113 protein-coding genes, 4 pseudogenes and 1 riboswitch (2 of these 118 only partly in view) are annotated in these 110713 nt (G+C 64.9%); of the genes and pseudogenes, 46 read left to right on the top strand and 71 right to left on the bottom strand.

The window, feature by feature from the left end; all coding sequences use genetic code 11:
- From B047_RS0106785 to B047_RS0106820, 8 genes and pseudogenes are all read right to left on the bottom strand, one after another.
- Positions 1-373, bottom strand: the 5' portion of a protein-coding gene (locus tag B047_RS0106785) for an NADH dehydrogenase (protein ID WP_018466198.1). It extends 209 nt beyond the left edge of the window; the window shows 373 of its 582 coding nt (coding positions 1-373); its start codon is at positions 371-373; the stop codon falls past the left edge of the window.
- 41 nt (positions 374-414) lie between these two features.
- Entirely contained in the window at positions 415-1272 is an 858-nt protein-coding gene (locus B047_RS0106790) for a respiratory chain complex I subunit 1 family protein (protein WP_018466199.1), read from the bottom strand.
- Complete coding sequence (locus B047_RS0106795) at positions 1269-1916, bottom strand: hypothetical protein (protein WP_245533730.1); 648 nt, start codon at positions 1914-1916, stop codon at positions 1269-1271. Before B047_RS0106795 ends, B047_RS0106790 begins: the two co-directional genes overlap by 4 nt.
- Before the next feature lie 9 nt (positions 1917-1925).
- Positions 1926-3032 (bottom strand): annotated as a pseudogene (locus B047_RS18380) (proton-conducting transporter transmembrane domain-containing protein); the annotation flags it as partial.
- The gene (locus B047_RS0106805; protein ID WP_018466202.1) at positions 3029-3367 is read right to left on the bottom strand and encodes an ArsR/SmtB family transcription factor; all 339 of its coding nucleotides are present in this window, start codon (positions 3365-3367) and stop codon (positions 3029-3031) included. The pseudogene B047_RS18380 and the gene B047_RS0106805, both read right to left, overlap by 4 nt.
- Positions 3368-3449: 82 nt before the next feature.
- Positions 3450-4481 carry a tyrosine-type recombinase/integrase gene (locus B047_RS0106810; protein WP_018466203.1) on the bottom strand — a complete coding sequence of 344 codons (1032 nt, stop codon included), beginning with the start codon at positions 4479-4481 and terminating at the stop codon, positions 3450-3452.
- 64 nt (positions 4482-4545) lie between these two features.
- Positions 4546-4923: an ArsR/SmtB family transcription factor gene (locus B047_RS0106815; protein WP_018466204.1), complete on the bottom strand. Its 378-nt coding sequence runs from the start codon at positions 4921-4923 to the stop codon at positions 4546-4548.
- Positions 4924-4950: 27 nt separating this feature from the next.
- Positions 4951-7335, bottom strand: coding sequence for a heavy metal translocating P-type ATPase (locus B047_RS0106820; protein ID WP_157205839.1), 2385 nt, complete (start codon positions 7333-7335; stop codon positions 4951-4953).
- A 146-nt stretch (positions 7336-7481) separates the two neighbouring features.
- Between B047_RS0106820 and B047_RS0106825 the strand changes: the two genes are divergently transcribed.
- A complete protein-coding gene (locus B047_RS0106825; protein ID WP_026234668.1) occupies positions 7482-7841 on the top strand; it encodes a hypothetical protein in 360 nt (119 codons plus the stop codon).
- An 82-nt stretch (positions 7842-7923) separates the two neighbouring features.
- Here the strand turns inward: B047_RS0106825 and B047_RS0106830 are convergent, their stop codons facing one another.
- From B047_RS0106830 to B047_RS0106840, 3 genes are all read right to left on the bottom strand, one after another.
- Positions 7924-8964, bottom strand: coding sequence for an ABC transporter permease (locus B047_RS0106830; protein WP_026234669.1), 1041 nt, complete (start codon positions 8962-8964; stop codon positions 7924-7926).
- The gene (locus B047_RS0106835) at positions 8964-9992 is read right to left on the bottom strand and encodes an ABC transporter permease (protein WP_026234670.1); all 1029 of its coding nucleotides are present in this window, start codon (positions 9990-9992) and stop codon (positions 8964-8966) included. Before B047_RS0106835 ends, B047_RS0106830 begins: the two co-directional genes overlap by 1 nt.
- 62 nt (positions 9993-10054) lie before the next feature.
- Positions 10055-11779: an ABC transporter substrate-binding protein gene (locus tag B047_RS0106840; RefSeq protein ID WP_018466209.1), complete on the bottom strand. Its 1725-nt coding sequence runs from the start codon at positions 11777-11779 to the stop codon at positions 10055-10057.
- A 294-nt stretch (positions 11780-12073) separates the two neighbouring features.
- Here B047_RS0106840 and hisS point away from each other — a divergent pair, with 294 nt between their 5' ends.
- The 11 genes from hisS (at position 12074) to B047_RS0106895 (ending at position 25365) form a co-directional block, all read left to right on the top strand.
- Positions 12074-13345 (top strand): histidine--tRNA ligase, encoded by a 1272-nt coding sequence (gene hisS / locus B047_RS0106845; protein ID WP_018466210.1) that lies wholly within the window; start codon positions 12074-12076, stop codon positions 13343-13345.
- A 112-nt stretch (positions 13346-13457) separates the two neighbouring features.
- Complete coding sequence (aspS, locus tag B047_RS0106850; RefSeq protein ID WP_018466211.1) at positions 13458-15203, top strand: aspartate--tRNA ligase; 1746 nt, start codon at positions 13458-13460, stop codon at positions 15201-15203.
- Positions 15196-16101 carry a PhzF family phenazine biosynthesis protein gene (locus B047_RS0106855; RefSeq protein WP_018466212.1) on the top strand — a complete coding sequence of 302 codons (906 nt, stop codon included), beginning with the start codon at positions 15196-15198 and terminating at the stop codon, positions 16099-16101. The genes aspS and B047_RS0106855 overlap by 8 nt, the downstream gene beginning before the upstream one ends.
- Positions 16102-16117: 16 nt before the next feature.
- Positions 16118-16933 carry an HAD family hydrolase gene (locus B047_RS0106860; protein ID WP_018466213.1) on the top strand — a complete coding sequence of 272 codons (816 nt, stop codon included), beginning with the start codon at positions 16118-16120 and terminating at the stop codon, positions 16931-16933.
- A complete protein-coding gene (locus B047_RS0106865) occupies positions 16930-17727 on the top strand; it encodes an HAD family hydrolase (RefSeq protein ID WP_026234671.1) in 798 nt (265 codons plus the stop codon). The genes B047_RS0106860 and B047_RS0106865 overlap by 4 nt, the downstream gene beginning before the upstream one ends.
- Positions 17728-17730: 3 nt before the next feature.
- Positions 17731-18597 carry a serine hydrolase gene (locus B047_RS0106870; protein ID WP_026234672.1) on the top strand — a complete coding sequence of 289 codons (867 nt, stop codon included), beginning with the start codon at positions 17731-17733 and terminating at the stop codon, positions 18595-18597.
- Between the two features lie 79 nt (positions 18598-18676).
- A riboswitch (adenosylcobalamin (AdoCbl) riboswitch) is annotated at positions 18677-18819 on the top strand.
- A 152-nt stretch (positions 18820-18971) separates the two neighbouring features.
- Positions 18972-19343, top strand: a complete 372-nt coding sequence (nrdI, locus tag B047_RS0106875) for a class Ib ribonucleoside-diphosphate reductase assembly flavoprotein NrdI (protein WP_018466216.1) — start codon at positions 18972-18974, stop codon at positions 19341-19343.
- Positions 19324-21402, top strand: a complete 2079-nt coding sequence (gene nrdE / locus B047_RS0106880) for a class 1b ribonucleoside-diphosphate reductase subunit alpha (RefSeq protein WP_018466217.1) — start codon at positions 19324-19326, stop codon at positions 21400-21402. The genes nrdI and nrdE overlap by 20 nt, the downstream gene beginning before the upstream one ends.
- A 244-nt stretch (positions 21403-21646) precedes the next feature.
- Positions 21647-23962: a 5-methyltetrahydropteroyltriglutamate--homocysteine S-methyltransferase gene (metE, locus tag B047_RS0106885; RefSeq protein ID WP_026234673.1), complete on the top strand. Its 2316-nt coding sequence runs from the start codon at positions 21647-21649 to the stop codon at positions 23960-23962.
- Positions 23959-24948 (top strand): class 1b ribonucleoside-diphosphate reductase subunit beta, encoded by a 990-nt coding sequence (nrdF, locus tag B047_RS0106890; protein WP_018466219.1) that lies wholly within the window; start codon positions 23959-23961, stop codon positions 24946-24948. Before metE ends, nrdF begins: the two co-directional genes overlap by 4 nt.
- Positions 24949-24957: 9 nt before the next feature.
- Positions 24958-25365, top strand: a complete 408-nt coding sequence (locus B047_RS0106895; protein ID WP_018466220.1) for an acyl-CoA thioesterase — start codon at positions 24958-24960, stop codon at positions 25363-25365.
- 69 nt (positions 25366-25434) lie between these two features.
- Here B047_RS0106895 and B047_RS0106900 read toward each other — a convergent pair whose 3' ends face one another.
- The 4 genes from B047_RS0106900 to B047_RS0106915 form a co-directional block, all read right to left on the bottom strand.
- Complete coding sequence (locus B047_RS0106900) at positions 25435-26178, bottom strand: amino acid ABC transporter ATP-binding protein (protein WP_018466221.1); 744 nt, start codon at positions 26176-26178, stop codon at positions 25435-25437.
- A 22-nt stretch (positions 26179-26200) separates the two neighbouring features.
- Positions 26201-27298: an amino acid ABC transporter permease gene (locus B047_RS0106905; RefSeq protein WP_018466222.1), complete on the bottom strand. Its 1098-nt coding sequence runs from the start codon at positions 27296-27298 to the stop codon at positions 26201-26203.
- Positions 27299-27308: 10 nt separating this feature from the next.
- Positions 27309-28163, bottom strand: coding sequence for an ABC transporter substrate-binding protein (locus tag B047_RS0106910; RefSeq protein WP_026234674.1), 855 nt, complete (start codon positions 28161-28163; stop codon positions 27309-27311).
- Between the two features lie 72 nt (positions 28164-28235).
- Positions 28236-29336, bottom strand: a complete 1101-nt coding sequence (locus B047_RS0106915; RefSeq protein ID WP_018466224.1) for an aromatic ring-hydroxylating oxygenase subunit alpha — start codon at positions 29334-29336, stop codon at positions 28236-28238.
- Between the two features lie 306 nt (positions 29337-29642).
- Here B047_RS0106915 and B047_RS18385 point away from each other — a divergent pair.
- The 3 genes and pseudogenes from B047_RS18385 to B047_RS0106925 form a co-directional block, all read left to right on the top strand.
- Positions 29643-29729 (top strand): annotated as a pseudogene (locus B047_RS18385) (hypothetical protein); the annotation flags it as partial.
- 127 nt (positions 29730-29856) lie between these two features.
- Positions 29857-30258 (top strand): hypothetical protein, encoded by a 402-nt coding sequence (locus B047_RS18390; protein ID WP_018466226.1) that lies wholly within the window; start codon positions 29857-29859, stop codon positions 30256-30258.
- Between the two features lie 17 nt (positions 30259-30275).
- Positions 30276-30683 (top strand): c-type cytochrome, encoded by a 408-nt coding sequence (locus B047_RS0106925; RefSeq protein ID WP_157205840.1) that lies wholly within the window; start codon positions 30276-30278, stop codon positions 30681-30683.
- A 28-nt stretch (positions 30684-30711) separates the two neighbouring features.
- Here the strand turns inward: B047_RS0106925 and pdxT are convergent, their stop codons facing one another.
- The 5 genes from pdxT to fsa all read right to left on the bottom strand — a co-directional run bounded on the left by pdxT (position 30712) and on the right by fsa (position 35543).
- On the bottom strand, positions 30712-31296 hold the full coding sequence (gene pdxT, locus B047_RS0106930) for a pyridoxal 5'-phosphate synthase glutaminase subunit PdxT (protein WP_026234675.1): 585 nt from the start codon (positions 31294-31296) through the stop codon (positions 30712-30714).
- A 90-nt stretch (positions 31297-31386) separates the two neighbouring features.
- Positions 31387-32268 (bottom strand): pyridoxal 5'-phosphate synthase lyase subunit PdxS, encoded by an 882-nt coding sequence (pdxS, locus tag B047_RS0106935; protein ID WP_018466229.1) that lies wholly within the window; start codon positions 32266-32268, stop codon positions 31387-31389.
- Positions 32269-32367: 99 nt separating this feature from the next.
- Positions 32368-33588: a peptidoglycan DD-metalloendopeptidase family protein gene (locus tag B047_RS0106940; RefSeq protein ID WP_018466230.1), complete on the bottom strand. Its 1221-nt coding sequence runs from the start codon at positions 33586-33588 to the stop codon at positions 32368-32370.
- A 30-nt stretch (positions 33589-33618) separates the two neighbouring features.
- A complete protein-coding gene (gene rho / locus B047_RS0106945) occupies positions 33619-34899 on the bottom strand; it encodes a transcription termination factor Rho (RefSeq protein WP_018466231.1) in 1281 nt (426 codons plus the stop codon).
- The gene (gene fsa / locus B047_RS0106950) at positions 34899-35543 is read right to left on the bottom strand and encodes a fructose-6-phosphate aldolase (protein WP_018466232.1); all 645 of its coding nucleotides are present in this window, start codon (positions 35541-35543) and stop codon (positions 34899-34901) included. The genes rho and fsa overlap by 1 nt, the downstream gene beginning before the upstream one ends.
- Positions 35544-36086: 543 nt before the next feature.
- Between fsa and ileS the strand changes: the two genes are divergently transcribed.
- From ileS to B047_RS0106980, 6 genes are all read left to right on the top strand, one after another.
- Complete coding sequence (gene ileS / locus B047_RS0106955) at positions 36087-39362, top strand: isoleucine--tRNA ligase (RefSeq protein ID WP_018466233.1); 3276 nt, start codon at positions 36087-36089, stop codon at positions 39360-39362.
- Positions 39363-39881: 519 nt separating this feature from the next.
- Complete coding sequence (locus B047_RS0106960; RefSeq protein WP_275052864.1) at positions 39882-40646, top strand: PAS domain S-box protein; 765 nt, start codon at positions 39882-39884, stop codon at positions 40644-40646.
- Entirely contained in the window at positions 40634-41806 is a 1173-nt protein-coding gene (locus tag B047_RS16455) for a sensor domain-containing diguanylate cyclase (RefSeq protein WP_169336593.1), read from the top strand. Before B047_RS0106960 ends, B047_RS16455 begins: the two co-directional genes overlap by 13 nt.
- Positions 41807-41877: 71 nt before the next feature.
- Positions 41878-42921, top strand: a complete 1044-nt coding sequence (locus B047_RS0106970) for a M24 family metallopeptidase (protein WP_018466236.1) — start codon at positions 41878-41880, stop codon at positions 42919-42921.
- Positions 42918-43421 carry a septal ring lytic transglycosylase RlpA family protein gene (locus B047_RS0106975; RefSeq protein ID WP_018466237.1) on the top strand — a complete coding sequence of 168 codons (504 nt, stop codon included), beginning with the start codon at positions 42918-42920 and terminating at the stop codon, positions 43419-43421. The genes B047_RS0106970 and B047_RS0106975 overlap by 4 nt, the downstream gene beginning before the upstream one ends.
- On the top strand, positions 43418-44230 hold the full coding sequence (locus B047_RS0106980; RefSeq protein WP_018466238.1) for a deoxyribonuclease IV: 813 nt from the start codon (positions 43418-43420) through the stop codon (positions 44228-44230). Before B047_RS0106975 ends, B047_RS0106980 begins: the two co-directional genes overlap by 4 nt.
- 16 nt (positions 44231-44246) lie before the next feature.
- On the opposite strand, the gene B047_RS0106985 is transcribed toward B047_RS0106980, so the two are convergent.
- From B047_RS0106985 to tkt, 9 genes are all read right to left on the bottom strand, one after another.
- Complete coding sequence (locus B047_RS0106985) at positions 44247-44885, bottom strand: site-2 protease family protein (protein ID WP_018466239.1); 639 nt, start codon at positions 44883-44885, stop codon at positions 44247-44249.
- 2 nt (positions 44886-44887) lie between these two features.
- A complete protein-coding gene (locus B047_RS0106990) occupies positions 44888-45514 on the bottom strand; it encodes a zinc metalloprotease (protein ID WP_018466240.1) in 627 nt (208 codons plus the stop codon).
- Positions 45515-45566: 52 nt separating this feature from the next.
- The gene (locus B047_RS0106995) at positions 45567-46130 is read right to left on the bottom strand and encodes an NUDIX domain-containing protein (protein ID WP_018466241.1); all 564 of its coding nucleotides are present in this window, start codon (positions 46128-46130) and stop codon (positions 45567-45569) included.
- Positions 46127-47473 carry an acetyl-CoA carboxylase biotin carboxylase subunit gene (gene accC / locus B047_RS0107000; RefSeq protein WP_018466242.1) on the bottom strand — a complete coding sequence of 449 codons (1347 nt, stop codon included), beginning with the start codon at positions 47471-47473 and terminating at the stop codon, positions 46127-46129. Before accC ends, B047_RS0106995 begins: the two co-directional genes overlap by 4 nt.
- Before the next feature lie 43 nt (positions 47474-47516).
- Positions 47517-48035, bottom strand: a complete 519-nt coding sequence (accB, locus tag B047_RS0107005; RefSeq protein ID WP_018466243.1) for an acetyl-CoA carboxylase biotin carboxyl carrier protein — start codon at positions 48033-48035, stop codon at positions 47517-47519.
- A 132-nt stretch (positions 48036-48167) separates the two neighbouring features.
- Positions 48168-48722 carry an elongation factor P gene (efp, locus tag B047_RS0107010; RefSeq protein WP_018466244.1) on the bottom strand — a complete coding sequence of 185 codons (555 nt, stop codon included), beginning with the start codon at positions 48720-48722 and terminating at the stop codon, positions 48168-48170.
- 86 nt (positions 48723-48808) lie between these two features.
- Positions 48809-49711: a hypothetical protein gene (locus B047_RS18135; protein ID WP_018466245.1), complete on the bottom strand. Its 903-nt coding sequence runs from the start codon at positions 49709-49711 to the stop codon at positions 48809-48811.
- Between the two features lie 10 nt (positions 49712-49721).
- The gene (locus tag B047_RS17890; protein WP_018466246.1) at positions 49722-49895 is read right to left on the bottom strand and encodes a hypothetical protein; all 174 of its coding nucleotides are present in this window, start codon (positions 49893-49895) and stop codon (positions 49722-49724) included.
- 46 nt (positions 49896-49941) lie between these two features.
- Positions 49942-51939 carry a transketolase gene (gene tkt, locus B047_RS0107025; protein ID WP_018466247.1) on the bottom strand — a complete coding sequence of 666 codons (1998 nt, stop codon included), beginning with the start codon at positions 51937-51939 and terminating at the stop codon, positions 49942-49944.
- A gap of 172 nt (positions 51940-52111) precedes the next feature.
- On the opposite strand from tkt, the gene B047_RS0107030 reads away from it, so the two are divergent.
- The 9 genes from B047_RS0107030 (at position 52112) to B047_RS0107070 (ending at position 61714) form a co-directional block, all read left to right on the top strand.
- Positions 52112-52228 (top strand): cytochrome c oxidase subunit 2A, encoded by a 117-nt coding sequence (locus B047_RS0107030; RefSeq protein WP_018466248.1) that lies wholly within the window; start codon positions 52112-52114, stop codon positions 52226-52228.
- A 3-nt stretch (positions 52229-52231) separates the two neighbouring features.
- Positions 52232-52717, top strand: coding sequence for a cytochrome c oxidase subunit II (locus B047_RS0107035; RefSeq protein WP_018466249.1), 486 nt, complete (start codon positions 52232-52234; stop codon positions 52715-52717).
- 43 nt (positions 52718-52760) lie between these two features.
- Positions 52761-54443 carry a cbb3-type cytochrome c oxidase subunit I gene (locus B047_RS0107040; protein WP_018466250.1) on the top strand — a complete coding sequence of 561 codons (1683 nt, stop codon included), beginning with the start codon at positions 52761-52763 and terminating at the stop codon, positions 54441-54443.
- 37 nt (positions 54444-54480) lie between these two features.
- Entirely contained in the window at positions 54481-55644 is a 1164-nt protein-coding gene (locus B047_RS0107045; protein ID WP_018466251.1) for an MFS transporter, read from the top strand.
- A 14-nt stretch (positions 55645-55658) separates the two neighbouring features.
- Positions 55659-56039, top strand: a complete 381-nt coding sequence (locus tag B047_RS0107050; protein WP_018466252.1) for a MerC domain-containing protein — start codon at positions 55659-55661, stop codon at positions 56037-56039.
- 137 nt (positions 56040-56176) lie between these two features.
- Positions 56177-56446 carry a 30S ribosomal protein S15 gene (gene rpsO / locus B047_RS0107055; RefSeq protein ID WP_018466253.1) on the top strand — a complete coding sequence of 90 codons (270 nt, stop codon included), beginning with the start codon at positions 56177-56179 and terminating at the stop codon, positions 56444-56446.
- A 125-nt stretch (positions 56447-56571) separates the two neighbouring features.
- Complete coding sequence (gene pnp / locus B047_RS0107060) at positions 56572-58716, top strand: polyribonucleotide nucleotidyltransferase (RefSeq protein WP_018466254.1); 2145 nt, start codon at positions 56572-56574, stop codon at positions 58714-58716.
- A 321-nt stretch (positions 58717-59037) separates the two neighbouring features.
- Positions 59038-60774, top strand: coding sequence for a ribonuclease J (locus tag B047_RS0107065; protein ID WP_026234679.1), 1737 nt, complete (start codon positions 59038-59040; stop codon positions 60772-60774).
- Between the two features lie 46 nt (positions 60775-60820).
- Positions 60821-61714: an AEC family transporter gene (locus B047_RS0107070; protein ID WP_018466256.1), complete on the top strand. Its 894-nt coding sequence runs from the start codon at positions 60821-60823 to the stop codon at positions 61712-61714.
- On the opposite strand, the gene B047_RS0107075 is transcribed toward B047_RS0107070, so the two are convergent.
- The 23 genes and pseudogenes from B047_RS0107075 to B047_RS0107185 all read right to left on the bottom strand — a co-directional run bounded on the left by B047_RS0107075 (position 61674) and on the right by B047_RS0107185 (position 81642).
- Positions 61674-62066, bottom strand: a complete 393-nt coding sequence (locus B047_RS0107075; protein WP_018466257.1) for a hypothetical protein — start codon at positions 62064-62066, stop codon at positions 61674-61676. The genes B047_RS0107070 and B047_RS0107075 overlap by 41 nt on opposite strands.
- Positions 62067-62277: 211 nt before the next feature.
- A complete protein-coding gene (locus B047_RS0107080) occupies positions 62278-63270 on the bottom strand; it encodes a FecCD family ABC transporter permease (RefSeq protein ID WP_018466258.1) in 993 nt (330 codons plus the stop codon).
- A 2-nt stretch (positions 63271-63272) separates the two neighbouring features.
- A complete protein-coding gene (locus B047_RS0107085) occupies positions 63273-64199 on the bottom strand; it encodes an ABC transporter substrate-binding protein (protein WP_018466259.1) in 927 nt (308 codons plus the stop codon).
- On the bottom strand, positions 64196-65011 hold the full coding sequence (locus B047_RS0107090; protein WP_018466260.1) for an ABC transporter ATP-binding protein: 816 nt from the start codon (positions 65009-65011) through the stop codon (positions 64196-64198). The genes B047_RS0107085 and B047_RS0107090 overlap by 4 nt, the downstream gene beginning before the upstream one ends.
- Positions 65008-66009, bottom strand: coding sequence for a FecCD family ABC transporter permease (locus B047_RS0107095; RefSeq protein ID WP_018466261.1), 1002 nt, complete (start codon positions 66007-66009; stop codon positions 65008-65010). The genes B047_RS0107090 and B047_RS0107095 overlap by 4 nt, the downstream gene beginning before the upstream one ends.
- A gap of 103 nt (positions 66010-66112) precedes the next feature.
- A pseudogene (locus tag B047_RS18755) lies at positions 66113-66913 on the bottom strand (ABC transporter ATP-binding protein); the annotation flags it as partial.
- 42 nt (positions 66914-66955) lie between these two features.
- Positions 66956-67765 (bottom strand): annotated as a pseudogene (locus tag B047_RS18760) (ATP-binding cassette domain-containing protein); the annotation flags it as partial.
- Positions 67766-67794: 29 nt separating this feature from the next.
- A complete protein-coding gene (locus B047_RS0107105; protein ID WP_018466263.1) occupies positions 67795-68271 on the bottom strand; it encodes a flavodoxin domain-containing protein in 477 nt (158 codons plus the stop codon).
- Between the two features lie 16 nt (positions 68272-68287).
- Positions 68288-69223 carry an ABC transporter substrate-binding protein gene (locus B047_RS0107110; RefSeq protein ID WP_018466264.1) on the bottom strand — a complete coding sequence of 312 codons (936 nt, stop codon included), beginning with the start codon at positions 69221-69223 and terminating at the stop codon, positions 68288-68290.
- Positions 69224-69234: 11 nt separating this feature from the next.
- Entirely contained in the window at positions 69235-69990 is a 756-nt protein-coding gene (locus B047_RS0107115; protein WP_018466265.1) for a hypothetical protein, read from the bottom strand.
- 76 nt (positions 69991-70066) lie between these two features.
- Positions 70067-70960, bottom strand: a complete 894-nt coding sequence (locus tag B047_RS0107120; protein WP_026234680.1) for a heme/hemin ABC transporter substrate-binding protein — start codon at positions 70958-70960, stop codon at positions 70067-70069.
- 13 nt (positions 70961-70973) lie between these two features.
- A complete protein-coding gene (locus B047_RS17205) occupies positions 70974-71852 on the bottom strand; it encodes a nitroreductase family protein (RefSeq protein ID WP_018466267.1) in 879 nt (292 codons plus the stop codon).
- Between the two features lie 12 nt (positions 71853-71864).
- Positions 71865-72731: an ABC transporter substrate-binding protein gene (locus tag B047_RS0107130; RefSeq protein WP_245533725.1), complete on the bottom strand. Its 867-nt coding sequence runs from the start codon at positions 72729-72731 to the stop codon at positions 71865-71867.
- A gap of 17 nt (positions 72732-72748) precedes the next feature.
- The gene (locus tag B047_RS0107135) at positions 72749-73699 is read right to left on the bottom strand and encodes an ABC transporter substrate-binding protein (RefSeq protein ID WP_018466269.1); all 951 of its coding nucleotides are present in this window, start codon (positions 73697-73699) and stop codon (positions 72749-72751) included.
- Positions 73696-74178 carry a ferritin gene (locus B047_RS0107140; protein WP_040779531.1) on the bottom strand — a complete coding sequence of 161 codons (483 nt, stop codon included), beginning with the start codon at positions 74176-74178 and terminating at the stop codon, positions 73696-73698. The genes B047_RS0107135 and B047_RS0107140 overlap by 4 nt, the downstream gene beginning before the upstream one ends.
- 12 nt (positions 74179-74190) lie before the next feature.
- Positions 74191-76416, bottom strand: a complete 2226-nt coding sequence (locus B047_RS0107145) for an FTR1 family iron permease (protein ID WP_018466271.1) — start codon at positions 76414-76416, stop codon at positions 74191-74193.
- Positions 76413-77441: an imelysin family protein gene (locus tag B047_RS0107150; protein WP_157205841.1), complete on the bottom strand. Its 1029-nt coding sequence runs from the start codon at positions 77439-77441 to the stop codon at positions 76413-76415. Before B047_RS0107150 ends, B047_RS0107145 begins: the two co-directional genes overlap by 4 nt.
- 75 nt (positions 77442-77516) lie before the next feature.
- Positions 77517-78077, bottom strand: coding sequence for a flavodoxin (locus tag B047_RS16465; RefSeq protein ID WP_018466273.1), 561 nt, complete (start codon positions 78075-78077; stop codon positions 77517-77519).
- A gap of 21 nt (positions 78078-78098) precedes the next feature.
- Complete coding sequence (locus tag B047_RS16470) at positions 78099-78437, bottom strand: hypothetical protein (protein ID WP_018466274.1); 339 nt, start codon at positions 78435-78437, stop codon at positions 78099-78101.
- Between the two features lie 122 nt (positions 78438-78559).
- Entirely contained in the window at positions 78560-79348 is a 789-nt protein-coding gene (locus B047_RS0107170; protein WP_026234681.1) for a heme ABC transporter ATP-binding protein, read from the bottom strand.
- Positions 79349-79350: 2 nt separating this feature from the next.
- Positions 79351-80376, bottom strand: coding sequence for a FecCD family ABC transporter permease (locus B047_RS0107175; RefSeq protein ID WP_018466276.1), 1026 nt, complete (start codon positions 80374-80376; stop codon positions 79351-79353).
- A 22-nt stretch (positions 80377-80398) separates the two neighbouring features.
- Positions 80399-81316, bottom strand: coding sequence for a heme/hemin ABC transporter substrate-binding protein (locus B047_RS0107180; protein ID WP_018466277.1), 918 nt, complete (start codon positions 81314-81316; stop codon positions 80399-80401).
- Positions 81313-81642: an antibiotic biosynthesis monooxygenase family protein gene (locus B047_RS0107185; RefSeq protein WP_026234682.1), complete on the bottom strand. Its 330-nt coding sequence runs from the start codon at positions 81640-81642 to the stop codon at positions 81313-81315. The genes B047_RS0107180 and B047_RS0107185 overlap by 4 nt, the downstream gene beginning before the upstream one ends.
- A 378-nt stretch (positions 81643-82020) precedes the next feature.
- On the opposite strand from B047_RS0107185, the gene B047_RS17210 reads away from it, so the two are divergent.
- A complete protein-coding gene (locus B047_RS17210; RefSeq protein WP_211209138.1) occupies positions 82021-82200 on the top strand; it encodes a hypothetical protein in 180 nt (59 codons plus the stop codon).
- Here the strand turns inward: B047_RS17210 and B047_RS0107195 are convergent.
- The 3 genes from B047_RS0107195 to rpmG are packed head-to-tail and all read right to left on the bottom strand — an operon-like array spanning position 82197 to position 84723.
- Complete coding sequence (locus B047_RS0107195; RefSeq protein WP_018466281.1) at positions 82197-83498, bottom strand: APC family permease; 1302 nt, start codon at positions 83496-83498, stop codon at positions 82197-82199. The two genes, B047_RS17210 and B047_RS0107195, sit on opposite strands and share 4 nt — an antisense overlap.
- A complete protein-coding gene (locus tag B047_RS0107200; RefSeq protein WP_018466282.1) occupies positions 83495-84559 on the bottom strand; it encodes a CobW family GTP-binding protein in 1065 nt (354 codons plus the stop codon). Before B047_RS0107200 ends, B047_RS0107195 begins: the two co-directional genes overlap by 4 nt.
- A complete protein-coding gene (gene rpmG, locus B047_RS0107205; protein ID WP_018466283.1) occupies positions 84556-84723 on the bottom strand; it encodes a 50S ribosomal protein L33 in 168 nt (55 codons plus the stop codon). The genes B047_RS0107200 and rpmG overlap by 4 nt, the downstream gene beginning before the upstream one ends.
- A gap of 143 nt (positions 84724-84866) precedes the next feature.
- On the opposite strand from rpmG, the gene B047_RS0107210 reads away from it, so the two are divergent.
- The 5 genes from B047_RS0107210 (at position 84867) to B047_RS16480 (ending at position 87986) form a co-directional block, all read left to right on the top strand.
- Complete coding sequence (locus B047_RS0107210; RefSeq protein WP_018466284.1) at positions 84867-85259, top strand: hypothetical protein; 393 nt, start codon at positions 84867-84869, stop codon at positions 85257-85259.
- Between the two features lie 100 nt (positions 85260-85359).
- The gene (locus tag B047_RS0107215; RefSeq protein ID WP_018466285.1) at positions 85360-86796 is read left to right on the top strand and encodes a PepSY-associated TM helix domain-containing protein; all 1437 of its coding nucleotides are present in this window, start codon (positions 85360-85362) and stop codon (positions 86794-86796) included.
- A 21-nt stretch (positions 86797-86817) separates the two neighbouring features.
- Positions 86818-87288: a copper chaperone PCu(A)C gene (locus tag B047_RS0107220; RefSeq protein ID WP_018466286.1), complete on the top strand. Its 471-nt coding sequence runs from the start codon at positions 86818-86820 to the stop codon at positions 87286-87288.
- A 70-nt stretch (positions 87289-87358) separates the two neighbouring features.
- Complete coding sequence (locus tag B047_RS17585) at positions 87359-87592, top strand: response regulator transcription factor (RefSeq protein ID WP_084784963.1); 234 nt, start codon at positions 87359-87361, stop codon at positions 87590-87592.
- A gap of 4 nt (positions 87593-87596) precedes the next feature.
- Positions 87597-87986 (top strand): hypothetical protein, encoded by a 390-nt coding sequence (locus tag B047_RS16480; protein ID WP_018466288.1) that lies wholly within the window; start codon positions 87597-87599, stop codon positions 87984-87986.
- A 97-nt stretch (positions 87987-88083) separates the two neighbouring features.
- Here the strand turns inward: B047_RS16480 and B047_RS0107230 are convergent, their stop codons facing one another.
- The 14 genes from B047_RS0107230 to B047_RS0107295 all read right to left on the bottom strand — a co-directional run bounded on the left by B047_RS0107230 (position 88084) and on the right by B047_RS0107295 (position 100637).
- Complete coding sequence (locus tag B047_RS0107230; protein ID WP_018466289.1) at positions 88084-88887, bottom strand: NAD(P)-dependent oxidoreductase; 804 nt, start codon at positions 88885-88887, stop codon at positions 88084-88086.
- Complete coding sequence (locus B047_RS0107235) at positions 88887-89537, bottom strand: 4-carboxy-4-hydroxy-2-oxoadipate aldolase/oxaloacetate decarboxylase (protein ID WP_018466290.1); 651 nt, start codon at positions 89535-89537, stop codon at positions 88887-88889. Before B047_RS0107235 ends, B047_RS0107230 begins: the two co-directional genes overlap by 1 nt.
- Positions 89534-90244, bottom strand: coding sequence for a PIG-L deacetylase family protein (locus B047_RS0107240; protein ID WP_018466291.1), 711 nt, complete (start codon positions 90242-90244; stop codon positions 89534-89536). The genes B047_RS0107235 and B047_RS0107240 overlap by 4 nt, the downstream gene beginning before the upstream one ends.
- Entirely contained in the window at positions 90241-91152 is a 912-nt protein-coding gene (locus tag B047_RS0107245) for a DUF6282 family protein (RefSeq protein WP_018466292.1), read from the bottom strand. The genes B047_RS0107240 and B047_RS0107245 overlap by 4 nt, the downstream gene beginning before the upstream one ends.
- Positions 91149-91805 (bottom strand): GntR family transcriptional regulator, encoded by a 657-nt coding sequence (locus tag B047_RS0107250; protein ID WP_018466293.1) that lies wholly within the window; start codon positions 91803-91805, stop codon positions 91149-91151. The genes B047_RS0107245 and B047_RS0107250 overlap by 4 nt, the downstream gene beginning before the upstream one ends.
- A gap of 1 nt (position 91806) precedes the next feature.
- Complete coding sequence (locus B047_RS0107255; protein WP_018466294.1) at positions 91807-92790, bottom strand: catechol 2,3-dioxygenase; 984 nt, start codon at positions 92788-92790, stop codon at positions 91807-91809.
- Positions 92791-92877: 87 nt separating this feature from the next.
- Complete coding sequence (locus tag B047_RS0107260) at positions 92878-94077, bottom strand: 4-hydroxybenzoate 3-monooxygenase (protein ID WP_018466295.1); 1200 nt, start codon at positions 94075-94077, stop codon at positions 92878-92880.
- Positions 94070-94324, bottom strand: a complete 255-nt coding sequence (locus B047_RS0107265) for a hypothetical protein (RefSeq protein ID WP_018466296.1) — start codon at positions 94322-94324, stop codon at positions 94070-94072. The genes B047_RS0107260 and B047_RS0107265 overlap by 8 nt, the downstream gene beginning before the upstream one ends.
- Before the next feature lie 9 nt (positions 94325-94333).
- Positions 94334-94846: an aromatic-ring-hydroxylating dioxygenase subunit beta gene (locus tag B047_RS0107270; RefSeq protein WP_018466297.1), complete on the bottom strand. Its 513-nt coding sequence runs from the start codon at positions 94844-94846 to the stop codon at positions 94334-94336.
- A gap of 9 nt (positions 94847-94855) precedes the next feature.
- Positions 94856-96190: an aromatic ring-hydroxylating oxygenase subunit alpha gene (locus tag B047_RS0107275; RefSeq protein ID WP_026234685.1), complete on the bottom strand. Its 1335-nt coding sequence runs from the start codon at positions 96188-96190 to the stop codon at positions 94856-94858.
- An 8-nt stretch (positions 96191-96198) separates the two neighbouring features.
- A complete protein-coding gene (locus tag B047_RS0107280) occupies positions 96199-97659 on the bottom strand; it encodes an ATP-binding cassette domain-containing protein (protein ID WP_018466299.1) in 1461 nt (486 codons plus the stop codon).
- A complete protein-coding gene (locus B047_RS0107285; RefSeq protein WP_018466300.1) occupies positions 97640-98590 on the bottom strand; it encodes a branched-chain amino acid ABC transporter permease in 951 nt (316 codons plus the stop codon). Before B047_RS0107285 ends, B047_RS0107280 begins: the two co-directional genes overlap by 20 nt.
- Positions 98587-99447, bottom strand: a complete 861-nt coding sequence (locus B047_RS0107290) for a branched-chain amino acid ABC transporter permease (RefSeq protein ID WP_018466301.1) — start codon at positions 99445-99447, stop codon at positions 98587-98589. The genes B047_RS0107285 and B047_RS0107290 overlap by 4 nt, the downstream gene beginning before the upstream one ends.
- A 2-nt stretch (positions 99448-99449) precedes the next feature.
- Entirely contained in the window at positions 99450-100637 is a 1188-nt protein-coding gene (locus tag B047_RS0107295) for an ABC transporter substrate-binding protein (protein ID WP_018466302.1), read from the bottom strand.
- Positions 100638-100814: 177 nt separating this feature from the next.
- On the opposite strand from B047_RS0107295, the gene B047_RS0107300 reads away from it, so the two are divergent.
- From B047_RS0107300 to B047_RS0107310, 3 genes are read left to right on the top strand one after another with little or no spacing between them, the layout of a single operon-like run.
- Complete coding sequence (locus B047_RS0107300; RefSeq protein WP_018466303.1) at positions 100815-101744, top strand: FAD:protein FMN transferase; 930 nt, start codon at positions 100815-100817, stop codon at positions 101742-101744.
- Positions 101741-102283 (top strand): DUF2271 domain-containing protein, encoded by a 543-nt coding sequence (locus tag B047_RS0107305; RefSeq protein ID WP_018466304.1) that lies wholly within the window; start codon positions 101741-101743, stop codon positions 102281-102283. Before B047_RS0107300 ends, B047_RS0107305 begins: the two co-directional genes overlap by 4 nt.
- Complete coding sequence (locus B047_RS0107310) at positions 102267-102890, top strand: PepSY-associated TM helix domain-containing protein (RefSeq protein ID WP_026234686.1); 624 nt, start codon at positions 102267-102269, stop codon at positions 102888-102890. Before B047_RS0107305 ends, B047_RS0107310 begins: the two co-directional genes overlap by 17 nt.
- Before the next feature lie 43 nt (positions 102891-102933).
- Here the strand turns inward: B047_RS0107310 and B047_RS17895 are convergent, their stop codons facing one another.
- Positions 102934-103095: a hypothetical protein gene (locus B047_RS17895; protein WP_018466306.1), complete on the bottom strand. Its 162-nt coding sequence runs from the start codon at positions 103093-103095 to the stop codon at positions 102934-102936.
- Between the two features lie 52 nt (positions 103096-103147).
- Here B047_RS17895 and B047_RS16485 point away from each other — a divergent pair, with 52 nt between their 5' ends.
- Positions 103148-104557: an S-layer homology domain-containing protein gene (locus B047_RS16485; protein ID WP_040779570.1), complete on the top strand. Its 1410-nt coding sequence runs from the start codon at positions 103148-103150 to the stop codon at positions 104555-104557.
- Between the two features lie 53 nt (positions 104558-104610).
- Here B047_RS16485 and B047_RS0107320 read toward each other — a convergent pair whose 3' ends face one another.
- Complete coding sequence (locus B047_RS0107320; protein WP_018466308.1) at positions 104611-104985, bottom strand: Fur family transcriptional regulator; 375 nt, start codon at positions 104983-104985, stop codon at positions 104611-104613.
- 84 nt (positions 104986-105069) lie between these two features.
- Here B047_RS0107320 and B047_RS0107325 point away from each other — a divergent pair, with 84 nt between their 5' ends.
- The 6 genes from B047_RS0107325 to B047_RS0107350 all read left to right on the top strand — a co-directional run.
- Positions 105070-105963, top strand: coding sequence for a metal ABC transporter substrate-binding protein (locus B047_RS0107325; RefSeq protein WP_018466309.1), 894 nt, complete (start codon positions 105070-105072; stop codon positions 105961-105963).
- 76 nt (positions 105964-106039) lie between these two features.
- Positions 106040-107137 (top strand): NAD(P)/FAD-dependent oxidoreductase, encoded by a 1098-nt coding sequence (locus B047_RS0107330; protein WP_026234688.1) that lies wholly within the window; start codon positions 106040-106042, stop codon positions 107135-107137.
- 65 nt (positions 107138-107202) lie between these two features.
- The gene (locus B047_RS0107335) at positions 107203-108384 is read left to right on the top strand and encodes a YibE/F family protein (RefSeq protein ID WP_084784973.1); all 1182 of its coding nucleotides are present in this window, start codon (positions 107203-107205) and stop codon (positions 108382-108384) included.
- A gap of 230 nt (positions 108385-108614) precedes the next feature.
- A complete protein-coding gene (locus tag B047_RS0107340) occupies positions 108615-109643 on the top strand; it encodes an SMP-30/gluconolactonase/LRE family protein (RefSeq protein ID WP_018466312.1) in 1029 nt (342 codons plus the stop codon).
- Positions 109644-109687: 44 nt separating this feature from the next.
- Complete coding sequence (locus B047_RS0107345; RefSeq protein WP_018466313.1) at positions 109688-110446, top strand: 50S ribosomal protein L11 methyltransferase; 759 nt, start codon at positions 109688-109690, stop codon at positions 110444-110446.
- Between the two features lie 20 nt (positions 110447-110466).
- Positions 110467-110713, top strand: partial view of a 16S rRNA (uracil(1498)-N(3))-methyltransferase gene (locus B047_RS0107350; RefSeq protein ID WP_018466314.1) — the 5' portion only. 452 nt of this gene lie beyond the right edge of the window; only the first 247 of its 699 coding nucleotides appear in the window; its start codon is at positions 110467-110469; its stop codon lies off the right edge, out of view.

Genomic DNA, 110713 nt, shown 5'->3' on the forward strand with positions numbered 1-110713 from the left:
CCTTTTTGCGGCTCACCATGGAGAGCATCCCCAGCAAAATCAGGCTCAGGGCCACCGGCACGGCCTCGGGCAGCCGAGCCCCTTCCAGGACGAAAGCGCTCCCCACGCGGAAACCCACCCCCACCAACACTCCACCCAGGAGTAGGGATAGGGGGATGGAAAGATAGGATTCCACCTCGTGGCTGACCCCCAGGCGCTCCAGCAGCCAGAAGAGGTAGCGGGGGATGAGCACCCCCTTGAGCAGTAGCAGAGCCATTCCGGCCAGCACGAAGTGTTGCTCTCCCTCGGCCAGCACGAAAGCTAAGAGCGCCAGAAGCATGCTCTGCAGAGCATAGAGCCGGATCAGCGCATCGAGGCTCTTGCGGCCCACCATCAAGAATCCCGCGGCCAGGATGGCCAGTGCAAGGCTAGAGGCTAGATCCGAAAACGTAACACCACCCCCAGTACGGCCAGGATGCCGCTCAGCGTGCTGTAGCTCATCAGGTCAGGGAGTCTTAAGTAGCGCAGCTTGACCCCGTAGGTCTCCAGGTAACCCAACGCCAGCCAGGCCAGGAGGAGCACTGTGGGGAAGGACAACGCTCCGAGAGGTATGAGAAGGGCGATGAGACCAACGTATACGAGGAGCTTCAACCCTGACGAGAGTTCGTAGAGGGCCAAAAGGGGTCCGGAGTGGTCCAGAAGCTGGGCCTCGTGGATCATCGTGAGCTCGAGGTGGGTGGTGGGGTCATCCACCGGCAGACGGGTCCCCTCGGCCAACAGGGCCAAAGACAGCGCAACCAATGCCAGGGTATAGACCAGGGCGTTTTCCTGAGAGAGGGGGGAGAAGGTGGCCAGCGATAGGCCTCCCGAAGCCAACCCCACGGCTCCCAGGGCCAGCACACTGCCCGGCTCAGCCAGCACCGCCACCAGGTTCTCCCGATAGCTGCCCTGCCCCCCAAAGGCACTACCGGTGTCCAGCGCGGCCAGGACCTGGAAGAAGCGACCCAGGTTCAGAAGGTAGACCAGCACCAGGAAGTCTCCGGCGAAGGAAATCCCCGGCAGCATGGGCAAAAAAGCCGCCGCGAGCGCTACACCGAGCAGGCTTACTGCGGGCGCAACCATAAAGAGGGGGCTGCTCCCTTGAGGACGAATCCAGGTCTTGCGCCAGAGCTTGAGGAAGTTTTTGTAGTCGTAAAGAGGATCTGGACCCCGGCGGTTTTGCAGCCTGGCTTTGAGCCACTTGAGGCTGCCGGTGAAGAGCGGAGCCAACAGGAGGAACAAAAGGGCACTCATCGCCAAGTCACCCCCAAAACGAAGAGCAGGGCCAGGAATTGCAGCAGCAGGTAGAGGTGCAGGCTGCCCGACTGTAGGCGCTGCACCCTGCGGGCGAGGGCAGCATAGCCCTGGGCCAAGCGGACCTCGAGGGCCTGGAGCCACTCGCTGACCTCGAGGCGCACCCTGGGGGGGCTCAGTATTCCCTCCCGGGAGAGGTGGGTCTTGAGCTCGACGAAGGGGAAGAGTCGCAGGAGTTGCTCACTGTAGCCGAGGGCGTGGGGCTGCATCTCGGGGGTGAGGGCGCTAAAGCCGCAGTCCCAGGTTTCGTAGGCTCGCTGGGGTTTTCGGCTCAGCAGGTAGACCAGCCCGCCTCCCAGGCCCACGAGCGCCACAAACAGGGGTAGCACCGGGTACAGGGGGGGCTTGAGTGGGCCCAGAAGCACGGTGGGGAAGAGGGAGAGGCCGAGCAGCAACCCGGCCAGGATTCCCATGCCGAGCTGCCCGAAACGGCCCATCTCGTGGGCATTCCCTGCCTGAGCACTCCGCGGCTTGCCCAGGAAGGCCAGGCCGAAAAGGCGCACGTAGGATACCGCCGCAAGCGCACCCACCAAGGCGACTGCCCCAATCCCCAGCGCCAATAGGGGGTGTGTCTTGGTGTCCAAGGTAGCTGAGAGGAAGCCCTGGTACAGATACCACTCAAAGAGAAAGCCCGCCAGGGGGGGCAGACCAGCCGCAGTCAGCGCTGCTAAGAGAGTCCAGGCCGCAGTACGTGGCAGAAGCCGGTGCAGGCCGCCTAGGCGGGAGAGTTCGCGTACGGGAAGCGCTCCCGAACCCAGGAACAGCAGCCCCTTGAAGAGGGCGTGGGCCGCCTAGTGGAAGAAGAAGGCCAGCAGGAAGAAGGGGTTCGGCAGCAGGAAGTATGCTCCCAAGGCTGCCAGGAGCAGGTTGAGGTTCTCCACGCTGGAGTAGGCCAGCACCCCTTTGTAATCCTCCTCGGCCAAGCTGCGGACCAGGGCATAGATGGCTCCTGCCAGGCCCAGTCCTACCAAGAGCCAGCCTACCCACTGTGGGGGCGGCCCCGCCCAATCCTGGGCACGGTAGAGGCCGTAGAGCCCCAACTTGACCATCCCCCCCGAGAGCAGGGCCGAAAGCGGGCTCATGGCCACCGGGTGGGCCTTGGGTAGCCAGGTGGAAAGGGGGAAAAGGGCCGCCTTGGTGCCGAAGCCCAGCACGAGTCCAACCCATACCAGGTGCTCTAGCCCTCCTACCCGCACTTCCCCTCGGACCAGGAGGATCAAAGCCAAAAACAGTCCGGCCCCCGAGAGGCGGCTGGCCAGGAAGAAGGCCCGGCTGCCTGACAGGGCTGCGGGGCCTTCCAGGGCGATGAGGAGGTATCCCAACAGGGCCATGCCCTCCCAGAGGAAGAGAAAGGCGTAGCCCGGCGGGGAGAGGAGGACCCCCACCATGGCCGCTGCGAAGAGGGGGAGAAGGAAGGCCTCGAGGCGGGCACGGTGAGCTTCGTGATGGGCTAGGTACTCCCGGAGATAGGGCCCCACTCCAAGGTACAAAGCCCCCAGTAAGGCCGCGTAGAAGCCTGCAGTAGCGTCCAGAGGTGTGCTTTGAGCACCGGCAAGCCAGGCCCCAAGGCCCACCACCAAAAGCAGCAGCCCGCTGCCCCCCAGGCTCAGCGGTAGGAACCCGATCGCAGGTGGACGCAGCAAGGCCAGGAGGCTTTGCAGTCCCAGGAGGATCAAGGCGATGTTGGTCAAAGGATTCATAGCGAGCTTGAGTCCTCCTTGATCTCGGACAGGAGGTTGCTTTGGTTCTTCAAATAGCGCTCAAAGATGGCTCGACCCAGGTCGAGGAAGGCGTACACGTCGGGGTCGGCGGTGCGGTAGTAGACGCTGGTGCCCTCCTTGCGGGCCTCCACGAAACCGCGTTGGCGCAGGATGCCGAGCTGCTGCGATACGCTAGGCTGCTCGAGGCCCAGCTCCTCAGCCAACCGGCCCACGCTTTTCTCTCCCTCCCGCAGCGTGTCGAGGATGGCCAGGCGCACCGGGTGGCCTAGGGCTTTGAAGAACTCGGCCTTAAAGCGATGCAAGGCGGACTCCATACACCTCATTATATGCATTAGGTAATATATTGCAATATATGAATATACTCGGCCCGAGAAGCCGGGTGGCGCCCCCTGACGCTCAATCTTCCTCGTCGATGCGGTCCACGACCTCGAACAAGCCCTCGAGGTCCATCTTGGCGTAGATGGCGCTGGTGTTGAGGTTGGTGTGGCCTAGAAGCCTTGCCGTGGCGTGCAGGTCGCGGCTGGCCTTGTAGAAGCGGGTCCCGGCGGTGTGGCGCAGCATGTGGGCGCCGCGGTAACGCTCAGGGAAGTCCAGGGCCCGGTAGTGGCCGTTGATGACCTCGCGCAGCATTCGGGCCGTCATGCCCCGGCCACTGGCCTTGCGCCCGCCCATGTTGACCAGCACCCGCGGCTCACCGGCTGCCGCGTAAGCCAGCCGTGTTCTGAACCAGCGCTCGAGCTCGGCGCACAGCGAGGCACCGATAGGCACGCTGCGCTGCTTGGAGCCCTTGCCGCGCTTGACCTCGAGCAGTCGCTCTGGCAAATGAACGTCGGAGACCAGCAAGTGAACTACCTCACTTATACGCAACCCGGCCTCGGCCATCAGCCGAACGGCGACCCGGTCCCGTTGCAGCGTGGGTTCAGAGGGATCGAGGTGGGCCAACAGCTTCCTGTACAGACTGGGCGGCAAAGCCGGGCGTCGCTCGTAGGCCGGCGTTGGGTCTCGAGGGGCCGCCACACCCTGGGGCAACTGGGCGGCCCCGGCCCATTCCAGCGCCCGGTACAGCGCCCGCACGCTGGCCAAGTAGGTAGCGATGCTCGAGGGCTTGAGGGGCTGGTGCTCGAGGTGGCTGCCGTGGGTCTGCAGGTCGGCCACGTAGTGGTCGAGATCGTCCGCACTCAGCTTGAGAAGCTGGACCTTTGGGCCTGGCGAGTCTGGCGGCCAGGCCCAGGTCAGGAAATCCCGCACACCGACTGTGTAGGTCTCGAGGGTTCTGGGGCTCAAGCTGGCCCGCTTGCGTCCCTTGAGGAGCAGGTAGGTCTTGAGTAGCTCGAGCAACCCCGCCTCGTCACGCTCGTGGGCTGCCCGAATGGCCTCGAGCCTCCGCTTGGCTGGGTCGCGCCAGTTGGCCAGCGAACGCAGTTCCATTTTCCCAGCATAACAAATTTCCCTTAATTTTCCTTAAGAGAAATTCGAACACCGCTCGCTCAATTCAACCGGATTCCTGGGCGTGCTCGAGCGCACTGTGGATCAGCTCGGTGACATGGTGGTCGCTCAGGCGGTAGTAGGCCATGCGCCCCTCCTTGCGGAAGCTCACCAACCGCTCCTCCCGTAGCAGGCGCAGTTGGTGCGACACCGCCGACTCGCTGATGCCCACGAGGGCGGCCAGGTCGCACACGCACAATTCGGTGGCGGCCAGGGCGGCCAAGATGCGCAGACGGGTGGGGTCGGACACGGCCTTGAGCAGGCTGCTGGCCCGCTCTACACAGCGCTCGTCGGGCACGGCCTGGCGGGCTCGCTCGAGGGCCTGCGGGTGGATGCCCCGCTCCTCGCAGGTGGCGGCACGGTCAAGTGTGGATGTGGGCGGCATAGGAATAACCTCATCATACGTCGATGCTCATGAGCTGTGGGCGTCTGACCTGAACCTCAGCAGCCGCAGGGCGTTGGCCGTGACCAACACCGTAGCCCCCGTATCGGCCAGGATCGCCATCCAGAGGTTAGTGACGCCCAGCAAGGTGCTCAGCAGGAAGGCCGCCTTGAGGCCCAGGGCGATGGCGATGTTGAGGCGGATGTTGGAGAGGGTGGCCCGCGACAGCCGTATCAGGTCGACCACGCCCCTCACCGAGTTGTGCAGCAGCGCCGCGTCGGCGCTCTCGAGGGCCACGTCGCTTCCTGAGCCCATGGCGATGCCCACGTCGGCCAGGGCCAAAGCGGGTGCGTCGTTGATCCCGTCGCCCACCATGGCCACCCCACCACCCCGCCTCAGCTCGCCGACCGCGCGGAACTTGTCCTGGGGCAAGAGTTCGGCCCGCACTTCCAGGCCCAATTCACCGGCGATGCTCTCCGCGGCTCGGCGGTTATCCCCGGTGAGCATCACCCTGCGCAGGCCCAGGGCCCCAAGTTCGTCCAGAGCCTGCTTTGCTTCGGCCTTGGCTTCGTCGCGGAGGGCGATCAGGCCCAGCGGGGTAGCCCCGCGCAGCAACAGCACCACGGTCTTGCCCTGCCGCTCGAGGCGCTCGATCAAGCGTCGGAGTTCGTCGGGCAGGGGTGCAAGCTCGGCAGCGTAGCGCGGCGAGCCCACCGCGTAGGTCTGGCCCTCCAGCTCCGCCATGGCCGCCTTTCCCCTCACCGCCCTCTGGTCGCTCGAGGCCGGCACGCTCACCCCGTCTACAGCAGCCCGCTCCAGGATGGCCTTGGCCAGGGGGTGCGATGAACCCTGCTCCACCGCTGCCGCCTTGGCCAGCAGCTCGGCTTGGGAGACGCCCAGCCCGATTAGGTCGCTCACCTTGGGTCGGCCCAGGGTGAGGGTTCCGGTTTTGTCGAAAGCGACGGTCCTTACCCGACCCAGGGCCTCGAGCGCTGCCCCACCCTTGATCAGCAGGCCGCGGCGCGCACCCGCCGAGATGCCCGAGGTGATGGCGGCAGGCACCGAGACCAGGAGGGCGCAGGGGCAGCCGATGAGGAGCAGGGCCAGCCCCTTGTAGACCCACTCCTGCCATCCCCCTACGAGGAGTGGCGGGACCAGGGCCACCAGCAGCGAGAGCAGCATCACGGCAGGAGTATAGAAGCGGCTGAAGCGGTCGATGAAGCGCTGGGTGGGGGCTTTGGACTCCTGGGCTTCCTCGACCAGGTGAAGGATGCGGGCGATGGTGTTGTCCTGGGCGCTCCGATCCACCCGCACGGTGAGTACCCCGTCGGTGTTGAGGCTGCCGGCAAAGACCGCGTCGCCTGGTCCTTTATTGACCGGCAGCGACTCCCCCGTGATGGGCGACTCATCCAGCGCCGAGAAGCCGCTGAGGATGGTACCGTCGGCGGGTACCCGCCCACCGGGTTGGATCAGCACCTTCTGCCCGACCTCGAGCCGCTCGACCGGAATCTCGTGGGTGTGAAAGCCCTTGCCAGGAACCCGCAGGCCTGCTGCCGGGTCCGTCTGCGTTTCGCCAGGGTCCTCCTCGTGAATCAACAGCGCAGTTTTTGGGGCCAGCGCGGCCAGGGCGCGAATGCCCGCGCGGGCGCGGCCCGCCGCCACCCCCTCGAGCAACTCCCCTACCGCGAACAGAAACACCACCACCGCGGCCTCGGCAGCCTCGCCGATGAGGATGGCTCCCCCTGCCGCCACGCTCACCAAGGTGTTGATGCTGAAGGGGTTGCCCACCCTGGCAGCCCGGTAGGCCTTGAGCGCGAAGGGCCCACCGCCGACGAGGGTGGCGGCGATGTAGCCCCACTGGGAGAGCTGGGGCTCGAGGTGGCCAAAGCTCCAGGCCAGGGCGAGCAGTGTGCCAGCGAGGATCAGGGCGCGCCCCTGGCGGGTGGTGTGCCAGGCTCCCTCCTGGGGATCGGGCAAGCCCGGCACACCAATGGGCACGCGGGATCGCTCCAGTCTGAGCTTGTAGCCCAGCGGCTCGACCATGGCCCCCAAGTCCTCGGGGTTGACTGTTCGCGGGTCGTAGGCCACCTCGAGGCGTTCGCTCACGAAATTGATCCGCTGCACGCTGACCCCCGGAAGGCGGCGAAGGGCGCCTTCCACCGTCCGGGTGCAGCTGGCGCAGTCCATCCCCTCGACCCGGAAGGTCTCGTGGGCGTGCTGTGCCCGGATGCGCTCGATGGCGCGGGAGAGCTCGGCTTGGGGGTCACGGGTGGCCTGCAGGCGCAGCTCGGTGCCCTCGAGCCGGCCAACTATCACACCTGGCAGTTCACGCAGGGCCCGCTCGAGCCGGGCGCGGCAGTCCGGGCAGTGCTCGGCGCTGGGGAAGATCTGCTGGAGGGAGTAGGAGAAGGTCATAGGGCTCCTCATCTGAGCAATTGCTCAACCGTTAGTAGCCTAGCAATATTTGAGCACTTATTCAAGTGTTTCCCTCCGCTCGAGCCGACTTAACTTCCCTTTAAGCCAGCCGGCCGGCTTCGTAGCGTCCGCGTATACTTCGAGCTATGACGCCTGAAGTTGCAGCTCCTTTAGTGATCGCCTCAGCCGTGGTGATGGCGCTGCTCTTCGTCAGCTTCGTAGCCCCCTGGAGCTACCAACGCAGGGCTTACGCCAGGGTCAGGGCGATTAGCCGAATGTCCAGGTTGGCGCGGAAGAACAACACCGTGCTGCGCTACCACAACGGCCTGCCCTTCGTCATCACCTTCCACCGCCACGGTTACACCTACGTGCTCGAGGGCCGCCGGGTGAGCCGTGAGCGCCTGATCAGGGCGTTGGGAAGCGGGGCCGAGGCCGTGGTAGCCAAGGTGGAGCGGGAAGAAGCCATGACCGCACCCAACCCCACCTTCATCACCCTGCCGGGCTGAATGATACCGGATTCAAAGAGCACACCCCATCTGGTATGAAAAACCTCCCAGGGCTTCCTGGGAGGTTTCGCCTAATCGAGGCTCAGCGCTCGCGCGGGTCTAAGGCGTCGCGCAGGGCATCGCCCAGCAGGTTCCATCCCAGGCCGAAGAGGATGATGGTGATGGCCGGGAAAAAGGACACGTACCAGTACTCCAGCCGGTTCTCCGCCGTCCCCTGAATCCAAGCGCGGGCGAAGCTGATGAGCTGCCCCCAGTCGGTGTAGCCCGGCGGCAAGCCGATGCCCAGGAAGGACAAAGCCGCCGCCGTCAGCGGGATGGCCCCCAGGTCGAGCACGGCGATGACGGTGATGGCGGTGAGGGAGTTGGGGATGACGTGGCGGAAGATGATGCGCCAGTCGCTGGCCCCCAAAGCCCTGGCCCCATCCACGAACTCCAGTGCGCGCGTCTTGAGCACTTCCCCGCGCATGATACGGGCATACCCCGCCCAACCCACCAACACGAAGGCCAGGATGATGAAAGTCAGGCTCTTTCCCAGCAAGGAGGTGATCACGATCACCAGAATCAGGCTCGGGAAGGCGAAGATCACATCGATGAGACGCTGGATGAGGTTGTCGATCCACCCACCAAAGTAGCCGGATATCGCACCGAGGGTAATTCCGATGAGGAGCTGAAAGAAGACCACCGTGACAGCCAGCTTCAGCGCGGTGCGCGTACCCCAAACGATGCCGTACCACACGTCGTAGCCGCTGCTGGTGCCGAAGAGGGGGCGTACCTCCCCAGCCTCGGTTTGGATGGGCTTGAGGGGGGGCGAGGGGATCTGGCTGAAGTTGATGCGGGCGATCTGGTAGCAGCTCGCCGGGGCAGCGAACATCAGCCGCCAGAAGCTACCGTTGGTGGGGGTGATGGCCTCGGCGGGGGTGGTGGCCCCCACGTCGCGCAGGCAGTTGTTGCCCACCGGGGGTGGAGGCGCCAGCAGGGGGGCGAACAGGGCCACCAGTAAGAATAGGCACACCAGGAAGAGGCCGAAGACCGCCAAGCGGTTGCGGCGGAAGCGCCGCATGAGCCTCGAGTTCCAGAAGCCTTCGCGCTGTAGAGCGCTTGGGGCGGCAGAAGCGGCGCTCATCAGTCGAACCTCACTCTCGGATCGATCAGGGCATAGATGATATCGACCACCAAGTTAGCGAGCACCGTCAAGATCCCGCTCAGTAGGGCAAAGCCCAGCAGGCCCGGTACGTCGAAGCGGGTGGCGGTCTCGGCCCCCCAGCTCCCGATGCCCGGCCAAGCGAAGATGGTCTCGGTGAACAGCGCCCCCGACAGCAACCCCAGCACCACGAAGCCGCCGATGGTGGCCACGGGGATGAGCGCGTTGCGCCGAGCGTGCTTGAGGTTGACGGTGCGCTCGGGCAACCCCTTGGCTCGAGCGGTGCGTACATAGTCTTGCGAGAGCACCTCGATGAGGCTCGAGCGCATCACCTTGATCATGCCCGCGGTAATCACGGTGGAAAGGGTGATCACCGGCAGGAACATGTGGTGTAGCACGTCCCAGAACACCGGCCAGTTGCCCGCCAGCAGCGCGTCGATGCTGAGCATGCCGGTGACGCGGGGAATTGGGTTGATGATGAGGTTGACCTGGTTCTCGGGTGACAGCTGGCCGGGGCCGGGCGCGATACCCAGCAGGCCGTAAAAGATCACCAGCAGGATGATACCCAGCACGAAGGTGGGGATGTTGTTGGTGATCACCGTGAAGACCCGGGTGAACTGGTCGATGAACCTGTCCTTGTTCAGGCCCGCCCTCGTTCCTAACCAGATGCCAAAGCCCAGGATGGGAAAGAGGGAAAAAAGCGTCAGCTCCACGGTGGCCGGGAAGCGCTCGGCGATGGTCTGGAGCACCGGTTGGCTGGAAGCCTTGGAGAAGCCCAGGTTTCCTCGCAGTGCCTCGCGCAACCAGTTCCAGTACTGGATATGGAACGGTTGATCGAGCCCCTTTTCCCGGATGATGGCCTCGAGGTTACGTAGCTGGTTCTCGTTGGTGACGAAAGCCGCCGCCCGCTCAGCCGGGGAAAGGAATTGCAACAACCCCACGATGGCCAGCGAAAGAGCCAAGAGCACCAGCGGCAAAGCCATCAAACGACGAAGGATAAAAGCGGTCATCCAATGTTCCTCAGATCGAAAAAAGCGGCCCCGCGCCAGCAGGACGCGGGGCCAGCAGGGTACTACAGACCAGCCTTGCTCAAGACCCTCCAGTAGTTGCCGGTGATGCCGGAGAACATGATGTTGTAGTTCTCCTCCAGGCCCTTCACCCGATCTTGGTAGGCCACGAAGCCGACGCCTGCGGGCATCAGGATGTAGTAAGCCTGCTCGTAAGCCCGCTGCCCCACCTGGCTGTACAGCGCCTTGCGCTTGGCGGGGTCGATGGTCTGGCGGGCTTGGTCGAGTAGCTTGTCGAGCAGGGCGTCCTTGAAGTTGGTGCGGGGGTTGTAGAAGCCGTTGGAGTGGTAGAAGGTATAGAGGAAGTTGTCGGGGTCGGCGTAGTCGGGAGCCCAGCCGATGAGGATCATGGCTTCCTTGCCCTCGCGGCTGGAACGGAGGAACTCAGACCAGGGCTTGGGCTGGAGCTCGACCTTGAACTTGGGGTTGAGCTTTTCGATGTTGGTCTTGAGGATCTCCATCGCCGTCTGCGAGGGGACCGAGTTGGCGCGGTAGCTGGCCCGCAGCACGAAGCCGTTTTGCCAGAGCTGGCCACCGAAGGCCTTGCGGAAGAAGGCCGCGGCCTGCTTGGGATCGTAGGTGTAGGTCTTAACCTTGGAATCGTAGCCGAAGAAGCTGTCGGGCAGCAGCATGGTGCGCTTGGTGCCCTTGCCCAGAAGCACTTCCTTGATGTAGCGGTCGTAGTCGAAGGAGTAGGAGAAGGCCTTGCGTACGTTGACGTCGGCGAAGAAGTTGGCCGGGATGCCCTTACCATCCAGCTTGCCCGAGCCCAGGACCGCGGGGTCCTTGATGTTCTCGTTCATGAAGATGGCGCTGGCGGAGTTGTTGGGAATGCCGTCGAAGATCTTGATGCCGGGCACACCCTGCAGCTGGGACAGGGTCGGACGGCCACCGGTCTCTACGAAGTCGGCATCGCCCTTCTTCAGGGCCTCGAGGCGGGTGGCCTGCTCGGCTACGACCTGTACGATGACGTTCTCGAGCTTGGGCTTACCACCCCAGTAGCCGTCAAAGGCCCGCAGCACGATGTTGGCCGAGTCGCGGCGCACGAGCTGGTAAGCGCCGGTGCCGCTGGGACGCTTGGAGAGGTTGGAGTCGTTGAGGTCCTTGCCCACCCACTGCTTCCAGGTGGCCTCGGTGCCGTCCCACTCGCCGATGGAGATGGCGTGCTTCTTGTCGACGATGGCCTGGCCGGTGTAGGCCAGCTTGACCAGCAGCGCGGGGTCGCGGGCCGGGAGGGTGAGCACGAGCTGACCCTGGGCGTTGCACTTGACGGCGTTGGAGATCCTGGCCCAGGTGACCTTCTCAGGGTCGTCCTCGGCGTTGCCGGAGGTGCCCAGCAAGCTCTCGGCGATGAACCAGTTGCCCGAGTCGTGGTTGTTGGTGACCAGGTTGCGACGCAAGCTGTACTCGGCGTCGGCGCAGGTGAACTCATTGCCAGAGTGGAACTTCACGCCCTTGCGCAGGGTAAAGGTGTAGGTCTTACCGTCGGGCGAGATGCTCCAGGAGGTAGCCAACAGGCCCTCGAGTTCGGACACGCTGCGACCCTTGTAGGTCACCAGGGTTTCGTAGATGTTCTCGGCGATCTCACCCGAGGCGGTGTCGTAGACCATGGTGGGGTCGAGGGTCGCGATGTCGGCGCTGGTCATGATCAGCAGGGTGTTGTTGGGCACCGCGGCCAACGCTGCTCCCGCAGCGAGGACCAGGGCACCGGCCAAAAAGGTTTTTCGCATACGTGCCTCCGTTTTGGGGTGGATGGCGACAGGGGTTAGTCGCTATCCGCTACACGAACACCTGGACCCAAGCAGGTCCGTCTGCATTTTTGGTATCCAGGCACGGGCTAAGCCTAACAGCAGGTTTGACCGAATGCAATTTCCACCATTTGGTGGATGTGTATTGGGACTAAACCCACCAGGACGACAACTCCAGAATGAGGAGCTGGCTTGAGTAGAACCTGGGCCAACCTTCACTTCAGTCCCATCTAAAGCCGTCGGAGTGGGCCTGCTCGCGGTGCTAGAATGGCGCTCATGCTAACTTCGGTTCCTGGCACCAACGATATCTTCGCCCAGAGCAAGGAATACTCCTTCCGCGAGCCGGTCTTCCGCTACATCGTCCAGACCGCCGAGCGGGTGTTGCGCTCGAGCGGAGCCCAGATGATCTACACCCCCATCTTCGAGTACGCCGAGGTGCTGCAGAAGGGGGTGGGGATCACCTCGGATATCGTGGTCAAAAAGGAGATGTACACCCTCGAGGACCGGGGCGGGCGGGTGCTGTCCCTGCGCCCCGAGCCCACCGCCTCCATCGTGCGGGCCTACAACCAGCACGGCATGAAGGTCTGGCCCCAGCCGGTGCGGCTGTTCACCTGGGGGCCCATGTTCCGCGCTGAGCGCCACCAGCGGGGTCGCTACAAGCAGTTTCACCAGGTCGATTACGAGGCCCTGGGCTCTGCCGATCCCCTCATAGACGCCGAGGCCATCGCACTGATGGTGCAGATCTACGAGGAGCTGGGGCTGAAGGGCCTCGAGGTCAAGCTGGGCTCGGTGGGCGACCCGGAAGACCGGGTGCGCTACAACGACTACCTGCGCGGGCTGTTCCGCCCCCATGCCCAAGCGCTTTCGGAGGACTCGAGGGTGCGGTTGGAGTCCAACCCCATGCGCATCCTCGACTCCAAGAGCGAGGCCGATCAGCGCATCGTGGCCGAGGTTGGGGTCAGGCCGATGCTGGAGTTTCTGGGTCCCGAGGCCAGGGCTTTCCACGAGCGGGTGGTGGGGTACCTCGAGAGGCTCGGGGTGCCCTTCAGCATCGACCCCAGCATCGTGCGGGGGCTCGACTACTACGTGCGCACGGCCTGGGAGATCCACCACAGCCGCATCGGGGCCAAGTCGGCGCTGGGCGGTGGGGGTCGCTACGACGGGCTTTCGGAGATGCTAGGCGGGCCGAGGGTACCGGGGGTGGGCTTTGGCATCGGTGTCGAGCGGGCGGCGCTGGCGCTGGAGGAGGAGCGGGTAGAGATCCCCGCCGATCCCGCACCCGACCTCTACCTGGTGCCCCTCGACGAGGCGGCCCTGCTCGAGGCCTTGCAGATAGCCCAGGGGCTGCGGCCCCGCTTCCGGGTCGAGATGGCCTATGCGCCTAAGAACCCGCGCAAGGGGCTCGAGGAAGCGCTCAAGAAATCCGCGCGTTTCGCCGCATTTTTGGGCGAGGGTGAGCGGCAGCGGGGGGTGGTGGCACTCAAAAACCTGCGCAGCGGCACCCAGCTTGAGCTCTCCCCTACCGAGCTGGCCGGGTATTTGGCTTGAGGTGGGCTTGATTTTGCGTTAAGTGATAAGTTTCACGATAAGTCTAGTTCGTGACAAATTTCTTTGCCTGAGTCGAACTCATAACAGCGCTTTGAACAGTAAACTATTCACCATGCGTCGGACGCACTACTGCGGCAACGTCAACACGTCGAACATCAACGAGCAGGTAGTCCTGGAGGGCTGGGTCAACCGGCGGCGCGACCTGGGTGGCCTGATCTTCATCGACCTGCGCGACCGGGAAGGCCTCGTACAGGTGGTGGTCCAACCAGAGAGCCCGGCCTACGCCCAAGCCGATCGGGTGCGCTCGGAGTGGGTGGTGCGGGTCACGGGCAGCGTGAGGGCTCGTCCGGCCGAGCAGCTCAATCCCCGGATCGCTTCGGGCGCGGTGGAGGTGCTGGCCCAGGAGTTGGAAGTGCTGGCTGAGGCCAAAACGCCCCCCTTCCCCATCGACGCGGGCTGGCGGGGCGAACAGGACCAGGCCGTTTCCGAGGAAATCCGCATGCGCTACCGGGTGGTGGACCTGCGCCGCCGCAGCTTGCAGCACAACCTGCGCCTGCGACACAAGGTGGTGGCGGCAATCTACCGCTTTCTCGACCAGGAAGGCTTTATCAGCGTGGAGACCCCCTTTTTGACGCGCTCGACGCCCGAGGGGGCCCGGGACTTCCTGGTGCCCAGCCGCCTGCAGCCGGGGCAGTTTTATGCCCTGCCCCAATCGCCCCAACTCTTCAAGCAGATGCTGATGGTGGCGGGCTACGACCGCTATTTCCAGATCGCCCGCTGCTTCCGCGACGAGGACCTGCGAGCCGACCGTCAACCCGACTTCACCCAGCTCGACCTGGAAATGTCCTTTGTAGAGCAAGACGACATCCTCGAGCTCAACGAGCGCCTGGCGGCTTACGTGTTCAAGGAAACGCTGGGGCTCGAGCTCCCCATCCCCTTCCCCCGCATGAGCTACGCCCAGGCCATGAACCGCTACGGCTCGGACAAACCCGACCTGCGCTTTGGGCTGGAGCTGAGCGACGTGAGCGAGCTGTTCAAGGGCGGGGAGTTCCGCGCCTTTGCGGCAGCCGAGGTGGTCAAGGCGCTGGTAGCCCCTGCCCTGCTCTCGCGCCGGGAGATCGAGGAGCTCGAGGCCATCGCCAAGGGCAAGGGAGCAGCAGGACTGGCCTGGAGCCGCTACGAAGGCGGGGCCTTCAGCGGTGGGATTGCCAAGTTCATCCCCGAGGGGCTAAAAGAGCGGGTACGGCTGGAGGAGGGCCAGACGGTGCTTTTCGTGGCAGGGCCCTGGCGCAAGAGCGTGGAGAGCCTGGGGGCGGTGCGACTGGAGTTGGGCAAGCGCCTGGGGCTCATCGGCGAGGGCTTCAGCTTCTTGTGGGTGGTGGATTTCCCCCTGCTGGAGTGGGACGAGGAGGGCGGGCGCTGGACCTACATGCACCACCCCTTCACCTCGCCTAACCCTGAGGACCTCGAGCTGCTCGAGCGCGACCCCGGCAAGGTACGGGCCTACGCCTACGACCTGGTGATGAACGGCACGGAGGTAGGTGGGGGCTCGATCCGCATCCACCGGCGCGAGTTGCAGGAACGGATGTTCGCCTTGCTGGGCATCGGGCCTGAGGAGGCGCGGGAGAAATTTGGTTTTCTGCTCGAGGCCCTCTCCTACGGAGCCCCCCCTCACGGCGGCATCGCCTGGGGGCTGGACCGCTGGGTGGCCAACATGGCGGGAGAGGATTCCATCCGCGAGGTCATCGCCTTCCCCAAGAACAAGGAGGGCCGCGACCCGCTGACCGAGGCCCCCAGCCCGGTGTCCGAGGCTCAGCTCGCCGAGTTGGGTATCGCCTTGAGGACCCCCAATGGCTAGATCCGGTCTCCCCTATCTGCTGGTGGACGCCTTCGCCGAAACGCCGGGGGCCGGCAACCGCATCGCCCTGGTGCTCGACGCCCGCGGCATGAGCGCGGCGCAGATGCGCCAGGTAGCCCTCAAGCTCGACCAACCCCAGGTGGCCTTCGTCACCGATTGGGAGGGGATGGGCTTCGAGGTGCGCTACTACACGCCTTCGGGCGAGGTGGAGTTCGCCGGCCACGCCGCGGTAGCGCTGGCCCTGACCCTCGTGCGCGAAGGCCGCGTGCCCGAGGGCAGCAAGAAGCTCTACCTGCGGGCAGCCTCCGAGACCTTGCCGGTGGAGATCGCCTACGAGAACGGCGAACCGGCCAAAGCGGTGGTGCGCGGGCCGGCTCCCCGCTTCCGCGACCCTCCCCTGTGGCGCAAAATCCAGGAGTTCACCGAAGCCCTGGGCGCCAACGAGCGCTACCTCCACCGGGGATTGCCCTACGGGGTAGCCTTCACCGGGCTGTGGTCGCTGTTCTTGCCCTTTGTGGCTCCGGGGCTGCTCGACGACCTCGAGCCCGACATGGAGCACCTGAGCGAGCTGTGCGCGGCACTGGAGGTCGCGACAGTTCACACCTATGCCCCGCTGGGACCGCGCAGCTTCTACGCCCGCGACTTCGCCCCCTTGCTGGGCATCCCCGAAGACCCGGTGACCGGCTCGGCCAACGCAGCGCTGGGGGCCTTGCTGGCTAGGGCCGGGGTGGTGCCGCGTTGGGAGGGAGAGGTTCAGCTCACCATCCTGCAAGGGCACAAGCTAGGGGTTCCTGGCCAAGTCGAGGTGCGGGTGGAGTATGCCCCCAGCGGCGAATTGCAGCGGGTTTTCTTCGGCGGAAGGGCGGTGCTGGTGGAGTCGGGGATACTGGAGATCTGATTTGGGGGAACTCTAGATGATTGGGTTGGTACTCATCGACGTCGACGGCACGCTCTATGGGCCGGACGGCGTGCCTGAGTGCGCCTGGGAGGCCACGCAGAAAGCCAGGGCTGCGGGCATCCATCTGGCGCTCTGTACCGGGCGGCCTGGGCGGGGGTTTGCCCTGGAATACGCCCGGCGCATCGATCCCGAGGGCCTGCACATCTTCGAGTCGGGGGCGGTGGTCGTGGCGGGGAATGGGCAGGTGATCAAATCCAGCCCTCTCTCCCCGGAGGCCTACCGTGAGCTGCTGGCGCTGAGCCGAGAATATGCCATCCCCTTCGAGGTGTACACCGCCGACGGGGGCTTCTTCATCGAACAAAACCACCCTGACCTCGAGGCCCATCAGCGGATGCTGGGCTTCATGGCCAAGGTCGCCCCCCTGGATCAGCCGCCTGGCGAGGTGATCCGGGTGCAGTACGTTACGCCGCTGGAAGGGCAATGGCAGGAGGTGCGCGGGCGGGTGCAGCGCATCGAAGGGGCCGAGCTCCACGAGGCCACCAGCCCCGGCGTGCCGGGGATCGGCTTCAACTCGGTGACGGCTGCCGGAGTGTCCAAGCTCAGCGCCGCCCGCTGGGTGGCCGAGCGCTACGGCCTGGGGCTGGAGCACTGCGCGATGGTGGGAGACGGGGAGAACGACCTCGAGCTGATCCTGGCCGCGGGAGTAGGCATCGCCATGGGCAACGCCCCCCAGTCGGTGAAGGAGCGCTCGAAGCGGGTGGTGGGCCGGGTGGAAGAGTGCGGCCTGGCCCAGGCGCTGGAGTGGGTGGCCGCTGCCGAGGGCCGGTCGTGATCCGCCTGATCGGCGTCGACCTGGACTGGACCTTCGTGCACCCGAGCCAAGGAGTCCCTGCTTCGGCCTGGCAGGCGGTGGAGGAAGCCAAGGCGGCGGGGATGCGCTTCGCGGTGGTCACGGGGCGGCCCTTCGGGGGCTATGGCCTGGAGTATGCCCTCAAGATGGAACCCCAGGGCTACCACGCTTTCAGCAACGGCAGCCTCATCACCCAGGGGGCTACATTGGTTCACAGCGTGGCCATGTCTCCTTCGACCTACCGCCGCATGGTGTTGCACTCGAGAGCACAGGGCTTACCCTTCTACGTCTCAGGAGCCTCGGGACGGCTTTACAGTGAGAATCCCCCCCGCGAGTTACACCGCTTCGCCGAGCGCATGGGGGTGAGCTACCAGCGCATCGACCTGCTGGAGCTGCCTGAGCCCTGCGTGGGCGGGGTCTTCGTCCTCGACGGGCAGCTCTGGAACGACCTACGCCAGGCGATCACGGCGGTGGAGGGACTGGACTGGCTGGAGTACCTGGTGGGCGAGGGCGAGGTGGTGGCGGTGGCCGACCCCAAGGGCACCTCCAAGGCCAGCGCCCTGCGCTGGATGGCCGAGCGCTACGGCCTGGCGATGGAGGAGGTGGCGATGATCGGGGACAGCCTCAACGACCTCGAGGCCATAAAGCAGGTGGGGCTGGGCATCGCCATGGGCAACGCCGAGGAGGTCGTCCGCGAGGCCGCCAGCGTGGTGGTGGCCGGGCTCGAGGAGGACGGCTTCGCCCAGGCGGTTAGACTGTGCTTGGCAAGGAGGTAAGCCATGCCTGCGATGTGGGCTGAGATCCAGCAGCTGGTAAGCCGCTTCCCCGGCAAGGTGGGCATCTGGCTGGAGAGCCTGCACAGCCACGAGCACTACGCCCACAACCCCGACTGGAAGGTGCTGGCGGCGAGCACCATCAAGCTGCCCATGCTTTGCTACGCGCTGAGCACCGGCACCGACCTGCGCCAGGCGGTGCGGGTCAAGCCAGAGACAGTGGCGGGGGGCTCGGGGGTGCTCAAGGAGCTCTCGCTAGTGAAGGGCCATCCGGCCCCCGGCGATGCCGGTACTCATGGGCTCTCCTTGCCCCTGCTCGACCTGCTCACGCTGATGATCGTCGTCAGCGACAACACCGCCACCAACGTAGTGCTGGACTACTTCGGGCACAAGGAACCCTTCAACGCCTACTACCGGGCTCAGGGCTGGCACAACACCTACAGCGCAGGAATGCTCTCCCTGCCCGACGATCGCCCCGACCCCCGACGCCTCAAGGGGGAAGCTTCGACGGTAAGCGCCGAGGATCTGGGCCTGCTGCTCAAGCGGCTGTGGCACGGCGAGTTGCTCTCGCCAGAGGCCACCCAGACCGCGCTCTCGATCCTCTCGAAGCAGCAGATGACCTTCTTCCTGCGCTACCTGCCCGCCGACCTTGACGACCTCGAGGAGGGCAAAGCCCCCTTCAGGCTCTACTCCAAGTCGGGTGAGATCCGCCAGTGCCGTCACGACGCGGGAATTCTGGCCAAGGACAACCTGGCCTACTCGCTGGTGGTGCTCACCGAAACCGAGGTTGACCCCCGCTTCCACCCCGATCACCCGGCCGTGCTGCTCATCGGCAAGATCGCCTCGGTGCTCTACCAGCACCGCCTGAGCTGAGCACCCGCCCACCGACCCTTCTGCCCCCGACTATAGACAGTAACCCCAACCTATAGTAGGCTTGTTCGCAGAAGCCACAAGATGTGGTTTCTGGGTTTGGAGACAGGGGAAGTGCGGTGTGAATCCGCCACTGTCGCGCAACGGTGATTGGGGGGAAGCCCCATCAGTCCGAATGCCTGCCCAAACCCTATCCTAGCCCCCGCGTCAGGGGCGGAAAGGATGGCCAAGGTGAATCTTCTACAGCTAAACTCCACGTAAAGCGATAAAGACGCACATAAATCCGGCGTCTTGCACTCTACGTCGTACGTTGGACGCCTTGCGTTTTGCGTACGACCGTATAGCCATCGACCATCGACCCGATTCCGAGGTGATCCTTGCTCATCGTCTATGCTTCCAAGACCGGCAATGTCGAGCGCTTCGTGCGCAAGCTACCCACGCCCAGGCTGCTGCGGATTGCTACAGGCGAGGAGGAGGTAGAAGAGCCCTGCGTGCTCCTGACCTATACCACCGGGCTGGGCCAGGTACCCCCTGAGGTCGAGCGCTTCGCCCGGCGCAACCAGGCCCACATCCGCGCGGTCGCGGCCAGCGGCAACCGCAACTGGGGTTCCAACTACGCCAAAGCCGCCGATCGACTGTCTGCGGCATTCGGCTTCGAGGTGATCCACAAGTTCGAACTCGCAGGGCGCGCAGAGGACGTCGTGCGTTTTTGGGAAGGGGTGAGGGCGCTTGCGCTACCTCGAGCTTAACAGCGAAGTCCTGCAAAAGCGGGATGGGTTTTTCCAACTCGAGAAAGACCTCGAGGCCGTATCTGCCTTCGAGGAAGAGGTAAGCCGGAAGCTCCGGCGCTTCCCCGGGCCCCTCGAGCGCCTGCAGGCCCTCATCGCCGAGGGCTACTACGAGGACTTCTTCCGGCTGTACCGGAAGGAAGACCTGCTCGAGCTCTCCGATCTGGCCTACAGCTACGGCTTCCGCTTTGCCAGCTTCATGGCCATCTCCAAGTTCTACAAGGACTACGCCTTGAAGTCCGACGACAAGGAGCAGTACCTCGAGCGCTACGAGGAGCGCGTTTTGGCGGTGGCGCTGCACTTAGCCCAGGGCGACGTAGCAAAAGCCCGCGCCTACGTGCGGGCCATGATGGAAGGGCGCTACCAGCCCGCCACCCCCACCTTCTTGAACGCGGGCCGGGCAAGGCGCGGGGAGTTGGTCTCGTGCTTCTTGCTCGAGCTCGACGACAGCCTAAACTCCATCGGCTACACCCTCAACACCGCCATGCAGCTCTCCAAGATCGGCGGAGGGGTGGCCATCAACCTCTCCAAGCTGCGGGCTCGAGGGGAGCCCATCAAGGGCGTGGCCCACGCGGCCAAGGGGGTGGTGCCGGTGGCCAAGCTGTTCGAGGACGCCTTCAACTACGCCGACCAGATGGGCCAGCGCAAGGGGGCCGGGGCGGTCTACCTCAACATCTTCCACTGGGATGTGGAGGAGTTCCTCGACACCAAGAAGATCAACGCCGACGAGAAAAGCCGCCTCCAGACCCTCTCCTTGGGGCTCGTGGTGCCAAGCAAGTTCTTTGAGCTGGCCGAGCGGGGTGAGGACTTCTTCGTCTTTGCCCCCTACTCGGTCTACCAGGCTTTTGGAGAGCACCTGGACGACATGGACCTGGACCGGCGCTACGAAGAGCTCGTCGCCCACCCCGCGGTGAAGAAGCGCCCCATTTCGGCCCGATACATGCTCACCCGCATCGCCCAGACCCAGTTCGAGTCCGGCTACCCCTACCTCATCTACAAGTCCAACGCCAACCGGGCCCACCCGCTCAAGGGTCTCGGGCAGATCAAGATGTCCAACCTCTGCACCGAGATCTTCCAGCTCCAGACCACCTCCATCATCGGCGACTACGGCCAGGGCGACCAGATCGGCTACGACATCAGCTGCAACCTGGGCTCCTTGAACATCGTGAACGTGATGGAGTCCGGGCAGTTGAGGGAAAGCGTGCACACCGCCATGGACATGCTCACCGCGGTGAGCGACCTCTCGGACGTGAGGAACGCCCCCGGGGTGCGCCAGGCCAACCGGGCCTTCCACTCGGTGGGCCTGGGGGCCATGAACCTGCACGGCTACCTGGCCAAAAACCGCATCCGCTACGAATCGGAGGAGGCCCGCGACTTCGCTAGGAGCTTCTTCGCCGCGGTGAACTTCTACTCCATAGAGCGCTCCATGCACATCGCCCGCGAGCGCAAGGTGCGCTTTGAGGGCTTCGAGCGCTCCGACTACGCCAGCGGGGCCTACTTCGAGCCCTACCTAAGCGAAGACTATAGCCCACGCAGCGAAGCCGTGCGGCGCCTCTTCGAGGGCATCGCCCTGCCCACCCCCGCCGACTGGGCCAGGCTCAAGGCCGCAGTAGCCGAACACGGCCTCTACCACGCCTACCGCCTGGCGATTGCCCCTACCGCCAGCATCAGCTACATCCAAAACGCCACCCCCTCCATCGCCCCCATTGTGGACGTGGTGGAGACCCGCACCTACGGCAACGCCACCACCTACTACCCCGTGCCGTTCCTCTCCGAGGAGACCTACTGGTACTACAAGTCGGCCTACCACATGAACATGTACCGCCTGATTGACCTGGTGGCCGAGATTCAGCCCCACGTGGACCAGGGCATCAGCACGGTGCTGTATGTGACCAGCGAGACCAGCACCCGCGAGCTGGCCCGGCTCTACGTCTACGCCTGGAAGAAAGGCCTCAAAAGCCTCTACTACACCCGCACCAAGAACCTCTCGGTGGAGGAGTGCACGAGCTGCGCGGTGTGATACCAGATTCGGTCAGTTCGTTCCCGAATGGGAACGCCGCCCCGCCAAGGCGGGGCAGCCGACCGAAGGGGTACGCTTTCTTCGCCGACCGTCAGGGAGGGGTGTGCTCTAGGATTCAAAAAGATAGCCTCTGAAGGTCTTTGGTTTGGGTGATTATCTTTTTGAATCCGGTATGATAACCGCTTTGCAAGGTAAGGACGGATTACGAGGAATCACTTCTCGGAGTTCCGGGAAAGGAGTTGTTGTGTCTGTTTTAATCGGCAATCTAGGTTTTCCAAGGATCGGTCCCAAACGCGAACTCAAGTTCGCCTTGGAGAATTTTTGGTCGGGCAAAACTTCCGAATCCACCCTGCTGGAAGTTGGGCGCGCGCTGCGTAAGGCCAACTGGGCCAGGCAACACGCCCTGGGCATCGCCCATATCCCCAGCAACGACTTCTCGTTCTACGACCATGTGCTCGACACCAGCGTTATGGTCGGGGCAATTCCAGCGGTGTATGGGTGGAAAGGCGGAGAGGTCCCGCTCGAGCTCTACTTCGCTATGGCCCGCGGCAGCGAAACCCGGGGGCTGCCCGCGCTCGAGATGACCAAGTGGTTCGACACCAACTACCACTACATGGTGCCGGAGCTCGAGGCCAACCAGACTTTCCGACTGGCCTCTACCAAGCCCATCGACGAGTACCTGGAGGCCAAAGCCTTGGGTTATGAGACCCGGCCGGTGTTGTTGGGGCCGGTAACCTACCTCAAGCTCGCCAAAAGCAAGGACAAGGCCCTAAACCCGCTCGACTGGCTCGAGGGCCTCTTGCCGGTTTACGCCGAGGTGCTGCGCCGACTGCACAGCCACGGCGCCCAGTGGGTGCAGATGGACGAGCCGGTGCTCTCGCTCGAGCTCGACGAGGCCAGCCAAGGTGCCCTCCGCAGGGCTTACACAGCTCTGGCCGAGGAGGTGCCGGGCCTTAAGCTTCTCCTGACCAACTATTTTGGCGGTTACGGGGAGAACCTCGAGCTCGCGCTTTCGCTGCCGGTAGCCGGGGTGCACCTCGATTTGGTGCGCGCTCCGGGCGAGCTCGAGCCGGTTCTTCTCAAGGCACCAAGGGAACTCACCCTCTCCCTTGGGGTGATCGATGGACGCAACGTCTGGCGGGCGAACCTATCCGCCATCCTCGAGCGGCTGGAGCCGGTGGTGGAGGCGCGGGGAGAAGAGCGGGTGATGATCGCCCCTTCTTGCTCCTTGCTGCACGTGCCGATAGACCTCTCCTTGGAAACCGCCCTCGACCCGGAGCTGAAGAGCTGGTTAGCCTTTGCGGTACAGAAGCTGGAGGAACTCTCGATCCTAGGCCGGGCCCTCAACCAGGGGCGAGCAGCGGTAAAAGACGAGCTGGCCGCCTCGGCAGCGGCGGTGGCCGCGCGCCGTAGCTCGGCCAAGATTCACGACCCTAAGGTGCAAGAGCGCCTCGCACAGGTCACGCCCGAGATGACCCGCCGCAAAAGCCCTTTCCCGCTGCGCCGCGAGGCCCAACAGGCCCACCTTGGGCTGCCCCTTTTCCCCACCACCACCATCGGCTCTTTTCCCCAGACCGGCGAGGTCCGTAAGGCCCGGGCGGCTTTCTCCAGGGGTGAGCTGAGCACCGCCGATTACACGGACTTCCTCAAAAGCAAGGTGAAGGAGGCAGTGCGCTGGCAGGAGGAGATCGGCCTGGATGTCCTCGTGCACGGGGAGTTCGAGCGCAACGATATGGTGCAGTACTTCGCCGAGCAGCTCCGTGGCTACGCCTTTACCCAGCACGGTTGGGTTCAGAGCTACGGCTCACGCTACGTCCGCCCCCCGATTCTCTTTGGCGATGTCTCGCGCCCCCGTCCGATGACCCTCGAGTGGGCGAGCTACGCCCAGTCCCTTACCTCAAAGCCGGTCAAGGGCATGCTGACCGGGCCTGTGACCATGCTGCAGTGGTCTTTTGTGCGCGATGATCTTCCGCGCGAACAGGTCTGCCGCCAGATCGCCCTGGCCCTGCGGGATGAGGTGGCCGACCTCGAGCGAGCCGGAATCCGCGTCATCCAGATTGACGAGCCGGCCCTGCGGGAAGGCCTGCCACTGCGCCGGTCTGAATGGGAGGGCTACCTGGCCTGGGCGGTGGAGTGCTTCCGGCTTTGCGCCTCGGGGGTGGCCGATGAAACGCAGATCCATACCCACATGTGCTACTCCGAGTTCAACGATATCATCGAGTCCATTGCCGATATGGACGCCGATGTGATCTCCATCGAGGCCTCGCGCTCGAAGATGGAGCTGCTCGAGGCCTTTGTCTCCTACCGGTACCCTAACCAAATCGGGCCCGGAATCTACGACATCCACTCCCCGCGGGTGCCGCCGGTGGCTGAGATGGTGGAGCTTTTGGAGAAGGCCCAAAAGCACCTGGCCCCCGATCAGATCTGGATCAACCCCGACTGCGGCTTGAAAACCCGCAAATGGGAAGAGGTTAAGCCAGCCCTGATCAACCTTGTTGAAGCCGCACGACAGCTTCGGAGGCAGGCAGAACTTTCTCTCAACCCACAGGAGTCTTTATGAACGAACTCCTCCCTAACCCACAAAGCCCCTTCAGCGCGGTCAACTGGAACCGGCCCGAAGACGGCTACACTAAGATGTTCTGGGACCAGAATGTGCGGCAGTTCTGGGTAGATGAAGAGATCCCCCTATCCGACGACAAGCTCACCTGGATGACCCTCTCTCCCCAAGAGCAGCGGCTCTACGAGCACGTGCTGGGGGCCTTGACCCTGCTGGATACCGAACAGGGCAGTGTAGGAATGCCCCTGCTCTCGCAGCACATGGGTAGCGCCCAGGTCAGGGCGGTGATGGGCTTCATGGGGGCCATGGAGCACATGCACGCTAAGAGCTACAGCAGCATCTTCTCGACGCTGTGCACCTCGGAGTGCATCGAGGAGATCTTCGAGTGGGTGAAGCACAACCGCCTCTTGCAGGAAAAGCTGGCCCTTGTACACGAGCGCTACTGCAGCGTCTGGGGCCAGAAGAGCCTCTACCTTGCCCTGTGCACGAGCGTTTTTCTCGAGTCCTACCTGTTCTACTCAGGCTTCTTCTACCCGCTGCTCCTGGCCGGACAGGGCAAGCTGGTGAACTCGGGAGAGATCATCAACCTGATCATCCGCGACGAGTCCATCCACGGGGTCTACGTGGGGCTGCTGGCCCAAGGAGTCTTCGAGCGTTTTAGCCACCGAGCTCAGCTCGAAGCGCGCCAGGAAGCACTGGGCATCCTCGAGCAACTCGATCAGCTCGAGGCACGTTACACCGCTGAGTTGTACACGCCCGTTGGGCTGGAGGAGCAGGTGACGCTCTTTTGCCGCTACAACGCTGACAAAGCCCTGATGAACCTAGGTCTGGAGCCCTATTTCGGCATTGGCGAGGAGCAAGTCAACCCGGTGGTGCTGGCCGGACTGCGCACCGAGACCAAGAACCACGACTTCTTCTCCACCAAGGGCAACGGCTACGTCAAGGCCACCCGGGTCGAGCCTCTACGTGACGAGGACTTCGTGTTCTGAAGGAGGGGCATGATTTCTTCTGATAAGGTCACCCGCGCCGTACACCTGGTGCTACCGGGCGACTCCAACCACTACGGCAACCTCTTCGGCGGCACCGCCATGGCCTGGATGGACGAGGCAGCCTTCGTGGCCGCGACCCGCCATGCCAGGAGCAAGGTGGTCACGGTGCACGCTGATGCCCTCGACTTCCGCCACCCCGTCCCCCAAGGCTCGATCGTGGAGCTGGTGGCCTGGGTGAAGTCCACCGGGCACACCTCGATGCGGCTGGAGGTAGAGATGTGGGTCGAGCCCATGGACAAGGCAGAGCGCGTGCTGGCCTGCCGGGCCGGGTTCGTGATGGTGGCGGTGGGCCCCGACGGCCGGCCTATTCCCGTGCCGCCGCTCGAGGAGGATTGCCCGCGTCGGTCGATCCCTTAGCGCAAAACCCCCCACAGCCGGAGCGAGACTCGATGGAACACCGAGCGGCGCGTGGTATGACCTGATCGCTCATAGACGCCCAGCCTCGATGATCTTGCTCAGGAAGGCGCGGGTACGCTCTTGCTGGGGATCGCCGAAGATCTGCTCGGGCGGGCCTTCTTCGTGGATGACGCCCTGGTAGAGGAAGCACACTTTGCTGGCCACCTCGCGGGCAAAGCTCATCTCGTGGGTGGCCAGCACCATGGTCATGCCCTCGGCGGCCAGCTCTCGCAGCAGGTTCAGCACCTCTGAGACCAGCTCAGGGTCTAGGGCCGAGGTGATCTCATCGAGGAGCAGGAGCTGGGGGTCCATGGCCAGCGCCCGCACGATGGCCACGCGCTGCTGCTGCCCGCCGGAGAGCTGGTCGGGGTAGGCCTTGGCCTTGGCCTCGAGCCCGATGCGCCTCAGGAGTTCCATGGCCTTGGCCTCGGCTTCGGCCTTGGGCATCCTCAACACCTGCACGGGGGCCAGGGTGACGTTCTGCAGCACGCTCATGTGGGGAAAGAGGTTGAAGCTCTGGAAGACAATCCCCACCTTGCGCCGCAAGCGGTCGAGGTCGACGCCGGGACCGCTGATGCGGTCGCCCTCGAGCCGGATCTCCCCCGCGCTGATGACCTCGAGGCCGTTGATGCAGCGCAGCAGGGTGCTCTTGCCACAGCCCGAGGCCCCGATCAAGCACACCACCTGGTGCTGTTCGACCTTGAGGTTGATGCCCTTGAGCACCTCGAGCTCGCCGTAGCGCTTGTGCACGTCGCGAATTTCCAGAAAGCTCATGTGTTCGTCCTTCGTAAGGTGCTCAGCCCCTGGTGCGTCGCTTCTCCTGCTCGAGCAGGCGGTCGACGAGGCGGGTCTGGGGAATGGTGATGATCATGAACAAGATGGCCACCGTGGTCACGGCGGAGAGGTTGAACTTGTTGGAAGCGATGATCTTGGCCTGGTTAAAGCCGTCGATAACTCCCACCACGTTGACCAGCGCGGTGTCCTTCTGTAGAGCGATGAAGTCGTTGAGGAGGGGCGGGATGATGCGCCGCACCGCCTGGGGGATGATCACGAAGCGCAGGGTCTGGGAAAAGCTCAGGCCCAGGCTGCGCGCTGCCGACCACTGGCTGGGGTGAATGCTGTCCAGGCCTGCGCGGTAGACCTCGGCCACGTAGGCCCCGTAGCTCATGGTCAGCGCCAGGATCGCCAGCCACTCCGGACGCCAGTCGCGCACGATGGGTACGTTGGCCAGCGGCAGCCCCAGGGCGATGAGGTAGATGCTGATGATGGTGGGCAGCCCCCTAAACGCATCGGTGTAGACCGTGGCCAGGAAGCGGATGGGCTGCCCAGCCCGGCCCGGGATCATGCGGGCTACCGCGATGACAAGGCCCCAGATCAGGATCAGCACCTCGGCCACACAGAACATCCAGACGTTTTTCCAGAAGGCCTTCAGCACCAGCTCGAAGGAGTCGCGGATGAGCTCGAGGCGGAAGAAGGTCGAGCCCACCGCCCCGTCGTTGGCCAGCAGGAATTGGATGGCCAGAAACACCAGCAGCACCGCCACCCCATAGCCGATGGCGTACTGGGCCCACTCACGGGCTTCAGCGGTCTTCACGCGGGTGGTGATGAGGTCTTTCACCGCCAGCGCAGCGCGAGCCTGGCCCGCATTGCTAAAGCCACGCCATACCGGCAGCAGCAACAGCAGCGGCAGCAGCCCCACCAGCACCAACAGCGCTTCCACCCCCGTCCCGGCCAAGTGGTTGCGCTCGAGGATGCGGTACAGGTTCAGCAGCACCCTCCAGGCCAGCAAGATCACCAGGAGGCATACCGCCAGCGCCCAAAGGGCCAGGGGGGTGGGATCCTTCGGAATCGAAGGGGCGCTCGAGCGCCCCTGGTTCGGATCGATTGGCTTCACGGCTCAGGTCTCAGGGCTTGAGGTAAGGGATGGCGCTGGGGTCGCCACCGAACTCCTTGGAGAGGTAGGCCTGGGAGAGCTTCTTAAAGACACCCTCGGCCTCCAGGGCCTTGAAGATGCGGTCCAGGGCGGCCTTGTTGGGCGAGTTCTTGGGGTAGATGGCCCCGTACTCCTCGCCGGTCTTGTACTGTCCGACGACCTCGAGCGCCCCACCCGACTGCCGAGCCTGCACCAGCACGATGGCGGTGTCCAGCATCACCACGTCCACCTGGCGGGCCTGGAGGGCGGTGAACATGTTGGGGGTGTCGGGGAAAACCCGCACGTTGGCGGCAGGCACCTTGAGCACGTTCTTCACGAAGTCCACCGCGGTGGTGCCCTGCTGCACACCGATGCGCAGGGTCTTGATGTTGCTGGAGTTCACCTTGGTGCCCTTGCGCACCAGCAGACCCTGGTCGGAGGAGAAGTAGGCGGGCGAGAAATCGACCACCTTGGCCCGCTCGGGGGTGATGGTGACCTGTGAGAGGGCCAGGTCAAAGGCTCTGGTCTGGCCGGCCACCAGCGCGTCGAAGGAGACGTTGACGATCTTGACCTGGCTCAACCCGGCCCGATGGGCGATGTTGGCCGCCAGGCAGTACTCGTAGCCGCTCTTGATGGTCTCGGGGGTATCGCCGTTCCACCAACCCGGAGCCGGCAAGTTGGTCTGCACGGTGAGGACGCCGGGGGTCACCGGAGTGATGGGAAACTCCCCCCTCTTACCGTAAAGCTCACAGTCGCCGATCTTGGTGGCGGATTGGGCCTGCACCCCCAAGAGGGCCACGGCCCCCACCACCGCCATGCCTACAAGCGCGTACCAGCGTTTAGCCATAGGGTTCCTCCATGTCAGAACTCGCCGCCACAATACCGAAGCTTCAGGGCAGCGTCAAGCAAGGCAGCAAGCTCAGTCCTCTCCCAAAACCCGCGCCAACAGGCGGTGGAAGTGATGGACCCCCTGCTCGCGCTTGACGCTGTAGCGCCCCCGGTCGTAAAAGCGCGACTTCACCCCTTTCTGCACGGCTTCCACCACCACCTCGTCCTCCCGCTCGACCCGGTCTAAGGCCGCACCGGCACCCTGCTCCAGCCGCGAAGCGTCCCAAACATAGGGCAGGAAGGAGACCTTGGTCAGCTCGGGCCCCAGGGGCCGCACGACATTGATCGAGAGCCCCCAGGGGTAGAAGTTGAGCATGAGGTTGGGGAAGACCCAGTAGTAGTAAGCCGCGATGCGCATGCCGTAGTCGGGGGAGTCCTTGGGCAGGTCGAAGCAACCCTCCCCGCCGCTGGCTATACCCAGTTGCAGGTTGCACCACTCGTAGATCTCGGAACTGTAGCTGCCGTAGTCGATGGCGGCGCCCAGTGAGGCGTGGATATAGGGAATGTGAAAGCCCTCGAGGTAGTTATCGCAGTACAGCGCCCAGTTGGCCCGTACCAGGTAGTCGCGGGCACGGCTGGGATCGAAGTAGAACTGGCTGAAAGGCATCCAGCCTACGCGCTCTTGGATGGGCTTTAGCAGCTGATCCAGCGACAGGAGGGGCTCGAGACAGACAAACAACCACTTGTCCTGGCCCCACAGGGCAAAGGGGATCCTGGGCAGGTTGTCCTTTTCGCTGGGGAAGTTCCGCACCCCCTCGAACTCGGGCATGGCCTGGAAGCAGCCGTCCATGCCAAAGCGCCGGCCATGGTAGCGGCAGCGCAGGTAGCGGGCGTTCTGATCGCCGCTCTCGGCCACCAGCATGCCCCGGTGGGTGCAGACGTTGGAGAGTACGTGCAGCCGGTCGTCGTAGTCGCGGGTGATCACGATGGGCTCGTCCAGGCAGCCCTCCAGCAGCGTCAGCGGCTTGACGGTGCCAGGGGCCTTGAGTTCGTCGGTGTCGCCCACCCACTGCCAGCTACGGGCGAAGATCTTCTCTTTGCTCCGTTCGTAAAACTCCGCGCTCTTGTAGAAAGCCGCGGGCAGGGTCGAGGCCTCGGAGATATCGGGATGAACGTCGAGCTTGGGCTTCATAGCCCAGAGTGTAGCGCCAGGAGAGAAGCCGTGGGAATATAACGGTTACATAACGCCCCAACGTCTACCTTTAGCCTTGCAGCCGCAACGCGGCTGTGAAGGAAAGGAGATCGAAGGTTATGCACAAAAGCATTTGGGCAACTATTTGCGGTAATGGCACTTGGTCTGGGCGCAGTAGCTGTGTGGGCGCAGAGCCAGGGCGGGGTCGTGGCCGGGCAGGAGGCCACGCTTTTTGGAGCTAAGGTCTCGAGTTGGGCTAGGCTCGACGCCAAGGGAGAGGTGCTCGAGGCGGGCATCTCCCTTCCCATGAGCGCCGTCGAAAAGGCCCCTTTGCCCGCTCCGGGTGACAAGCCCCCAGCCGAAGGTGGACCAGGCTTCGGTCCCGAGGTCACCCTCGACTTCCCCGAGGTCGTCAAGAAGCGCACCTTCCTCGATCACCTCGAGCTGTGGTGGGAGCCTTTCGGTCACCCTCCTGACCCCCCACTTCGACTTCCACTTCTTCGGCATCCCCACAAGCGAGGTGGCCGAGATCGACTGCAAGGACCTCACCCCGCCCGCCCTCGAGCTCACCCCCAAGGGCTACGCCCCCGCGGTGCCCCCCGGCGCCAACGCCGCCGAGTTCTGCGTGCCGATGATGGGCTTCCACGGCCTGCCCCTGAGCGAGTTCAACGCGCCGGGCCAGCTCAAGCCGGGGCTGTTTGAGTACGTGCTGATCTCGGGCTTCTACTGGGGCAAGTACCTCTTTAGCGAACCCATGATCACGCGGGAGTTCCTACTCAAGCAGCAGAACCTCGACCTCGAGGTCAGCCACCCGGCCACGGTGGGCCGCAAGACCCTCTACCCCACCCGCTTCAAGGTCACCTACGACGCCAGGGCCAACGCCTACCAGCTTGTCTACACCGACTTCAAAGCGGGCGAGTGAGGGCGCTAGGTGAAGCCGTGTTGCGCATCGCCTTAGTCCTCGCCCTGCTGGGGCTGTGCCTGGCCCTTGCCCACGGTGGGCACGCTCACTTCGGGGTGTTCCCCGGTTGGTACTCCCAGGCTCAGGCCGAGCGGGGTCGGGTCCTCGCCCTCCAGCAGTGCGCCGCCTGTCACGGGCCTAAGCTGGAGGGCCGCTACGGCCCGCCCCTGTCCGGTCCCCGTTTCCTGGCCCGGTGGGGCGGGCGCAGCGCTGAAGAACTGGGTCGCTACATCGCCACCCGCATGCCCCTGGGGCGGGCGGGAACCCTCCAGGAAGCCCAGGTGCTCGACCTACTGGCCTTCATCCTCCAGGCCAACGGCTATCCCGCGGGTATGAAGGACCTCGAGGCCGGATCGCTCAAGCAAGTTCAGTTTCTCAAGCCCTGAAGCAGCAGCCCCACCACCGACGGGGGCGTCAGGTCGTCACAGGGCTGCTTGCCATGTCGAGAAACAGGCTATGTAGGCGGCTATCCCCCGTGAGTTCGGGGTGGAAGCTCGAGGCCAGCAGCTTGCCCTGGCGCACCAGCACGCTGGCCTCAGCGTGGCGGGCCAGCACCTCGACGTCGGGGCCAACCCGCACGATGGCGGGCGCACGGATGAAAACCGCGTGGAAGGGGCTGGACAGTCCCTTGATCTGTAGCTCTTCCTCGAAGCTGTCCACCTGGCGCCCGAAGGCGTTGCGCTCGACCGCGATGTCCATCAGGCCCAGGCGGGGCTGTTCGGGGTAGCGGGGAATTTCCCTGGCCAGCCAGATGGCCCCGGCACAGGTGCCCCAAACCGCCAGGCTCCCCTCCTCTACCCGCTGGCGCACCGCCTCGTCAATCCCGTACTCCCGCGCTAGCTTACCGATGGTGGTGGACTCCCCCCCCGGTACCACCAGCCCCTGGAGGTCCTCGAGCTGCTCAGGCTTGCGCACCTCCACCACCTCGGCTCCCAGCCGCTCGAGCATCCGCTTGTGCTCCCTGAACGCCCCTTGCAGGGCCAAAACCCCGACTCTCACACCTCAATGCTGGGACGTAAAGCCAAGCGGGTCAAGGGCCAATGGCACGACCCGCAGGGCATACCAATCGGGGCAGATGGCGCTCGGCGGTTACCACCCACGCTTGGCGAGCCGCTCCTCCTCGTGCAGCTCGTCGAGGTTGATGCCCACCATCGGCTCGCCCAGATCCTCGGAGACCTCGGCCAAGATGGCCGGGTCGTTGTAGTGGGTCACCGCGCGCACGATGGCGCGGGCACGCTTCTTGGGGTCACCCGACTTGAAGATGCCGCTACCCACGAAGACCCCGTCCATGCCCAGTTGCATCATCAGCGCGGCGTCGGCGGGGGTAGCCACGCCACCGGCGGCAAAGTTGACCACCGGGAGCTTGCCGTTGTCGTGGACCCAGCGCACCAGCTCATAGGGGGCTCCGTGCTCCTTGGCAAAGGTCATGAGCTCCTCGACAGGCATGGCCTGGATCTGGCGGATGCTGCCCAGCACGCTGCGGGCGTGGCGCACGGCCTCGACGACGTTGCCGGTGCCGGCCTCGCCCTTGGTGCGGATCATGGCCGCCCCCTCCCCGATGCGGCGCAGGGCCTCGCCGATGTTGGTCGCACCGCACACAAAGGGCACCTTGAAGGCGTGCTTGTCGATGTGGAAGGACTCATCGGCGGGGGTGAGCACCTCCGACTCGTCGATGAAATCTACGCCGAGGGCCTCGAGGATCTGCGCCTCCACGAAGTGCCCAATGCGGACCTTGGCCATCACGGGGATAGAGACCGCAGCCATGATCTCCTTGATGATCTTGGGGTCGGACATGCGGGCTACTCCGCCCTGGGCCCGGATGTCGGCGGGGACGCGCTCGAGGGCCATCACCGCGCAGGCGCCGGCCTCCTCGGCGATCTCCGCTTGCTGGGCGTTGGTCACGTCCATGATCACGCCACCCTTGAACATCTCGGCAAAGCCAGTCTTGACACGAAGGGTCCCAATCTGCATAGCAAGACGAGTCTAGCCTCCCCTCTGGCCCGAAAAAAGCACCAATGAACACTAAAAAAACCCAGACCAATGGGCCTGGGCCAATCTATGGGCTAAGGATCAGGGCAGATAGGCCAGCGGGTTGCGGGGCGTGCCACCGACGCGCACCTCGAAGTGCAGGTGAGGGCCGGTGGACCAGCCCGTCGAGCCCACGTAACCGATGAGCTGGCCACGCTCGACCCACTCGCCCGCGCTCACCACGAAACGCGACATGTGGCCGTAGAGGGTCTCCACCCCGTCGCCGTGGTCGATGATCACATGGTAGCCGTAGCCCCACGCACTCCAGCCCGCCACCTCCACCTGCCCGCTGCGGGCGGCATAGATGGGGGTACCGTAGGGAGCAGCCATGTCCACGCCGGTGTGGTAGCGCTGGAAGGCTCCGCGGCGACCGAAGTAAGTGGTGATGACGAAACTCTTGACCGGGTAGGTATAGCCGCCCTCGCTCACGAAGTTGGAGCGCCGCACCGTAGCCGGTGCGGCAGCCTGTCGCCGAAGCTGGGTCTGAGCCTTGCGCTGGGCGGCGAGTTGGGCCTGGCGCCTGGCCTCAGCCTCCCGGCGGGCAGCCTCTTCCCTGGCCTTGCGCTCAGCTTCCAGGCGGGCCTGGCGTTCGGCTTCGCGTTTGGCGAGGAGATTGTCATAGGTGGTGCGGGCGGTGATGCCGGGGATCAAGATCAGATCGCCCTCGGCCACCTCGGTAGGATCGCTGATGCCGTTGACCTTGGCCAGCTTGAGCAGCGAGATGCCAAAGCGGCTGGAGAGGTCGAGCAGGGTCTGGCCTTTGCTCAGGCGCACCAGAAGGCCCTTTTGCCCGGAGGGGATATGAAGGGTGGCCCCTTGGGCCAGCCGGTCTAGGCTGGGAATCCAAGGGTTGGCGGTGATCAGGTCCAACTCGCTCAGAGCAAAGCGCGAGGCGATCCCCTGAAGGGTATCGCCACTGCGGACGGTGTATTCCCGCACCCCCGGAGGAACCCTGGGCTCGCGGTCGGGCTTGCCGCCGGTGAGGGGAATACGAAGCTCCTGACCTGGCTTTAAGACGATGCTCTCGAGCCCGCTCGACCACATGATGGCCTTGGGGTCTACCTGGTAGCGGCTGGCGATGCCGCTCAAGGTGTCGCCGCTTTGCACGGTGTAGAGCACCCAGCCTTTGTTGGCAGGAGACTCCAATACCACCTCGGTCCCGCTGGTTTGGACTAGCGTCGTTAGGGGCGAGTGCAGGGCAGCGCCAGCGATGGCAGCTTTGAACAACGCTTCCAAAGGCGATTCCTCCTCGGCGGGGGACACCGCCGCCAAAAACTCTCCGCGGGATTATAACTACTTAGCCGCCAAAGTTGCAAGGAACTCCTTGTTGGTTTTGGTACGGGAGAGCCTCGCCAACAGCATTTCCATGGCTTCGGCGGGGTCCATGTCGGCCAATACCTTGCGAAGCAGCCACATCTTGTGGATGACCTCCTCGCCCAGCAGCAGCTCCTCGCGGCGGGTGCCCGACTTGAGGATGTCGATCGCGGGGAAGATGCGTCGCTCTTCCAAACGGCGCGATAGGTGCAGCTCCATGTTGCCCGTTCCCTTGAACTCCTCGAAGATCACGTCGTCCATGCGGCTGCCGGTCTCGACCAGGGCGGTGGCCAAGATGGTCAGCGAACCCCCACCCCGGATGTTGCGGGCGGCGCCCAAAAAGCGCTTGGGGAAGTGCAAGGCCGCCGAGTCCAGTCCGCCCGAGAGGGTGCGGCCCGTCGGCGGCGTGACCAGGTTGTTGGCCCGCGCCAAGCGGGTGATGGAGTCGAGGAGGATCAGCACGTGGCCACCCTCTTCGACGATGCGGCGGCTGCGCTCGTGTACGAACTCGGCCACGCGAATGTGGTTCTGGGGGGGTTCGTCGAAGGTGGAAGCGATGACCTCGGCTCCCTCGACCGATTCGCGGAAGTCGGTGACCTCTTCGGGGCGCTCATCGATGAGCAGCACGATCACCTTGATGTCGGGCTCATTGTGCAGCACGGCACGAGCCACCTTCTTGAGCAGGGTGGTCTTGCCGGCCTTGGGCGGGGCGACGATCAGCCCGCGCTGGCCGCGGCCTATAGGGGCCAGCAGGTCGATGACCCGACAGGAGGCCTCGTCACTGGTGGTCTCGAGGATGATCTGCCGGTCGGGGAACTGCGGGATGAGGTCGTCGAACCTGGGGCGCTTGGCGGCAGCCTCAGGGTCGAGGTTGTTGACCGCCTCGACCTTCATCAGGGTGCCGTAGCGCTCGTTTTCGCGGGGCGGACGGGCTTTGCCGACGATGTAGTCCCCGGTGCGAAGCTGGTATTGCTTGATCAGGCCCGCGCTGACGATGACCGAGCGCGACTCGAGGGCGTAGAGGTTTTCCTGCAGGAATCCGTAGCCGTCGGAGCTGATCTCGAGGTAGCCCTTGGCCAGGTTCAATCCCTCTTCGCTGGCTTCCTGGCCCAGCAGGGCCATCACCAGCTCGTCCTTGCGCATCTTCTTGTAGTCCTCAATCCCCGCCTTGGCTGCCAGGAGGTGCAGCTCGGGCAAAATCTTGGCCGACAACTCCTGGAAACCCAGCGGGGTTTCGGTGGCGGTGCCCTTTTTTCTCATTACTGATTCACCTTAGCCCAGTCTTCCATGAATTTCTTCAGACCGATGTCGGTCAAGGGGTGCTGGATGAGCATCTTGAACACGCTCAGCGGCATGGTGGCGATGTCGGCCCCGGCCAGCGCGGCGTCGGTGACGTGGCGGGGGTGGCGGATGGAGGCGGCCAGCACCTTGGTGGGAAGGTTCTGCACGGCGAAGAGCTCGGCGATCTCACGCACCAAGTCCATCCCCTCCCAGGAGATGTCGTCCACGCGACCCAGGAAGGGCGAGACGCACCAGGCCCCGGCCCTGGCCGCCAGCAGAGCCTGGTTGGCAGAGAAGATGAGGGTCATGTTGATGCGGATGCCTTCGGAGCTGAGCACCTTGCAGGCCTTGAGCCCTTCGACGGTGGTGGGTAGCTTGACCACGACGTGATCGTCGATCTTGGCCAGGCGGCGGCCCTCGGCGATCATGTCGGTGTGCAGCAGGCTGGTGACCTCGGCGGAAACCGGCCCCTTCACCACTTCACAGATCTCTTTGATGGTTGGCTCGAAGGGTCGGCCCGACTTGAGGATGAGGCTAGGGTTGGTGGTCACCCCGGACAGCACCCCCCAGGACGCAATTTCCTTGATTTCTTCGATCACAGCAGTATCCAGGTACAGTTCCATACAAGGGGCCTCCCTCAGGTTGTAAACGCTTTGGGCTTAGGTTCAAGTCTAACCCCCAGCACACAGCCATGCAAGGTTTAGCGTTTGACATCCTGTTTGGGGGTAGCTAGCATAAGTTTTACCCTATGGCAGCCGCATAGGAGTATAGGTCAGGCTGCTCGGGTTGTAAAGTAAAAGACGGGGACGAGTAAGCGCCAATGCCCACGCAGCGAGTTGGGGGTAGTGCGAGCCTGACGGCAACTTTGGCGCCGAAGATCACCCCGCTCAATCTGGGAAGAACCGATGGCCCGAAGCCTTAATCCAGGCTTGAACCATCCCAGTAGACCCCAGCGGGTGCGCCCGAGATCGCGCAGAAGAGTGCCGTTGGTGCGTCCAGAGTCTGGAGTCTAGCGCCCAAAGTTATAAGGCTCTCGACCCTTGACCTCCACCGGAAGTGCGGTGGTACCGCGAGAGAAGCCAGATAGGCGACTTTCGTCCGCACCTGAGCTGTTTCTAAGCGGCCCGGTGCGGACGCTGCTTTTGGAACAGCCAGAAGGAGACCAGATGGTAGAGGAAAAAAAGCTATTCAAAGAGGTGGGTGAGCCCGACTTCCCCCGCCTCGAGGCCGAGGTGCTGGAGTTCTGGAAGAAGCAGGAGATCTTCGAGAAGTCCGACCGCAAGCCCGCGCCCAGGGGTAAGTTCGTCTTCTATGAAGGACCACCCACCGCCAACGGGCAGCCGGCCATGCACCACGTGCTCGCGCGCAGCTTCAAAGACCTGTTCCCCCGCTACAAGACCATGCAGGGCTTCCACGTCACGCGCAAGGGCGGCTGGGACACCCACGGCCTGCCCGTCGAGATCGCGGTGGAGAAGCGGCTGGGCGTGCTGGGGCGCAAGGCGCTCTCGCGCGAGGAGATCGCCGAGTTCAACGCCACGTGCAAGAAGTACGTCTTCGAGAACATCCAAGACTGGAACTACTTCACCGAGCGGCTGGGCTTCTGGGTGGACCTGGATAGCGCCTACATCACCTACACCAACGAGTACATCGAGTCGGTGTGGAACCTCTTGAAACGGCTGTGGGACAAGGGCCTCATCACCCAGGACTACAAGGTAGTACCCCTTTCCCCGCGCATTTCCACCACCCTCTCGCAAAACGAGATCGCCGACGGCTACCGCGAGGTGGACGACCCCAGCGTCTACGTGCGCTTCCCGCTCAAGCTCGAGACCACACCAAACGCCGTACGGCGAGCGTTGGAGGCCCAGGGGGTGCGGCTCGAGGAGCTGCGCGACCTTGCCATCCTGGTCTGGACCACCACGCCCTGGACCCTCCCCTCCAACACGATGGCGGCTGTGAACCCCCAGATGGACTACGCCCTGGTGCGCTCGCCCTCGGCAGGTCACCTGATCTTCGCGGTGGAGGCGGTCGAGCGGCTGAAGGAGCTGCACAAGGAGGAGCTCGAGGTCCTCGCGCAGCTCAAGGGCACCGACCTGGAGTGGTGGGAGTACATCCCCCCCTTCCCCGAAGTCTGCGTCGAATTGGGCGTGGTGAAGGCGCAGGGTGAGCGGCGGGAGGACGGCAGGCCGGTCATGCACTTCGTGGCCCTGGCCGACTTCGTCAGCGCCGAGGACGGCTCAGGAGTAGCCCACGAGGCCCCGGTCTACGGCGCGGAGGACCTCGAGCTCTCCCGCAAGTACGGCACGCCGCTGCTCTTCGGCACCGACGAGTACGGCGTGATGCGGGTCACCGGCGAGCAGGGCAAGTTCTTCAAGGATGCCGACAAGGGGCTCATCCGCTCCATGAAAGAGCGCGGAGTGCTCTACCACGCGGGCACCATCCGTCACCGCTATCCCTTCCACGACCGCACCGGCGATCCCATCCTCTACTTCGCCAAACCCTCCTGGTACATCAAGACCTCGCTCTTCCGCGAGCAGCTTTACGCGCGCAACGAGGAGATCAACTGGGTGCCCGAGCACATCAAGTACGGGCGCTTTGGCAACTGGCTGAAGGACAACGTGGACTGGGCCATCAGCCGCGAGCGCTACTGGGGCACGCCGCTGCCGTTCTGGGTGGCGGAGGACGGCTCGGAGAAGATCTGCGTGGGAAGCGTCAGGGAGCTCTCCGAGCTGGCCGGGCGCGACCTGTCGGGGCTCGACCTGCACCGCCCCTACGTCGACGACGTCACCTTCGTCAAGGACGGCAAGACCTTCCGCCGGGTGCCGGAGGTGCTCGACGTGTGGTTCGACTCCGGGGCCATGCCCTACGCCCAGTGGCACCTGATGCTCGGCGAAGACGGCAGGCCGCTGCCCGGAACCGAGGCCAACTACGAGCTGTTCGAGCAGCACTTCAACGCCGACTTCATCTGCGAGGCCATCGACCAGACGAGGGGCTGGTTTTACTCCCTGCACGCCATCGCCACGCTGCTCTACGACCGGCCCGCTTTCAAGAATGTCATCTGCCTGGGACACCTGGTCGACGAAAAGGGCCAGAAGATGTCGAAGAGCAAGGGCAACGTGGTCGAGCCCCTGCCCGCCTTCGACAAGTACGGGGCCGATGCGGTGCGCTGGTACATGTTCACCGCCAGCGAGCCGGGCGACACCAAGCGCTTCAGCGAGCGACTGGTGGCCGAGGCCATGCGCGGCTTTTTGGGCACGCTGTGGAACGTCTACAGCTTCTTCGTGCTCTACGCCAACCTCGACCGCCCCAAGCTCAAAGAGCGCCCCCCCGTCGAAGCGCGGCCCGAGATCGACCGCTGGCTCTACAGCCGCACCCAAGAACTCGTGCAGGAGGTGAGTGAGGCCCTCGAGCGCTACGACGCGCGCGGCGGAGCCCGGGCTCTGGAAAGGTTCGTGGAAGAGCTTTCCAACTGGTACGTGCGCCGTAACCGACGCCGCTTCTGGAAGAACGACGACCCCGCCGACCGCGAAGCCGCCTACGCCACGCTGTGGGAAGCCCTGGTGGCGGTGAGCCAGCTCTGCGCCCCCTTCACCCCCTTCGTGGCCGAGGCGCTGTGGCAGAACCTGGTGCGCTCGGTGGACCAAAGCGCGCCCGAGTCGGTGCACCTATCGCAGTGGCCGCAGGCCCAGGCCATGGACCAGAGCCTGCTCGAGTCCATGCACGCCGTACTCGAGGTGGTGCGTCTGGCCCGCGCCGCCCGCGCCAGGAGCGGGGTCAAGACCCGCATCCCCCTGCCTCTGATGCTGGTCACGGCCCCCACCGCCGAGGAGCGGGCGGGCCTGCAGCACTTTGCCGCTGAGATCGCCGACGAGCTCAACGTCAAGGAGCTGCGAGTGCTGGGACCGGAGGAGGAGGTGCTCTCCTACCGGGTGCTGCCCAACCTGCCGGTGCTGGGCAGGAAGTACGGCAAGAGGGTGCCCGCCATCCGGCAGCTGCTTGCAGAGCTGGACGGGAAGTACGTGTCCCAGACCCTCAAGGCCAAGCAGGCGCTGCACCTGGAGGTCGAGGGCGAAACCATCGCCCTCTCCCCCGACGAGCTGCTGCTCGAGGCCCTCTCCCCTGCCGGCTACGAGGCGCTCGAAGACCGGGGCTATGTGGCGGCCCTGGAGGTACGCGTGGACGACGAGCTCTTCCTCGAAGGGCTCGCACGCGAGCTCATCCGGCTGGTGCAGCAGGCCCGCAAAGACATGGGATTGCAGGTCTCCGACCGCATCCACCTCAGCTACCAGGCCGAGGGCAAATACGCCGAGGCACTGCGCAACTTCGGTAGCCGCCTTCAAGAGGAGACCCTGGCCCTGAGCTTGAGCGAGGCTCCCATCACGGGCTTCGAGACCGGTCTCGAGGACGAGGAGGGCCGGGTGCGCTTCGGGTTGAGCAAAGCTTAAGAGCTTATATTCGGTCAAGATAAGCGGGCCAAAGCGGGATCTTCATCAGGTCGGGCTCTGGGGCTATCCCTCCCGTTTGGTCGGGGAGGGATAGCCCCAAGCGCTCGTTAGAGCGCGATACCCGCTCACCTCCTTTCTCGTATACTGCGGACATGGTTCTGCCGAGGCCGCAAGGCACTCCAAAGGGAGCAAACGGCTATTGGCCGTTGACGCAGGGCCATCTCGCAGCAGGAGAAATCCTGCTGTGCAGCCGTCAACCCGCCGAACGTGGGGGAGGCGAACTGTGTTCTGCATGGTTCTGTCCCTTGAGTACCGGCATCGCCGGGGGCCGGATGGCCCTTCACTGCAAGCTCTGACCAGAACCCGTTAGGGTTTGGTCGGGGTAGTTAACTATACGCAACCTCCCTGCTCCTCTAGGAGAGGTTGCATTTTCTCTTAATCATAGCTATATCCCAGTATTATCTTCAGAGGGCAGTTATACTAAACTTCTGTTTAGTTGGACTAGTTTGGAGGAATATCGTGTTGAATGTTCATCCCAAGCTTCCCGAGGCTGAGCTACTGGCAGGGGTACTTGAGCCAATGGCGATGCTGGATGAACGAGGCCGGGTGCTGGCCTGGAACCCGGCGGCCGAGAATGTGTTTGGCTACAACCAAATAGAAGCCTTATACCAACCACTGAGCAAACTGACGGCAGTCCCCCTCCTTGCGCAGCAGCTGGCCGAGCTGACAGGAAGCATTCACCAGGTAAAAGGGCGTGCTAGGGATGGCCACCCCCTTGTGCTCGAGCTTTCCCTGCGCCCCTACCGCAAGAATGGCCTCACGTTCTACCTCGCCTGCTTACGCGACCGCACGGCCCTGCACCAGGCCCAGCAGCAGGTGCAGGCCCTGCAGGCAGAAACCGAGCGACTGGCCGCCCAGCGCACCACCCTCGAGGCCAGCCTGCGGGAGAGCGCGTACCTGGCGGCGCTCACGGGGGCGCTCGAGCGCTACGAGGACTTACAGCCGCTGGCCGGGGAAGTAATACGCCGCCTGCGGCCTCTGGTGGGAGCCGACTGGATGGCGGTGCTGCTGGGAAGCGTTAAGGAAGGCTTTCAACCTATCGCCTTCGACGGTCAGGCCCCGCAGCTCCTACGCTTCCTCACCGAGCAGCCCCTGACGCTGGGCCTGGATGACTCCCTCCCCTCCGAACTCGCCCATTCCCAACCTCGCTTCGTGGACGACTACCGTAGCCTGCTCATCACCCATCCGGCCCGGCCGCCTTGCAAAGCGGCGTGGCCTCGGTAGCCTGGATTCCCTTCGGCACCCCCGAGCAGGAATTCGGGCTGCTGGGGGCCTTCCGCCTGCAAACCCCTCGTCCGTGGCGCCTGGAGGAGCAGGGACTGCTCGAGGTCACCGCCGACGCCCTTTCGATCTCAGCCCAGCGGGTCACGCGGGCGAGGCAGTTGCGCGAAGCGGCGCAGTACTCCGAAGTGCTGCTGCAGATCTCACGCCTGACCGAGAGGGCGCTCGAGGTCGAGGAGGCAGCCGCAGAGGTCATCCGTACCATCGCCAACGTAGCTGACGTAGACTGGATAGGCCTGGCGGTAGTGCGGGGCAACTCGGTGAGACTGCGCAAGGTGTGGGACAGCCCCATGTCGATCCCCACCTCCGACACGCACAAGGAGTCCAGCCCGGTGTGGAAGGCCATCGAAGCGGGAAGCCCGGTCTACATCGACGACTATCCCAATCACCCTCAGGCCATGAAAGCCCTGCTCGAGGTGGGCGTCCAGTCGGTAGCGATTATCCCCCTGACGCTGGGCGAACGGGGCACGGCCATCTTTGCGGCCAAGTTCGCTTCCGATCGCCCCTGGACCCACAAGGACCGCAGCCTCTTCGAGGCCGCAGCCCGCAGCGTACGCGCTGCTCAGGAACACCGCGATTACCTGCGGGCCATGGAAGCTGCCGCCTTCACCGATCCCCTCACCGGACTGGGCAATCGGCGGGCCTTCGAGCGCGACCTCGAGGCCTCGCTCAACAGCGCCCGGCGTCACGGCTACCCGGTGAGTGTACTCATGCTCGACCTCGATGGGCTCAAGCAGGTCAACGACACCCATGGCCACGAGCGCGGCGACGCGTTGCTGCAGGGCTTCGCGCATGCTCTGCACGCCAACCTGCGCCGTGAAAATCGCCTTTACCGCCTGGGCGGCGACGAATACGCGGCCATCCTCGAGCACACCCCTTCCAGCAAGAGCATGTTCGCTGCTATTCGCAATAGGGTAGCACGGGCTATCGCGGAACTTAGGAGGAGCGGTTTCCCCGAAGCCGGCGTGAGCGCAGGGCTGGCCTCCTTCCCTCAAGAAGCCGATAGTGCTCAAAGCCTCGTGCGCCTGGCCGATGAGCGGATGTACAAAGAGAAAGCCGCCCACAAGGCCCACTGGATTCGCCCCAACGAGGGTGAAGAATAGCTGTGATTATTTTCACTATATTCCTCGATTGTGATCGTTTTCCCTGCTTATATGTGCTAGACTCTCGTCCGATGCATCCCCTAAGCAGCATGCTCGAGGACGCCGGTCTGGACGCTTTGCTGATCACCCAGCCGGAGAACGTCCGATATTTATCGGGTTTTACCAGTCCGAAGGATGGCTGGGTAGCGGTCTGGCGCGAGGGAGCGACCCTGGTCACCGACCCCCGCTATACGGTGCAAGCTCAGCAGGAATCGCGCATCCCCCACCGTATCGTGCCGCGCGAGCACAGCACCGAGGTGGCGGCTGAACTGTTGCAAGGACGGGTGGGCTTCGAGGCCAACCATCTGGCCTTCGGGCGCTTGGAAGCGCTAAGGGAACAGGTTTCAGCGGAGTGGGTCCCCACCCACGACCTGGTGGAAAGGCTGCGCCTACGGAAGGCCCCCGAGGAACTCGAGCGCATCCGCGCCGCCGCCAAGCTAGCCGATGAGGGCTACGAGCACATCCTGCCCTTCCTCAAGCCCGGCGTTAGCGAGCTCGACATCGCGCTGGAGCTCGAGTTCTTCCTGCGCAAGCGCGGCTCGGAGGGCGTGGCCTTCGAGATCATCGTAGCCTCAGGCGAGCGCAGCGCCATGCCCCACGGGGTTGCCAGCTCAAAGAAGCTGCTGCCGGGCGAGCTGGTCACGCTGGATTTCGGCGCAGTGGTAGAGGGCTACCACTCCGACATGACCCGCACGGTAGCCCTGGGAGAAGTCTCGTGCGAGCTGCGGGAGATCTACGACGCGGTCCTCGAGGCCCAGCAGGCCGCGCTCGAGGCCGTGCGTCCTGGCAAGACGGGCAAGGAACTCGACGCCATCGCCCGGCAGGTGCTGAGCGAGCGGGGTTATGGCGAGTACTTCGCCCACGGCCTGGGCCACGGGGTGGGCTTGGCCATCCACGAAGGGCCTCGCCTGAGCAAGCTCTCCGACGATGTGCTCGAGGCCGGCATGGTGCTGACGATTGAGCCAGGGGTGTACATCCCCGGCGTGGGGGGTTGCCGCATCGAGGACCTGGTGCTGGTGACCGAACTCGGCTGCGAGGTGCTCTCGCGCAGCCCCAAGGGGTTTAGCCCCCTATGAAGCTGCTGAGCTTGCTGGTATTCCTGAGCCTGAGCCTCTCTCTGGCTCAGGAATATCGCGTGCAGAAGGGGGATACCCTCTACTCCATCGCCCGAAGGCACGGCACAACCGTCGAGGCGCTCAAGGCGCTCAACGGCCTGAGGAGCGACGTAATCAAGGTGGGGCAGGTGCTCCTGGTCTCCCGTAGTCCCCGCGCCCCTGGCGTCGAATGGCGCTTTTTACAGCAGGGCAAGGCAGCCTGGTACGGTCCTCGCTTCCAAGGCAGGCGCACCGCCAGCGGCGAACGCTTCAACACCTACGACCTCACCGCCGCACACCCCACGCTGCCCTTTGGCACGCGGGTGCGGGTGACCAACCTGCGCAACGGGCGCAGGGTGATCGTGCGGGTCAACGACCGGGGGCCCTACATCCGGGGCTACGTGATCGACCTCTCCTATGCCGCCGCCCAGGCCATCGGCATGTCGGGAACGGCCACAGTGCGTCTGGAAGTCCTCAGATGATCCGCCACGGCCTGCACCTTTCGATCGCGAGCAAGGAGGGTGTGGCGGGTGCGGTGCGGGAAGCCGAGCTACTGGGCCTGAGCGCTTTCCAGATCTTCGCCAAGAGCCCCCGGGCCTGGAAGACCCGCCCCCTCTCTCCCGCTCAGATCGAGCGCTTCCGGGCCAGGCGCGAAAACCTAGGGGCCATCCCGGCGGTGATCCACGCCTCGTACCTGGTCAATCTGGGGGCTTCGGGCGTGCTGTGGGAGAAGAGCGTGTTCAGCCTGGCCGACGACCTGATGAAAGCCCAGGCCCTGGGCGTGGGGCACGTGGTGGTGCATCCGGGTTCGGGCGACGCCGAGCGGGTGCGGGAAGGCGCGCTGAAGGCCCGCGAGCTGGCGGCTTTAGGGAAGAACGGCCCCAAACTGCTGCTGGAGAACAGCGCGGGAGGGGGCAGGGAGCTGGGTTCCGACCTGTACGATCTGGCCCGGCTCATCGAGGGCACACCGCTTGGGGTGTGCTTCGACACCTGCCACGCCTTTGCCGCCGGATACCGCATCCACGAAGACCCCGCCGGCGTGCTGAGCGTGCTGGAGGAGATAATCGGCCTGGGGCGCGTGCCGGTGATCCACCTCAACGACTCGCAGCACGCGTTCGCCAGCCATAAAGACCTCCATGCCAACCTGCTCGAGGGCTACATCGGCCCGGCGCTGGCCGAGTTCGTCACCGACAGCCGCCTAAGCGGGAAAGTGGTGATCCTCGAGACCCCCAGAAGCCTGCAGGAGGACGCGCACAACCTGCGGGTGTTGCGGGAGTGGCTGAGGGGGTGAAGCTACAGAGCTTCCTTCACCCCAAGGTAAACTTGAAAAACTCGTTCTGCACCAAGCGAATGAGCTGCACCACCGGTCCGCGCAACACGGTGAGGAACAACAGCAACGCGATGATGGCGTAGTTGGGGTTGGCCTCGAGGCGCCAGATGAAGGGGTGCCAGCGCAGCGGGAGTGCGCTCTGCACGATCTTGGAGCCGTCGAGGGGAGGCACCGGCAGCAGGTTGAACACCGCCAGGGTGATATTGATGGCCGCAGCGTATAGCAAAGCCTTGGTGAGGGTACCGTCGGGCGTGGCCATACCCAGCGCGTCGAGGCTCCTCAGCAGCAGTACGCACGCCAGGGCGATGAGCACATTGACCACGATGCCGGCGACGGAGACCGCGAAGAGGCCGAGCCGGTAGTGCCGGAAATTGCGCGGGTCGATGGGCACCGGCTTGGCCCAGCCAAAGCCGGCGAAGAGCAGCAGCAAGGTTCCCCAGGGGTCGAGGTGTCGGAAGGGGTTGAGGCTGAGGCGCCCCATCAGGCGGGCAGTCTGGTCGCCCGACCAGGAGGCGCTCAGCGCGTGTCCCAGCTCGTGAAGGGTCAAGGAGAACAGCAAGATGCCCACCACCAAGAAAAAGGTAAGCGGTTCATCGCGCAAGAGCTCGATCAACATGATTACAGACCAATCAAGCGGAACAGGCCGTTGAGGAAGCTGCCCAGCACCAGCCGGACCGCCGTAGTGACGCCGGTGAAGTTGAGGACCAGGAAGATCACGAAAAATCCGATAGGACCATAGCTGGCTAGCTGATCCATAAAGCGGCGGGCCTCACTGCCGCCCAGGGCATAGACCACCTTGGCCCCGTCGAGCGGGGGCACGGGAAAGAGGTAGATGGCCGCGTGAATCAGCATCAGGTCCGAAGCTACGCCCAACCCACCCGCGATACCGAGCGCGCTGTCGCCCACCCTGGACAGCAAGCGGGCCAGCAGGCCGAACAGCAGTGCGGCGACGAAAAAGCCCAGCGGTCCCATCAGCGCCACCTGGGCATCCTTGCGGCCAAAGAGCCGGTAGGGTACCGGGCGAGGAAAGCCAAAGCCGATGAGGGCCAGGAAGATCAGGCCGATGAGGTCAAGGTGAACCCTGGGCTCCACGCTGAGAAAGCCGAATCGGCGGGGAGAGGTATCCTTGTAGCGGTCGGCCAGCCAGGCCTGGAAGAGGTTGTGCATTACCAGGCCAAAAGCGGCGGCGGCAAAAGCCACCAAATAGGCAAGGGGGTCGGTTGCGAGCAGCGAGAAGAAGAACATCGCTCACCAGTTTACGGGTAAATGCCAAGCCGATTGCATCTTCGAACCGGCTTCACCACCGGCCCTGCTCTAGCAGCAGCAACTTCGCCCGCAACACCGCCGCTATGGTGAGCGAGTCGGTGATCTCACCCTCCAACACCCGGCGATAAACCTCCTCCAGCGGCACCTTGCGCACGCGCAGTTGCTCGGTCTCTTCCGGGCTGGCTTCGCCCTGCTGCAGCCCCCGCGCCAGGTACACCATCCCGATTTCATCGGTGACGGAGTTGGAGAGGTGCAGCGTCAGCAGCAGTTCCCAGCGATCGGCGCGTAGGCCGGTCTCCTCGAGCAATTCGCGCTTGGCGGCCTCGAGGGGTTCTTCGTCGAAGGGGCCGCCGCCTTCGGGGATTTCCCAGGAGTAGCGGCCCAGGGTGTAGCGGTACTGGCCCACCAGATAGGTGTTGCCCTCCTCGTCGAGGGGCAGCACCCCGATGGCTCGGTTCTTGAAGTGCACCACCCCGTAGACGCCGGGGTTGCCGCTGGGGTTGATCACCTCGCGGTGGGTGACGGAGATCCAGCGGTTGTCGTAGACCAGCTCGGAGGAGAGGGTTCGCCAGGGGGAGTCTTCGGGGTCGGTCATCGGTCGTTCATCCGCGTGGTGACGAAGTTGGTGAAGATGGCCCCCCGGCGGTAGAAGGCATTGTCCATGACCTTGAGGTGGAAGGGCACGGTGGTCTTGACGCCCGGCCCTTCGATGACGGTCTCACCCAAGGCCCGCTTCATGCGGTCGATGGCCTCCTCGCGGGTAGGGGCGTGGACGATGAGCTTGGCGACGAGCGAGTCGTAGTGGGGCGGGATGCTGTAACCGGCGTAGAGGTGCGAGTCGATGCGCACGCCGGGGCCGCCGGGGAAGTGCAGGGTCTCGACCTTGCCGATGCTGGGGCGGAAGTCTTTTTCGTAGTCCTCGGCGTTGATGCGGCACTCGATGGCGTGACCCTTGAGCTCGACGTCCTCCTGCTGGAGGTCGAGAGGCTCGCCCGCAGCGATGCGGATCTGCATCTTCACAAAGTCCAGGCCCGAGATCATCTCAGAGACGCAGTGCTCGACCTGGATGCGGGTGTTCATCTCCATGAAGTAGTAATTGCCCTCGGGATCGACGATGAACTCTAAGGTTCCCGCCCCCTGGTAATTGACGTACTTGGCTAAGCGGACCCCCGCGGCCAGGATTTCCTGGCGCAGCTCCTCGGGCAGGCGGCTGGGAGCTTCCTCGATGAGCTTTTGGTTGCGCCGCTGGATCGAGCAGTCGCGCTCGCCGATGTGGATGACGTGACCCTTACCGTCACCCATCACCTGCACCTCGACGTGGCGGAAGAGCTCGATGAATTTCTCGAGGATCAGCGCGGGGTCGCCAAAGTAGTTCTGGGCCTCCTGCTGGGCCTGCACGAAGGCGGTCTTCATCTCGTCGGAGGAGCGCACGACCTTCTGACCGCGTCCGCCCCCGCCCGCGCTGGCTTTGAGCAGCACCGGGTAGCCGATCTGCTCGGCGGCGGCGATGGCCTCCTCGACGCTCTCGAGCACGCCCGTCCCCGGAACGGTGGGCACGTTGGACTTCGCCGCGATCTCGCGCCCGCCGGCCTTGGAGCCCAGGCTGTACATGTTCTCGGGCGTCGGGCCGATGAAGACGATGCCGTACTCCCGGCACATCTCGGCGAACTGAGGGTTCTCGGCCAGGAAGCCGTAGCCGGGGTGGATGGCGTCGGCCCCGCTGATGATGGCCGCCGAGAGCAGGTTGGGGATGTTGAGGTAGCTCTGGGTCGAGGGTGGCGCCCCGATGCAGATGGCCTCGTCGGCCAGCAGGACAGGCAGGGACTGGGTATCGGCCTCGGAATGGGCCACCACCACCTTGATGCCCATCTCGCGAGCCGCGCGCAGCACCCGCAGGGCGATTTCCCCCCGGTTGGCGATGAGGATCTTGTTAAACATGACACTCTCCAGGCATGCTCATGGCTCACAACCAGAAGAGCGCTCAAGCAGGTTCGATGATGAAGAGGGCTTGCCCGTACTCGACCGGTTCACCGTTGCTCACCAGGATTTTGCGCACGATCCCGGAGACGTCGGATTCGATCTCGTTCATCAACTTCATGGCCTCGATGATGCACAGCACCTGGCCCTTCTTCACCACATCGCCCTCCTTGACAAAGGGCTCGGCGTCGGGAGAGGGGGCTCGGTAGAAGGTGCCCACGATGGGGGCCTTGACCTCCACTCCCCTGACGGCAGGCTCTTCAGGCTTTGGTTCAGGAGTGGGAGCTGGAGCCGGGTTGGCAGGGGCTGGCTCCGGCGCGGGCGAGGGCGGGATGGGCACCGGGGTAGGAACCGGGGCCGGAATAACCGGGGCGGGTGCCGAAGCAGGTGTCACATAGGTCACAGCGGGGGCCGTGCCCCCACGTTTGACGGTGAGTTTGTAGTCAGGGGTCTCGAGGCTGAGTTCGGAAACCTCGTTTTCAACCAAGGCTTGCAGGATGAGCTTCAGTTCCTTCGCGTTCATATTCACCTCAGGCGATCCGAACGCCCCAAGTATACCCATGTAACCCGCCTAGGTCGCTCGAGCTTCGGTGGCGCCAGCATCCGGCAACAAGCCGGGGGCAACCTCCACGCCGCCCCCGACGATCAAAGCGCTTCAAGCCCGGCTGATGTAGCTGCCCGTGCGGGTATCGACCTTGATAACCTCGCCCACTTCCACGAACAGGGGAACCTGCACCACCGCGCCGGTCTCGAGCGTCGCCGGCTTGGTGCCCCCCGAAACGGTGTCACCGCGCACACCGGGCGGCGTATCGACGATCTTGAGCTCGACCGTGAAGGGCGGGGTGATGTCGAGCGGGCGCCCGTTGTACATCGAGCCCTGCACGGTCATGCCCTCCTTGAGGAACTTGGCCGCCTCGGTGATGTCCTTGGGTACGTGAAATTGCTCGTAGGTCTCGAGGTCCATCAGCACCAGCTCGTCACCTTCGGCGTAGAGGTACTGTAGGTCCTTGGTCTCGACGTAGATGTCCTCGAGCTTCTCCCCTGAGTTGAAGGAGCGCTCCACGGTGACGCCGGTCTCGAGGTTCTTGAACTTGGCGACCACCTTGGCCCCACCGCGCCCGATCTTCTGGTGCTGGTAGTCCACACACATCCACAGGCCGCCGTCCATCTTGACTTTTGTGCCGTTGCGCAAGTCGGTCACGCTGATCATGCAAAGCTCCTCTGGCCCTGCCGGGCCTTTCCAAAGCGTGATTGTACATGGCGCGGGCGCTTTGCTCAATTTCGCAGCGCGCACCCCTACAAAAGCTCGGTGATCTGCGGCTTGAGGCCGAGCTTTTCGATGTACTCGAGGTACTCCTGCTCGCTCAGCGGGTATTTCCCGGCCAGGGCCACGATGAAGGCTTCCATCACGTTGGTGCCAAAGCTGCGGCCCGCGATGCGCGGGGTGGTGGTGATGAGGGTCTTGACACCCCTGGCGCGCATGAACTCGAGGTCTTCTTCGGTGGTGGTGTTGGTGAGGATGACCTTGCCCTGCATGTCCGGGGGCATGTAACGGCGCATGAAGTGCCAGTCCCCCGCGATCACATCGGCCCAGCGAAAATACTTCTGCCGCCAGTCGAGCACCTGCTTTTCCTGCTTCTCGCCCGTGGGGTAGAGCCACTGGAAGGGCAGCTGGGTGATGATAGGCATGAGGATGTAGGCCCACAGGCGCAGCACCGGGAGCTGCCGGATGGGAAGGGGTAACCCCAGCCCATAGATGAAGTCCCCGTGGATCACCTCGGCTCCGGCTTCGTTCATGGCCTCGGCCAGACCGAAGCGGTCGAGGGCACTGGGGATGAGCACCTTCTTGCCCTTCCAGTGAATTTGCGGCTCCAGCAAGCGCACGGCGTTGCGCTCGAGGGTGTGCTTGAGCCCCGAGCCATCGACCATGGGGCTTCTCTTTGCGGCGGCAGCCATGCGGGCCGAGTCGCGGAAGGTGTAGCGGCGCTTCCCGGCCCACACGTACAGGTCGGCCCCGCCCAGGCCAAAGGCATCGACCTTGCCGTCGAGCTCCTTGACCAGCTCAATGGCCTTCTCCCAGCTCCCATCGGTGCCGATGCGCTCGAGCACAAAAGTATCGGGGAGGCCTTCGATGTTGACCTCGGCCTTGGAGTTGCGCTTGGAAGAGCCAATCGAGACGCTGACGATGTGTTTGGGCATGCCCTCAATCTTACCGCGTCAACCCGAGGGCGATCAGCAAGGTAGCGGCGAGCCAAAAAATATAAGCCAGCCAGCGGGGAGCGGCCTTCTGGGCAGAAAAAGCCATCACCAAGCCACCGACCAAGGCCGCCCCCAGGGCCAGGGTAAACAGCAGCGGACGCGGATTTCCCAAAACCTCTTCCATAGCAAAGCATTATCGCGTACAAACGCGAGGCGCCAAAGGCAATGCCTCAAAGCAGCGACTTCACCGCTTCCACGACGCGCTCAGGGGTGAAGCCGAGCTCCTTGTAGACCACGGCGTAGGGAGCGCTGGCCCCAAAACGATCGAGGCCGATGCACCTGTCGGCGTAGCGCTCCCAACCCAGGGTGGTCCCGGCTTCCACCGAGACCGTGGGGAGATGAGGGGGCAGCACGGCGTCGCGATACTCAGCGCCCTGGGCCTCAAAGGCCTCCCAGCAGGGCAGGCTCACCACCCGTACCCGCAAGCCCTCTTTGGCCAGTGCGGCCTGAGCCTCGAGGGCCAGGCCAACTTCGCTCCCGGTGGCGACGATGACCGCCTGAGGATTCTCCACCTCCGAGAGGACGTATCCGCCTTTTAGTGCCTCTTCAGCAGGGGCCAGCTTGCCGCGATCGAGGACCGGAACGGCCTGGCGGGTGAGGGCCAAGGCGGTGGGGCCGCTCTTGCGCTCGAGGGCCATCCTCCAAGCCATCGCGGTCTCGTCGGCGTCCGCCGGGCGAATGACCCAGAGGTTGGGGATGGCCCGCAAGCTCATGAGGTGCTCGACGGGCTGGTGGGTGGGACCGTCCTCGCCCAACGCGATGGAGTCGTGGGTGTAGACGAAGATGGTGGGAACCCCCATGAGCGCGGCTATGCGGACGGCCGGGCGCATGTAGTCGGAGAACACCAGGAAGGTGCCGCCGTAGGCCCGGTGGCCGCCGTGCAGGTTAATCCCATTCAGAATGGCCCCCATACCGTGCTCGCGCACCCCGTAGCGGATGTAGCGACCGGTGGGGTTGGAAGCAGAAAAGTCCTCCATGCCCACCGCCTTGGTGTTGTTGGAGGGGGTGAGGTCGGCGCTACCCCCCAGGAGCTCGGGCATGCGCGCCGCCAGGGCATCGAGCACCTTGCCGCTGGCGGCGCGGGTAGCGAGCTTGGAGCCCGGCTCGAAGCTGGGCAGGGCCTGCTCCCAGCCAGCCTCGCTGCTGGCAAAACCGTTGGGCAGCTCGCCGGCCATGCGGCGGTGGAACTCGGCGGCCAGCTCGGGGAAAGCGTGGCGGTAGGCTTCCAGGCGGCGGTTCCACTCGGCCTGGGCGGCTTCGCCCTTGGAAAGAGTCCGACGGTAGTCGTCGTAGACCTCCTGCGGGATTTCAAACGGGGCGTACGGCCATCCCAACGCCTCGCGGGTGGCCGCCACTTTCTCGGGCCCCATCGCGTCGGAGTGGGCCTTGTGGTGCCCAGCCAGGGGCGAGCCGAAGCCGATGATGCTCTTGATGGAGATGATGCTGGGGCGGGGGTCGGCCTGGGCTTCCCGGATGGCCCGGCGGATGGCCTCGAGGTCCTCGCCGTGGACTCCGCCCACCGTATGCCAGCCGTAGGCCCTGTAACGCCCCAACACGTCCTCGGTGAAGGCCAGATCGGTGGATCCGTCGATGGAGATGTTGTTGTCGTCGTAAAGGACGATCAGCTTGCCCAGCTTGAGGTGCCCAGCCAGCGAGCTGGCCTCGCTCGAGACCCCCTCCATCAGGTCGCCGTCGGAGGCCAGCACGTAGGTGTAGTGGTCGACGATGGTGTGGCCCTCGCGGTTGAACTCTGCCGCCAGCCTGCGCTCGGCCAGGGCCATCCCCACCGCGGTGCTGATCCCCTGCCCCAGCGGGCCGGTGGTGGTCTCGACACCCACGGTGTGACCGTACTCGGGGTGGCCGGGGGTGCGTGAGCCCCACTGGCGGAAGCGCTTGAGCTCCTCCAGCGGCAGGTCGTAGCCGCTGAGGTGCAGCAGCGCGTAGATCAGCATGCTGCCGTGGCCCGCCGAGAGTACAAAGCGGTCGCGGTCGAACCAGCGGGGATCGCGCGGGTTGTGCTTGAGGAATTCGGTCCACAGCACGTAAGCCGCCGGGGCCATGCCCATGGGCATCCCAGGGTGCCCGCTCTTGGCCTGCTCTACGGCATCGAGGGCCAGCATGCGGACGGCATTGATCGAGAGGGTCTGAACTCTGGCGGACTCTACCATAAGCGCCATATTACCCCACCCCTCCATTCATTTCGTCACTCGCACAAAATTTAGGCTCGAGCGCCCAGGCAGGAAAAGCCATAGCCGTAGCCTGGCTTGCTCTACGGCAGTACCACTCCCCGGGACACCTGTACTTACCAACTCCTATAGACTCTGCAACCGAGGAGGGCTCATGGAGAAGCCAAAAGATCACCGGCCCTGGGGGGCAGTCTTGGTGGTGGCGGTGGTAACCGTCTTTATTCTCACCTTCTGGCTGTTCTACTTCTTCACTTTCCTGGGGAGGAGCTAGGGCATGAATCACGAGGAACACGCGGTAATCGAGCGCTTCGAGCGCGGCTGGCTGGCGTTCGGAATCGGGATGATCGTGGTTTTCGTGGTGCTCATCGCCTATACCATGGCCAACTTCGGCGGCAGTATCCCGGTGGGCACCCAGCGCATCGATCCGACCAAGGTACGCAGCGAGGGCGAGTTCGCCAATCCACGCCTCGAGCAGGTCGGCAACGAGTACGTCGCCTACGTCCAGGCCTTCGCTTTCGGCTACCTGCCTGCTGAAATGCGGGTCAAAAAGGGCCACAAAGTGACCTTCTATGTCACCAGTCCCGACGTGCAGCACGGCTTCATGATCGAGCGCACCAACATCAACGTGCAGGTCATTCCCGGCGAGGTGGCCAGGGTAAGCCATACCTTCAGAAAAGCCGGCGAGTACCGGATCATCTGCAACGAGTACTGCGGCCTGGGTCACGCGAGCATGATCAGCAAGATCGTGGTGGAGGAATAAGGCACCCTAATCCCAGACCCCCAACCCAACACAAGGAGAATCAATGGCCGTAATTACCTTCTCCAAAGTGGATGCCTATGCGGGCCATCCCGAAAAGAAGCTGACGCTGTACATGCTCATGCTGGGCTTTATGGCCCTGATGTTGGGCACTTTCTTCGGCCCACTGCAATCGTTGAACTATGGCGGCCTCGACCTCTACCCCTACCTCAAGCCCCTCATCCAGTCGTATTACCAGGGGCTGAGCCTGCATGGGGTCCTCAATGCCATCGTCTTCACCCAGCTCATGGCCCAGGCCCTGCTGGTCTATTTCCCAGCCAGAGAGCTCGGCTACAGGCCCAACATGACCCTGGCCTGGGTGTCGTGGTGGATGGCTCTGGTGGGGCTCCTGATCGCCGCGATCCCGCTGCTGCTCAACGCGGCATCGGTGCTCTACACCTTCTATGCCCCGCTCAAGGCCCACTGGGCCTTCTACGTCGGAGCGGCGATCTTCGTGCTCTCGAGTTGGGTCAGCGCGTACATCGTGCTGCAGATGTGGCTGCGCTTCAAGCGGGAGAATCCCGGCAAGATCACCCCACTGGTGACTTACCTGAGCCTGATCCACTGGCTGATGTGGTTCTTAGCCTCACTGGGCCTGGTGGTCGAGGTGGCCTTCTTCCTCATCCCCTGGTCCTTCGGCTGGATTGAAGGCGTGGATCCTCTGCTCATGCGCACGCTGTTCTGGTACACCGGGCACCCCATCGTGTACTTCTGGCTGCTGCCGGCCTACGTGGTGGCCTATACCATCTTGCCCAAGCTGGCCGGGGGCAAGCTGATCTCCGACCCGCTGGCCCGCCTGGCCTTCCTGCTGTTTTTGCTCTTCTCGATCCCCGTGGGCTTCCATCACCAGTTCGCCGACCCCGGCATCGCACCGGGCTGGAAGTTCGTCCACACCGTGCTGACCATGATGGTCGCCGTGCCCAGCCTGATGACCGCCTTCACCCTGGCGGCCAGCCTCGAGAACGCCGGGCGGGCCAGGGGCGGCAAGGGCCTGCTGGGTTGGATCCGGGCGCTGCCCTGGGATAACCCCAGCGTGCTGGCGCTGTTGCTGGGCCTCCTCGCCTTCATCCCCGGCGGGGCCGGCGGCATCGTCAACGCCAGCTTCACCCTCAACCAGGCCGTGCACAACACCACCTGGATCCCCGGCCACTTCCACCTGCAAGTCGCCACGCTGGTCACCATGGCCGTCATGGGTACTGCCTTCTGGCTGATCCCCCACCTCACCGGCAAACCCCTGCTCAGGCCGGGCCTGGCCTGGGCCTCGATGTGGCTGTGGTTCATCGGCATGTTCCTCATGACCTTTGCCCTTCACTGGATGGGCTTCCTGTGGGGCATCCCCCGCCGCGCTCACATCGCCGAGAGCCCCGCCGCCATGGAGGCGTACCGGGAATCGGCAGCCTGGATGACCATTAACATCGTCTCGGGGATCATCCTGTTCGTGGCCGCGGTGATGTTCTTCTACGTGATCTTCGCCACCGCCCTGCAAGCGCGGCGCGACTTCTCCGAGTACCAGGAAATTCCCTTTGCTGAAGTAATTTCCAAGCCCGAAGGCAGCAGCCTGGCCCTGATGACCGACCGGGTGGGGTTCTGGTTTGGCGTGGCGGTGGTGCTGATCCTGGTGGCTTATGGGCCGGTACTGTTCCAGATGTTCACGCACATGAACCCGGTCCCCGGCATGCGGCTGTGGTGAGGAAGCCATAGCCAGCGGTGCGGGATAGAATCTCTCCATGCCCCGCCTACCTCGAGCCATCTACGCACTGGGTTGGGTCAGCTTGCTCATGGACATCGCCTCGGAGATGGTCTACCCGCTGTTGCCGCTGTTCATGACCGGCAGCCTGGGGCTGGGCAAGGAGGTGGTGGGGCTAGTGGAGGGGGTGGCCGAGGCCACCTCGAGCCTATTCAAGGTGGCCGGGGGCCGCATCTCCGACCGCATCGCCGCCCGCAAGCCGCTGCTGCTGGTGGGCTACGGTTCCCCGGCCCTGTTGCGCCCCATTCTGGCCCTGGCGACGGCACCCTGGCACGTGCTGGCCTACCGCTTCTTGGACCGGGTGGGCAAGGGGCTGCGCACGGCACCTCGAGACGCCCTGCTGGCCGAGGTCACCCCTAAGGAGCAGTACGGGCGGGCCTATGGCCTGCACCGGGCGATGGACTCGGTGGGGGCCACCATCGGCCCCCTCCTGGCCTTCGCGCTGCTGCCGCTGGTAGGCTTTCGCGGGGTGTTCTGGCTTTCGGCCATCCCGGCTGCGCTGGCGGTGCTGGTCATCGTATTCGCGCTCAGGGAGCAGCGGGGGATCGCCAAGCCCCTGTCCCCTCTGCGCTTCTCGAGCTTCTCCCCCCAGTACCGCCGCTTCCTGCTGGTGACGGGGGTGTTCACCCTGGGGCTCTCCTCCAACGCCTTCCTGATCCTCCGCCTCACCGACTTGGGTCTGAGCGACGCCCAAGCTACGCTGGCCTATACCGGCTACAACCTGCTCTACGCCCTGGGCTCCTACCCGCTGGGCCTGCTGGCCGACCGCTTCGGGCTGCGGCGGATGGTGGCAGCGGGCTTCGCGGTGTACGCGCTGGTGTACCTGGGCTTCGGGCTCTCGAGCCAAGCCTGGCATGGGATCGCCCTCTTTGGCCTGTACGCGCTGTACAGCGCCGCCTTCGAGGGCAGCAGCCGCGCCTACTTGGCGACTTTGATCCCATCCACCGAGAAGGCCAGCGCCATCGGCCTCTACCACACCCTGGTGGGCCTGCTGCTCTTCCCTGCTAGCTTGCTGTTTGGCCTGCTGTGGGAGAACTTCGGAGCCTCTGTCGCCTTCTTCTTCAGCAGCAGCACGGCGGCTTTCGCACTGCTGCTTTTCCTGCAAGGTTCGGCAAAGCACAAATTGCCCGCGGCTGTGTCTTAGACTGACTCGAGTCTATGCTGCGCCAGCGTCTGAGTTGGGATCACTTGGCTATGGGGCTGGGTGGGCTGTGCTTTGCCCACTGCCTGCTGACACCGGTGTTGCTGGCGTTGTTTCCCCTGCTAGCCCAGGGTGTGCTGGGCAGCGAGTCCATACACAGCCTGCTGCTGTGGCTAACCATCCCGGTCAGCGGGCTGGGGCTGTGGCTGGGGTGCCGCGAGCACAAGGACCGGGGGGTGATCGCCTTTGGGGCGCTGGGCATGGCCTTTTTGGTCGCGGCCCGCGGCTTCGAGGAGTCGCCGCTAGAAACCTGGCTCACCATGGCCGGAAGCCTCACGCTCATCGGTGCCCACTTGCGTAATTTCCGCCTGTGCCGCGCGGATCACTGCAAACGCTGAGCGCACGCCTCCAGCCCTATATATTGACTCAGCAGGCGCTAGCCGCTACACTCACAAAGGTTTGGCCGGGCTCACCCGGCCTGCGAGGGGGGAGAGGCCCCGTCACACGAGCGTCTCCCTGCCTGACGGAGGAAAGCATGGCTCTTACAAAGGAAGTCAAGTCCAGCATCATCGCCGCCCACGCCAGGAGCGCCGGCGACACCGGCTCCACCGAAGTGCAGGTGGCCCTGCTCACCGAGCGCATCAACCGCCTCTCGGAGCACCTGACCAAGAACCGCCACGACCACCACTCCCACCGGGGGCTGCTGGTGCTCGTGGGCAAGCGTCGCCGCCTGCTGAAGTACCTCGAGCAATCGAACAAGGATGCCTACAAGGCGCTCATCGAAAAGCTTGGCCTGCGCAAGTAACTTCAGATTCGGGCTGCGCGGCCCGGTTTCGCTTGGGCCAGGGCTCGAGCCGCCATTCGACCTCAGAATGAGACACGGAACCGGTAACCCCGGTTCCGTTGTCCGTTAAGCTAAAGGTAGAGATTATGGGATCAAGTGCCAATACCCCCTCTGGAAAGGTCTACAGCCTCGAGCTCGCCGGTCGTACCCTGAGCATCGAGACCGGCAAGTACGCCAAGCAGGTCTCGGGCTCGGTGTGGGTGCGCTACGGCCAGACCATCGTCATGGCGACCGCCCAGGCCTCACAAGAGCCCATCGAGGCCGACTTCCTGCCGCTGACGGTCGAATTCGAGGAGCGCCACTACGCCGTGGGCAAGATCCCCGGCTCCTTCATGCGGCGCGAGGGCAGGCCGGGTGAGAAGGCCATCCTCTCGGCCCGCCTCACCGACCGCCCCATCCGACCCCTGTTCCCCAAGGGCTTCCGCCACGAGGTCCAGGTCATTCTCACCGTGCTCTCCGCCGACCAGGAGAACACCCCCGACATCCTCGGCCCCATCGCCGCCAGCGCCGCGCTCACCCTCTCCGACATCCCCTGGGCCGGGCCCATCGCCTGCGTGCGGGTGGGGATGCAGAACGGGCGCTTCGTGCTCAACCCCACCGCCACCGAGGACAACCAGCTCGAGCTGGTGGTAGCGGGCTCCAAGGAGGCGATCATCATGGTCGAAGCCGGGGCCGAGGAGATCCCCGACGAGCAGATGGTGCAAGCCCTCGAGTTCGCTCATCGCGCCATGCAGCCCATCATCGCCCTGCAGGAGCAGATGCGGGCCGAGCTGGGCAAGGAGAAGTTCAGCGTAGCCGAGCCGGAGAAGCTCAGCGACGAAGAGGCTGCCGCCCTCAGGGCCCTGGCCCTGGAGCGGGGGCTCTCGAGCGTGCTGCAGACGGCCTCCAAAGGTGAGCGCAGCGCGGCGCTGGAAGCCTTCGAGAAGGAGCTGGTGGAAGCTTTCGTGCCCGCCTCGCCCGACGGAGCGGTGGATGAAGCCCGGCGCAAGCTGGCCCACAAAGCCTTCGAGGACGTGGTCAAGAAGGAGCTGCGCCGCCTGATCCTGGAGGAGGGCCGGCGAGCCGACGGGCGCGGGCCCAAGGACGTGCGCCCCATCTGGATCGAGGTCGACGTGCTGCCCAGGGCGCACGGCTCGGCGGTGTTCACGCGGGGCGAGACCCAGGTGCTGGGCACCGTCACCCTGGGCACCGGGCGCGACGCCCAGCTCGTCGATGACCTGGGCCTCGACACCGAGGACCCCTTCCTGGTGCACTACAACTTTCCGCCCTACTCCACCGGCGAGGTCAAGCGCCTGCGTGGGGTGAGCCGCCGCGAGGTGGGCCACGGCAACCTGGCCAAGCGGGCCCTCAAAGCCGTGCTGCCCAGCCAGGAGGAGTTTCCCTACACCATCCGCGTGGTGGGGGACGTGCTGGAGTCCAACGGCTCGAGCTCGATGGCCACGGTCTGTGCGGGCTGCCTGGCCCTGATGGACGCGGGTGTGCCCATCAAGCGCCCCGTGGCGGGGGTGGCGATGGGCCTGGTGAAGGAGGGTGAGCAGGCCGTAGTGCTCACCGACATCCTGGGCCTCGAAGACGCGCTGGGCGACATGGACTTCAAGGTGACCGGCACCGCCGCGGGCATCACCGCCTTGCAGATGGACATCAAGATCGCCGGGATCTCCCCCGAGCTCATGCGCGCCGCCCTACAGCAAGCCCGCGAAGCCCGCTTGCACATCCTGAGCAAGATGGCCGAAGTGCTGCCGGCCCCCCGCCGCGAACTCAAGCCCCAGGTACCGCGCATCCTGAGCATCAAGATCTCGCCGGAGAAGATCGGTGCGGTGATTGGCCCCGGCGGCAAGAACGTGCGGGCGTTGGAAGAGCTCGGGGTCGAGATCGACATCGAACAAGACGGCACCGTGCGCATCTTCTCGGCCAACGCCGCGGCAGCCCAGGAAGCCCTGCGGCGCATCCAGGGTGTGACCCAAGAGGTCAAAGTCGGCGAGATTTACGACGCCACCGTCAGCCGCATCACCCCTTTCGGGGCCTTCGTCACCCTCTTCCCCGGCACCGACGGCCTGCTGCACATCAGCCAGATCGCCGAGGGCCGCGTGGATCGCGTTGAAGACTACCTCAAGATGGGCGACACCATCCGCGTCAAGGTCCACACCATCGACGAGAAGGGTCGCGTAGACGTGATCCGGCCCGAGCTCGAGGGCAAGATCCCCCCGCGCAAGCCCCCGGTCAAGCGCTGAGGGCACGGCGTGGAGTGTCAGGCCCTGTTGTGGGTAGCGCCCCACGCCAAGTTCAACCGCTGCCACGTCGTCTACCTCAGCGAGTAGCTCACGCCAGCATGCGGGAACTCAGCCAACCCGTACCTCGGAGCCGGATGGGGGTATCCCCCTGCCCTCTCGCGTTTTGCGTATGGACTATCGACCGCCACCCCGCTATTTCATATCGCCATCAAATCTGCTAATCTCTCACTTGGGAGCCTCGGTCATGAGGCACATTTGAACTTGGATACGACGTGGCCGGCTGCGACAATGGCCTGTCACGCGGAATAAATGGAGTTTTTCATGGACCACAACAAGACGACTTCGTATACCCCTGGCCGCCCGCGCAAGCGCAGGCCCAAACCCAAGCCCAGCGGGCCGGTGCTGCTGGCCCCGGCGGGGGGGCACCTCGAGATCATCCCCCTGGGCGGCATGGGCGAGATCGGCAAGAACATGTTCGTCTTCCGCTTCCAGGACGAGATCCTGGTCATCGACGGCGGCCTGGCCTTCCCCGATGAGCACATGCTGGGCGTGGACCTGCTGATCCCGCGCATCGACTACCTCATCCAGAACGCCGACAAGATCAAGGGCTGGGTGCTGACCCACGGCCACGAAGACCACATCGGGGCTCTGCCTTACCTCTTCTCCCAGCTGCCCAAGGTCCCGGTCTATGGAGCGCGGCTGACGTTGGGGCTGGTCAAGGGTAAGCTCGAGGAGTTCGGCTTCAGGATAGGGGATTTCAATTTCCGCGAGGTCTCCCCCGACGACCGTATCCAAATCGGGCGCTATTTCACCGTTGACCTCTTCCGCATGACCCATTCCATCCCCGACAACTCGGGCATGGTCATCCACACGCCCGTGGGGAAGGTGGTACATACCGGCGACTTCAAGCTCGACCCCACCCCGGTCGACGGCAAACCCAGCCACCTGGCCAAGCTGGCTCAGGCCGGGGCCGAGGGCGTGCTGTTGCTCATCGCCGACTCCACCAACGCCGAGCGCCCCGGCTTCACCCCCAGCGAGGCCGAGGTGGCTAAGGGCCTCGACGCGATCATCGGCAAGGCCAAGGGCCGGGTCTTCGTGACCACCTTTGCCTCGCACATCCACCGCATCCAGAGCGTGATCAAGGCCGCCGAGCACTACGGGCGCAAGGTGGCGGTGGAGGGGCGCAGCATGGTCAAGTTCGCCCGCATCGCCCTGGATCTGGGCTACCTCAGCGTGCGCGACCGGCTCTACAGCCTCGAGGAGCTCGACAACCTCGACGACTCACAGGTCCTGGTCATCACCACCGGCTCGCAGGGTCAGCCCGAAGCCGTGCTGGCGCGCTTGGCCTCGGGCACGCACCAGAAGATGGCCATCAAGCCCGGCGACACGGTGATCCTCTCCTCCAGCCCCATCCCCGGCAACGAGGAGGCGGTGAACACGGTGATCAACCGGCTTTACGCGCTGGGGGCTCAGGTCTTCTTCCCCCCCACCTACCGCGTTCACGCCTCGGGGCACGGCTCGCAGGAAGAGCTCAAGATCATCCTCAACCTGGCGCAGCCCAAATTCTTCCTGCCCTGGCACGGCGAGGTGCGCCAGCAGACCAACTTCAAGTGGCTGGCCGAGGCCATGGGCCAGCCCCCGGAAAAGGTCCTCATCGCCGAGAACGGCGACGTGGTCAGGCTCACCCCCGAGACCTTCGAGATCAGCGGCAAGGTGCCCAGCGGGGCGCTCTATGTCGATGGGCTGGGTGTGGGCGACATCACCGACGAAATCCTGGCCGACCGCAACCACATGGCCGCCGAGGGCGTGGTGGTGATCACCGCGCTGGTCAACCACCGCGAGCCCCACGTGGAGGTGGTCTCCAAGGGCTTCGTCAAGGCCGGGGAGAGGCTCTTGGGCGAGGTGCGCAAGATCGCCTTCGACGCCATCTACCAGGGCGTGCGGGAGAAGAAGCCGCTCGAGGTCATCCGCGACGACATCTACTACCCCACCAAGAAGTTCCTGCGCAAGGCCACGGGCCGCGACCCGGTGATCATCCCGATGGTGATCGAGGGCTGAAGCATAGGGTATCGTAGGGGCGCACTGACGTGCGCCCCTCGCGTTTATGAGTGCCCTCCTCAACACCGTTCTCCCCGTCGCCCTGATCGTGGTGATGGGCTACGTGGTGGGACGGCGCTTCGAAATCGACGCGCCCACCCTCTCGCGCATCATCCTGCACCTGTTGGTCCCCGCGCTGATCTTCGACGCCATGTACAACGCGCGCCTGGGTAGCGGCAGCGTGGTGGGGCTCACGCTGGGCTTCGCGCTGGCCTACGCGGCTGTGGGCCTGCTGTCCTGGCTGATCGCAGCGGCGACCCGGCTCCCCAAGCCCACGGCCAAAACCCTCGTCACCGCCGCGCTCTCCCCCAACTCGGGCAACATGGGGCTCTCGATGGCGCTGTTCGCGCTGGGGCAGGAGGGCTTGGAGCGGGCGGTAGTCTACTTCATCGCCTCCAGCGTGCTGATGTTTGGCGTCATCCCGGCCTTCCTGCGCGGGGGCAACCCGGCGCAGAGCCTGCTCTTCACCCTCAAGCTGCCGATGTTCTGGGCGCTGGCCGGGGGGTTGGCCTTCAAGGCGCTGGGGCTCGACTTCCCCTTCAACCTTGAAGCCGGAATTCACCTGGTGGGACAGGCTTGCATTCCCCTGATGCTGCTCACCCTGGGCATACAAATCGCCAAAAACCCCGTCCAAATCGGTGGCTTTGAGCTGCTGGCCTCCGGACTGCGACTGTTGGTGGCCCCGGCGCTGGCGGTGGGGGCGGGGTATCTGCTGGGGCTCGAGCGCATCGACATTCAGGTGTTGGCGCTGCAAAGCGCTATGCCCATCGCGGTCAACGCCTTCATGGTGGTGGCCGAGTTCGGCGGGGACGCGCCCAGGGCCGCCCGCAGCGTGGTGCTCTCGAGCGTGCTGGCCTTTCTCACGATCCCTCTGGTTCTTCTGGCGGTAGGGGTGGGCTAGGCAGGCTGGGTGTGCCCAGGTCGAGTTGCAGCAGTGGGGCGTTTTCGATCAGCACGATCAGCCGGTAGTAGCCCTCCTGGGGCCGGGGTAGCTCGAGCCGGTACTTCCTGGGACCCTCCGCCCACAGCGAGCGCTCGGCTAAAACGGTTTCCTCCAGGTACCACTTGACCTCGACGTAGCCCGGCTTAGGCATCCGGCGCACCTCGAGTTGGGCGATCACGGTTTTACCACTCTCCGTCAGCGTCCCCGTGAGGCTGGGGCGTTGGGGAAAGGGCACGCGCTCGGGCTCGAGGGGCAAAAAGGTATACGTACAGCCGCTCAGCACAAAAACCAACAACAGCAGCCAGGGCATGGCTCTGAGTTTAGGGGGCGAAGTTAGGAGGGCCATGAGCCAGGAGACCAGCACGCGCGCCGGTCAAGCCCGCATCGCTTTGAAGTCACGCCAAAGCCGAGCGCTGTGGGCATAGGCGATGGGCCAGCGGGGGTCGTGGCGTCCGAGGCTATGGAGGGTCTTCTCCCACAGCTCGAGCGGGGCAGCCCACCGAATCTGGTATAACTTCCTGTCATCCCACCCGCCGTGCCAGGTAGACGAAGAAAGGGGCCCCCAAGGCTACCACCAAGATGCCCACCGGGGTCTCGAGGGGCCGGTCTATAAGCCTGGCGGCCACATCGGCTAAGGAGAGCAGGCTAGCCCCCAGCAGGGCCGAGAAGGGAATCACCCGCCGGTAGTCGACGCCCACAAGCCACCGGGCCAGATGGGGCACCACCAAGCCCAAAAACCCAATGGGCCCGGCCACGCTTACCGCGGCCCCGGCCAGCAGTACCGCCAACCCCACGGCCGCCAGGCGTACCAGACCCACCCGTGCCCCTAGGCTTTGGGCTACCTCCTCGCCCAAGGCGAGTAGGTTAACCTGCTGCGATAGGGCGACGGCCAGCAAGAGCGCGGGCAGGGCCCAGGGCAGAATGACCCAGAAGTGCTCCCAGGTGCGCCCGGCTAAGCTGCCCGAAAGGTTGATGAAGGCGCCGCGGGTGCGCTCCTCAAACATGATCAGCAGAAAGCTAGTCGCCGCCCCCAGCATAGCCCCCACCGCGATGCCCGCCAAGGCCAGCCGCACCGGGGTCAGACCCACCGCCGCGGTGATGCTATAGACCAGCGCCGCCGCCCCCACCCCACCCAAAGCGGCCAGCAGCACCGTGGCCCAGGCGGGCAGGCCGGGGCAGAAAACCACCCCCAACAACAGGGCCAGCGCGGCCCCCGCGTTGACCCCCAAGATGCCCGGCTCGGTGAGGGGGTTGCGGGTGACGCCCTGCATCATGGCCCCCGAGACCCCCAGCGCGGCTCCCACCAGCAAAGCCACCAAAGCCCGGGGCAGGCGCAGGGTGTGGACGATGAGGCTCGAGTTGGAGTCATCGGGCCAGAAAAGCAACCGCCACACCTCACCCAAGGGGATGTCCACCGCTCCCACTGAGATGGCGAGCAGCAGGGAGAAAGCCATGAGTCCTGCGGCTAGCACGAATAGCGGTAGGGTCTGGGTAAGGCGGAGCGAGCGGGTCATATTCAAGGCTTGAAGGCGTAGCGGCCTGCTGCGGGCCGGTCGGCCAGGAGGCCGCTGTCGATCAGCTCGGCCAGGATGAGCCGGGTGGCCAGAGGGCCCCGGCCCCGGGTCCAGTTGTCGCGGTCGAACTCGTATATTCGGCCTCGCTTCACCGCCTCGAGCCTCTGCCAAAGCGGGTTCTTAGCCCAGCCGCGCACGATTGGGGTTTCGTCGGGGGCAGTGAAGAACACCAAGGTAGCGGGGTTCAGCGCTAAGAGGCCCTCTAGGCCCAGCTCGTACTGGGTCTGGTTGTTTTGTGGCTTGGCCAGGCTTTTGCGGCCCAGACGTTCCAACAGGGAGCCGATGAAACTTTCGCTGGAGTGGACGGTGAAGCTACTCGGGGTGGCTACCCCTAGCAAAACCGGGGGAGCTTTGGGGTTGGTGAAGGCCCGGGCCTTTTGCAAAAGCCGTTCCTGGTCTTCCAAAATCTGGCGGGCCCGGGCCTCTTTGCCCACCAGGCGCCCGAGTTCTAGCACTTGCTGATTCAAGTCGTCGAAGCTACCCCGCCGCGACTGGAAGGCCAGCACCGGGGCGATTCGCTCGAGCTGGGGGATTAGGTCTTTGTGCACAAAGGCGTCGGCCACGATGACCTCGGGCTTTAGCGCCAGGATGGCCTCGAGGCTGGGCTGGGCCCGTGAGCCAATCGAGGCTACACCTGCAGCACGGGCCTTGAGGTAGGGCGGCAGCCCCCGGTCGCCGCCTTGGGTGCCGGTGGCCGCCCCTACCGGGCTCACCCCCAAGGCCAGCAGGGTGTCCAGGAAGCTGTATTCCAGCACCACCACCCGCTTTGCTGGGGCGTTCAGGGTGAGGGTGCCCAGCTCGTGCTTGATCTGAAGCTGGGCCGAAGCCAGGCCGAAGAGGGCCAAAAGGCCCGCCAGAATTCGTTTCATGGTTTTTCCTCCACCAGTTCAAGGGCTTCTCTACGCGCCAGGGCGTAGGGGATGCAGTGCGGCGTGCCGGTCTCGGGGTCGCGCAGGAAGTGGGCCTTAAGGCCAAAGACCTCCCGCAGAATGCGCTCGTTGAGCACCGCCTCGGGCGCCCCCTCCGCCACCACCCGTCCCCCACTCACCGCCACCAGGTGGTGGGCGTAGCGGGCGGCTTGGTTGAGGTCGTGCAGTACCATCACGACGGTCTTGCCCTCGTGGCGGTTGAGCCTTTGCAAAAGCTGCAAGACCTCGAGCTGGTGGCTCAGGTCCAGGTAGGTGGTGGGCTCGTCCAGGAGCAGAATCGAAGTCTCCTGGGCTAGGGCCATGGCGATCCAGGCCCGCTGGCGTTGCCCGCCCGAAAGGGTCTCCAAGGGCCTCTTGGCGAAGACCCGCATGCCGGTCTGGTCGAGGGCCCACTCCACCGCCTTCTGGTCATGTTCACTCCGCCCTCCAAAGGCGCTTTGGTAGGGGTAGCGGCCAAACCAGACCAGCTCCTCCACGCTAAGCCCCTCAGGGGCCTGGGGCATCTGGGGCAAGAGGGCCAGTTGGCGGGCCACGGCCTTGGTGGGCAGGGCGTGGATGGCCTTGCCGTCGAGCAGCACCGCCCCTTCCTGGGGCTTCAAAAGCCGGGCCAAAGCCCGCAGCAAGGTAGACTTACCGCAGCCGTTGGGGCCGATGAGGGCGGTAATCTTTCCCTTGGGCAAGGAAAGGTTGAGGCCCTCGATGATGCGGCGCTCGTCGTAGCCTAAGGAGAGCTGTTGGGTTTGCAGGCTCATCGTACCCGTCCCGCCTTTCGCATCAGGTAGAGGAAGTAAGGGGCCCCTAAAAGGGTGGTGAGCAAACCCGCGGGAATCTCCAGCGGGGGCACCAGGCCCCGCCCCAGGGTGTCGGCCCCCACCACCAGCAAAGCCCCCAGGAGCATCGAGGTGGGCAGCAGCAGGCGAAAGCCGGGGCCCACCAACAGCCGCGCGGCGTGAGGGGCAATCAGGCCCACAAAGCCTAGAATGCCCACCCCCATCACCGCTACCGCAGCCAGGGCCGTGCCCAGGAACAAAGCCACCAGCCGGGCGGGCTCGAGGCGCATCCCCAGGCTCTTGGCAGTCTCATCGCCGAACGAAAGCACATCGAGCCGCCGATGGAGCAAGAGGGCCAAAGGTATGAGAAGGGCCGCAAACGGCAGCACCCGAAAAAGCCTCTCCCAGTCGGCCCCGTAGACCGTGCCGCTCAGAAAGATGAGGGCCTGGGCAATAGAGTCGTCAGCCCGTACCAGGATGAGCCGACGCAGCCCGTCCAGCGAGGCCTCCACTGCCACCCCAATCAGGGCCAAGCGTATGGGCAGCACCTCCCCGGCTCTGCGCGCCAGGACGTATACCAGCCCAAACGCCGCCAAAGCTCCCCCGAAAGCCCCCACCGGCAGGGCCCAGGCTGGGGCTTGGGGCAAGAGGATTAGGGTGAAGACCGCAGCCAACCCCGCCCCCGCCGCTACTCCTACAATGTCCGGCGAGGCCAGGGGGTTGCGCACCACCCCTTGTAGGATGGCTCCGGAGGCCGCAAACAAGGCACCACACAAAGCCCCCACCAGTATGCGTGGCAGCCGCAGCTCGTAGAGGATGCGGGTGTGGGTCTCGTCGTGCGAAGCACCCAGGGCCTGAAGAACCTCCCATGGGCCCATCCGCACTGCCCCGGTGCCCAGGGCCAAAACGCCCAGTGCCAGCAGGGCCAGGGCCAGCAGGGGAATCAGGGCGGGTTTGGGGGGGGTGGGACGGCCCAGCATGGGTATTCCAATCAACTTACTCGGGTTTGGAGTCTATCCCTCATGAATAAGTCTGTCAAGCGCTGTTCTGGCGTGCTGCTAAATAGGCCTCCGGATTCCAGGGAATGCGTTCGCGCTTGACCGTAGGGTCGGGGATAGGGATAGCCGAGAGTAGGGCTTTGGTGTACTCGTCCTTGGGTTCGCGGTAGATGCGGTGGCTGCTCGAGACCTCCACCAGCCTTCCCTTGTACATCACCGCCACCCGGTCGGAGATGTCCTCCACCACCGCCAGGTCGTGCGAGATGAAGAGCATGGTCAGGCCCATTCTGGCCCGAAGCTCCTTGAGCAGCGCGATGATCTCGGCGCGAATAGAGACGTCCAAGGCCGAGACGCACTCGTCGGCCACGATGAACTCGGGGTTGAGAGCCAGAGCTCGAGCGATGCCAATGCGCTGACGCTGCCCTCCGGAGAACTCATGGGGGTAGCGACGGATGTGGTCGGGGGAAAGCTGCACGGTTTCTAATAGCTCGGCCACCCGCTCTTGGCGCTCTTTGGGGCTTCCCACCCGGTGAATAACCAAAGGTTCGGCGATGATATCGCCCACGGTCATGCGCGGATTGAGCGAGGCGTAGGGGTCCTGGAAGATAATCTGCATGCGGCGGCGGAAGGCCCGCAGCACCTCCTTAGGCAGATGGGCAATCTCCTGGCCATCAAACCAGATGCGCCCCCCGGTAGGCTCCACTAAGCGCAGCAGGCTGCGGCCCAGGGTGGTCTTACCCGAGCCGGACTCTCCCACCAGCCCCAGTACCTCGCCCTTGTAAACCTCGATGGAAACATCGTCCACTGCCTTGACGTGCCCCACCACCCTCGAGAACACCCCCGCCCGCAAGGGAAACCAGACCCGCAGGTTCTCCAGCCTCACCAGTACCGGCGGGGTAGCCCGCTCAGGCGGGGCGGGTTTTTCCTGGTCTATGCGCGGTACCGCGGCGAGGAGGCGCTGGGTGTACTCCTCCTTGGGGGACTTGAAGAGGGTATTCGTATCGGCCTCTTCCACCTTCAGCCCGTGCTGCATCACCACTACCCGGTCGGCCATCTCGGCTACTACCCCCAGGTCGTGGGTGATGAAGAGCACCGCAGTGCCAATCTCGGCCTGGAGCTTCTTCATCAGCTCCAATATCTGAGCCTGGATGATCACATCCAGCGCAGTGGTGGGCTCGTCAGCAATGAGCAGGGAGGGGTTGCAGGACAGGGCCATGGCGATCATCACCCGCTGGCGCATCCCCCCCGACATCTGGTGGGGATAGTCGTCCACCCGCTTGTGGGGGTTGGGAATTTCCACCAGGTTGAGCATCTCAATGGCCAGTTGGCGGGCTTCCTTTCGGTTCTTGCCTTGGTGCAGCACAATGGCCTCGGCAATTTGGTCGCCCACCGTATAAACCGGGTTCAAGGAGGTCATGGGCTCCTGGAAGATCATGGCCATGTCGTTGCCGCGAATTCGGCGCATGGTGGCCTCTTCGGCCCTCAAGAGGTCGAGCACTTCCCCGCTTTTGCGGCGAAAAAGGGCTTGTCCACCCACGATGCGCGCAGCAGGCTTGGGCAAAAGCTGCATCAGGGCCAAGGCGCTCACCGATTTTCCCGAGCCCGACTCACCCACGATGGCTAAGGTTTCGCCCTTCTCCAGGTGAAAGGAAAGCCCCTTCACCGCCTCTACCACCCCGTCGTCGGTATGGAAACTCACCGCCAGGTCTCGCACTTCCAGCAAACGGTTTTCCTGCATCTAGGCTCCTTTCTCTACAAGCACCACCCTCATAGCTGCACCTTTGACTTCAGGCTGACCGCCAGCGCCATGGCCCAGTCGCCGAGTTCCTCCCAGCTCTCCACCGGCGAGGCCAGCTCGAGCCGACACTGCAAAGGCCGTGCCCCAAGCCGACCCAAAAGCTGGGTGTAGATGCTCCCGGCTTTGCAGAAGTAGGGGCCATAGGCCCGCTCCCCCAGGGCGCAGACCGCATAGCGCAGCCGGGAGAGGTCGGGCCGGGTACTTTCCAGACGCTGATACAACCATGATGCCCCTTGCGGCAGTAGGTCAGCAGGCTCTTTGGGGCGCGAGATCCAGCACCAGGTGGAAAGACAAAAGAGCACCCGCTCCTCCTGGGATAGCTCCGCAGGGCGCACCTCCTCGGCGAAGCGCAGCCGGGTGGGATATCCCCAGCAGCTCAGATAACCCTGTAGCCGCTCGGCTGCCTCGAGAGCATTGAGGGTCTGGGTCCCTATCACAATCAGCACACGCAGCTCCCAGCAGTTATTTGCTCGTCATGGCCCGAATCACCGCCTCCACCAGCCCCTCGGCCGAAAGCGGCCCACCAAAGGTCCAGGTATTACCGGGAAGGCGGTAGGCGTGGTGGTTGCGTACGAAGTCCAGGTTTTTCCAGAGCGCCTCTACGCTGCTGCCAGTAAAGACGTTGTCGTTTTCTTGAACGATGTAGATGAAATGGTCGGTCTTGATCTGGCTCAGGGCCTCGAGGCCTACCTCGGTGTAGCCGTACTGCTGGGCCTTGTCCTCCCAAGCGTTCTTGAGACCGATCTGCTCCAGCACTTGGCTGACCAGGCTGTTACGGGTAAACAGGCGCATGGTGGCAAGGTTTTGCCGGCTGGTAAAGGCCTGCGCCAACACAAAGCGCTGGCCAAAAAGGCCCGCTTCTTGCAGGGTTTGCCGAGCCTGGGCGAAGCGGGTCTCCATCCGGGTCAAAACAGTGCGAGCCTGGGTGCTGCGGCCTAGTACCTCGGCAATGGTCTGGAAGGTACGTACCATCTCGGCGTATTGGTTGCCTGCTTCGCTAAAAGGGTCGAAGGTTAGGGTAGGGGCAATCTGGGTAAGACGGGGGTAGATCTGTTGCACACGGAACGCTGGGGCCAGAATCAGGTCGGGCTTGAGGGTGGTGAGCACCTCGAGACTCGGCTGGGCCCGGGTACCCACATCCACAACGCTCTTATCCAGCGCTATGGGGATACGCACCCACTCCTGGTAGCCCTTAATATCAGCTACCCCCACCGGCTGCACGCCTAAAGCCAGTAGGTCTTCCACGTAAGTCCACTCCAGCGCCACCACCCGCTTGGGGGTACTCACCACACAGGTGGTGCCCAGGGCATGCTGAACCCAGCGTCCTGAGCAGGGCTGGGCCTGAGCCAGAGCTAGCGAGGCCAAAACCACCCAAAGCAATCCAAAAATCCGTTTCATGTGCTTCCTCTCTAACCCTCGGTTTCAGGCGCCGAGTCGCCAGTGAGTTCAAAGACGGGATCGCCCACCAAACTGAGGGCAACCCCCAGCGTCTGGGTAGGCTCGAGCGCCCCCCAAAGGGCGTAGCGGCTGCGCAAAACTAGCCCCAAAAGTCCTTCCCTCTGGGCTCCTTGCAGGTAGACAAAGTGCTTTCCCACAGCAAACACCGCTCGCTGTTGCTCCTCGTAGCGCTCAAAGCCCACCGGGGAGCCCAGCAGGCGGCGGTGCTGGGCCAGCGCTGCGGGGTAGGCTGGGCTCCCCACCATCAGCGCGTGTAGACCCGTTACCCCGTTGGGCTGATGGGTTTGCTCGGGCGCAGGCAAAGGAGCAGGAGGCTCGAGCCACAGTGGAAGCAGCGGCGGACACAAGACCATTTGGGGCAAGAGCCTCGTCCCTACCACCTCATAGGGAATGTCTCGCTGCTCGAGCTGCGCCGGGAGCTGCACAAAGGAGGCAGTAGGGCTCAGGACATAGTCCAGCAGTCCTATCCTTCCCTCATAGAAGCGCCGACGCCGTTTTAGTAGCTCACCCTCTTCGCTAAGACCACAGGCTTGGTTCAGCGGCAGATGGGCCAGAGAAAATAGTTCCAGCACCACGCCATCGGCCAGGAAAATCTGGGCCCGGTCCTGCCTGCGCCGAACTACCCGAAAGCCCAGGTGAGTGTAGGCCTCGGTAGCTCGCTCGATGTCGGGAAAGCCCAGCCATACCCTCGATACCATGTAAGGCATGTTTCCTCTCTTCCCCTGCACCATAGTCAGCTTATCCGACCGATTTACTATAGATTTGCCCAAAATAAATCCGGGCCTAGGGCTCATTCACCTCAACAAACCCTGTCTGCTCGAAGATCGCCCGATACAAAGCCTGTGCTGCCCGGCCCAGCCTAGGTCCCCCCACAGCGCTCAACCCATCGGCTACCGCAATGACCCTACGGGTTTGGCCTGCTCGAGTCTGCCCTGCCCCAGGCAGTTGCAAAAACCCCTCCAGTCCACCAACAGAGGCCAGGCCGCTTTGCAGCACCACCACGAAATCGGGGTTGATCTGCCCTAAAAGCTCTGGGCTGCTGGGGCGACACTCATCCCAGTCGGCGGCGTTTTTCGCTCCCACGAGCTCTATTAGCCCGGCAGTGTTGGACAAGCGCCCACAGATAAAGACCATGCTTGGGCCCCGCATGTACATAAAGGCGCCTTTCAGCACAGCGCTCGAGGGTTTGAGCTGGGCCAGATCGCGCTCAAGAACCGCTACCAAGGTCTCCCCCCGCTCCGCCTGCCCTACCAGCTTTGCCAACAAACGAATCCGGGCCTTAGTCGGCTCTACCCCTGGTTCGGCAGGAATCTGCACATATGGAACCCCTCGAGCCTGCAATTGAGCCGCCAGGTCATCGGGTTTGAGCCCTACCTTGCCCACCACCACGGTGGGGTTTTGCGCCAAGATATTGGCTACAAGGTAGGGGAAAGCCATCAGGCCCACCACCGGCAACTTCTGAGCCTCAGAGGGGTACACCGAACTACCATCGCGGGCTACCACCTTGGAGCCTACCCCTAAAGCGAAGAGAATCTCTGTGCTGGTCACGTCCAAGCTCACAATGCGCTCGGTAGAGGCAACCGTTAGCTCCTGACCGGTTGCATCCACCAGCTGCAAAGGCTGGGCCTGCGCCAAGAGCAAAGCCATCCACAGTAAAGCCACTAGATGTCGCCGCATACGAATCTCTTTCTCAATCCTCTTCCCAGCGCACCAGGCTCTCTAAGCTGGGGTATTTGCGCGGGGCTAAAGCCCGCTTGGCGAAACCCATGTAGAAAAGCCCCAGCAGCCGGTCGGGGGGCTCGCCCCAGCCAAAATAGGCCGCCAGGTCGGGATGAGTGGCCACCGGGCCGCTGGCCCATAGCCCCCCCAGGCCCTGGGCTGCGGCCATCAGGTGCAGGTTCTGCACCGCCATGCTCACCGCGGCCAACTCCTCCCATTCCGGCATGGGCCGCTCCCGGCGGGGCTGCATCCCGATGGCGATCCAGACCGGGGCCCCAAAGATGAGCTTGCGGTAGCGCTCGAGCCAGCGCGGATCATAGCCCGGCAAGGCCTTGGGGAAAAGCTCCTGCACCTTGGCAAAGAGCCTTTCCTTGGCCTCGGGGCCGGTGATGACCACGAAGCGGAAGGGGTGGGTGCGCCCGTTGTTTGGAGCGTAGCGGGCCGCATCCAAGCAGCGCTCGATGAGAGCACGGGGCACCGGGTCGGGCTTTAGGGCCTGCACCCCGTAGCTGCGCCGCCCTCGGATGATGGCCTCGAGGGCCTCTGCATCAAAGCTAGGGTAGGGCCGGTGGGGCAGCTTGGGCCGGCTCATCAGCGTCACCAGCATCTCCCGCAGGTGCAGGGCATCCCTGGCCGGCTCAGCGAAGCGATGTTCAAAGCAGGCCCTTTGCTCGCCGTCCCAAACCAAGGCCGTGAAGCCCTCGGGGCTGAGCCCTGTCATCTCGGCCCCCTCGGCCCACTCCGGGCCGCCCAGGGCCTTGATGGTGGCCAACAGCTCCTCGGTGTGATCGTCGTTGATGTGCTCGAGGTAAGCCGAAAGCCGCTCGGGGGTTAGGTCGGTGGTAGTCATCCATCAACCTCACTAACGCAGGAAGCGCTCAAGGTCGTCCATGACCTTGTGGGCTCCCAGAATCCCGATGGCTAAAAACCAGGTGTCGTCGTCTACGGCGATAGCCCGCTTGTTTTGCACCGCCTTCAGCCGGCCCCACAGTGGGCTAGCCAGTGCGGCAGCTTGGTCGGTTTTAAGCGGATCGCCGAAGGTGGAATAGAAGAGGTAATCAGCGTCCAGGTCAGGTAGACGCTCGAGGGAGATGTAATCGGCAAAGGTATCCTTGTTCTGGAAAGCCGGACGCGGCAGACCAATATCGCTCAGGATGGTGCCGATAAAGTTGGCCTTGTTCATGCTGCGAATCTGGCCTGGAACAAAGCGTAGGATGCTTACGCTGGGCAACCGCCCACGCCCTCCTAGGCGGTTACGGAGCTGGCTGGCCCGCCGCTCGTATTGCGCCAGTAAGACCCGGGCCTGGGTGCTACGGCCCAGGGCCTCTCCAGCCAACAAGAGGTTTTCCTTCCAGACCACCCCTACGCTCTCGGCCATCACCGTGGGGGCAATGCGGGAGAGCTGGTCGTAGATGGCGCCGTGGCGAAGCTTGTTGGTGAGAATGAGGTCGGGCCGCAGGGCCAGGATTTTCTCCAGGCTGGGCTGCGCGATGGTGCCCACCACTTCAATACCCTGGGTCTGGCTACCCAGGTAGCGCTGAAAGGGCTGATTGGGCGTGGCGGTTACCGCCCCCACTGGCTTGACCCCCAGGGCCAAGGCGCTATCCAGCTCGCCGGTATCCAACACCACCACCCGCTGCGGCACCTTGGGCACGCAGCTTTCCCCCATCGCATGTTTGACCCACCGACCGTTGCAGGGCTGGGCTAAGGCCAGCCCCAGTACAACCACAAGCAAGCCCCAGGCCTTCACTGCTTCACCTTCTCCAGGATCAGCCGGGTCAGCTCGTTCACGTTGCGCAGGCTCACCAACGGGCCACTGTAGGGGCTAAAGGGCTCGGGGGTGTAGAGGATGGCCTGGTCCTTGAGCTTCTGCCCCACCGGGCTATCGAAGAAAGCTTTGGAGCCGTCGTACTGGCCGCCAGGCGGGAAGACCACCACCAGGGTCTCTCGGTCCAGGCTGATGAGGGCCTCGTCACTGATCTGGGCCCCCACATTCAGGGTGACGTCTTTAGAGGTGTAGCCGTCCTTGAAGCCCATGGCCCGCAGGTCGGGGATTAGCCGCACGTTGGTGTAGACCCAGTTGGCCCCTCCGGCGAAGGGAGCCACCACAATCACCTTGGGGTACTTCTGGAAAACCCCTGCGTTCTTCAGGCAGGCCTGGGCAGCCTGATAAGCCCCCCGCACCTGACCGATGATGCGCTCGGCCTCGGTGCTCTTGCCGAAGATGCGCCCTAGGTCGCGCAGACCCCGCTCCCAGAACCCCTTTCCGCCTTCCTCATAGCCCAAGGTGGGGGCAATCTGGCTCAGCTTGTCGTAGTGTTTGTTGCCCTTCCAGGTAAGCCGCACGATCAGGTCGGGCTTGAGGGTCAGCAGGGTTTCCAGGTTGGGCTCCATCCAGGTACCGATGTAGGTCGGACTGTTGAGCTTGGCTCGAGCCAAAAAGCCTTTCTGCAGCACCTCGGCTTTGATATGGCCTCCGCTGATGTCGGCGGGGGTGAGGTAGGCGCTGGCCAGCCCCACGATGCGGTCGCCCACCCCCAGCGCGGCCAGCCAGCCTAGGGCCTCTTCGTCCATCACCACCACGCGCTTGGGGTTGAGGGGCACCCGGCTGGTGCCCTCGTCGTGCTCGATGGTGAGGGTCTGGGCTAGGGCAAAGCCTGAGAGGACGATTGCGACAAGAACGTTCTTAAGGTTCACTTCTCTCCTCCTTTACTCAAAAGGCTCTCAGCCAAAAACGGATTGAGGCCGCTTTCCAACAGTGCCACCAGGCGACCAAACAGGCTTTCCTCCTCGATCTGCTCCTCTAAGTACCACTGCAAAAACTGGTAGGTAGTGTGGTCTTTTTCCTCCAGGGCGGCCTGGGCCATGGCCTGGAACTCGCGGGTGACCTTCTGCTCGTAGGCCAGGGCGGCCTGGGTGGCCTCGAGCAGGCTGGCATACTCGCTTTTCACCTCCGGCAGGGCAGAGAGCTTGACCGGGGCACCCACCTCAACCAGGAAATGAAAGATCTTCAGGGCATGCCCGCGTTCTTCCTCGGACTGGCGCTCAAAAAAGGCCTGCCAGCCCTCCAGGTTCTGCGCCCCAGAGTAGGCCGCCATGCCCAGGTACTGCTGGCTGGCGGTGAGCTCGCGGGTGAGCTGCTCGTTGAGCATGTCCTTTAGGGTTTGGCTAATCATGGGAAACCTCCTTTAGGTATGGCGAAGGTTGTTGAGCAGTGCCCGGCGCTTGAGGCCTTCGGCCAGGAAGTAGCTACCCAGCACCACCCCCACCGCCAGAACCTGGGCCAAAAGCCCCTCCCAAGTGGGGTAGAGCCCGAGCCACATCCCCACCCAGTAAGGGAGGGCCAGCCCCCCGATGGGGTGTACGGGCAGCCAACCCACCACCTGCCAGACGTGCACGGTGGTGCCCACCATGGTGAAAAGCACCAACAGCAGCAGCACCCCGGTGGCGATGAGCATCCGCTTGTAGGGCAGCTTGGCCTGCAAGGCGAAGACCACGAAACCCACCCCCAAGGTGGCCAGCAGACCCAGCCCGATGCCCAAGAGCACCGGGGCCAGGCTGGACTGAAGCACGAGCGACTGCAAGAAGAGCACCGTCTCGAAGCCCTCGCGGTAGACGCTCACAAAGCCCAGGGAAAGCAGCCCCAGGTACTGCCCGGCCTCGGCCCGCAGCAGGCGCTGTCTTTGCTGGTGGAAGCCGGCCAGGTGGTCGGTCCAGTAGACCTGGTGGAAGAACCAGTTCATGATCAAAAGCAGCACCGCGATGGCCAGCAAGGAGACCACCGCCTCGAGCCGCTCGCCGTAGCGGGCGAACTGGGTCAGAAGCCCCCGCATGGCAAACCAGGTCAGCACCGTCACCCCAAAAGCCAGCAAGGCCCCCTGCCACAATGGGCGGCGGAAGCGGCGCACCTCGGGGCGCTTCAAGCTCCCCAAAAGAGCAGCCAGGATCAGCACCGCCTCCAGCCCCTCACGGAAGACGATGACCGCGGCGTTGGCCAGGGTGGCGGCGGGGGCGCTTTGGGTGGAGAGGAAGCCGCTGGCCTCGCGCAGCTTGGCTTCGAGCCGCTGCCGGGTCTCGCGCACTTCACTGGGCGGGGCCTTCTGCCGGATCAGGCGGGCCAGACCATCTGGGTTACGCCCATTCCAGAACAGATCCTCAATCGCTAAGGCCAAGGCCGGAGCGAAGACCCTAAGCCGGGCCTCGGGCCCCGACTCCAAGAGGGCGTAGGCGTCCATGCGCGCCGTCTCGGCCAGGTCGTAGCGGCCCTGGGCCACCGCGTTCTCCAGGGCCTTGAGCTGTTGGCGGATGACTTCCAAGTCGCCTGCGGGGTCGGCCCGGCGCCACTCGGCGGGCAAAAGCGCCTCGAGCTGCTGGCGCAAGGCCTTCACCCCTTCTTCCAGGGCCTGGGCGCTGGGGGGGTTCTCCCCCTGGTGGGCGGCTTGCAGACCCCGCTCGAGCTCTTTGAAGCCCTGACGAACCCCCTCTACCTTGGCCGCTTGGAACATCGGCTCTAAAGCGCTCCAAGCGGTGCGGGCACTTTCCAAAAAGGCCGTGGCCTCCTCAATCTCCAAGGCCTTGGTGACCCGCACCGCCTCCGTCGAACCCACCACCCCCCGGCTGTACTCCACCGGCACCAGGTCCAAAAAGCGCAGGGTCTGGTTGGCCCGCCGAGCCCGCTCACGGGGGGAGAGGGGGGCCGCCTGGAAGCCGGAGAGGGCCTCCCGGATCGCCGCAAGCGGGCCTGTCGCCAGCGCCTGGCGGGCCTCGGCCAGCTTGGCGGCCCCCCGGGCTTCTTGGTAGGCCGGAGCCAGAATCTCAAAGTAGCCCTGGGCCAAGGCCCGCTGCTCGGCGGCCCGGACGGGCTGGCCTTGGGACTGGGCCTCCTCGAGGTCGCGCAACGCGGCCTCCAGCCGGGCCTGGTAGGCCCCCAGCAGGTCGGCGCGCAGCGCCAGGAGGGCTTCCTCGGGTCTTAGACGGCCCTGGCGCAGCTCCTCCAGGGCCAAGGTGGCCTCGGCCTCGGGCGCGGCGTAGCGGGTGGCGGGCCGGTACTCGCGCAACAGGGCCCAGTCCTGGGCCGCCGCGAGGTCCCCAGCGCGCACCGCCCTCTCCAGCCTCAAGTAGCCCTGGCGCAACAGGTCGGTCCATAAGTGGGCCCGCGCCGCGGCAAACGCCGCCTCATCCCGCGCGCCGAGGGCCTTCCTCAGGGGGCTTAAGTCTACCGCTAGCCCGGCCTTGGCCAAAGCCGTCGCCTCCACCTGGACCGCTTGGAGCAGCCCAGCCGCCGCCTGAGGGTCGAAGGCCAGCTCGAGCTGGGCCTCCACCAGCCTGGCCCTAAGCCCCTCGGCCCGCTCGGCGGGGGTGGGCTGAGCCAGGGCCAGTCCAAGCCCCAACAAAAGCCCCACCCAGCGCCTCATTGGCCCACCTTAAGGCCCAGCAGGGCCGCGGCCTGGGCCAGCTTGCCGGTGACGGCGGTGGCCCGGTTGTCGGCCTCTTTGTAGATGAGCTCGGCCTGCTCCAGGCTGAAGCGGCGCACCTTCTCCTGGGCCACCAGCCGCTCGGCGTAGGCCTTTAGGCCCGAGAGCCCCTCGGTAATCTGGCGGTCTAAGGCGGGGTTTTTGGCGCGGACTAGGCTCGAGGCCCCCGCATACAGCGCCTGCCAGGAGCGAATGTTGTTCACCAGATCGTCCAAGGAGGAGATCACGTTGAAGTCGCGCCGGGTGGCCTTATCGCCCAATACAAAGCGGGAGGTTTTCCATCTTTCCACGAAAACCGCGGCCGCGGTGGGTACGTTGGCCACCAGGGCCCCAAAGACGTCAGCGGGAGTTGGTTGCCATTGCCGGGCCGCCTTTAGCAACTCTCCGGTTAACTCATCCAACTTGGCCGCCCCCGCCTTGAGCACATGGGCGTCGGGCAGGTAGTCGCCAAAGCCCAGCTTGCCGTCGTTGTCCACGTCAAAGCGCACCCCGCTGCTAAAGGCCCGTTCGGTGCCCCAGAGGGTGCCCTCCAGCACCCCAAAGGCGTTGCCGGGGCGCCGCAGCACCCGGCCGTCTTCCAGCTTCAAATCGAAGGTGACCACCGCGTCGCCCCCCTCGGCGGCGGAGGCCCCAGCGTCTAGGTTCAGGTCGAAGTCGGCGAGCGACTCCACCCCCGCCACAATCCCCTCCACGCTCTCGTAGATGGGGCTGGCCTTCACCCAGGCCGCCCTGGCCGCTTGCAGCCGCTGACGCAGTGGGCTGGCCTGGGTTTGGGCCAGTCGGTGGTAGTCGAAACCGGCTTTCTGGGCCAGGGCGAAGTAGTCCTGGCTGGCCTTGACCAAGGCCGCAGTGGCAGCTTTTTGCTGTTCCACCCGCTCAATCAGGTAGCCCTTGACCGCATCTACGCCTTGGGCCTGAGCCAGGCTGAGCAGGGTAAGCATGGCAATCCAAGTAGGTGTGCGCATCACTTGTCCTCCTCACGGCAGTTGTACTGGCCTATTACGAAAAGAGCGTAGATTTTCAGAAAAGATCCGAAAATTTTATTCATCCATTACCTCCTGCTCGGCCTCTACCGCGCGACGCAGCAAGGCCATTTCTTCTGCTAGCTGCTCAACCCAGGCTTGGATACGTGGGCGGGAAAGCTCGGGCTGGTTGTCGTAGTCCAGGGCCAACCCTACAAACTGCCCGTTCTCCACGGCCAGGCTTTGGCTAAAAAAGTAGCCTTCCGTGGAAGTGAACCCCACCAGTTCTCCCCCGGCCTGACGTACTTTCTCGGCCAGGATGGCCAAGGCACCTTGAAAACTGTCAGGATAGCTGTACTGATCACCGGCGCCGAAAAGGGCTACTTTTTTGCCCTGCAAAGAGGCGGCCTCGAGCTGCTTCAGGCAGCGTGCCCAGTCGTCTTGCAGATCGCCGATGTTCCAAGTTGAGCATCCCAGCAAAAGGGCCTGGCACTCCTCCAGGCGCTTTAAGCCTTGTTCAGCAACGTCGTGAATCCATACTTCCCCAGCAAAATACTTTTTGAGTTCGGCAGCAATCTCACAGGCTGCGTCGTAGGTATTGCCGTAGGTGGAACCGTAGAAGATGCCCAGTGTAAACATAACCAACCCCTTTTTCTGAAGCTAATTCAGTAACCTCGTGAAAGGCCCGATCTGAGTAGGTTCGGGTTGTTTTGGCATCATCTCGGCTAAAGCCGCGCGAATCATTCCCTGAAGCTCAAGACCCTCGGTGCGGCTCATTCGCAAGGCCACGCTCCCCACCCACAGCACCAAGGGCAGGTCAGGGCTCTCCCTCCCCGCCGCCTCTTCTACCACCGCGGCCAGCCAAGCGAAGTCCTTAAGGCTTAGGTGCAGGGTGGCCACATCCCAGGAAAGATGCACGATACCCCCGTTGCAAGGGCAGCTATCGATGTAGCGAAACTCGCCCAGGGTGGCCAGCCGGCGCAGGTGGGGACAGCTCATGGGTTCCACCCTCCCTTCTCCCGCTCCATCGGCTTGTCTAAGTAGCCCGCCGCCAGCGAACGGCGGGCGCGAATGAACTCAAAAACAGAAGGAAGGGTCGCTTGCATGGCAAAACCTCCTACTCAGCCCGCTACCGGGAATAACTCCGCCTGGGCCAGCGGCATCACCCAAGGGCGGCCGCTGGGGTGCTGGGCCAGGGCAAAGGGCAAGCCGTAGACCGCCTCGAGCCGCTCCGGCCGCAGCACCTCGGCGGGGCGGCCCAGCGCCACCATCCGCCCCTGGTGCAACAGCAGCAGCCGGTCGGCGAAAAGCCCCGCCAGGTTCAGGTCGTGCAGCACCACCACCACCCCAAGCCCCTCCTCGGCCAGGCGGCGGCACAGGACCATCACCTCCACCTGGTGGCGGGGGTCTAGGTGGTTGGTGGGTTCGTCGAGCAGGAGCAGCTTGGGCTCCTGGGCCAGCACCCGCGCCAGGTCTACCCGGCTCTGCTCGCCACCCGAAAGGCTGGGGTAGGGGCGTGGAGCGAAGGGGAGGGCCTGGGTATGGGCCAGGGCCTGCTCGGTCTGGGCGTGGTCCAAAGGCCCCTCGGCCCGGCGCTCCAGGTGGGGCAGCCGGCCCATAAAGGCCACCTCGTAGGCGCTAAAGGGAAAGCCCACCTCGCGCCGTTGGGTCAGCACCGCGCGCAATAGGGCCAGCTCGAGGGCCCCATAACGCTCCAAGGGCCGCCCCAAAAACTCAGCCCGGCCCCGGCTGGGCCGCTCTTCTCCCGCCAAAAGACGCAGCAGGGTGGTCTTGCCGGCCCCGTTGGGGCCCAGCACCGCCAGCACCTCCCCGGCCTCCAGGGCGAAGCCCACCCCCTCCAACAGGACGCGCCCCGCCACGGTGTAGCCAAGCCCCTCGACCACCAACAGGCTCACCGGGCCACCTCCCGCTTGTGGCGCAGCAACAGCCAGATGAAGAAGGGGGCCCCCAGGAGGCTCGTCACCACCCCCACCGGCAGCTCCGCCGGGGCCACTGCGGTGCGGGCCACCAGGTCGGCCAGCACGCTCAAGGTAGCCCCAAGCAAGGTAGCCCCGGGCAGCAGGTAGCGGTGGTCGGGGCCGGCCAAAAGCCGGAAGAGGTGGGGGGCCACCAGCCCGATAAAGCCCACCCCACCCGCCGCGGCCACCGCGGTACCTACCGCTAGGGCCGAAAAAGCCACGGCCTGGCGCTTGAAGGGCTCGAGGTCCACCCCCAGATGAAAAGCCTCCTGCTCCCCCAGCACCAAGGCGTTGAGGGGCCGAGCCAGACGCATCAACCCCCACACCGCCACCAACCCGGTGGGGGCCATGGCCAACAGGGTCGGCCAGGTGGCCCCGCCATAGCCCCCCAGGGTCCAGAAGGTAAGGCTGCGGAGCTGCTCGTCGCTGGCCCGGCTGATCAAAAGGCCAATCAGGGCCCCCACCGCCGCGTTGAGGGCGATGCCGGCCAGCAGCAGGGTCAAGACCTGCACCCGCCCCCCGCTGCTGGCCAGCCGCCAGACCAAAAGGGTGGTGAGAAGCCCCCCTATAAAGGCCATTAGGGGCAGGGCAAAGACCTGCAAAGCCCCCGCTCCCGGCAGCAAAACGATGAAGATAGCCGCCCCCAACCCGGCCCCCGAGGTCACCCCGATGAGCCCCGGGTCGGCCAAGGGGTTGCGGAAGAGGCCTTGCAGCGCCGCGCCCGAGAGCGCCAGCAAGGCCCCCACCGCCGCGGCCAGCACCACCCGGGGCAGGCGGATGGAGACCAGCACCGCGTAGGCCTGGTCGGCCTTTTCCCAAAGGATGCGGGGAATCTCCAAAGGCGGGATGAAGTAGGCTCCTATCCCCGCGGCCAGCAACAAGGAGAAGGGTAGGAGCAGGGCCAAAGCGAGGAGCCTCTGGCGGTAGCGCAAGGAGCGGTGAAGACGCAGGCTGGACATACCCCTACCTCACAGAAGTCGCTTACGGCTGGGCCGGCTCCCCGGCGATGTAGAGCCCTTGGCGCTCGTAGGCCCCGATGAAAAGATCGAGCGCGGCCCGCCCAGCCCGGGGGCCGAAGCCGCCCAGGTAGAGGTCGTCAATCGCCACCACCCGCCCCGCCTGCCCGGCGGGGGTCTGCATCACCCCCGGGAGCTTGCGCAGGCCCTCTAAGCCCCCTACGCTCTCCAGCCCCTTGGTGAAGACCACAATCACGTCGGGCTGGGCCGCTACCACTGCCTCGGCGGTCATCTGGGCGCAGTCCTTGATGCCCTTAGCGGCGTTGGCGATGCCGGCCAGCTCCATCATCCCCACCGGATTGGAGCCTTCCCCGCACACGTAGGTCACCTGGGTGCCCCGCAGGTAGAGGAACAGGCCCCTCAGGGTTCGCTTCGCCGTGGCCTGGCGCTGCTTGGAGCGGAGCAACAGAAGGTCGCGCTCCAAGGCCCGCACCAAGGCCTCACCCCGCTCCACCTGGCCCACCGCTAGGGCGATGGTACGAATCTTCTCCTTGGCCCCCTCGAGGGTGGGCTTGTCCGGCACCCGCACCACCGTCACCCCGGCGGCGGTGAGCTGATCAAAGATCTGGGGCGGCTTCGCGTCCTCCCGGCCCAAGACCAGGGTGGGCTTTAGGGCCAGGATGCCCTCGGCGTTGAGCTGGAACTGGTAGCCCACGGTGGGGAGCCGGTTCACCGCAGCCGGGTAGTAGCTGCTGGTGTCGCGCCCCACCACCTTGTCCCCCACCCCCAGGGCGAAGAGAATCTCGGTGGTCACCCCGTTCAGGCTCACAATCCGCTCGATGGAGCGCACCGTGACGGTCTGGCCCCGGGCGTCCTTGACGGTAAAGGGCTGGGCCAGGCCAAGGCCCAAGGCCAGGAAAGCAGCCCCCAAAAGCCCCCTCATGACCGCTCCTCCTTCAAGGCCGAGTCGGTGACCACGAAGAAGCTTTCCAAACGGTTTTGCTCGCGGAAGGCCTCGCGGGGCAGGGTGCTGCTTTTGGCGTGACCCTCCTTGAACTCGGGGCTACCGACCCAGTTCCGGAAGTGGGCCTCGCTCTCCCAGAAGGTCATCACCACGTAGGGCTCCTCGGCCAAATTGACCGGGCGCAGCACCAGGTTGCGGATAAAGCCCGGCATGCGGTCCACCAGCTTGGCCCTTTGGCGAAAGTTCTCCTCAAAGCGCTCGGCATACTCCGGGTTTACCGGGATGCGGTTCATGGTTACAAACATGCCCACCTCCACGGAGCCAAGGCTAGAACGCTCCGGGATTAAAGTCAAGTATTTCGCTCGGTTTTTGAGATTTTGCAAACGATAACTACTTGTGCCAAGGGCCGCCAAAATTGGAGGCTCGCTCACCCCCGCCTTTTTGATATTTAGTTGTCAATAATCCCATGCGCCTTTTCCTCTGGCTTCTTCCCCTGTTCCTTACCCCAGGCCTCGCCCAAGCCCTGAAGGCAGCTGCGACCACGCCCATCCTGGCCACCGGTTTTAAGGTGTGGTTTTGCTCAGGTTAGAAAGCTTTTCCATTGGGAGGGCTCCACTCCCCTCCTTAGGGAGGACGCGGACGAGTCCACCCGCACCCCGGGGCTCTTCCTGGTGGGGCCCAAGGTGAACCATCGGGGTACGGCCTTTTGCTTCATCTACAAGTTCCGGGCCCGCTTCCCGGTGGTGGCCCAGGCCATCGCCGAGCGGCTGGGGGTGGATTCGGGGCCCCTCGAGGTCTACCGCAAGCGCGGGATGTGGACCGATGACCTAGCGGCTTGTTGCACCTCGAGGTGCGTTTGCTAACCCCTCTGCATGGCGCTTTCCTCGGGGCGCGCCCTGGCCGCAACGAAGAAAAGCAAAACCCCAAGCCCCAAAAGAAGCCAGCCCATCCAAAAGACCAGCCCGCCCCAGGCGTAGCTGCCCAGCAGCAGCACCAGCAGATTGAAGCCAAAAACCCCGCCTATGAGCGCCGCCGTTGGCCCGTTTAACCCGCCGCGGCGGCGCAAAAACAGGGCGTAAACCCAAGGCAGCAACACAAAGACGGCCATGTACCCCACGTTGGCCACGGCCAAGATGGAAACCAGGCTGGGGCCAAAGACTAAAAGCAAGGCCAAGTTGAGCCCCATGTCCAGCACCAGCGAGCCTTGTGGGGTGCCGTAGCGGTTGAGCCGGGCAAAGTAGGGGGGAAGAAGTCCGTCAAGGCTCATCTGATAGACCGTGCGGGTGCTGGGCACCAGGATGGCCAGGGCGCTGTACAAGAGCGCACCTACCAGAAAAAGCAGCAGCAGCGTGGCCCCTTGTGGCCCCAGGTACGCCACGAAGAGGGGTTTGAGGGCCATAACGGGGTCGTTTTGCAGGGTCTCTGCATCGCTGACCATGGCCAGCAGGAAGGGAATCCCAGCAAAGGCCAAAAGGCTCCAGGCCGCAGCCCAACCAAACATGGGCTTCAGGCCGCCCCGGATCTCGGCCACCACACTGCTGATCATCTCCAGGCCATAAGCCGTCCATGCTACGACGAAAAACCACTTGAGGTAGCCAAGGGCGTCGAGGCGGGTAGGAGGATTCAATAGGGCGTAAAGCCTACTTACCTCAAAAGTATCTAAGGCAATTCCCACCAGTACGAGCAAGGGTAGAAAGGTGAGAAAAGCCAGTGCATAGCTCGAGACCATCACCCGCCCCAGGCCAAACCAGTTGAGCGCATACAGCAGGGCCATTATGCCGATGGTGAGGAGGGTGGGGTTGAAAGAGCTTTCCAGGGCTCCGTTGAGCAAGGTGGCACAGATGTAACTGTTGAGCACCGTGGCCGGCGTCCAGGCCAGCCAGTACCCCCAGCCGGACAGAAAGGCCAACCACCGGCTTCGGCCCCCAAAGACCTCCCGGGCGTAGACCGCGGTGCCCCCCGCCTTATGGGGGTAAGCCTGGGCCAGCCGGTACAACCAGTATGCTTGCAGCACGCCGAGGAGGGCCGCGTGCAGCCAGATGAGCAAGGACCAACCCCCCAGCTCGGCCAGGGCCCAGCCGCTCTGGTAGATCACCACAAAAAAAGCTCCTGAGATGAGGAGCAGGCCCTGCAGCCAGTGGAGTGAGCAGGGCAGGTTCATGCCAGACAGGCCTCCAGCCGCCTGACTATCTCATCCTGGCGCTTGCTTAGGCCCTGCCCAATGAAGACAATCTCGGTGGGCTCGCGGTTAAGTGCCTCGAGCAAGGCTCGGTATCGCGCTTGCTCTGCTTCGGGTAGGGCGCGCAGCTCCCCCTCATGTAGGGGCTCCATGCGGGGCTCGAGCACGATCTGCTTACCAGCCTGCGAGAGCGTGACCGGCACATGGTTGACAAACTTAACCCAGCCCTTGGCCCGGATGACTCCCTTGGGCCAGTTATGCAAAAAGGCCTCAAAGGCCTGGGCCTCGAACCCTTGTTCACTCTGGTAAACAAAGCTCTCGAAGCCGTACTCCTCGGCCTCACTGCCACTCTTGTTCCACTCGGCCTCCCAGTCGGGGTGGGCCATCCCTTCGGCATAGTTGTAGAGGCCGGTACCCAGCAGTTTTTGGGGCTCAATCTGGCCTCGCACGGTGCGGTAGATGCGGGCGTAGGGGTTGAGCTCGCGGACGAAGGACTCCAGCTTTTGCAAGTCGGACTCGCTCACCCGATCGGCTTTATTGAGCAGCACGATGGAGGTGAACTCGAGCTGATCGGCCAGCAGGGGAGCCAATGGCACCTGCACGGGGTTGCCCTCTGCGTCTTTCACCTCGTCTACGCTCTGCCAGGTCTGCCAAAAGTTTTCTGCGTCTAATACGGTAATAATCGAGTCCAGCCGAACCCGCTGGGGCAGGTCTTCCATGTGAAAGGTCTGGGCGATGGGCAGCGGCTCTCCAATGCCGGTGGACTCAATCAGGATGTAGTCGAGCTCGAGTTCGGACAGGGTGCGAAGCTCTTGCAAGAGGTCTTCGCGCAGAGTGCAGCAGATGCAACCGTTCGACATCTCGACCATCTTCTCCGAAGTGAAGCGCACCAACTTGGCATCCACATTGACCTGGCCGAACTCATTCACAATTACTGCAATCTTTTTCCCGTGCTGGGCGCTCAGCAGATGGTTGATCAGGGTGGTCTTGCCAGCTCCCAAAAAGCCTACCAGCACCGAGGTAGGGATAGGCGGTTTGTTCACAGCTTTTCCTCCCTGAAGAGAACGTGCTTGCGAGCCCTAGAGTCGTACTTTCTCAGGGTCAATTTTTCTGGGGTGTTCCTTCGGTTCTTCTGCGTTACAAAAAATGTGCCGGTTCCGACGGTAGAGACCATCTGAACCAGGATGCGGGTTCCCTTCTTTGCCATGCAATTATTGATAATGTATTATCAATAAGATGTCAAGGAGATCCTGTGCTTTCCCCAAGGGGGTAGCTTGAACGAGGGCAGGTTGCTTGAGCCACCCAGGGACATCTGTCCTGGTTAGATTTTTAGATAAATTCGAAGACGAAATGGCTCCACCGCCCGCACACCCGCACCGAGCCAATCAGGCTTTAGCCCTGCTGCTGAGCCTGACTTTGCTGGTGGTTTCGCTCGAGCTAGGGCTGCGCGGGGTCTTGATGTACGGTGTAGCGATACGCGGCATAGCCGGGCTCGAGGAGCTCAGCCGCTTCAACCTAGCCAACCTCTGCACCCTGGAGCACCAGGGCCAGCCTCAAGAAAAGAACCACCCCGTAGAGCACGGGCCGCTCTGCTTTGTGCAGCTTTTGCCGGTGGACGACCTGGCTCCCGCCCAGGGCCGTTTTTCCCAGCCGCGCTTCGTGCGGTTTTCGCCCATCGAATCGGCCCTGGTGCGGGACGCCTACATGCAAAGCCTGGCGGCCCGGGGGCCTCCGGTCGCCTAGAAAACCCGTTCCAAACCTAATGCTTGGTGGGTCTGTGCAGACCCGACGGCTTCTAGGCTTTATACCCCGCTTCCACGTTTTCACATCAAGGAGGCTTCCCATGACCCAAGCCCCTCAAGTGGGCGAATATAACCCCACGCAACCCAAGCTGTACCTGGCGGTCTGGCGCTGGCACTTCTACGCCGGGCTGTACGTGATCCCCTTCATGCTGATGCTGGCCCTAACCGGTCTGGTGATTCTCTTCAGCCCCCAGATTGAGGCGGTGCAGTATCGCTCGCTGATGTTCGTAGAGCCTCAGGGCCAGGTTCACCCTTATGAGGCCCAGCTCGAGGCCGTACGCCAGGCCTACCCCAAGGCCACCCTGCAACGCTTCCGTCCCAACACCGAACCAAACCGCGCCTCGCAGGTAGCCCTGGAGCAGGACGGGCGGAAGCTAACCGTATTCGTGAACCCCTACACCCTGGCCGTGCTGGGGGAGGTGGATAACGCCAGCCGCTGGGAGAATATCGCCACCCGTATCCACGGTACCCTGCTGATCCAGCGGGAGGTAGCCCTGCCCGGGGTGGGTAAGGTCAACCTGGGCGACCTGCTCATCGAACTAGCAGCCAGCCTGATGGTGCTGCTGGTGGTCACCGGGTTGTACCTGTGGTGGCCGCGCAATGGGCAGGGGGTATACGGCACCCTGATTCCCCGCTTCAAGGCCCGGGGGCGCAGCTTCTGGAAAGACTTACACAGCGTACCCATGTTCTGGGTTGCAGGCATCGTGCTGTTTTTTGCCTTTACCGGTCTAGCCTGGACGGGCATCTGGGGAGGGCGGTACGTGCAGCCCTGGAACACCTTCCCCGAGCAGAAGTCGAGAAATGTGCCCAAGAGCAACCAAACCCTGGAGAGCCTAAACCGCCCGGGCGAAAAGCTGGTTCCGTGGAACCTAGAGCAGGCCAAGCTGCCCCTCTCGGGCTCCATGGCCGGGCAGGACGGCATTCCCGCCGGAACCCCAGTCAACCTCGACACGGTGATTCAGTACGCGCGGGACAACGGACTCAACCACGGCTTCTGGGTGGCCCTGCCGCGCGGCCCGGAGGGAGTCTGGACGGTATCGGCCAGCAGTATGAGCCGCGACGTCACCGACGCCCGCAAAGACCGCACCCTGCACATAGACCAGTACAGCGGCAAGGTGCTGGCCGACATCGGTTGGGGCCAGTACAGCCTGGGGGCCAAGGCCATGGCTGCAGGCATTGCCCTGCACAAGGGCACGTATGGCGGGTGGAGCCAGGCCCTCAATGCGCTGTTTTGCCTGCTGATTATCCTGGCCAGCACCGCCGCAGCGGTTATGTGGTGGCTGCGCCGCCCCGCCGGGGTCTTCCGTCTGGCCGCTCCCCCCATGCCCAAGAACTTGCCCCTGTGGAAGGGCGCGGTGGCCATCATCGTGGTGATGGGGCTGCTTTTCCCGGTAGCAGGAGCAACCCTGCTCCTGGTGGCTGCGCTGGACTACCTAATCGTGCAGCGGATTCCCGCCCTGCGAAGGGTGGTGAGCTGAGTGAGGGGAGTCAGGAGGCTGATGCTGCTGCTTTTTTTCCTGGGCTTGAGCTTAGCCCAGCACGACCATAGCCAGCACGGGCACGGCAGCCCCATGCCGCAGGGTCGCATGAGCCCGGTCCAGGTACGCCTGGTCTCGGGCTGGGTGCGGCAGGTGCCCTCCAGCCTGCGCGACACTACGGCCTACTTCGTCCTACAAAACCCCACCGATGCCGATCTGCGCCTTATCGGGGGCGAGAGCCCGGTGGCCCAGGGGGTCATGCTCATGGAGGACCACCGGGAAAACCGCGCAGGGCAGGTGGTGCAGGGGATGCGCGAGGTCAAGGCCCTGGTGTTGCCCAAAGGCGGGCGTCTGGAGCTTAAGCCCGGCGGAAAGCACCTGATGCTGATGGGCCTGAAACGACCCTTGAAGGAGGGGGAGCGAATTCCCATCCGGCTGTTTTTTGAGGGCAGCCGGGAGGCCCGAATCGAGCTGAGGGTGGAACGGCGATAGCGTTCCTGGTTCGAACAAAACCCGCCCCTTTTCCGAGGGGAGGGGCGGGTTGCTCTGGAAATCTTTCAGAATGAATACCTACAGTCGTTGCGGTAAGCGCCGACGGCAGCTCATCACCCCTGCGGAGCGGCGGGTGCTCGAGCTGGTCGCCAGCGGCTACACCAACCGGCAAATAGCTAGCGTCCTGGACATCTCGGTTAGCACGGTCAGCCTGCACCGCAGCAAGGTGATGCGGAAACTGGGCCTTCGCAACCCCGCCGAGCTCAGGCGATTCGCAAGAGGCCCACGCCCTCTACCCGGCTAAAGCGGTGCTGGGCCTGAGCGGGAGCGGCACCGTGGCGGGCGTGGTGGTGTACGGGGAGGGCTGGGCGCTCTTCGACCCCTTTGAGGCCCGCTACGCGTTGGGCCTGAGCGGCAGCCTGGGCGAGGGGCTGTGGACGCTCGAGGGGGGCTACGCGAGCTTTCCTTCCCTCTTGCCGCTGGGCCCCTTCCTGGCGGGGCAGTGGACCCTTCCCTTGGGGGAGGAGGCCCTTTGGAACCTGAGCACCTACCTGCTTCTGGACGGCCCAGTCCGGCCTGTGCTCAGCGCCCGCTACGCCCAAAGCCGCCCCGACGCCGAGCTGAGCCTCACCCTGAGCCTTCAGCTTGGCCCCGCCCCCGCGCTGGGCTTTAGCCTGGGGGTGCGGGCCTTCCCCTAGCATCCAACCTGCTTAAGTTCATCTGCTGGTGTTCGAGTTGGAGCGGTCCAGGGGGCCGTCGTTCCGGGCGGGGCAGCACCGACTTTCCCAGACAAGCTCAGGGGGTAGGAGGGCCCGGCTCGGGCTTCGCGCCTGGCGCCCTCAAGCCCTCCAGCCACGCCGCCGTAGCCCGGGCCATCACCGGCCTCAGGCCCACCTCCTCCAGCAAGGCCGCCGCGGCCAGCATCTCCTCCTGCCGCCGCAGGGCGTGGCGCCGGCTGCCCTCCTCCAGCCGGTCGATGAGCGCGGCGTTGGCTTCCTCCAGGGTCTGGGCGATGTTCTGGCGGGTCTCGGCCTCGAGGCCAAGCCGCCGGGCCGCCTCCAAGGCCTCACCCACCGCCGCCGCAAGCCCCTTGAAGAAGATGCTGCGCAGGAGCTTGCGGGTGGCGGCGGCCCCGGGTGTCTCCCCCACCCCCTCCACCACCGCGCCCAAAGGCCCCAGCCGTTCGGCGTAGGCCAAGGCCCCCGGCCCCGAGGCCAGCGAGGGGGTGCGGAGGCCTTTGCCCGGCACCGGGCTCATCAGGGCGATGTCGGCGAAGAGGGCCCCGGTGGGGGCGATCACCTCGTGCAGAGCCCGCTTGAGCGCCGGGGCCGCGGTGTTGAGGTCGGCGAAGACCTGGCCTGGGGCAAGCACCGGGGCCACCCGGTGGGCCACCTCGAGCGCCACCCGGGCCCAGTTCACGCTGAGCACAACCCCGGCCCCTTGGGCCGCCTCGGCCTCGCTGGCGGCGCGCCGGATGCCCGGAGGCCCCTTCTCGGGAAGGGGGTCATAGCCCACCATCTCCGCCCCGGCTCCAAGCAGATCCTGGGCGATGGCCCCTCCGGCCTCACCCAGGCCCAGCACAGCCACGCGCAGGGGCATCAGGCCTCCCCTCGAGCCAACACGGAGGCCACCCGCTCGCGCAGGCCGTAGAGGTCGATGGAAAGCTCCCCGGCCTGAAAGCGCCTGCGCAGGCCCTCCTCCCGCTCGGCGCGGGCCTGGGCTGCCTCGAGCACCTCCCTGGCCCGCTCCCGGGCCACCACCACCGCCCCATCGGCGTCCAGCACCAGGATGTCGCCGGTGCGGATGAGGGCCCCGCCCACCCGCAGGGGCACCCCAATCTGCCCCAGCGACTTGCGCTCGGCCCCCCGGGCCCGCACATACCGGGCCCAGATGGGCAGGCCCATCCCGGATAGCTCCTCGGCATCGCGCACCGCGGCGTCTATCAGCATCCCGCTGGCCCCGTGGGCCTTGGCCTGGGTGGCCAAAAGCTCCCCCACCAGCGCCACCGGGGCGGGCTCGGGCATGGCGAAGACCAGCACCTCGCCGGGCCGCACCGCGGCCATGGCCGCGTGCACCATCAGGTTGTCGTTCTGGGCGCAAAGCACCGTCAGGGCCGGCCCCGCTACGCGGCTGCTGGGCACGAGCTGGAAGAGGGGCAGGTCCACCAACCCCTCCCGCCCCGAGGCCTCGTAGACCGTGGCCACCCCCAGCCGGGCCAGGGTTTGCAGTTCGTCCGGGCTCAGGCTCATAGGCTCCTCACCACCTGGGGCAGCGCGCGTTGGAAGGCCTCGGCGCGCTCGATGTCCTTGTGGCCGGCGATGCGGCGGGCGTGGTTGGCCCGGTGGGCGGCCCGCTCGCTGTAGTACTGGCGCAGATACCCCTGGGAGGCAAAAGCCTCCATGGCTCTTTGCTTCTTCTCCCAGACCGGGGTGATGTCCAGGAAAAGCGTGGGCACAAAGCCGCACAGCTCGGGCTGGTGGGGTTCGAAGAGCAGAAACTCGGGGGGCCGCACGGTGCGGAAGGCGCTGGCCACCCCGGCCCCGCTGGCGAGCTGGCGGGCCTTCTCCACCGCCTCGTAGGTCAGCGGGTGGTCGGGGTTGAAGGGGTCCTTCTCGGCATGGGTCAGCAATAGGTCGGGGGCGGTCTCCACGATGATCTCCACCATGCGCTCCAGGGCCCGCTCGTCCACCCGCAAGGGGTAGTCGCCCAGGTCCAAGCACTCGAAGCTGGCCCCCAGGGCCTCGGCGGCCTGGGTGGCCTCGGCGTGGCGGATGGCCTTGACCCGCTCGAGGGTCTGGCCCGGCTCCTTCCAGAGCTCGCCCGACTCCCCCCGCTCCCCGTAGCTCAACGCCACCACCCGCGCCGTACCCCCCTGGGCGCACACGCTGGCGATGGCCCCCCCAGCCCGCCAGACGAAGTCGGCGGCGTGGGCGCTGAAGACCAGCATCCGCTTCACGCCCGCCCTCCTTTAGCCAGCTTCACGGTGTTGGTCACGGCCATATGGCGCACCTCCTCCTCCGCAAAACCCGCTTCCAAGAGCTTGTCGGCAAAGAGGGCCAACCCGTCCTCTACGGGAGGGTTCTTGGGCTGGCCCAGGTCGGTGGAGAGCACGTTCTGCTCGGGGCCGGTGGCCCGGATGGCCTCGAACACCCGCTCCCAGGGCACCTTGCCGCTCCAGGAAGGCACCAAGCAGCGCTCGAGGTAGGCCCCCTGCTGGGCCAGCCAGCGCTGCTCGGGGATGGAGAGGGCCTGGGTGGGGTAGTCGGGGTGGGTGACCACAACCTGGCGCACCCCCTCCTCCAGGGCGGCCTCCACCACCTTCAGGATCTCCGCGCGGCCTAGGTGCCCGGTAGCCAGCACCAGGCCGTGCCGGGCCACCACCCCCAGCACCTGGCGCAAAGCCGGCACCACCCGCCCGTTGGCGTCGAGGGCCGCGATGGGGCAAAGGGGCAGCCCGGCCTCGCGGAACTCCGCCTGTAGCCTGGCCCACAGGGGCTTTTTCTCCGGGGGCAGGGCGTCGGCCTCGCGGGCCTCGTTGGCCGCGTCCACGGTGGGCAGCCAGACGACGCGGGCCCCCTCGCGGGCGGCGATCTCCACCGCCACCGGGTTGAGCCCGCCTACCCCGTGGTTCAGGGTCAGGCTGCCCAGCACCTCCACCTCCGGCACCACCCGCCGGGCCAGGGCAGCCCGCTCGGCGGTGGGGACGTAGTGGGACTTGAGCACGAAGCCGGCCAGGCCCCGCTCGCGAAAGCGCTGGGCCAGCTCGAGGTCGTGGGTGCGGCGGGGAATCACGTCGGGTTCGATGTGCACGTGCAGGTCGTAAGCGCCCCGCACCAGTTCGACGGCACGTTCGCTGGGGGTCATAGGGTGCTCCTTCCGATGCGTTTGAGGGCCGCGATGACGCCCTCCAGATGGGCTTTCATGGCGGCTTCGGCTTCCTCGGGCCGGTGGGCGGCCACCGCGGCTATAATCCGGCGGTGCTCCTCCAGGGACTGCTGCGGGCGGCCCGGCACCAGGATGGTGTGGAACTGGTGCCGCACCCCCTGGGCCCGCAGCCCCTCGATGAGCCGGGCGGCGGTCTGGTGGCCGGAGATCTCCACCAGGCTGCGGTGCAGTTGGCTGTTGAGCTCGGACATGCCCAAGAGGTCGCCCGCGCGGTGGCGCTCCTCCATCTGGCGGTGGATGGCCCACAGGGCCTCGACCTGCGCGGGGGTGGCCTTGCAGGCCGCGTGGTGGGCGGCCAGGGCCTCCAGCGCGGCGCGGGCCTCCAAAATCTCCACCGCCTCGGCCTCGCCGATGGTGCGCACCCGCGCCCCCCGGAAGGGCTCGCTCTCCACCAAGCCCTCCTGCTCGAGGCGGGCCAAGGCGGTGCGGATGGCCGCCCGCCCCACCCCGAAGCGCTCGGAGAGCTCCTTCTCCACCAGGCGCTGCCCCGGCAGAAGCTCCCCGGCCAGAATGGCCCGGCGCACCAGCAGGTAGGCGCTTTGGGTCTCGGTGGCCCGCTCCGTCAGGGCCATCTCAGGCCTCCTGGGTCTCTACCGGGGGGGTGCCGTAGGTGTGGAAGGTGGGCACCGTCTGCAGCCCCCAGGCCTGGCCCTTCTTGCGCTCCTCCTCGTTCCAGACGATGGGCCGCCAGTCTGGGGCCAGCAGGAGCCGGGCCCCCGGGCAGGCCACCTCGAAGCGGTTGCCCCCGGGCTCGTAGACGTAGAGGAAGAAGGTCTGCTGGATGGCGTGCTTGTGCGGCCCGGTCTCGATTCTGACCCCGTGCTCCAAGCAAATGTCCGCCGCCCGCAGGACCTCCTCGCGGCTGTCCACCGCGTAGGTGCAGTGGTGGAAGCGGCCTTTGGCCCCCAGGTGGTCTTTGGTGATGGCCACGTCGTAGGTCTTGTTGTTGCTGGTGAGCCAGACCCCCTGCTCGTCCCCCCCGCTGAAGACGATCTGCTCGGTGACCTTCATCCCCAGGTAGCCCTCCATGAAGACCCGCATGGCCCGCACGTCCGAGGCCAGCAGGTTGAGGTGGTCGAGCCGGCGCAGGTTGGCCCCCTGGCCGGGAAAGCGGGAGGCCTGGTTCTTGAGGGCGGGCCGGGTGGCCTCGGTGGGGGTGTACCAGGTGGTCTCGTAGTAGAGCTCCATTAGGTGCCCGTCCGGGGTGGTGAAGCGGTAGGCCGGGCCGTGGCCGCGCTCATCCTCCACCCAACCCTGGCCCAGCCCGCTCTGCTCCAGAACCCGAACCCGCCGTTGGAGGGCCTCGGGGCTGCGCACCCGGAAGGCGAAGTGCCCCAAGCCCGGCTTGGGGGCGGCGCTGAGCTTGAGGGTGTGGTGCTCGTAGTCGTCCCAGCCGCGCAGGTAGACCGAGCTGGGGGTGGACTCGCTCACGATGAGGCCCATGACCTCGGTGAAGAAGCGAAGGCTTTCCTCTAGCTTAGGCGTCAGGAGCTCCAGATGGGCCAGGTGGGCCAGGTCGCAGTAGGGCCAGGCCCCTGGGGCAACTTCCTCGGACATACCAACCTCCTTGTCCCGCATGTTAGCCATTGGTCAACCACATTGTCAACAATCCGTGCGGCAAACGCCCAGGAAAGGGCCCCTGGGCTAGGCCGAGACCCCCTCCCCCACCCACCCGGGGTAGCGTCCGCTGGTGTAGAGGCCCACGTAGTTCTCGGCCAGGAAGCGCTGGAGGTGGGGGCTTTCGGCCAGGTGGCGGAGCTGGGCGGTGCGCAGCCCGTCGTCGAAGGGGTCGGTGGGGGTGTGGAGCAGGGTGGTCATGAAGTAGGAGAAGAGCTCGGCCTGCCAGACGTGGCGCAGCGCGTCCTGGGTGTAGCGCAACAGATGGCCCTCCTCGCCCCGGCGGTAGTAGGCCAGTAGCGCCCGGTACAAAAGCACCGCATCAGAGAGGGCCAGGTTCATGCCCTTGGCCCCGGTGGGCGGCACCACGTGGGCCGCGTCGCCCATCAGGAAGAAGCGGCCGTGCTGCATGGGCTCCAGCACCAAGGAGCGCAGGGGGGTGAGGCTTTTTTCCAACAGGGGCCCCGGGCGCACCTCGGCCACCCCCCCAAGCCGCTCGTTCAGCTCGGCCCAGATGCGCTCCTCGGGCCAGTCCTCGAGCCGCTCCTCCACCCCCACTTGCAGGTAGTTCCTCGAGCGGGTGGGCGAGCGCATGCTGAAGAGGGCAAAGCCGCGGGGGTGGCTGGCGTAGATGAGCTCCTCGGCGGCGGGCGGGGCCTCGGCCAGGATGCCCAGCCAGGCGAAGGGGTAGTTCTTCTGGTGCAGCCGGGCCTCCGGTATCTGGGCCCGCAGCCGGCTGTGCGAGCCGTCGGCCCCCACCACGAAATCGCAGCGCATCCGCTCGGTCGCGCCCTCGGGGGTACGGTAGACCACCCAAAGACCCCCCGCGTCCTCCTCCAGGCCCAGCACCTCGTGCTCAAAGCGAATCGCCCCGCCCTGGGCCAGGTGGAGCCTTATCATGTCCTGCACCACGAACTGCTGGCTGTAGACCCAGATGCTCTTGCCGGTGAGGCTGGGAAAGTCCAGCCGGTGCAGGGCCCTGTCGAAAGCCAGGTAGACCCCCCGGTGCTCTAAGCCCTGCTCGAGCATCCGCTGTCCCAGCCCGGCCCGGCGCAGAATCTCCTGGCTGCCCCACTCCAGCACCCCCGCGCGGATGCGGTGGGGGCTTGTCTCCAGGTACTCGCGGCTTTTGGCCTCGAAGACCACCACCTCAAGGCCCTCGCGGTGCAGCAGGTAGGCCAGCAACAACCCCGCCGGCCCCGCCCCCACCACGCCCACCCTAGCCATGCTCGCCTCCAAAGAGGATCAGATCGGAAAGCGGCCGGGCCTCCACCCCTTCTTCGTCGGGGCCAAAGGGGGTAGAGAGCAGCCGCGAGAAGGTCTCCACCGGCTGCCAGGTCAGGGCCTCGAGCTCTAAGGGGTCGAGCTCCACGCTGTAGCCCATGCGCGGGGCGCTGATGCGCAGCCGCTCGCCGTTGCGGGTCTGGACTTTCTCGATGGTCACGGTGGTGAACTCGTTGGTCAGGGTGAACACAAAACCCCCCTAGAAGAAGAACGCGAGGTTGTGGGTGGGCAAGGTGGCGCTGTCCAGAACCACCGTGCGGCGGGCCAGCCGCCAGCCCCCCTCCTCCTGCCGCCAGACGTCGCGGCGCTCGGCGGAGAGCAAGGTGTAGTCGGGCCGATCCCAGCGGCTCCTGAAGATGAGCAGGTTGGAGCGCACCTCGCTCTCCTCGCCCTTGGGGGTGGGCCTGGGTTCGCCGATGCGCACGTTGGTCACGAAGTGGCGCAGGCGGGAAGGGGGATCTTCGGCCCAGGCGAAGCCGGTCTCGAGCCGGGCCACGCGCATCTCCAGCGAGGTGTAGTCCTCGTCCAGGTGGTACATCCCCTCCATCACCCCGCTCACCCCTCCCTCCGGGCCCCGCTCCTTGGTCACGCGCACCGGCACCTGGTAGCGCACGTCCTGGGCCAGCAGGGCCAGCCACTCCCGGTAGCGCCCCTCGTCGAGCAGCTCGGCTTCCTGATAGAGGCAGTTGAGTAGGGCCTGGGTACGTTCCACGGTTCACCCCTAAGAAAGCAGCATCTCCAAATAGCGGCGGTGGAAGTTGCGCATGTTGGCGTCGGTGAAGTTGAGGCCGTAGGCCACCCCCGGCCCCGGCCAGTTGGGGTCGGGCTCGAGCTTGAGCCCCATGCGGTAGTTGAGGCGCAGGTGGCGGCCCTGGGGGGTGGCGGCGTTGTGGGCCACGTGGCTCCAGATCTCGGTGTCGTCCTGCTCGAAGGTGCCCGAGGAACCGAAGAAACGCAGGTAGGAGTGCCGGGTCTTCTCCTTGAACCACTCCGGGGCGTCTTTTTCCACCAGGGCCCAGGAGAAAATCTCGATGCGGCCCGGGCCCAAGGGGTGCCAGACCCGGAAGGTAAGCATGGGCACGGCGCCTTGGTACTTGTGGTCGGGCTTGCGGATGGGGTTGTGGAAGGAGAAGTTGGGAAAGAGCGTGACCAGGAGGATGCGGGTCTCGCGGGCGGTCTCGAACTGCTCGGGGGTGGGGTAGGAGGTGCGGGCGCGCTCGAGCATCTCCTCCGGGTAGCCCCAGAAGGGGGGCAGCTTGGCCCCGGGCGGGGCCCCCACCACCATGCTGCCGTGGCCCTTGCCGGGGATGTGGATCTGCTCGCCGTACATGGCGTACTTGGCGTCCTTGGGGGCGATGCCCAGCTCGATGAGCGAGCGGTGGGTCATGAGGGTGTGGTAGCTGTCGCTCAGAAAGGTCTCCAGGGCCAGCTTCCAGTCGGTGTGAACTACCCAGCGCTGGGGCGGGCCCAGCACCTCGAGGCCCTGTGGGCTGCGCTTGGTGACGAGCTCTAAGTACCAGCGGATGTCCCCCAGCCACTCCGCCAAGGAAGGGGCCTCGGGGTCGAGGTTGCCGAAGATCATCCCGTCGAAGGCCTCGAGCCGGGGTATGGGCACCAGCCCCCACTCCTCCTTGTTGAAGTCCTGCCCAAAGGCCTCGCGCTCCGCCGGCACCCCTATGAGCCTCCCGTCGTTGCGGTAGGTCCAGCCGTGGAAGGGGCAGCGGAAGTGGCTGGCGTTGCCCAGCTCGGCCCGGCAGACCCGCATCCCCCGGTGGCGGCACATGTCCAAAAGGGCCCGCACCACCCCGTCCTCGCCCCGCACCAGGATGTAGGGGTTGTCCAGCACGTAGCGCAGCACGTAGTCGCCGGGCTTGGGAATCTCCGACTCGTGGGCCAGGTAGACCCAAGCGCGGCTGAAAATCTTCTCCTTTTCCAGCTCAAAAAGCTCGGGGTCGTTGAAGATCCAGGCCGGCACCAGGCCGTCCTCCACCCCCTCCTGCAGCTCCTCCAGCATCCGGGAGAGCCGCGGAGAGACCCCTGTTTTGACCTTGGCCATATCCCACCTCACACACCCAAATAGCGGTGCAGCACCACGCCGCTGGCCTCCTGCGGGCGGCCTTCCCAGACGATCTCGCCGTGCTCCAGGATGTAGACCCGGTCGGCCACCGCCAGCGCCATCTGCACGTTCTGCTCGGCCAACAAGACCGTCTCGCCCTCGGCCTTCAGGGCGCGGATTACCTCCGCCACCTGCCGCACCATGAGGGGCGAGAGCCCCTCGGTGGGCTCGTCCATCAAGACCAGCTTGGGGTTGCGCAAAAGGGCCCGGGCGATGGCCACCATCTGCTGCTCACCCCCGGATAGGGCCCTGGAAGGGCTTTTGCGCCGCTCGGCCAGCCGGGGAAAGACCTCCAGCACCCGCTCCAGCGTCCAGCGCCCCTGCTGAGCCCAGGCCGCCATGCGCAGCTCCTCCTCCACCAATAGCCCCTCGAACATCCGCCGCCCCTGGGGCACCAGGGCCAGCCCCAGCTCCGCCCGGCGGTGGGTGGGCAGGCGGCCCAGGGCCTGGCCCTGGAAGTAGACCTCACCCGCTTGCAGGGGCAGAAGGCCCATCAGGGTCGAGAGCAGGGTGGTCTTGCCCATGCCGTTGCGGCCCAAGAGGGCCACCACCTCCCCCTGGCCCACCCGCAGGCCCACCCCTTCCAGCACCCGCATGGGCCCGTACCCCGCCGCAAGCCCCTCGCAGCGCAGCACCTCGAGGCCCGGGGCGCTCTGGACGGCCCTGTCCGCCCCCCAGCCCTGGCCCACGTAGATCTCCTGCACCTTGGGGTCTTGCCGGATGGCCTCGGGCTCCCCTTCGGCCACCACCTCGCCGTAGTGCAGCACCGTGACCCGCTGGGCAAAGCGCAGGGCGTAATCCAGGTCGTGCTCTACCAAGAGCACGGTCATGCGGGGCTCGAGCCCCAAGATGAGCTCGCCGATGCGCTCCCGCTCGGCCCCGGAAAGCCCCGCCAGGGGCTCGTCCAAAAGCAGCACCTGGGGGTTCTGCACCAAAGCCATGGCGATCTCGAGCTGCCGCTTCTCCCCGTGCGAGAGCCGGCCCACCTCCACCCCAGCCCGCTCGCTCAGACCCACCTGCTCCAGCGCCGCCTCCACCTCCGATTCCAGCCGCAGCGGGGCGGCAAAGTGGCCGCTCCGGCCCCCGGCAGCCTGGTGCGCTAGGGCCACGTTTTCCCAGACCAATAGCTCCGGGAAGGCGTTGGAGCGCTGGAAGGTGCGGCCCAGCCCCAGCCGCGCCACCCGCTCCTGGGGTACCCCCGTTACTTCCCGTCCCCGCAGGTAGACCCGCCCCCGGGTGGGGCGCAGCTCCCCCGCCACCACCTTGAAGAGGGTGCTCTTGCCCGCACCGTTGGGCCCGATCACCGCCCGGCGCTCACCCGGCGCCACCTCCAGGCTGACCCCGGCCAGGGCCAGCAGCCCCCCAAAGGCCCGCTCTACCCCTTCGACCCTAAGCGCCTCCACGTTCACCCCCCAGCCGCCGCTCCAAAAGGGGCCAAAGCCCCTCGCGGGCGAAGAGCACCGTGCCGATGAGCAATAAGCCCACGAACACCCCCCACAAATCGGTGAAGGAGCTAACCCAGGACTGCACGAAGGTGTAGAGCAAGGCCCCAAAGGCCGCCCCCCACAGGCCCCGGCTGCCCCCCAGCAGCACCATCACCATCAGGGTGGCCGAGGTCAGCCAGAAGAGGTCGTGGGGGCTGATGAAGCTGCGGTGCAGCGCCAGCCCGCCCCCGGCCAGCCCGGTGAGGGCCCCGGTGAGCACGAACAGCGAGAGCTTGTAGTAAAAGGTCGGCACCCCCAGCGAGCGGATCTTCTCCTCGTTCTGGCGGATGGCCTCGAGGGTCTTGCCGTAAGGGGTCTGCAAGAGCCACCCCAGGCCCAGCAGAACCGCCAGCAAAACCGCCATGGCCCCCAGGTGCAGGAGGCCCGGGTGGAGGGAGAGCCCCGAGAGGCTCAGCCCGTCATCGCCGCCGGTAAGCGCATTCCACTTGTACGCCGCCGAGTAGACCATCTGCCCAAAGGCCAGCGTCAACATCAGCACGAAGATCCCGTGGGTGCGGAAGACCAGAAGCCCGGTGAGCAGGGCAAACAACCCCGCCACCAGCACCGCCAGCGCCAGGGCCAGAAGAAGCGGCAGGCCGGCCTTGAGCGCCAGACCCACCGCGTAGGCCCCCAGGCCCAGAAAGGCCGCCTGGCCCAGCGAGGGCACCCCCCCGTGCCCCAGGAGCAGGCCCAGGGCCACCGCCGCCACCGCGAGCAGGGCCGCCTCGGTGGCCAGGTAGAGGGGGTATCCGCCCAGAAACAGGGGCACGAACCAAAGGGCTACCAGCCCGATGCGCAAAGCAAGGCGCTGGGAAGCCGACCGCACCCGGCGAACCTCGCTCAGGCCGGCCATCATGCCACCCTCCTACCCAAAAGCCCCTCGGGCTTCAGGGCCAGCACCAGGGCCATCAGGGCGAAGATTAAAAACATCGCCACCTGGGGCAGGAAAAGCCGCCCAAAACCGTCCACCAGCCCCACCAGGATGGCCCCCCAGAAGGCCCCCTCGATGCGGCCCAGCCCCCCGATGACCACCACGATCAGGGCGAAGAGGGTCATCTGGGCGTCGAGGCCCGGGGCCAGGGCGATCATGGGGGCCCCCACCACCCCTCCCAGCCCGGCCAAGGCGGTGCCGATGCCGAAGGTGAGCAGGCTCACCTGGGCGGGCCGGATGCCCAGGGCGCTGGCCATGCCGGGGTCGGCGGTCACCGCCCGCACCTGCACCCCAAAGGGCGTGCGGGCCAGCAGAAGCCGCACCAGCAGGAAGAGGGCCACCCCCACCCCCAGCACGAAGAGGGGGTACTTGGGGTAGATGAAGGAGCCCAGGAACAAGGGCCCAGCCAGGGCCTCCGGCGGGGGCACCGAGCGGATGGCCGCCCCGAAGGTAGCCCGCAATAAGTCGGCGATCACGAAGCCCAGCCCAATGGTGAGCAGCACCTGCTCGAGCTCCCGCCCGTGCAGGCCCCGCAGCAAGAAGCGCTCCACCGCCACCCCCAGAAGGCCCACCAAGAGGGGCACCAGGAGGAGGGCCAGCCAGAAGTTGAGGCTATTCCCCAGGGCCAGCCCTAAATAGGCCCCCAGCATGTAGAAGGCCCCGTGGGCCAGGTTAACCACCCGGGCCACCCCGAAGATGAGGGAAAGCCCCAGCGCCAGGAGGAAGAGGAGCATGGCGAAGGCCAGGCTGTTGAGGAGTTGGGTCAGCAAGAGCAGGGTCATGGCTACTTGCCGGGGTCGCGGATGATCCCCAGGTCGGCCAGCAGGCGGTTGGTCAGTACCCCGTCGATGCGGGCCACCTCCCGCGCGTAGACGTGCTGGGTGGCGTTGTTGGTCTCGGGGTCCATCTCCAAAAAGCCGCGCGGGCTGATGATCTTAGCGCTCTGCAGGGCCCGCAGGAAGCGCGGACGGTTGCTCACGTCGCCCTGCACGCCGTTGATGGCGTCTACGATGAATTGCATGGCGTCGTAGCCGCGCACGGCAAAGTGGTTGGGCACCGCGTTGTACTTCTGGCGGTAGGCCCTTATGAACTCCCGGTTGGCGCTGTTGTTCAGGGTGTAGACCCAGTGGTCGGCGCTCTTGGCGCCCAAGGCCGCATCCCCGATGGCCTCGAGCACGTTCTCGTCGGTCACCTCGCCGCTCACCGCGAGCTGAACGGTGCGGTTGAGGCCAAACTGCACGAACTGGCGCAGGAAGATCACCGCGTCGCTGCCTGAGAGCACCGCGTGCACCGCCTCGGGCCGGGCCGCCGCGATGCGCGAGATCACCGCGCTGTAGTCGGTGCTGCCCAAAGGCGTGTAGAGCTCCGCCACCACCTCCCCCCCGGCCTGGAGGAAGCCCTCCTTGAAGGCCGCGGTAGCCTCCTTACCAAAGGCATAGTCCAGCGCCAGCAAAAAGACCTTCTTCCCCACGTTGCGCGCCACCCAGGGGCCCATGGGGTAGTGCTGCTGCCAGGCGCTGATCGAGGTGCGGAAGATGTAGGGGCTGCGCCGCTCACGGGTGATGCCGTTGGCCGCCGCGTTGGCGATGATGAGGGGCATCTGCCGCTCGTGCACGTAGTCACGGATGCCGTAGGCCGAAGAAGAGAGGATAATCCCGGTGAGCAGGTTGACCCGGTCCTGCTCCACCAGCTTGCGCACCTTGCGCACCGCCACCGCGGGGTCGGCCTCCTCGTCTTCCTTTAGCAGCTGAATGCGCCGCCCCCCGGCCTGGTAGCCTACTTTATCCAAGTAGAGTTCCATCCCGCGGGTGATCTCCTGTCCCAACCGGGCATAAGGCCCCGAGTAGGAGAGCACCACCCCGATCCGCAGAGGCTCTTGCTGGGCCAGAGCAAAAGAAAAGCGGCTCATAGAGGCCATGCCCAAGAGTCCCAACCCCGTGCGTATCACCTGCCTGCGGTGCATCTTGCCCATCACCAACCTCCTGGCTGTGGTTTGTGGTCAAAAGTCTACTAAATAGTCGGCTAGATTGTCAACAATATTTCTGGCGAGGGATAGCTTGGGGTAAGTCTTCACAAAGTCTACATACTGCATTCGCCAAACGGTCATCCCGAAGCGCTAAGTTTGCTGTCAGGCCTGAGGGCCCTGACCATGAGCCTCACAGCGATCCTCCGACGCCCCCGACCCCAACCCTACGCCGCCCGCTACGAAGGCGTGCTGGGAACGCGGCTCGAGCTCCAAATCCTGGCCCAGCACCCAAGCGCCGCCCGCCACGCCGAGGCGCAGATCCTGCTGGAGATTGACCGGCTCGAGGGCCTTTACAGCCGCTTCCTGCCGGATAGCGAGCTGAACCGCTGGCAAAGCGCTGGCTCTGCCCGCATCTCCCCCGACCTCGCCTGGCTGCTGCGGGAGGCCAAAGTCTGGCAGGAGCGCACCCGTGGAGCCTTCCACCCCGCCGTTGAGGCTATACAGGCCCTCTATCGGCACACCCCCGACCCCACCGCGGAAGAGCTCGAGGCCCTGCGCGCTAGCCTTAGGGCCCCGTTGTGGGAACTTGAGGGCGAACGGGCCCGCAAACTCACCCCGCTTCCGCTCAACTTCAACGCCCTGGCCAAGGGCCGCATCGCCGACCTGGCCTGTGAAAAAGCCCTGCGAGTCGCCGGGGTGCAGGAGGTTTGGGTCAACCTGGGCGGTGACCTGCGTCACTGTGGGACGAGCAGCCTTCGGGTGGCCATCACCCATCCCCTCTCCCCCGCCGACAACGCCCCACCTTTGGCCCGGCTCGAGATCCGCAACCAGGGGGTTGCCACCAGCGGACACACCTGGCGGGGACGGCACCTCTTCGATCCCCGCACTGCCCGGCCCGTAGCCCGCATTGCCCAGGCCACCGCCTTGGCCCCCGACGCCGCCACCGCCGACGTGCTGGCTACAGCCTTTTGCGTGCTCGAGCCGGAAGAAAGCCTGGCTTTGGCCGAGGAGCTCCGGGTGGGATGCTTGCTGGTGGACAGCCAAGGCAAGATTTTCAGCAACCCCTGCTTCGACAAGCAATGCACCCAACGACTTCAGGAGGTCACACTATGAAACACCGCATCAGCCGCAGAAGTTTTATCTACCGCGCCACCGGCCTGGCCCTCAGCCTCTGGGCGGGGCGCAGCCTGGCCCAAGCCCCCAAGCTTCCTGCCGGGATGAAGCTGAATATCGCTTTTGAGATCGTGGCCCCCGGTGGCTTCCGCTACCGCCCGCCTTACGTGGCGGTATGGATCGAAAACGCCCAGGGCCTGCCCCTGCGCACCCTGGCGGTCTGGTTTGAGCAGTCTGGCAAGGGCCTGCGCTGGCTCAACGAACTCAAACGCTGGTACCGCAACAACGAGCCCACCGAGGCCGTCTCGGGTCCCACCCGACTGCCGGGACGCTACACCCTGAGCTGGGACGGCAAGGACGAGAAGGGTAACCTCGTCGCCCAGGGCGATTACTACGTCTGCGTCGAGATGGCCCGCGAGCACGGCCCCTACGAGCTCTTCCGCGAGAAGGTCACGCTGGCTCAAACCCCCTTCAAACGCAGCTACAGCGTGGCCAGCGAACTCAAGGAGGTGACCCTGAGCTATGACAAGCAGGGCTGAGCGCATTCCCCAAAAAACACACAAGCCCTTGCGCTCGAGGCTCTATGCCTTGGCCCGCTGGCTGCACCTGTACGCTTCCATGCTGAGCCTGCTGGTGGTGCTCTTCTTCGCCGCCACCGGCATCACCCTCAATCACCCCGAGTGGACGTTTGGCACAACCACCACCACCCACACCTACACCGGCACCCTACCGCAAAGCTGGCAGCAGAACGGGCAGATTAACTGGTTGGAGACTGCCGAGACGCTGCGCGCGGCTCACGGCCTCAAGGGCCGGGTGAGCGACACCCGCGCCGACGGGCAGGAGGCCTCGCTCAGCTTTCGTGCTCCAGGCTACGCCGCCGATGCCTTCATCAACCAGGCCGATGGGAGCTACACCCTCAAGGTGGTGGCTCAGGGACCGCTGGCAGCGCTCAACGATTTACACCGGGGCCGCGACGCTGGAGCCGCCTGGGCCTGGGTGATTGACCTCTCCGGGGGGTTCTTGTTGCTCTTGGCCCTCACCGGCTTCACCCTCTCGCTCTTCTTCCGCAAAACCCGCACCGCCGCGCTGGTGACGGCGCTGGTGGGGGCTTTGGTGCTGCTTGGGATGATGTGGCAAACCCGCTAGGAGCCGGGCATCTTAAATAAAAGCGCCACACGATCACCAGTACCTAGTTGAACTCCGCCTCGAGGGCTGCCCAGTAGCAACGCTCTCCCGCAGCCTGCACCAGCAAGGGCTGCGGCGCTCCCATTGCCTCGGGGTCGAAGTAGTCCTCTTGAAGTCGGCATCTTGGGGCGCCGGGGTGAGCCGTGGCCCAACGAGGTGCATCCATCACTTGCCGGAGGAATTCTATCCCGTAGATTCACACTTTGGAGGTGAAGGGTATGCAAAAACTCCTATTCTCGCTTCTTATCCCCCTGGCGCTATCGGCCAAAGCCCTTCCACCGGATGTGCCCCCGGATCACTGGGCCGCAGCAGCAGTGGACACGGTACTCAAGACCCGCTGGATGCAAGGCTTCCCCGACGGAAGTTTTCAGGGCGACAGTCGGCTCAACCGCTACCAGCTCGCGACCACCCTGGGCCGGGTGCTCGACAGCCTGGGTGCGCGGGAGGAAGGCCCTGCGGCATTCAAGGACGTCAAGGCCGACCACTGGGCCGCACCATACCTAGGGCGAGTGGTGACGGCCGGGCTCGTCCAGGGCTTCCCCGGGGGCGAGTTCCGGGGCACGGAGGAGCTCAGCCGCTACCAACTGGCCCAGGTCCTTGCACGGCTCCTCCCGCGCCTGGGGGTGGAGGTCAAGCCCCGCCTCCCCGTCGACGTATCTCCTAGCCACTGGGCGGCAACGGCCGTGGCGCAGGTGGTCGGGCTGGGCTGGATGCGGCTGGACTTCGAGGATCGCTTCCAGGGGGGAGCGGCGGTCACACGCTACCAACTGGCCTACGCCCTGGCCGGCCTCAACCGGTCGCTGCCCCTCACCGCGCCAGCCCCCGCCGACGCATCGGTGCAGCAGCCCTTTACACTGCGCCCGCTCGAGCAACCCACCCCATGGCTCTACCTCGGCGGCGGCCCCCTCGAGGCCGAAGCCCTGAGCGCAGACAACCAGTACCTGCTGCTGAAGGGCGATCGCCTGGAGCCGACGTCTGCCGTGCCCCTGGCCAAGCGGCTCTCCGCCATTCACAAGGGCTGGGGCCTCACGCCCGACCTCAATGAGGTGTTGCGCCTGGGCAAAGACGGCCCGCGGGCTTACGGGGTGATCGGCCAGCCAGGCGGGGTACTGCCGAAGGTGTTCGGACACGGCAACGGGAGTTCGGGCGGTGTGGTGGCGCTGGATCCGAGCAGCAACTACCTGGCCGTGATGAACTCCACTCCCCTCTGCCTCCCAAACTGCGCGAGCGCACGGACCTCGAGGGCGCTGCGCCTGGTGTTGCTGCTGACCAACCCCGTTGGCCTGTATGCCGAGTACGCCTATGTGCTGGACGCTCCAGGCAACCGCCTCGTCGGCCTGGCCTGGCCGAAACCCGGGACGCTACTGGCGAGTGAGCAGGGTGGGGGGAAGACCCGGATCTACCGCCTCGAGTTCGGCGGGGCTACCGACCTGGCCTTCAGCCCCTTCGACGAGCCGCAGGGAGCGCTCGAGGCCGTCCCCGGTACGGGCGTGCGCCCGGTAGCCAAAGAGCGGATGCTCGAGTTGGAGGGGGAGTACCAGGGCCTGGCCTATCTGGGGGAGCGCTTCTACCTCCTGCGTGAGGGCCGGGTCTTCGAGGTCGTGCCGGGACAAGCTCCTGGTCATTGATCACCGAAGCCTGTAGAAGCCCCTAAGCGAAGCGTTCCCGCCGGAGGCGGGCTTCAAGCGCCAGGGCAGTTGGGGCAGCTTCCGTAGAGCACGATCTCGTGCCTTTCAGCGCGGAAACCCGGCGGGGCCAGCCAAGATAGGTCGCCGGGGCAGCCCATCAGCTCGAAGACCCTGCCACAGGAGGTGCAGTGAAAGTGGTGGTGGTGACCCTTGCCCGCCATCTCGTAGCGGGCGACCTCGCCGGGCAGCTCCACCGCCACCACGCTGCCCTCCTCTACCAGGGCGTTGATGGTGCGGTAGACGGTGGCAATGCCCAGGCCTGGAACCTGCTGGCGGGCGTGCTCGAGGATCTCTCCTGGGGAGAGGGGTCGGTTGGCTTTCCGCAGGGCCTCGCGAATGGCCTGCCGCTGCCGTGTGGAGCGCTCCATGCTCCCAGGATAGCAGAGTCTGCCCTTGACAAGAGTGATAAATCATTATCAATATGAGGCGTTGCTCTTTGCTAGGAGGTAGCCATGCGCACGGTGCAATTCACGCTCATGCTCGCAGCAATAGGCTTTGGTATCGCCTCGGCCCAGGTCAAGGTGGCAGCTACGACGGGCTTCATCGCCGATATGGTCAAAAACGTCGGCGGCAGCCGGGTCCACACCATCCAGGTGGTGCCGGGCAACAGTGATCCCCATAGCTTCGAGCCCAAACCCTCGGTTGTTCGGGAAATCGCCCGCGCCGGGGTGCTCTTCGCCAACGGGCTGGGACTCGAGCCCTTCCTCGAGAAACTGCAAGCCCAACTCCCTGGGGGGGCCAGGGTGGTCGAACTGGCCGAGGGAATGTCTAATCTGATCAAGGCCAGGGAGCACGCAGGCGATGAGCAAGAGGCCGAAGCGCACGCCCACGGCGCCTACGACCCTCACCTCTGGCTCGACCCGACCTACGGGGTGCGCTACGTGGAGAAGATCCGCGACGCGCTGAGCCAGCTCGACCCGGCGGGCAAAGCCACCTATGCTGCCAATGCCAGCCGTTACGTCGCCGAGATCAAGAAGGCCGACGCCGAGGTGCTGGCCTGCCTCGAGCCCATTCCCCCCTCCAGGCGCAAGCTGGTTTCCCAGCACGAAGCCCTGGGCTACTTTCTGCGCCGCTACCGGATCACCAGCGTGGGGTCCATCGCCGACTTCGCCGGCCAGGAGCGTGGCCCCCAGCGCTTCGCCAAGCTGGCCCAGGAGATGAAGAAGCAAGGCGTGAAGGTGGTCTTCGCCGAACCCCAGTTCCCCCAGGCCGAAGCCAGGGCGCTGGCCGAAGCCACCGGAGCTAGGGTCAAGCTGATCTACTCCGACGCCTTCGACGCCAGCGTCAACACCTACCTGAAGCTCATCCGCGCCAACGGAAAAGCGGTGTGCGAAGCCTTCCGCTGAGCTGAAAGCGTAGGCTCGGCGGTAGGCTGGTCCAAGCGTTGGCCGGGGCTATGAGCCCCTACATTACGGAGGAACCGTGGAGCGAGTAGACGTGCTGGTAGTGGGTGCAGGCGCTGCCGGGGTGGGCGTGAGCATTGCCTTAAAAATGGTGGGCCTGCAGGTAGGGCTGGTAGACCGCTACGGCGTGGGAGCTTCCTTCCGCCGCTGGCCCAGGGAAACCCGTTTCATCACCCCTTCCTTTACCTCCAACGCCTTCAACCTCCCCGATCTCAACGCCCTCACGCCCGATACCTCCCCGGCCTACAGCCTGGGCAAGGAGCGCCTCTCGGGCATGGATTACGCCCGCTACCTGGCCGCGCTGGTCAGGCATTACGGGTTGCCGGTGGCTTCCAAGACGAATGTCCAAGAGATCGAAGCCTTGGACGAGGGTTTCCGGGTGCAGACCAGCCAGGGCCTCATCGAGGCTCGCTTCGTGGTGTGGGCCGTGGGAGAGTTCCAGTTCCCCAGGGCTACGCTCAAGGGGGCCAAGCACGGCCTGCACTATGGCCGGGTGCGCTCCTGGGCCGAGCTCGAGGGCGAGGAGCGCTTGGTCATCGGGGGTTACGAGTCGGGGATCGACGCGGCCTACAACCTGGCGATGGCGGGCAAGAAGGTGGTGATCGTCGATCCTGCCGCACCTTGGGAGTCCAACACCGGGGAGCCCAGTGTGGACCTGTCGCCCTACACCCGCGAGCGCCTCGAGGCCGCCCTCCAAACCGGGCGCCTCAAGCTGTCGCGGCTGAAGGTGGAGGGGCTCAGGGCAATCGATGACCACTACGAGGTCACGCACCGCGATGGGCGTTTCAGGGTAGCCCACCCGCCCATCCTGGCGACGGGCTTCGGCAACGGCATGGAAAAGGTGAAAGACCTCTTCGCCTTCGACGGCGACAAGCCTCTGCTCACCGAGCAAGACGAGTCTACCCTCACGCCAGGGCTCTTCTTGGCTGGGCCCAAGGTCAGCCACCTGAACACGGCTTTCTGCTTCATCTACAAGTTCCGGGCCCGCTTCCCCGTGGTGGCCCAAGCCCTCGCCCGGCGCATGGGGCTGGACGAGGGAGCGCTCGAGCTCTACCGCAAACGGGGCATGTGGGCCGATGACCTGGCGGCTTGCTGCACCAGCCGCTGCGCATGCTGAGGCCGGCCGGGGGCCATTACTGCTTTTCATCGAGCCTTCAAATGGCGGTATAAGCTAACGGAGTGATCCGTTTCCTGGCCCTGCTCCTGCTCTTTACCCTGCCGGTCCTGGCCCAATCCAGCCCCGCCCCCGCCCCACAACCGGGCGAGGTGGGCGAGTCGAGCTACCTCGAGGGCCGCATCGAGGCGCTGGCCGGGGGCAAGGCCGTGGTGCGCTTGCGCGATGGGAGCGTGGTGAGCGCCGAGCTGCCCGTAGAGGAGATCGGCCCCGGGGCGAGCACTCCCAGGCTACCCAACTGGGTGCGGGTGGGAGCACAGGTGGTGCTCTACCGCACCACCGTGACCAACTCCCAGGGCCAGCAGCAGACCTTCATCACCGTCACCGAACCCTTGCGGATTCCCTACCTACTGATCTTGCTGGGCATTTTCTGTGTCTCGGCGCTGGTCTTCGGCAGGGGGCGGGGCTTGCGGGGGCTGCTGGGCACTGCCATCAGCCTGCTGGCCTTGGTCTTCTACGTGGTGCCGCAGATCAACGCGGGTGTAAACCCTCTGCTGGTGACCTTTGTGGGGGCCTTCGGCATCCTGATCTTCTCGATTTACCTGGTCCACGGGGTCAATCGCAAGACCACGGCTGCCCTGATCGGTACGTCCCTGGCAACGCTGCTGGCGCTGGCGCTGGCCGCGCTGTTCACGCGGCTGCTGGGCTTCACCGGCCTGGTTTCCGAGGAAGCGTTCTACGCCTATCGCAGCATCCAAGGCCTCGACCTGGTCTCGCTCTACCTCGCGAGCGTGGTCATCGGGGCACTGGGAGCCATGAACGACGTGACCGTGACCCAGGCGGCGGTGGTGCAGGCCCTGCTCCAGGCCAACCCCCGCTACGGGGTGAGGGAGCTCTACCGCCGGGCCATGTCGGTAGGCTTCGATCACATCGGCTCGTTGGTGAACACGCTGGTGCTGGCCTACAGCGCCGGGCTGCTGCCTGCCATGCTGCTGATCCAGCAGAACGCAACCCCGGTGCGCTACCTGCTCAACCTCGAGGTCTTCGCCGCCGAGATCGTGAGCATGCTGGTAGGTTCCAGCGGCCTGATCCTGGCCGTTCCCCTCACCACCCTGATCGCCGCCTACCTGCTGCGCGGCCTGGGGGCCTACGCCCACATCGAGCGTCGCTGGCCTGACCCTGCCGGGCGCAGGCTGGGCGAACGGGATACCTCATGGGCCTTGCCGAAGGAAGACCCAGAGGATGGGTAAGGGAGCTCTCACCCGACTGCGCTCAGCGAGACTGCTGTATAATCAGCCCTATTCGGAAGGGTATATGACCTGCCCTCCATAGAGGGAGCTATCAACTTCCCGTTGGGTCTTGCCAGGCACGGTTTCAAGCCCCTTCTGCCTTTGCTCGGGGGTCGCCAAGTACCTGACACACCCTGCTTAGCCAGCGCAGCGAGCTTGTGCCAAGGTCAGGGGGCAAATAGGAGGTAAGCATGAAACGAAGCAACGTGACGGTTAGCGCTGCGGTGCTGTTGGTTGGGATCGCCTCGGGCATGTTGCTGGCGCAGCAGCAAGCGCCCCAGCCCTTCTTTGTGGGCAACCCCCTCGGTCTGCCGATCATCCCGGCTGCCGATGGAAGCTTCGCGCCGATGTCCTCGAACGTGAAGGTGTACGGCGCCATCTACTCTGCCGAGAGCTGCTCCTACGACGCTACCCGCGGCCTCATCGTCGTGCCCAACCGCGGTGTGCCGCAGACCGTGCAAACCAACAACGCCTGGGTGTCGTTCATCAACCACGACGGATCCGTCCACACGGCGCGGTGGATCGGCATTCAAACCCCTGAGCAGCGGGCCAACCTGACCCCACCGCTCATCCTGAACGAGCCTTTTGGCAGCGACATCGCGGGGGGAATGCTCTATCTGGCCGACCGTGACGGCGGAACAAACCCCAATGACCCCTCCGTAGCGGTCATTCGCCGCTTCGACATGAGGACCGGTAGGCCCTCGGGCGAGATCAAGGTGACCGGTTCTCCCTGGTTCAACGACATCGCGGTCGCTGCCGACGGCACCATCTATGCCACCAACACCGGCGTCGGCGGCCAAAACCCGGATCCGACGACCTGGCAGGTGTGGAAGATAACCCCCGACGGCAACGCCTCGATTTTGATCCAGGGCGCTCCGCTGCGCCAGCCCAACGGCATCGCCCTCGACCCGCAGGGAAACATCGTCGTGGTCAACATCGGCGACAATGCAGTGCTGACCTTTTCTCCGACTGGCCAGTTGCTCAAGACCGAGAACGCCGCACAGCCGGGCAGCGACGGCCTGGTGATCATGCCGGACGGTACCAAGTACGTCAGCAGCGTCACGCAAGGCGGCGTTTCCCGCATCCGTCCCGGCAGCCCCGCCGAACTCATCGCCCAGAACATCCCCAACCCCGCATCCATGTGCTACGACTCCGGGGCAAACCAACTGGTGATCCCCATGAACCTCAACAACGGACTGGCCTTCATACGGCTGAATTAGGCGGGGGTTGCCTGGAGTTCAGCTTTTGGCGCTAAACTGTCCGGGTGCATGTTTTTCGCCTGAAGGGAGACTTCGACACCCTCGACGCTTACGCACCGCTGCTCTTCGACTTTGGGGCCAGGGGCCTCGAGGAGAAAACCGGCGAGGTTTGGGCCTACTTCCCCGAGCGCCTCGAGCTGCCTTTGCCGGGGGAGTGGCTCGAGCTGCCCGACACCGACTGGCTCGAGGCCTGGCGCCGCGACCTGAAGCCCGTGAAGGCGGGGCCCTTCGTGGTGCTGGCCCCTTGGCACGAGTGGATGGGAAAGGAGCAGCGCATCGTGCTCGAGCCCGGCATGGCCTTCGGCACCGGCCACCACGAGACCACCCGCCTGGCCCTGGAGGCGCTGGCCGAGCGCGTGCAGCCGGGGATGCGGGTGCTGGATTTGGGCACCGGATCAGGCATCCTGGCCATCGCGGCGGCCAAACTCGGCGCCGAAGCCGAGGGGGTAGACATCGACGCCGCGGTGATCCCCCACGCCCTGGAGAACGCCCGCATCAACGGTGTGAACCCCCGCCTGGCCGAGGGCACGCTCGAGAGCCTCAGCGGGCCTTATGCCCTCGTGGTCGCCAACCTCTATGCCGAACTGCACGGCTGGCTGGCCCCCGGCTACGCCAGGGTGCTGGAGCCCGGCGGCAGACTCATCCTCACCGGCATCCTGGCCGAGCGTGAGCCCATGGTGCGAAAGGCCCTCGAGGCCGAGGGCTTCGCGCTCGAGCAGCGCCGCCAGGAGGGAGAGTGGGTGCTGCTGGCTTACACGAGATGAGCCCTATTGGGCCTGTAGCCATGCGCCCCCACCGCGCCCTGGTCCCCCACCTAAGCCCCGAGATCGAACTGCGGGGGCGTGAGGCCCGTCACCTGCTCGAGGTCCTGCGGGCCAGGCCGGGCGACCTGGTCACGGTGTTCGACGGGAAGGGCCTGGAAGGCCGCGCCGTGGTTGAAGCGGTGGAGGCGGGCATCTTGCGGCTGCGGCTCGAGCAAAGCTGGGAAGTCAGCCGCGAGGTTGGGGTTCCGGTCGAGCTTTACGTGGCTT

Source organism: Calidithermus timidus DSM 17022, from assembly GCF_000373205.1.
In the GTDB taxonomy this organism is placed as follows: domain Bacteria; phylum Deinococcota; class Deinococci; order Deinococcales; family Thermaceae; genus Calidithermus; species Calidithermus timidus.

Excerpts from the sequence above, each read along its gene's own strand:
- B047_RS0106790 (WP_018466199.1), bottom strand. The coding sequence starts at position 1,272 with ATGAGTGCCCTTTTGTTCCTCCTGTTGGCTCCGCTCTTCACCGGCAGC.
- B047_RS0106805 (WP_018466202.1), bottom strand. The coding sequence starts at position 3,367 with ATGGAGTCCGCCTTGCATCGCTTTAAGGCCGAGTTCTTCAAAGCCCTA.
- B047_RS0106810 (WP_018466203.1), bottom strand. The coding sequence starts at position 4,481 with ATGGAACTGCGTTCGCTGGCCAACTGGCGCGACCCAGCCAAGCGGAGG.
- B047_RS0106815 (WP_018466204.1), bottom strand. The coding sequence starts at position 4,923 with ATGCCGCCCACATCCACACTTGACCGTGCCGCCACCTGCGAGGAGCGG.
- B047_RS0106820 (WP_157205839.1), bottom strand. The coding sequence starts at position 7,335 with ATGACCTTCTCCTACTCCCTCCAGCAGATCTTCCCCAGCGCCGAGCAC.
- B047_RS0106825 (WP_026234668.1), top strand. The coding sequence starts at position 7,482 with ATGACGCCTGAAGTTGCAGCTCCTTTAGTGATCGCCTCAGCCGTGGTG.
- B047_RS0106830 (WP_026234669.1), bottom strand. The coding sequence starts at position 8,964 with ATGAGCGCCGCTTCTGCCGCCCCAAGCGCTCTACAGCGCGAAGGCTTC.
- B047_RS0106835 (WP_026234670.1), bottom strand. The coding sequence starts at position 9,992 with ATGACCGCTTTTATCCTTCGTCGTTTGATGGCTTTGCCGCTGGTGCTC.
- B047_RS0106840 (WP_018466209.1), bottom strand. The coding sequence starts at position 11,779 with ATGCGAAAAACCTTTTTGGCCGGTGCCCTGGTCCTCGCTGCGGGAGCA.
- hisS (WP_018466210.1), top strand. The coding sequence starts at position 12,074 with ATGCTAACTTCGGTTCCTGGCACCAACGATATCTTCGCCCAGAGCAAG.
- aspS (WP_018466211.1), top strand. The coding sequence starts at position 13,458 with ATGCGTCGGACGCACTACTGCGGCAACGTCAACACGTCGAACATCAAC.
- B047_RS0106855 (WP_018466212.1), top strand. The coding sequence starts at position 15,196 with ATGGCTAGATCCGGTCTCCCCTATCTGCTGGTGGACGCCTTCGCCGAA.
- B047_RS0106860 (WP_018466213.1), top strand. The coding sequence starts at position 16,118 with ATGATTGGGTTGGTACTCATCGACGTCGACGGCACGCTCTATGGGCCG.
- B047_RS0106870 (WP_026234672.1), top strand. The coding sequence starts at position 17,731 with ATGCCTGCGATGTGGGCTGAGATCCAGCAGCTGGTAAGCCGCTTCCCC.
- nrdF (WP_018466219.1), top strand. The coding sequence starts at position 23,959 with ATGAACGAACTCCTCCCTAACCCACAAAGCCCCTTCAGCGCGGTCAAC.
- B047_RS0106895 (WP_018466220.1), top strand. The coding sequence starts at position 24,958 with ATGATTTCTTCTGATAAGGTCACCCGCGCCGTACACCTGGTGCTACCG.
- B047_RS0106900 (WP_018466221.1), bottom strand. The coding sequence starts at position 26,178 with ATGAGCTTTCTGGAAATTCGCGACGTGCACAAGCGCTACGGCGAGCTC.
- B047_RS0106910 (WP_026234674.1), bottom strand. The coding sequence starts at position 28,163 with ATGGCTAAACGCTGGTACGCGCTTGTAGGCATGGCGGTGGTGGGGGCC.
- B047_RS0106915 (WP_018466224.1), bottom strand. The coding sequence starts at position 29,336 with ATGAAGCCCAAGCTCGACGTTCATCCCGATATCTCCGAGGCCTCGACC.
- pdxS (WP_018466229.1), bottom strand. The coding sequence starts at position 32,268 with ATGCAGATTGGGACCCTTCGTGTCAAGACTGGCTTTGCCGAGATGTTC.
- rho (WP_018466231.1), bottom strand. The coding sequence starts at position 34,899 with ATGAGAAAAAAGGGCACCGCCACCGAAACCCCGCTGGGTTTCCAGGAG.
- fsa (WP_018466232.1), bottom strand. The coding sequence starts at position 35,543 with ATGGAACTGTACCTGGATACTGCTGTGATCGAAGAAATCAAGGAAATT.
- ileS (WP_018466233.1), top strand. The coding sequence starts at position 36,087 with ATGGTAGAGGAAAAAAAGCTATTCAAAGAGGTGGGTGAGCCCGACTTC.
- B047_RS0106970 (WP_018466236.1), top strand. The coding sequence starts at position 41,878 with ATGCATCCCCTAAGCAGCATGCTCGAGGACGCCGGTCTGGACGCTTTG.
- B047_RS0106975 (WP_018466237.1), top strand. The coding sequence starts at position 42,918 with ATGAAGCTGCTGAGCTTGCTGGTATTCCTGAGCCTGAGCCTCTCTCTG.
- B047_RS0106980 (WP_018466238.1), top strand. The coding sequence starts at position 43,418 with ATGATCCGCCACGGCCTGCACCTTTCGATCGCGAGCAAGGAGGGTGTG.
- B047_RS0106985 (WP_018466239.1), bottom strand. The coding sequence starts at position 44,885 with ATGTTGATCGAGCTCTTGCGCGATGAACCGCTTACCTTTTTCTTGGTG.
- B047_RS0106990 (WP_018466240.1), bottom strand. The coding sequence starts at position 45,514 with ATGTTCTTCTTCTCGCTGCTCGCAACCGACCCCCTTGCCTATTTGGTG.
- B047_RS0106995 (WP_018466241.1), bottom strand. The coding sequence starts at position 46,130 with ATGACCGACCCCGAAGACTCCCCCTGGCGAACCCTCTCCTCCGAGCTG.
- accC (WP_018466242.1), bottom strand. The coding sequence starts at position 47,473 with ATGTTTAACAAGATCCTCATCGCCAACCGGGGGGAAATCGCCCTGCGG.
- accB (WP_018466243.1), bottom strand. The coding sequence starts at position 48,035 with ATGAACGCGAAGGAACTGAAGCTCATCCTGCAAGCCTTGGTTGAAAAC.
- efp (WP_018466244.1), bottom strand. The coding sequence starts at position 48,722 with ATGATCAGCGTGACCGACTTGCGCAACGGCACAAAAGTCAAGATGGAC.
- B047_RS18135 (WP_018466245.1), bottom strand. The coding sequence starts at position 49,711 with ATGCCCAAACACATCGTCAGCGTCTCGATTGGCTCTTCCAAGCGCAAC.
- B047_RS17890 (WP_018466246.1), bottom strand. The coding sequence starts at position 49,895 with ATGGAAGAGGTTTTGGGAAATCCGCGTCCGCTGCTGTTTACCCTGGCC.
- tkt (WP_018466247.1), bottom strand. The coding sequence starts at position 51,939 with ATGGTAGAGTCCGCCAGAGTTCAGACCCTCTCGATCAATGCCGTCCGC.
- B047_RS0107030 (WP_018466248.1), top strand. The coding sequence starts at position 52,112 with ATGGAGAAGCCAAAAGATCACCGGCCCTGGGGGGCAGTCTTGGTGGTG.
- B047_RS0107035 (WP_018466249.1), top strand. The coding sequence starts at position 52,232 with ATGAATCACGAGGAACACGCGGTAATCGAGCGCTTCGAGCGCGGCTGG.
- B047_RS0107040 (WP_018466250.1), top strand. The coding sequence starts at position 52,761 with ATGGCCGTAATTACCTTCTCCAAAGTGGATGCCTATGCGGGCCATCCC.
- B047_RS0107045 (WP_018466251.1), top strand. The coding sequence starts at position 54,481 with ATGCCCCGCCTACCTCGAGCCATCTACGCACTGGGTTGGGTCAGCTTG.
- B047_RS0107050 (WP_018466252.1), top strand. The coding sequence starts at position 55,659 with ATGCTGCGCCAGCGTCTGAGTTGGGATCACTTGGCTATGGGGCTGGGT.
- rpsO (WP_018466253.1), top strand. The coding sequence starts at position 56,177 with ATGGCTCTTACAAAGGAAGTCAAGTCCAGCATCATCGCCGCCCACGCC.
- pnp (WP_018466254.1), top strand. The coding sequence starts at position 56,572 with ATGGGATCAAGTGCCAATACCCCCTCTGGAAAGGTCTACAGCCTCGAG.
- B047_RS0107065 (WP_026234679.1), top strand. The coding sequence starts at position 59,038 with ATGGACCACAACAAGACGACTTCGTATACCCCTGGCCGCCCGCGCAAG.
- B047_RS0107070 (WP_018466256.1), top strand. The coding sequence starts at position 60,821 with ATGAGTGCCCTCCTCAACACCGTTCTCCCCGTCGCCCTGATCGTGGTG.
- B047_RS0107075 (WP_018466257.1), bottom strand. The coding sequence starts at position 62,066 with ATGCCCTGGCTGCTGTTGTTGGTTTTTGTGCTGAGCGGCTGTACGTAT.
- B047_RS0107080 (WP_018466258.1), bottom strand. The coding sequence starts at position 63,270 with ATGACCCGCTCGCTCCGCCTTACCCAGACCCTACCGCTATTCGTGCTA.
- B047_RS0107085 (WP_018466259.1), bottom strand. The coding sequence starts at position 64,199 with ATGAAACGAATTCTGGCGGGCCTTTTGGCCCTCTTCGGCCTGGCTTCG.
- B047_RS0107090 (WP_018466260.1), bottom strand. The coding sequence starts at position 65,011 with ATGAGCCTGCAAACCCAACAGCTCTCCTTAGGCTACGACGAGCGCCGC.
- B047_RS0107095 (WP_018466261.1), bottom strand. The coding sequence starts at position 66,009 with ATGCTGGGCCGTCCCACCCCCCCCAAACCCGCCCTGATTCCCCTGCTG.
- B047_RS0107110 (WP_018466264.1), bottom strand. The coding sequence starts at position 69,223 with ATGAAACGGATTTTTGGATTGCTTTGGGTGGTTTTGGCCTCGCTAGCT.
- B047_RS0107115 (WP_018466265.1), bottom strand. The coding sequence starts at position 69,990 with ATGCCTTACATGGTATCGAGGGTATGGCTGGGCTTTCCCGACATCGAG.
- B047_RS0107120 (WP_026234680.1), bottom strand. The coding sequence starts at position 70,960 with ATGCGGCGACATCTAGTGGCTTTACTGTGGATGGCTTTGCTCTTGGCG.
- B047_RS17205 (WP_018466267.1), bottom strand. The coding sequence starts at position 71,852 with ATGACTACCACCGACCTAACCCCCGAGCGGCTTTCGGCTTACCTCGAG.
- B047_RS0107140 (WP_040779531.1), bottom strand. The coding sequence starts at position 74,178 with ATGATTAGCCAAACCCTAAAGGACATGCTCAACGAGCAGCTCACCCGC.
- B047_RS0107145 (WP_018466271.1), bottom strand. The coding sequence starts at position 76,416 with ATGAGGCGCTGGGTGGGGCTTTTGTTGGGGCTTGGACTGGCCCTGGCT.
- B047_RS0107150 (WP_157205841.1), bottom strand. The coding sequence starts at position 77,441 with ATGCGCACACCTACTTGGATTGCCATGCTTACCCTGCTCAGCCTGGCT.
- B047_RS16465 (WP_018466273.1), bottom strand. The coding sequence starts at position 78,077 with ATGTTTACACTGGGCATCTTCTACGGTTCCACCTACGGCAATACCTAC.
- B047_RS16470 (WP_018466274.1), bottom strand. The coding sequence starts at position 78,437 with ATGAGCTGTCCCCACCTGCGCCGGCTGGCCACCCTGGGCGAGTTTCGC.
- B047_RS0107175 (WP_018466276.1), bottom strand. The coding sequence starts at position 80,376 with ATGTCCAGCCTGCGTCTTCACCGCTCCTTGCGCTACCGCCAGAGGCTC.
- B047_RS0107180 (WP_018466277.1), bottom strand. The coding sequence starts at position 81,316 with ATGAGGGGGCTTTTGGGGGCTGCTTTCCTGGCCTTGGGCCTTGGCCTG.
- B047_RS0107185 (WP_026234682.1), bottom strand. The coding sequence starts at position 81,642 with ATGTTTGTAACCATGAACCGCATCCCGGTAAACCCGGAGTATGCCGAG.
- B047_RS0107195 (WP_018466281.1), bottom strand. The coding sequence starts at position 83,498 with ATGAACCTGCCCTGCTCACTCCACTGGCTGCAGGGCCTGCTCCTCATC.
- rpmG (WP_018466283.1), bottom strand. The coding sequence starts at position 84,723 with ATGGCAAAGAAGGGAACCCGCATCCTGGTTCAGATGGTCTCTACCGTC.
- B047_RS0107210 (WP_018466284.1), top strand. The coding sequence starts at position 84,867 with ATGGCTCCACCGCCCGCACACCCGCACCGAGCCAATCAGGCTTTAGCC.
- B047_RS0107215 (WP_018466285.1), top strand. The coding sequence starts at position 85,360 with ATGACCCAAGCCCCTCAAGTGGGCGAATATAACCCCACGCAACCCAAG.
- B047_RS0107220 (WP_018466286.1), top strand. The coding sequence starts at position 86,818 with ATGCTGCTGCTTTTTTTCCTGGGCTTGAGCTTAGCCCAGCACGACCAT.
- B047_RS17585 (WP_084784963.1), top strand. The coding sequence starts at position 87,359 with ATGAATACCTACAGTCGTTGCGGTAAGCGCCGACGGCAGCTCATCACC.
- B047_RS0107230 (WP_018466289.1), bottom strand. The coding sequence starts at position 88,887 with ATGCCCCTGCGCGTGGCTGTGCTGGGCCTGGGTGAGGCCGGAGGGGCC.
- B047_RS0107235 (WP_018466290.1), bottom strand. The coding sequence starts at position 89,537 with ATGAGCCTGAGCCCGGACGAACTGCAAACCCTGGCCCGGCTGGGGGTG.
- B047_RS0107245 (WP_018466292.1), bottom strand. The coding sequence starts at position 91,152 with ATGACCCCCAGCGAACGTGCCGTCGAACTGGTGCGGGGCGCTTACGAC.
- B047_RS0107250 (WP_018466293.1), bottom strand. The coding sequence starts at position 91,805 with ATGGCCCTGACGGAGCGGGCCACCGAGACCCAAAGCGCCTACCTGCTG.
- B047_RS0107255 (WP_018466294.1), bottom strand. The coding sequence starts at position 92,790 with ATGTCCGAGGAAGTTGCCCCAGGGGCCTGGCCCTACTGCGACCTGGCC.
- B047_RS0107260 (WP_018466295.1), bottom strand. The coding sequence starts at position 94,077 with ATGGCTAGGGTGGGCGTGGTGGGGGCGGGGCCGGCGGGGTTGTTGCTG.
- B047_RS0107275 (WP_026234685.1), bottom strand. The coding sequence starts at position 96,190 with ATGGCCAAGGTCAAAACAGGGGTCTCTCCGCGGCTCTCCCGGATGCTG.
- B047_RS0107285 (WP_018466300.1), bottom strand. The coding sequence starts at position 98,590 with ATGATGGCCGGCCTGAGCGAGGTTCGCCGGGTGCGGTCGGCTTCCCAG.
- B047_RS0107290 (WP_018466301.1), bottom strand. The coding sequence starts at position 99,447 with ATGACCCTGCTCTTGCTGACCCAACTCCTCAACAGCCTGGCCTTCGCC.
- B047_RS0107295 (WP_018466302.1), bottom strand. The coding sequence starts at position 100,637 with ATGGGCAAGATGCACCGCAGGCAGGTGATACGCACGGGGTTGGGACTC.
- B047_RS0107300 (WP_018466303.1), top strand. The coding sequence starts at position 100,815 with ATGAGCCTCACAGCGATCCTCCGACGCCCCCGACCCCAACCCTACGCC.
- B047_RS0107305 (WP_018466304.1), top strand. The coding sequence starts at position 101,741 with ATGAAACACCGCATCAGCCGCAGAAGTTTTATCTACCGCGCCACCGGC.
- B047_RS0107310 (WP_026234686.1), top strand. The coding sequence starts at position 102,267 with ATGACAAGCAGGGCTGAGCGCATTCCCCAAAAAACACACAAGCCCTTG.
- B047_RS17895 (WP_018466306.1), bottom strand. The coding sequence starts at position 103,095 with ATGGATGCACCTCGTTGGGCCACGGCTCACCCCGGCGCCCCAAGATGC.
- B047_RS16485 (WP_040779570.1), top strand. The coding sequence starts at position 103,148 with ATGCAAAAACTCCTATTCTCGCTTCTTATCCCCCTGGCGCTATCGGCC.
- B047_RS0107320 (WP_018466308.1), bottom strand. The coding sequence starts at position 104,985 with ATGGAGCGCTCCACACGGCAGCGGCAGGCCATTCGCGAGGCCCTGCGG.
- B047_RS0107325 (WP_018466309.1), top strand. The coding sequence starts at position 105,070 with ATGCGCACGGTGCAATTCACGCTCATGCTCGCAGCAATAGGCTTTGGT.
- B047_RS0107340 (WP_018466312.1), top strand. The coding sequence starts at position 108,615 with ATGAAACGAAGCAACGTGACGGTTAGCGCTGCGGTGCTGTTGGTTGGG.